This window comes from Sulfitobacter indolifex (genome assembly GCF_022788655.1).
In the GTDB taxonomy this organism is placed as follows: Bacteria; Pseudomonadota; Alphaproteobacteria; order Rhodobacterales; family Rhodobacteraceae; genus Sulfitobacter; species Sulfitobacter indolifex.
This window is the reverse complement of the sequence record NZ_CP084955.1, coordinates 1-114,199: the sequence shown is the minus strand read 5'-3', so window position 1 is coordinate 114,199 and position 114,199 is coordinate 1. Positions and strand designations below refer to the sequence as shown.

Here is a 114,199-nt window from a genome sequence, read left to right as displayed (position 1 = left end):
AACTGAGTTGTCGAAGCGATTATAGTCGAGAGGCTCCGTGTCGCGGATATCATCTTCGGTATAAGGCATGTCGTAATTGGAACTGCCAGCATCCCAACCTGAACTGTAGCCATAATAGGGATAAGCACGGTATCCCGGCCCATATCCTGCGCGAGGTTGAACGACCACGGCCGCTACCTTGTTATCTCGCAGGATAAGGTCGCTGACATATCCGTAATCGTCATAGCCATCACCATTCCGAAGCCGAGCATAGTCCCCGATTAATTCGGACGCTCTCCAAGCACGTGGGATCGGCTCATCATCAACGCCTTCTACGATGTCGGATTCGACCGCACCGGTTTGGACAGCTTCGTCGTTCCAGAAACCGTAGTCGCCGACGGTATCCTCAGTGATGGGAACGATGATCCGACCATTTGACATGTCCACCTTGTTGAGGGGAATGCTGACATGCGTATCACCAATATCCCAGAAGCCACCGACTTCTGCGACGATAGAATGAACCTGGCCATCCGATCCAATCAGGATATCCTCAACGTCGCCGATTTCGTCACCGGTCTGTCCGTAAACATCTCTATCAATTAAGTCCTTAGCACTTACGCCGTTTGTATAGAGATCATCATAGCGCCAATCACTAAGCGAAACGACCGCCGCATCATCAATAGCGCTCTGCTGAGCGAAAAGCGGCCCTGCGAGAACCAAAGCTGCAACCATAAAGTACGCTGATTTCATCCGAGTCATGTTATTACTCCTTTGGTGCATCGCATTTGTGTAGGCGGAGAATTCTACTCAAGAAGCTCTAGCCGGTGGAAGCGCGATGCTTAGCCGCTACCGGCTCACCCAAAATGGTAGTTGCCAGAAGAACGAAATTAATCAGCCTGAAGTTCCATGTATTCGCGCCGAGGTTTGTGAACAAATCCGGCTAGCTCCTAGATTTCTATAACCTTATTAGATAGTTAAATATATTGACAGTCTTATTGCGAAACAGATTGTACGATTTCGCACAGGCGCATCGGAATAAGAGCTGCCTGCCTAAAATTGGTGCTAGGGTGTCTGTATCTCTTTCGCGATTCGTCCTGTCTCGGAAACCGAAACGGGGGGAATTTCTTATCGTCACTATGACTGGAAAACCCAAAAGAGGCAGAAAAGCTATGCAAGAAGCTCAATCTCGCCCGCCAAACCACAGAAAAAGAAAGCCGTTCATAAAATTGCAAACGGCATTCAGTTCGCCGTCCCGCAGCTTTGTATAAAACCGGGGCCCGGAGCATTCCCATGATGTCAAGCGACGGCACAAGAGTTGAATGGTCATGTCTTTCGTCGGCGAGACGAAGGGCACAACCCGTTTGGAGGAAATCTCATGAGTAAAATCCGCGTTCTGTTAGCGGAGGAAGATGTTCTGGTCGCTACGGACTTGGCTTCTGAGCTAGAGAATTCAGGAATGACCGTATTGGCAAAAGCCAGCTCTTCTGTCAGCGCTCTGAAAGTGATCGACGAAAGCTCTCTCGATTTTGCTTTGTTGAATGTCGAACTGCAGGATGGCACCAGCTATCCGGTTGCCAAACGGCTCAAAGCCCTCGAAATTCCGTTCGTTTTCTTCACCAGTTTCGAAAAATCTGAAATCGACCTGGAATTTCACGACGTTCCACGCTTAGCAAAGCCGCAGGATGCCAGATTTGTTGCCGATTTTGTTGCAGGGCTTATGAAAACCTTGGCCCAGACTCCTACCCATCCCGCAAAACGAAAGGAAGCGAGCACTGGGGTTTAAACCCCGGCTCTTGACGTTTCGGAATTGGTCGGGTGAAACCCGATTAGACGCGTATATTCTGCTTCCGGCGTGCCGTAAGAATCCTGCGCTTCGGCTTCCAGGCCTTCGCGATCAAGAAGGATAATCTTTCCACGTTTGGCCCGGATAAGTCCCTTGCCCTCAAGTATATGAGTTCCGACCGTCACGCCAGCGCGTCGTACACCCAGCATAATCGATAGAAATTCGTGGGTCAGGTCCATCTCGTTGCCGCTGATCCGATCGTGACACATCAGCAGCCACCGTGCGAGCCGCTCTTCCAGTTTGGCCTGCCCGTTCGACAGTGCAGTTTGCGAAGTCTGCGTCATCATCGCCTGCACGTATCGCAGCAGATGGTCTTGAAATGAGGGGCTTTGCTCCATCAGGTCCTGCAGCCTGCTAGGTTCAATCACCATGCCTTCCCCGGCGACCTGCATGAAAGTCTTATGGGAGGCATGCCCGGTTTGCAGTACCGCTGCGGTTCCCGACATGCCATCATAGCCGAAAAGCCCCGTTTCGATGCGCCGCCCGTTTTTGCTGAAGGCTACCGTCGATCCCACACCAGATTTCAGGAAATAGACGAGTTCGATAGGTTCGCCGGGTTTCTCCAACGTCATGCCCACGCCCATTTTTACCGGCGTCAGGTGCGGCTCGACTAGAGCACGACCCGCCTCGGATAGGGTGGCAATGAGATTGGAGTGATTGAATGGGCAGGAAAAGGCTTTGGGCATAAAGTACTCTCGCGCTTTGGGGCAAGAGCACTGCGTGCGGTGTCTCTCAACCGGGACCGCCCTGCGGGAATGGCACCGGCACTTTACATTACCACCTATCAATCAATTTGTAGAGGACGACTTAGCATAGCATGTCTTTCTCAGTAAAATAAACGTCGATGAGCAGCAGTCGTGGTGATGCTCACGGTACAGCTCAGGAACTAATCACACGCAGAACTCGGTAAAACCGCACGGGCGAGCACCACCGTCCAAGATTGTAGTAACGAGAAACTGTTCTGCTACCTTGAGCGCGCTTACGTACTACTATTTCGTGGGCTGTCGCCTTCGGGAGAACGCGCCCTTCGTTTTGATCATCCGCTACCGTTTCGAGGTCTGGCAATTGCTTTCTTGCCGCTCATGAAGATAACCGATGATGCCTTTCGGCGTAATGCTGAGATCGGCGAGTCCTGGCAAAGCTCCCGACGCCACATTATCGATCTGCATCAGTGCAACCTGCGCGCGGGTCAACGGGGCGCCGGGCAGCCGTTCGGCGATAGTGGCTAGTCGCTTCCAGATTGGGAACGGGACTGGTATGGGGTGGGTGCGCAGCCCCGACGCGCGGGCGACCTCTTCCACCAGTTCGCAGTAGGTAAGCGTGTCTGCACCTACCAATTCGTAGCAGGGCGCACCGCTATCGGACACAAGCAGCTTTCCAATGGCCCGGGCGACATCCTGCGCCCAGGCCGGTTGCAGCAGTGTGCCGCCCGCCCCGAACAGGGGGTAGACCGGCAGTGACCGCGCTACGGCCTGTATTGTGCCCAGCAGTGCGTCGCTGTCACCGAACATGACGGCAGGCCGAATAACTGTTGCGCTTGGCAGCGCCGCTTGCACGGCTGTCTCGCCTCGTCCGCGGGCACGAATGTAGCTGTTCTCGGCATCGGGGTCCGAGCCAATCCCGGACAACTGCACGAAGCTGCGTATCCCCGCGCGGTTTGCTAGCGTGGCGAGCCGCGCGGCAGCATCCACATGCACAGCGTGATAGGTTAGATCACCCTTTTCGACATAAAGGCTGGTGGCGTTGACCACGCCATCGGCACCGTTCAGCGCTGCGGAAAGAGTCTTGGGTTTGAACAGATCCGCTCGGGCCGTCTCGGCCCGACCGCTATCCGATAGTTCTGGGTCGCTGGTCGGATGACGTGCAGCTATCCGAACCCGGTGGCCATCCCTTAAGAGATGCCGGACTACACGACTGCCAAGAAAGCCGGTGCCACCAAAGACTGTGATGAGCTTGCATCCTTGCATTGGCGTATCCTCCGCCGGAGTTTAGGGTTGAGGGCACGCCCACAGAATTTGGCGAAAGCCAACCAAACGAAAACGCGCCGCGCATGGGGTTAAACCCGGTAACGGCGCTAAACGTTCCTTTTCGGTAAGGGTGTTCAATGACCCTAAAAACCATAAACAGCATTGCCATGTTGCTCGGTAGGCTTGACCGGACTGTTCCAACAACATGAACATCCAGCTGGGACGCGCCTCATCGCTGTAATTAAAATAAACAGCCAGATGGATGACGGATGCAATGCGGTCACTGACATTGGTGTCAGGCACCTTGGCCACGATTTTGTTGCGCTATGGGCAGTTTCCCAAGTTCAATTCAGCAACAACCGGAAGATGGTCGGAAGCAAGCCGGGCTGTACGATCTGTCCAGCATCGGTGCAGTATCGACTTGGGCCGGCAATATAGGCGGTCCAGCGGGGGAATGGGTCGGGACGCAGGGAACGTCTTCATGTGGCTGTGCCCCGGGAATTGTCTGTCCAGTATCCGCCGCACCGCACCTCCAGCAATCCCAATCGTTCAGATCGCACATCAGCACCGAACACTCATTACCCTTCCGGACGATCTCCACAAGCTTTTCAGCTTGTTGGCGTCTTTCACGAAGGCTCAAACCAAGATGTGCTGCCACAATCTGCAGCGGACCATGGGGCGTATTCACCACTGTTTCGATCGCAACTCGATGTTCGCGCCGCTTGTAGGAGATGTCATGAAAGCGTGCGGCTTCTATCGGCCAGCAACTTATCACCGCATGGCCATAGTCTCCGTCCACAGCCCGGATCAGGCGGGTTGCATGGGTGTTGCCGCCAAGTTCCTCGCTTAGAAAGTCAAACGCCTCGGATGTGGACGATGTCCGGCGACGCGAGTCTACTTCCTGCAGTGCAAAAATGTGCGGCTGATGGCTTTGCCGAGGATTATGGCGATACTGTTCATGCACTTCGCTTCGCAAGTTATTGTCTTGCGCGAAAAATGTTCCAGCATAGCCAGATAGGGTGTCCATTAGATTACCTCTGGCGAGGCTTCGTGGCAGAACCCGGTTTTTGGCGGGCTGAAGCAGCCAAGGTGGTCGTTTTGATGATGCCGTTGGCGATTTTGACCAGCCTTGCGATTGCTAAGAATGTAAGTGTGGAATTTTGGCTTGATTGGTCTTCGAATAAAGGCGGCTTAAACGAGCATTAGGGGCGGCACGAAACTATGACAGGACCAGTCCAGAGGGCCAAAACAACGAAATCAAACGCTAGGCCAATGCCGTGGATATCTTTCCAAACGAGGCCGCGTTCACGCGATTGGTTGGCGCTCCGATGTTTGAGTTACAGCAGAATAATGAGTGGGCAATCATACAGCGCTACATGACACTAGAAACCGTCGCCACTATTTGCGACACTATCCTCATGGGCCCGGCGACAACCGCCGCCCCGTAACTGCGGTTGAGCCAAAGCGGAAGAGCAAAATTAGACCATTCCGTCGGGCACTATCAGAACTGCGAGGTATCTTGGGTATATGACAAGACTTCAGATGGGGTTGTGGGCGGTGGTGGCCATTGTCGCTCTTGGCGCAACGGTAGTCGTCGTTTGCGGGTAGAGTGCGTCGGAAAAAAGTGCCGCATCTTCGGTGGGGACCGAGTTGGAGTTGACAGATCATGGTGTGCTCCTCTACCCAGCGAGGAACTTTCTGGGCCAGTACCTTCCCCAAATCGTGATGGCGATGGAGAGGGCGAAGCGGAGCATGCTGGCGTAGCGTCCACGCCGCAGGTATTGATCGAGTGCGGATACGGTCGCGACGGCCGCTCAGAGGACAGACCGCGCGGCGGCAGCAGTCTGGATCTCTGCAATTCGGGTTGGTTGATCCGGCGAAGCAGGCAGTCGCTTCTGAACGATTGTCAGTCGGTCGTCGACGCGTTCCGCGAGAGTCTTGCTCATCGCTGACGGGATCGCCCCCTGACGCCAAACCCAGAGGCTGCCGCGTGGTCTTCAAAACAAAGAATTTAACAATTCGCGGGACGGAACCATGCTCCTGAACCCGAGTTAAACTATTAGCGTATAACCGAAATTGAACCAGTTTCGCACTTAAATTGCCTTTCGCAATCTGCGCCTCTAAGAGCCCTGATGACGCGGGGAAGAACAGCGAAGTACGCTGAAGCGTTAAAGGCATATTTGACCCAAACTGGGCAATGTGTTTGTTCCTACAAGGAGGAGTAACCATGCAACGCAGTTATGATATTGTTGGATATAAACTCCGCGCGAAGGACGGCACGGTCGGTTCAATTACGGATCTTCTCTTTGACGATCGGCACTTTGCTCTTCGGTGGATGGTTGTCGATACTGGCAAATGGCTTCCGGGCCGTAAGGTTCTGTTGCCTCCATCTGCGCTTGGGAGCCCGGACCCTTCCGTGCGCGAGTATCCTGTCGACCTCAATCTCGATGAGATAGAGGCGGCTCCCGGACTTGAAACCGACGAGCCGGTATCCCATCAACTTGAGGCCGATATTTATGGCCACTACGGGTGGAGCCCGTACTGGGACAGCGGGTATGGCTACGCGCTGGTCGGAGGAATGCAGCCTGTTGGCGCAGTCGTCCCGGAGAAGACTATTCGCACTGATAAGCCGGAGGCGACGGAGAAAAGTCAGCACGGGGATCCCCACCTTCGCAGTATCAGTGAGGTGACCGGTTACTATGTCGAAGCCACTGACGGCAGCATTGGTCACATTGAGAATTTCGTGATCGACGAAACTGAATGGATCATTCGCTACCTGATGATCGACACCAAAAACTGGTGGCCTGGAAAGATGGTTTTGATTTCCCCGCATTGGCTGCGCGAAATCGATTGGAGCGACAGGAAAATATTCGTTGATGTCACCCGGTACAGGGTCAAGGCCGCGCCTGGGTTCGATCCCTCGATGACTTTAGATCGGGAATATGAAGAACGGATGTACACCCACTATGGCTATCAACCATACTGGGCAGGGTGGTTATGAATGGGGGGGCAATGTCAAGTTGTCGATACGGGTTTACCAGACACCAGACAGCACCTGACGGCATGGTCCGATTTCCGCGGTTTCCACTGGATCTCTATCTTGGTGATTAGAGCTTAAAGGGTCCTAAGGTTTTTGGGTCCGGCGCCATGTAAACTTGGGGTAAGGTCACCAGAAGTGAGCCCAGTACCTTTAGGCGGCGTCGGCTAAGACCAATCTCCCTATTGTTGCCCGGAGTTTTGATCCGCATCGGGATTGACCGCGGGGACAGTTGTCAGTGGCGTAGGCGACACAGCGTCAGCAGCGCCGCCCTCGCTGATGCTGTCTTCCACACTCCCATTCTCTTCGTTTTCCGGCTTCTGCTGTTGATCCTCTACGGTTTCTGAATCTGTCTTCGTGGTTGCCGGTGCAGGGTCTTCGCCATTTTGCGCGCCAGCGTCTGCGAGCAGCCGCTGCCCGTCCGATCCGACAGGCTCGGACGTCACGGTGCCGTCCGACGGGGCTATCCGCCAGACCGTATTGCCAGCATCATCGGCCACCAGTAATGCACCGGTCCCATCAATGCCAACGCCGACCGGCCGACCCCGCGCTTGCTCCCCTGAAAGGAAATCGGTGACAAATGCGACCGCTTTCCCAGCCGGCTTGCCGTCCTCGAAGGGAATGTAGCTTACCTTGTATCCATTAAAATGATCGCGGTTCCAACTGCCGTGTTCACCGACAAACGCACCGTTGGCGTATGGCTCAGGCATCGCGGAACCCTGTGAAAAAATCATGCCCAACGGTGCCACGTGGCTCGACAGGGCGTAATCAGGCGATAGCGCCTTTTCGACCATGTCTGGGCGCCTAGGGTAGACCCGTTGATCCACGTGATCGCCAAAATAGCTCCAAGGCCAGCCGTAAAACCCGCCATCAATGATCGACGTCATGTAATCCGGCACGAGGTTAGGCCCTAATTCGTCGCGTTCATTGATGACCGCCCAAAGCGTGCCGGTTTCAGGTTCGAAGGTCAGCCCATTTGGGTTGCGCAGGCCGGAAGCGAATATCTTGCTCGCGCCTGTCCCCCGATTGACCTGCCAAATCGCTGCACGGCCCTTTTCGGCTTCCATGCCGCGCTCAGCGGCATTGGAATTCGACCCGACGGATGCATAAAGCATCGTGCCATCAGGGCTTAGGGCTAGGTCCTTGGTCCAGTGGTGGTTGATCGGCCCGCCGGGCAAGGGCGTGAGAATCTCTGCCTCTTCGGTGATCTCTGGCGTGCCTAACTTGTAAGGATATGACAGGATGGCATCGGCGGCCGCGACATAAAGGGTGTCATCAATCCAAGCCACTCCGAAAGGAGAATTCAAGTCAGTCAGCAGATCACTACGTTCATCCACAACGCCATCACGATCCGTGTCGCGCAGCAGGGTAATCAGATTGCTGTCCTTCTTCGGCCCTCCTCCTCCGCCCTTGGCAAGGCTCATCACCCAACCCCGGATATAGTCCTTGGGCCGAAGCAGCGGCTTACCTGACGGGCCTCGTCCTTGTACGACCAGCACATCGCCGTTGGGAAGGGTATGGACCGTGCGCGGATTCACAAGATCCTTTGCATAGACCGTTACAGTGAACCCGTCGGGGACCGTCGGCGTTTCGTCCTCCTGCCAGCCGACCACTTCGGCAAGCTTCATATCGGGCAGGAACGACATACGTGGTTCTGGCAGCACCGGATTCGGGCCAATTTGGCTGGAGACATCAAATCCGCTCTCCTGCGCAGTGACAGACATTGGCAAAGTTGTGACTGCCATAGTTATCACCAAGCAGGCCATTCTCAGTGTAATCGGGGCCGGAAGTGAGCCCGGAATGCGGTCAGTCGCGGAACAATCAATCATGGCGTGAAACCCCCACGCCATGTCGGTGCACCAAGCCGCTGCCCAACCAGCTTGTGACCAGCATTATTAAAACCGTGGCAGCTGAAAGAGCCAATCCCCAAGGAACGACCGCCGTCCAGCCATCTCCTGCATGTACAAGGCTGTTGACTAAGGCGAGTGCGAGAACCACGACATTGCCTGCAGCATGCACCCAGACAGAAGAGATCGCACGGATGCGCGCGCTCCCGATGAGGTCGATGCAACCCGCGATTGCGGCAAGTCCGCCCATCACCAAACCGGCCAGCAATAGCCAAGACGAGAAATGCTGCCACATCAGTATACCGGTTTGCCAATAGGCGAGATCCGTCAGCAGGGCCAGCGTGAAACACACAATGGGGAAGCTGACAAGCATCGCGTGTATGGGACGACCCATGATGGCGGCTGTGGTATTAAGGCTCCGAGAAACCATTTGGCGTATTCCCTCATTTGTCAGTTGCTGCGTCAGTCATTCTGCGGGTGCGGGATCCACATCTCTGGAAGCGCCATTATCTGCGGCGGGTGCCTCAACTGCGGTGCCCTCGTCTTCTGGCGCCGTGGCGACTTCCTCACCCATCCAGTAGACAATGATGCCAATGCCGAAGATCACCACCACGGCCATTCCGATCAATGGGCCGATGTGGCGACGCTCCTGCTTTTTGAGATTTGCGTCCGGCGGACTCATGACATGCCTTTCTGCGTGATTTCGAGTTTGGTCATCGTCGATGCTGCCGACGACGCACATAAGCAAGCAAACCGGAAAACTTCCGTGAACAGATCACCTAGAATGACAACAAATGAAGCAACGCATTGTTCCAATTCGACGCTGGCAGCGCGTTCGTTACTAACCGAAAAGCGGGTGGTCGGTAAGCCGTTGCCTGCCAATGTTTCTCAGATTGATCTCTGCTGAAGCCCAGTCAATAGGATTGTCGTTTAGGGTCAATCATTTTGTTAGTACTCAATCACCATTTTACTCAGCGCGGCTATGCCGGTAACCGAGAAACGCCTGCCATCTTGAGTGTTCCTTTTGGAACGTTGGAGGACCATTGAGCTACTGCATATATATCGGGCAAAATCACAGCGCGGACGGTCACGCTTGGTTAGCTGGATACGGCGACGAACCATCGAGCCACTGGCTCGATATTTTCTCCAGGCAACGCCATCCAGAGAATGCGGTTGTGGAAGTGGGTGTAACCCCCGCGGCAGATTTGCCGGGTATTCGGTCTTCTATCCCTCAAACGTCTCAGACCTTTCGTAATATCCGGGTAAGCTATACCCATTACAAAGGTGTGCCTGCGCCGGTGACCAATGGTGGGCTAAACGAATACGGGATCGCGGTGCGCAGTGTGTGGTCTCCGTCCCGTAAAGAACTGATCGAGATGACACCCGACGCACAGACTGGTCCAAGTTATAGCGACTTGGCCGGGTTCGTATTGGAACGAGCCAAGACTGCGCGAGAAGGGGTCGAAATCATTGCCGCGATCATGAAGGATTATGGCGAGAGCACCTATGGCGGAAATACGCATATTATTGCGGATTCGAATGAAGCTTGGATTATGATCCAGCCGGCTGGCGGCAAGGGGCTGTGGGCGGCAGAAAGGCTTGATGATGCTATCAGAGCATGTAGGCCGGGATATATCGGCGTAATTCCGGTAGATAGCAAGGACCATCCTGATTATCTCTATTCCACAGACCTCGTAAAATTCGCGAAAGAGAGGGGCTGGTACAAGGGAGGTGACTTCGATTTCAATGCTATCTATGGCGATGGACTGGGGGTATGGGCCGGCGCGTGTTGGATTGAAAAAGAACTTCAAAATCGAGTCTCGACCACCTCAAAAATCGAGTTTCAGGATGTAGTCTGGGCGTTGCGCACCGAACGTCTAACTGGCGATACGGCTGGTTATGGACAAATCGTTCCATTGGTCGATCCGGTCTCAGACCAATTGAGGATGCTGTGGCACGCACCTTCGGGGGCGGTCTCTGCGCCATTCTCGCCTGTATTCATCGGGCAAACCGATATCCCTCCGGAATTTGCAAAGCATCGATATCTTACTGTTGGAGAGGCCGCGCGTTTTCTCGATTCCGATAAGCCGGTGTGCGATGGGCCGGAAAGTCTGTCGACAGTGTCTCAGAGAACTGAGGGTTTTACCGCTGCCGTAGCCGAATGTAAGCGCCTGCTGTATCTGATCGGTAATGCCAAGTTGTTGGCATCAGCATGCGAAGCTTGGCAAAGGCAGGATCATGCCACCATTTCTGCGGTGTAATCTGCCCAAAGGCTGAAAGCATCGGAGCGGGCGTGGCGGTATGAAGTTGCATTCAGTTGATAGCGGCGGGGACGGAAGAGCAAGTTGATCTGGTCATGTGCGGCCAAAAACCTATGGGCCTGCCGGTGGGATTTGAATTTGCCGAAGATCTTCTCTCGTTTACGTGTCGGCCGGTGCGACACTTCGATCGCGTTGTTTAAGCCCTTGTGCGCGCGATGGTCAGCGTTCGGGGTCAGTGTTTTGACCGGCTTAAGATAGCTACGCAACTTGTCAGTTATGACCACCCTCGGCTCGCCAAACTGTGAAACTAATCTTTGTAAAAAGCGCTTTGCTGATTTGGCGTTGCGGCGTGTTTGCACGAGAATATCGAGGACGTCTCCATCCGCGTCGATTGCACGCCACAGCCAATGCTTCTTGCCACGGATCGTGATCACTACTTCATCCATGTGCCACTTGTTGTTCGGCCGTGGTCGGTCCCGGCGAATGCAATTTGCAAAGTGTTGACCAAGCGATTGACCCAAAGTCGGATCGCTTCTCGGCTGACAATCACGCTCCGCGCGGCCAACAGGTCTTCAACATCAGCCGTGCTCAGAGCTAACCGATGGTATGCCCAAACAGCGTAAGCAATAATCTCACGAGGATAACGAAAGCCCTTCAGGCGTGGCAAATCAATTGGAATATTCATGGGGTCCACATACCTTTAGCTAACCGCGTCAACAACTTGGCAATACCGTTTTGGGAAATGGGATTTTGCGGAACAGAGCTTCGTTCTAGATCCAAATTCTAGGTCTGCGGTGCAAGTTCACGCAATGATGGAGGAGGCCCGGGATAATGCCTCGCGCAACTTTCTACTCCGCCTAGTCGGCCGCGATACATTCGATGTCAGAGTCGAGTCAGTTTATTCTACATATTATCCAGGCTGCTTTACCGAAGGTTTCGTTGCCGAGGGCGTAGTGGATGTCCAATCAAACAACAATTTCTCAAATGGCTTTTGCATTCATTCAAATGAATACGTCAGCATGAATCATAACAACTATTTTGAACCAGGAACTGTTGTATCGATGCCGAACATCGATGACCTCGACATCCCAAGATCTGGTTTCGAAAAGAACGACGGCCTGCAAACTGCTCTTCGGAACGGAAAGTACCGTCTGCGGTTGCTCAATCAATTGCCTGATATCATCGATAGCTTCTGGACGGCAGAAGCTGAGCATCTGCCGCCGTATGTCAGCCCTAGCTATTACTACGACATCGATCTAAGAGAATTCCCCGGTCTCCCGCCAGGGGAACCAGAACCGAAGGGAAACACCAACTCACTGAACTCTTATCACTTCAAACAAAATGCAGTGAATCGTATGATTTGTGGTGGTTCTGGCTCTATCACCATGGACGCTGGTCTCTACAGTGAATTTGTTTTCATTTCCGATTGCGAGATCAAGTTTTCTAATGGTGTTGTCTTGGAAGATGTGGTGATCGCAACAACTCATGAGGGAGCAACATCCTTAAACTCCCCTCAAGGCTTACAGATTGGCCGTGATGATGATTGCACAGAAGGTGGCGGTGCTTCGCTGATGACCCTCGGAGGTTTCAAGGTCGCCTCCTCTCTGAGCGTCTACAATGGACAAGTCTTGGCGATGGGGGACATTACCTTTTCTGCTAATGCAGATGGAGTTAAGGGGGCATCGTTCATTTCCTACGGCCAAATTGACGGAACAAGCAACATGGATATGGGCTTTTGCCGGAACTCTGGCATGGAGAATGCGTATCGAGCTCCATACTTCAGAATGGTAAATTAATAAATTTTTCTGTCATTGCATGCGGCTCTTAAGTTCAGGCCTCCGGGCATCTAGGGCGCGATCCACTAGAAACACGTAAATCGCTCCTGACTGCCCCTCTCTTCACTTAGCCGTAATCTGCTTTCACCCACCCAAGACATTGGCCTACCTAGTTGGAAATCTCCGTTCTTAACGGATTGAATTCCTTATCATTGATCGTGCTCAACTAGACCTCGTATTGCTGCTCCAGCATGCTTGTCCCCATTGAAGCTCACGTCCAACGGGGACCCAAGGCGGCTCTTGAGAAAACCGATAACTATCGCCAGAAATCACTGCTTCTGTCTGCAACTCCAGCGATCGCTCCTAATCAACGCGCAGCCCTAACTTTTATGCTTTTTTTATACGAGCTAGTGAAAACAAGCATAGCGTCTTTACGTGCTCTCGATGCAAAAGTAGCGCTGAATGCTCCAAGATGCTGTGATTTCTGAGGTAAACCCAATCAACCGTCCTCGCCAAATGCCGATATTCAGACTTCACCGTGCACGGACGCATGCAGGAAGCCGCAGCTATCTGGGCGCCTGTCTAGTGATGGTTATGGTCACGTTTGCAGCCAGGGTGCTGGAAGCCACCTTACCAGTTGGCGAGTTAACTCTTGTCTTCATGGCTGGTGTCGTTGTTGTTGCATCGTTCGGCGGTCCCGGGCCTTCAATCCTGGCATCCTTTGCTGGGTTCGCTGCATACAATTACTTCTTCACTGAGCCACGCTTCACATTCCGTGTCCTACAAGAAGCTGATTTGGTAACCCTTGGCTTGTTTCTTCTGGCCTCCATTGTCACCGGCAGTTTGGCTGCGCGACTTCGGACCCGCGCCATGGCGCTACGTGGGAGTGTGGAGCGTATCACGATCCTTCATGAGTTCGCTCAGCAGATTGCGCGTGCGCCTTCGTCGCAGGCTGTGGCGCACGCCGCAGTGGATCATGTCACCGCCACAATGGGCGTGGAGGTGGCGCTGTTTCGCACTTTTGCAGATGCTGTCGAAAAGATTGCTTACAGCCCGGCATTAGCGGTTGAGAACGAGGGTATCAAAGAGGCCTGCGGCCGAACGATTGCCTCTGGGGAGCCTGTCATTGTCGCCAGCAATTCAGCAATTTCCCCCGAGTGGTTGATCTTACCTGTGCGTGCTGGCGAAGAAACATTGGCTGCGCTTGGTATTCGGTCTAGAGCCATCGAACGCGATGATCGACGTCTGCTGGAAGCTTTTGCAAGCCAGTTGGCATTGGCTTTTGAACGTACTGATCTCACGGAAACGCTCGAAGCTGCCCGCCTCGCGACGGAAACTGAAAAATTGCGCTCGGCACTTTTATCATCAGTCAGCCATGATCTGCGAACGCCTTTGGTCAGCATTATCGGTGCTGCATCTACTTTAGCAGAAGGGGGCGACCGCTACACTGAACCAATGCGCCAAGACTTGGCCGAGACGATCCGGGAGGAAGGCGAGCGTCTGGACCGCTATGTGCAGAACCTTCTGGACATGACACGTCTGAGCCATGGAGCGCTTCGGCCTCGATGCGTGGCCTCCGATTTGCTCGAGATTATCGGAAATGCCCGGCGGCGGCTCCGCAGTAATCTCGCCCCCTACAAGATTGTACTAAGCCTGCCCGACAGCATGCCGTTAATTGATGTTGATCCCATCCTGATCGAACAGCTCTTGGTCAATGTGCTGGACAATGCCGCCAAGTATGCACCGGATAATTCTGAAATTTTGTTATCCGGGCACGCGGAAAGCACTTGGTTGAAACTTGCAATCAGTGATCAGGGGCCTGGCATACCGGCGCAGGCACGCAGCGACGTTTTTGAGATGTTTTACCGCGTGACGGCGGGCGATACGCAGCGCGCCGGGACGGGCCTTGGCCTCGCGATCGCGCGCGGCATCGTCGATGCGCATGGCGGTGACATCTATGTTCAGGCAACCAACCCAGACGAAAGCGGGACGACAATCGTCTTTCGCCTGCCGATCGCCGGTCAGGGGGTCTGATGGCCCGTATTCTTGTTATTGACGACGAAGATCAGATCCGACGCTTTTTGCGGATCGCGCTGGAATCCGAGGGGCATACTGTTCTTGAGGCCGCAACCGGCCGGGAGGCTATCGTGCAGGCCGCCACAGGTGCGCCGGATCTGCTGGTTCTTGATCTTGGGCTGCCGGATCGGGACGGAAAAGATGTGCTACGAGACATTCGTACTTGGTCAAATCTGCCGGTTCTTGTTCTGTCAGTGCGCGCCGATGAGACTGAAAAAGTGGCAGCGCTCGACCTTGGGGCGCAGGACTATGTGGCGAAACCCTTTGGTACGCGCGAATTGCTTGCGCGGTTGCGCGCCTTGCTTCGGGACCGTGGCACCGAACAGCAGGACATTTCCCGGATTGAGATTGGCGGACTTATTCTAGATGTCGCTGCACATTCAGCACATTTGGACACCCAGGCCCTCAGTTTGACGCCCAAAGAGTTTCAATTGCTCTGGCTTCTTGCCTCCCATCCCGGTCGGCTGGTGACACAGCGCATGGCGCTCGAAAAGGTCTGGGGCGCGGCTCACGCCGAAGACAGCCAGTATCTACGGGTATTTATCCGGCAGCTGCGCACCAAACTTGGCGACGAAGCGACGGACCCCGTCTGGATATTTACCGAGCCCGGCATCGGCTACCGGTTCCGCGAGAGCTAGGGCGGCATGGCAATCGTGGTATTCATCAACGGCCTACTTTTGCTCGGCCTTGGCGTTCTAATGGCCTTCGATGCGCTCATCTTCCCCGCAACGCGGGTGGTATTCTTCGAGGCAGCGTTGATCACCATGTCCATTGGGGGTGGTGTTTGTGTCAGCGCTATGGGTCGCAGCCCAGGATTGGACCGTCGGCATTCCTTCCTTCTCACCGGCAGCGCATGGTTCGTCGCGGCTTTGGCAGGGGGCCTTCCTCTGTGGCTTTGGGGGCTGTCTTTTTCCGACGCGTTCTTTGAATCCATGTCGGGGATTACCACCACCGGCTCAACCGTAATGACGGGTCTCGACAACACGGATCACGGCATCTTGCTTTGGCGGGCACTGCTTCAATGGATCGGCGGGGTCGGTTTCATTGTCGCAGGCATAGCTCTGCTGCCAATCATGCGCGTTGGTGGCATGCAGCTTTATCAAACAGAAAGCTCAGAAAAAGGGGAGAAGGCACTCGCCAGTGCCGCTCGGTTTGCTTCAGCAACGGTCTGGATTTATCTTGCCCTGACCTTCATTTGCGCCATCGCCTACCTTTCCGGCGGCATGACCGGATTTGAAGCGCTCGTACACGCCTTCACGACCGTATCATCCGGCGGCTACTCTACCTCAGATTCCTCATTCGGCCTTTTCGAAAGCGCTTACCTGCAATGGATGGGAACGTTTTTTATGCTGACAGCGGCCCTGCCGTTCGCGTGGTATATCCGCGTGCTGACAAGGGGCGCCTTCCGTAGCGAACAGATTCGCGCCCTGCTCATCTCTCTGTCATCGGCGATTTTCATCCTGACACTATGGCGTGTCATTACAACACCCACACCGCTTCTTGAGACCCTGCGGCTGGTGGCTTTCAATGTCGTCTCGGTTGTAACCACCACAGGATTTGCGACAACCGACTATACGCTTTGGGGACCCTTTGCAGCGACTACCTTTTTATGCCTCACGGCCCTGGGTGGATGCACGGGCTCTACATCGGGAGGCGGAAAAATGATGCGATGGGTGGTCGTGATCCGCAGCGTATACGCCCAGATGCGGCATATTCATCAGCCTCATGGAGTTTTTCCAACTCGCTACGAGGGACGGGTGGTCGAATATGATGTTATCAACGGGGTAATGACCTTCTTCACCCTCTATGCTGCTACAGTAATGGGCCTCGCAGTGGCCCTTAACTCATTCGGTTTGGACATGACGACCTCGATTAGCGGCGCCCTCACCGCAGTGGCTAATGTCGGGCCCGGTCTAGGCAACATCATAGGCCCGGCAGGCAACTTCTCCTCGCTACCCGATGGGGCAAAATGGCTGCTGTCCTTTGGCATGTACGCTGGTCGGCTAGAGATGCTGACAGTCTTTGTGCTTCTGTCTCCGTCGTTCTGGAGAGAATTGGTGTGAGAGGCGCCTGTCATACTTGGTGAGGCCTCCCCCCAAGAAATTGCCTTCCACGAGATAGAAACTTTTTGGCGAAGCGGCCTTGTGCGCTGTTTGCTGATCTACGGAGAACACGATGCGTCTAGATGAGCTAGAGAAGGAAGAAAAGCGCGATAAGATTAAGCAGCGACGGCTATTTATCTGGGCCGTGATGCCCTCTATGGCAGTTCTGTGCACCTTTACTCTTTACGTTGCGATCCACCACTTCTTCGGCGGGTCCTTTTGAAGCAGAGAGGGCGAAAGTGGCGGTACTTCCCGTCACCCTCCTCGCTGAGGTAAATTCATTGCGAAGGACAGGCAGGAAGCGTGATGAGAAACTCAGCCCCAGCCCCACCACAGGCCTCGCTTGAAAGCTCACCGCCCATTTTTCTGATCGCCTGGCGGGAAATGGTCAGCCCGAGGCCGATACCCTGCTGCTCCCTTGTGTCAGATGTGTCTTGTTGCCAGAAAGGCTGAAATATCTTCTCCTGAAGATTATCGGGAATTCCGGGGCCTGAATCTTTTACACGGATGCTTAATTGGCTTGTATCCCTCGCGATTATAACCCGAACCTCAGTATCATCAGGAGAAAATTTAGCCGCATTTGAGAGCAGGTGCCTAAGCGCTTTATCCAACAGAACCGGATCGCATTTCCAGAAGATCTCGCTTTCCTGTAGGATCATGCGGGCTGAACTTTTATGCTGATCCATGACGGGTTGGCACTTCAGCAGCGCCTCTCCTAAAATTTCGATAATATTTGTCTGAGTCAAGTTGAGAGATAAAGCTCCGCCTGACACTTGTTCGAAGTCGAGTAGATCTTCCAACGCTGTGCGCAACCGGTCACCGCCGCGTTTGGCAATTTTTACAAGCTGCTGCACTTTTTCTATTGGACCATTGGGACAAACGACGTCGAGCATATCCAGCGCTCCTACGACTGCCGTCACGGGCGTGCGTAATTCATGAGCAATAATGGACATGAACTCGTTCCTGAGGAAATCCAACTTCTGAGTCTCGGTTATGTCTAAGACCTGAGTTATGTAGTGCAAAGGTTGGCCATCATCGCTCCGCACAAGAACCACGCAGAGATGCCCCCAAACGATCTCTCCATCGGGGCGCACATACCTTTTATCGAGTTCGAAAGCGTCAATTTCACCACTTAAAAGTTTTTGGACTTTCAAAAGGCAACTTTCCAGATCGTCCTCATGCGTTATGGACTGGAAATCTGTGCTTCTCAGTTCTTCTTCCGAATAGCCAAGGAAGGCAGTCATTGCTGCATTTGTCGCCAGCCATTTACCCTCCAAAGAAACCAAGGCTGTTCCGATGGGGGCATTGTTCATCAGAGACCTAAATTGTTCTTCGCTACCCTGCATTGCTAGCTCAGCGCGTTTTCGGTCTGTAATATCGCGTTGTGTCCCGACCAAGTTGAGAGCATTCCCCTGAACATCCCACTCAGTTGCTTCGGCATCTGTACGCATCCAGAGCCAGTCCAACCCATTACGTGAACGTAGCCGATATTCTACTGCCACGCAGGGGGCTTGGCCATTTACGTAGTCAGCCAATGCGCGTTCGATAAGCACTTCGTCGTCAGGGTGGATCCTCTTTCGCCATTCAGTTTGAAAGTCGACGCCGTCGGATGGGCCGACATCCATGAGATCACGCCAATTTGCTGAGACATTCGAGGTGTCTGTAACCAGATCAAGCTCAAACACGGCTATCCGAGCAGCTGCCAACGCCGTTTCCATAGTTTCGATCGCTATGGCATGCGGTACGCTATTTACCGGAGCATCTCGACCTTTAAGATGTTCGTTCGGACAACTTGCAGGAGAGGCGCTGTGCGTATGTTTTTTCATAGGTACACCTTCCTCGGACAAGTGCATTTTTTAGGGATGCGAGCCATTGCTACTTAACCATCCTCCTAGCGTGGAGGAAAGAATCCCAAGGATACTAAATGTTGTTAAATATTTGTCGGGAAAATGGCTTTAGTGAGGAAGGGGGCAGGTCAACTGAAAATTCATGGAACGCTTATCTAGCAATGAATGTTTAGTTTAGCGTACTATATAAATCTCAGCGCATAGGGATATCTCTAATATGATCATTAGTGATGCATGCGGCGTTCTCGTCGTAGAAGCTGATCCTTTTTTGCGTTTCGCGGCCATGGGCCTTGTGGAGGATGCGGGCCTCTCGGGATACGCTGCTGCACATTCGACCAAAGCGTTCACAGTTCTCACATCGCATAATGACATAGGCATCATGTTCACAAATATTGAGATGCCTGGCCCACTAAACGGTTTAGAACTGGCAAAGATTGTGCGCCGCAGATGGCCCCACATTGCGATCATTGTCGCATCCGGAGCCTCAAATGTTGCGGCAAACAGTCTTCCTACCGGCACGACATTTATTGCTAAACCCTATCTGCCCGAGGCTGTTATAGCTTTTTTGAAAGAGGCCGCTTCATCTGATCGTTGGGATGCTGCGCAGCTAGATCCCCCAAACCACGCGTGATCTAGCTCGCACCCGGAGAGCAGGCATGCACTCCACTTTATATGACCATCTGGAACTTGGCTTGCTCCGTCCCATCCAATCAAAGCACACGGCGGTTCTGGCAATAATCATCCTGGAGAGGTTGCAGTTTGCATAGAAGGTACCAAATTAACTCAGAACGAAGGAGGCTTAACCGATGCAGTGCCCAATCGATGGAACCCAACTGGTGATGACAGACCGCTCCGGTGTTGAAATTGACTATTGCCCCCAATGTCGTGGGGTTTGGCTGGACCGAGGCGAGCTAGACAAGATCATTGAACGTTCGGGTCCCGAACCTGCACCCCGTGATGTCGCCTCCTTGCGCAGCTCGGGACAAGATCACGGTCATGGCAGGCCCTATAAAAAGAAGCGGCGCGAAGGCTTCTTGAGCGAACTTTTTGATTTTTAAAGGCCTTATGGGCTCAGGCGGTACTTTTTGAAAAATCTTGCGTTTCGGACAAGTCGCCTCGGCGTGCTTCTGACTGTCGCTCTGCTCTTTGGCACGTCCGCGACCGGGCAGGAACCGGAGCAGGAGAAGCAATTACGCATGCTCGGGAGATGCCCCGGCTGTACCTTCGAACAGTTGGACCTTACGGGTCGGAAGTTGACTGGGATAGACCTGACCGAAGCTCAATTAAGAGATGTGGACTTCTCGGAAGCAGGTCTCAACCTTTCGCTGTTTGACCAGGCAACCCTTGAGAATGTTTCCTTTGACTCTGCCGATCTGACGGGCGCGAGCTTTACCGGTGCCAAGCTCATCAACGTGTCGTTCGAGAACACGGTTCTGAAGGCCGCTGTTTTTGAAGATGCTATTCTGATCGACACCGACCTTGACGCAGGGTTCTATTGCAACACGCAGGTGCCAGATGAGACCATGGTGAGCACCGAGTGCGATTGATCGGCCGCCTAATAGGTTCGGTTTAGGTAACCCCCTAACTCTACCCACACGGTAGTTCAGCAGGATTAGCTGATCGCGCCGCTTTGGAACAGTGTAGATTTCCACGCGGAAGTGAGCCGGGGGGGGGGTGCGGACGAAAAGTTGGACTATCTTGGAGATAGTCCATGTACAGCTACGAAGAACGACTGCGCGCGGTTAAGCTTTATATCAAGCTCGGCAAGCGCGCGCAGGCCACCATCCGTGAGTTGGGGTATCCAACGAAGAACGCCCTTAAAGGGTGGCATCGAGAATACCAACGTCTGCAGGATTTGCCGATACGATCGGCGCCGCGCACGCCTAAGTTTTCGACGGCACAGAAACAGGTGGCGTTAGAGCATTATGCAACCCATGGCCGCTGCATCTCATGGACGCTGCGTGCTTTAGGCTATCCAGGCCGAGCCACAATGACGGCTTGGGTGCGCGAGGCCTTTCCTGACACGAAGACGACCTCCAATGCGACATATGGCCCAGGAAATCACTCTGACGCCGTGAAGCAGGCTGCTGTGGTCGGGCTATATAGCCGTCAAGAAAGTGCCCAGGCTTTGGCCAAAAAGTTCGGAGTTAGTCGGCCGACGCTCTATGCTTGGAAAACTCAGATCCTTGGCCCGGAGGCTCCTGCCATGATGAAACGCAAGAAGAGCGCCCTGCACCGGAGAATATCATCAACCGGGAATTCCAGGCGGCAGCGCCAAATGAGAAATGGCTAACCGATATCTGAAGTGGTCCGGCAAAACTGGACAGCGTGCTAAGATGTATCCAACCTTGAAGACAGGATACACAAATGACGAAGAGACGCAGTTTTTCAGACAAGTTCAAAGCTTCTGTGGCACTCGAGGCGCTACGTGGTGACAAGACCGCGCAAGAGATTGCAGCGAAGCACAAGGTTCATCCAACGCAGGTGACGACTTGGAAGCGACAGGCCATTGATGGGCTGACCGGGGTATTTTCCGATAAGGTCCGGCGGGCCGAAGTTAACGAAGCTGAGGTCAAAGAGCTTCACGCCAAGATCGGAAAGCTGGCGGTCGAAAACGATTTTTTGTCACAAGGGCTAAAGCGATGAGCCCGACCGAACGCAAGGCGCTGATCAACGCTGACCGCACAGACCTGAGCCTGACCAAGCAATGCAAGTTGCTGAATATTAGCCGGTCGTCGCTTTATTATACGCCGGTCGGTGTGAATGCTGAGACGCTGGAATTGATGAACGAGATTGATCGGGTGTTCACCAAATACCCGTTTTTTGGCAGCCGCCAGATCGCAGCTTATTTGCCCAGAAACGGGTTCCATGCAGGTCGGCATCGTGTGCGCCGCTTGATGGGTATCATGGGGCTACAGGCCATCTACAAAGGCCCGAACACCAGCAAGAAGCATCCTCAGCATCGCATTTATCCCTACCTGCTGAGAAAGCTGCCGGTCACGCGACCCAATCATGTTTGGTGCAGTGACATTACCTACATCCCCGTGCGACGTGGCTTCTTATATCTGGTGGCGATCATGGACTGGGCGACGCGCAAGGTGCTGGCGTGGCGGCTATCGAACACGTTGGATGCCAGCTTCTGTGTCGAAGCCTTGAAAGAAGCCATCGCCGGATATGGTAAACCCGAAATAATGAATACCGATCAAGGATCGCAGTTCACAGGTTCAGCCTGGATCACCACTTTGACTGACGCTGACATCAAGATATCGATGGATGGGCGTGGCCGTTATCTCGACAACATCTTCATCGAACGGCTGTGGCGATCCCTCAAACAGGAGGCCGTATACTTGCATGAATTGCAGGACGGGTTCCAAGCCAAACGCGTTATCAAAGATTGGATCAGCTTCTACAACATCGAGCGGCCTCACACCGCTCTCGACAAACGATCACCCGACGACGCATTCTTCACAACAGAACGGACGCAGAAGGCCGCATGAAACCAACCAGATTACATCTTAGCTGAGCCGCGAACCTGTCCTAAAAAGCAGGACCACTTCAATCACTGAGTTCCACATCCGAGCAGGTAAAGTCTATCTTTCCCCGATCATTGATTGCTTCGACGGCCTCGTCATAAGTTGGACCATAGGGACCAGACCGGATGCCGACCTCGTAAATACCATGCTTGATGCAGCAGTAGAGACCATCGCTGACAGCGAAGCGCGGCCCATCGTCCACAGCGACCGCGGAGGCCACTATCGCTGGCCTGGCTGGAACGTATCGACGCAGCGAAGCTCGTTCGCTCGATGTCACGAAAGGCGAGCTCGCAAGACAATGCCGCATGTGAAGGCTTCTTCGGACGCCTGAAGACTGAGTTCTTCTATCCTCGCGATTGGCGAGCCTTCACCGTGGCCCAGTTTATCGACGAGGTTGACGCCTACATCCGTTGGTATAACGAAACGCGCATCAAGATGTCCCTTGGTGGCAGAAGCCCAATCGAGTACCGTAAAAGCCTCGGCCTTATACCGTGAAAACAGTCCAAGTTTTCGTCCGCACCCCCAAATTGTCATTGAGAATTGACCCATGTGCAACCTTGCCCCTGCTTGAATCAGCTGGGAGCTATTGGAGTGTTAGACATGGGATTTCTGAGGATTATTCGAAAGTGGGCTCTGCGAGACAAGATGCCCATCCGCGAGATTGCGCGCCGGACAGGGGTGTCTCGGAACACGATCAAGAAGTATCTGCGGACAGGGATAGTTGAGCCGGCCTTAAGCACTGACAGTCCGGGCGATGGCCGTCGACAAACGCGAAGGGTTGACCCCGGCCCTGCCCGCAACGCCCGCCTTTCGCGAATACCTGTCCTGGATCACCGGCTTTGCCGGAGAAGACCTCAAAGCGAAATTAGCTGATGATCCCAACTCCGACCGCTTTGTGCGCGCGCAGCAGACTTGGGACCGTGCATTCGTCTGCCGGATTGCCGATATAGCGCAACAACAGGATGCACTGATTGTCATCGGCATTATTAGGCGCGGCCATCTCGAATATTTCTACGGAACTCCGTTTCAATTAGAAGACCTAAGGCGTGAAGAATACGCGGGTTCTTCTACCTGCCAATTAGGGACAGACCATTGAAACGGGCGTTGCTGATTCTGTAAACTCAGGGCCTCTTGACCTCGGCCACAAAAACCCCTCAGTCCCAAGTCTATGCAACCATGAACAAATTCTAAAACGTCGCGCAAGAAGAGCTAAACAATTTCGGGTAAATCGGGGCGGCTTAATACGATGCGCCCAAGGCCTTCAGCGAACGGTTACTATGCGACTACCCACACAGTAAAAAGTTAGCAATCCCACAGTGAGGCTTACGGCTTGGAAAGCCCATAAGCGCTGCTGGCTGTATCGAACCCAGTTACTCGGTAGCCTGCGATGAATGCGGCGGTCATCTCCTCGCGAACGCGCTGTCTTTCGGCAATGGCGCGGTTGAGGTCAATCGCGAGCAAGGCATCCAGATCCTTTGGGATTGCGATGTGCAGCGGGTAACAGTGCATTTTAGTTTCCGAGCGCGGGCCTTCAGCTACGTCTTCCACCCGCTCGCTGTCTAATGCCCACTCGGCCACGATACGGTCTGAGGCCACACCTGCGTTGATGCCCTCCATTTTGCCATAGTAATCTGGCAGGTAAACGTCCGCCGTAGCACCAAGTCGCGCGATGTTGAGGTTCGCGTTGATGCGACGCAGGGGGTCGAATGTCCAACGGACTGAGGTGATCCCGCGCGCCAGACACCAGTCGCGTTGATACCATTTCAGGCGTGCGCCCAGCCCCATCCCCCGGCTGTCGGGGTGGACGGCGAGGCGGTGGGAATGCTGCACCTGCGGATCCTTGGTTGGAAAGCCAAAGAGAAACCCAAGCATCCGCCCTTCAACAAAGGCGCCGGCGACCAATCCGCCTTCGTGCTGGATCGCAAGCATCAGGTCGGAATTATCCGCCGGGTCATCCGCGCCCCAAACGGCGCGCTGGAAATCCTCAGCGCGTTTGAGTTCGGCCACTCCGTCTAGTTCACGTAGTTCAACCTCGGTCTTCACGGCAGTCATGGGCAGATCATCTCGAAATGGCTGGTGACGGTCTTCATGTAGTCCCGATCCAGCGTGACCCCGATCCCCGCGCCATTGTTTGGCACCGGCATTTCGCCATGGGCGGCCTCAAGCGGTTCGTTCACGATGTCGCGTTTGAAATAGCGGCTGGCGCTGGAGGTGTCCCCTGGTTTGGTGAAATTCGCGAGCGTAGCGAGATGGATGTTATGCGCCCGACCAATCCCGGCCTCCAGCATCCCACCACACCAGACCGGCGCGCCGAAGGCGGCGCTGACGTCATGGATCGCGCGGGCAGCGGCAAAACCGCCGACACGGCCTACCTTGATATTGATGACCCGCGCCGCCCGCATCTCAAGTGCCTTGCGGGCATCGACGGCGTTGCGGATGCTCTCATCAAGACAGATCGCCGTTTTAAGCGCGGCCTGCACCTGCGCGTGATCGTGGATGTCGTCGAAGGCCAACGGTTGTTCGATATAGTCTAGGTCGAATTCGTCGAACCGCCGCAGCAAGGCGAGGTCTTCGAGACCATAGTCGGTATTGGCGTCGACCGTCAGCTTGATGTCGGGGTAGCGCGCGCGCGTGGCGTCGAGCAGCGCTACATCATGGCCCTTGGCGATCTTCAGCTTGGTGCGTTTGTAGCCCGCCGCCTGCGCTTCCGCGATGCGGTCCAACGTCACGTCGATACTGCCGATACCGATGCTCACACCCACATCCACCGCATCGCGCACCCCGCCAAGCGCCGCCTTGAGCGGAAGACCGAGGCTCTTTGACCAAAGGTCCCAAAAAGCCATTTCCACCACGGCTTTGGCCATCCGGTTGCCGCGCCACGGGGCGAGGATCGGCTCCAACTCATAGGGCGACGCAAACCGCTTGCCGACGATCCGCGGCAGCAGGACATCGCGCAGAAAGGCCATTGCGGCGGGGATTGTCTCTTCGAGGTAGTCGGGGATTTGGTCCATCACCGCTTCGGCAATGCCCTCAATCCCTTCGCCCTTGAGCACCAAAAGCGGGAAAGTCTTGTCGGTCAATGTCTGGTTGGAGATCACAAAAGGGGTGATGAGCGGCAGGCTGACGATATGCAGCTCAGCCGCTTCGATCAGGATGCCGCCGCCGGTAAATGCGGGGTTTGTATTGGGCTGTGACATGGAAACTCGCTGGATCAAAAGGGCAGGGCGTTACTTCACATTGGCGATAAAACGCTGAAAGACTTCGGTTTGCGGATTGGTGAACATCTGCTCAGGGCTGCCGCGCTCGGCGATGCGGCCTTCATGCAGGAACACCACGTCGGAGGAGACATCGCGGGCAAAGGCCATCTCATGGGTGACGACGATCATAGTGCGCCCTTCTGCGGCGAGTGATTGCATGACCTTCAGCACTTCGCCCACTAGTTCCGGGTCGAGCGCGCTGGTTGGTTCGTCGAAAAGGATCGCATCAGGCTCCATCGCCAGCGCCCGCGCGATTGCCACGCGCTGCTGCTGCCCACCAGACAACTGGGAGGGATACATATCCATCCGGTCCTGTAGTCCGACCCGCTCCAAGAGCGCTTGGGCGGCGGCGCGGGCTTTCGGCTTCGGCGTGCCTTTGACCTGCACCGGGCCTTCCATCACGTTTTCCAAGGCGGTGCGGTGACTCCACAGATTGAACTGTTGAAACACCATGCCCAAGCGGCTGCGCACCGTTTCGATATGACGCGCGTTCAGCGGCTTGCCATCGCGCACCTGGATTTCCTCGCCATGCACGCTGACCGTGCCGGACGTGGGGGTTTCGAGGAAATTCAGACAGCGCAGAAAGGTGCTTTTGCCAGAGCCGGATGAGCCGAGGATCGAGATCACATCGCCCTCCCGCGCTTCGAGTGAGATGCCCTTGAGCACCTCCACAGCGCCGAAGGATTTGCAGATATCTTCGGCTTTCAGGATAATGTCGGCCTCGCTCATGGCTTTGGTCCTTCCGGAGGGGAGAGAATAGAGCGGCCCGTGTTGCGCGGACCAATGTGACGGCTCAGACGTGTCTCGCCCTGTCTCCAGAGCAGCACAAAGATCGCGGTGATGCAGAGGTAAATCAGCGCGGCCCAGAGATAGATCGAGAAGTCGAATGTGCGCGAGAAGATCTGCCGCGTGCGGCCCATGATGTCGAAGACGGTGACAACGCTGGCCAGTGCGCTGGCCTTCATGAGCAGGATGATCTCATTGCCAAGCGCCGGCCATGCAATGCGGTATGCATGGGGGAAAGTCACCCGGCGCAGGATTTGCAGGCGGGTCATGCCGATAGCCTTGGCGGCCTCAATTTCTCCGCGTGCCACGCCCATGATGCCGCCGCGCAGGATCTCTGTCTGATAGGCTGTCGAGTTCAGCGCAAAGGCCAAGAGCGCACAATTGAACGGATCACGGAAAAACCCCCAGAGGCCCCAGTCTTGCAAGAAGGGGCGGAACTGGCCGGAGCCGTAGTAGATCAAAAACAATTGCCCCAAGATTGGCGTGCCGCGCATGAAGGAGATATAGAGCCGCAGGGGAGCCTGCGCGATAGGGCTCGTATTGGCGCGGATCAGGGCAAGGCCGGGGGAGAAGAGGGCCGCAATGAAGGCGCCCATAAAGGTCAGCTTGAGGGTCATCAAAGTGCCATCAAGCAGGCGCGGCCAATATTCGATCATGATGTCAAACGGGTTCATCTCAGACCCTCCGAATGCCGCGATTGGCGCGGCGTTCCATATGGGCCAGCACCACTTCCGACAGGACGCAGAGCGCCCAGTAGACCAGGCAGGCCAGCAGGTAGAAGGTGAAGGGCTGTTTGGTCACACCCACGGCAACCTTGGTCATGCGCATCAGGTCGTCCAGTGCGATGATTGATACCAGCGCTGTATCTTTCAGCATGTTGATCCACAGATTCCCAAGGCCGGGCAGGGCAAATCGCCAGACCTGCGGTAGGCGGATACGAAAGAAGATTTTGCGCGGTGACATGCCGATCGCCCGGCCCGCTTCCATCTGCCCTTCGTCGAGCGATTGGAAGGCGCCGCGCAGCACTTCGCCCGCAAAGGCGCCAAAGACCATGGCAAGCGCTGTCACCCCGGCGGCAAAGGGGCTGAACTCGATATTGGTGCCGCCCGGATTCCACCAGACAGCCAGTTTGTTTAGCAAAAGTCCGACGCCATTGTAGACCACAAAGAGTGTTAGGATCTCGGGCAGGCCGCGCATGATCGTGGTGTAGCCAAAACCAATTGCCCGCAGTCCCGCATGGCGCGACATGGAGGCAAAGGCCGCGACAAAGCCGATCAGCAGACCGATGGGCAGCGTCACGATGGCAAGCTGCATCGTGATCGCCAAACCCGCGAGGATTTCATCCCCCCAGCCGGCATCGCCGTAAGAGAGCAACTCAAACATGCAGGATTTCCAGCTGGGGGAACGTTGTCATCATTTCATCGTGTAAACGTCGATGTCGAAATACTTGTCGTTGATGGTTTTATAAGTCCCATCAGCGCGCATCTCGGCCAAGGCGGCGTTCAGCTTTTCACGCAATTCGTCGTCTTCCTGACGCAGCGCGATGCCCACGCCCTCACCGACAAAGGCCGGATCGGTGATCGGATCGCCGGCCAACTCGCAGCAGGCGCCGTCTTCGGTCTTGGTCGTCCAGTCCAGCATCGGCAGCATGTCACCGACCTGCATGTCGATCCGGCCACTGGCCATGTCGAGGTTGACCTCATCCTGCGTTGGATACAGCCGCACATCCGCATCCGGGTAGGTCGCTTCGATATAATCGGCCTGCGTGGTGCCGGACTGTGCGCCAATAACCTTGTCGGCGAGGGCTTCATTGGTGAATTCGGTGATGTCGGAGCCCTTGGGCACGACATTCGTCATCGCGGCGAGGTAGTAAGGGTCAGTGAAATCCACCTGCTTCTTACGCTCTTCAGTGATGAACATCGACGCGATGATGAAGTCGTATTTGTTCGCCAGCAGCCCCGGAATGATCCCATCCCAATCCTGCGCAACGACTTCGCATTCCTCGCCGATCCGCTTGCAAAGTTCCTGACCGATCTCGACATCGAAACCGGCGATCTTGCCGTCCGCTTCGATGTAGTTGAACGGAGGGTAGGCGCCTTCCGTGCCTAAGCGCAATGTCTCGGCAAAGGCGCCGGTAGAAAGGCTGGCGGCGACGGCCAGCGTCGAAAGCGCCGTGGTCAGTTTGAGTTTAGGTGTCATCGTGTTCACTCCTGTTGGGTTTTTCGGTGCCGTTTTTTCGTTTGGCCCCCTGACGTGCAGGGCGGTCGACATGGCCGGTAAAGCGACCATAGAGATCGGCAATCCGGTTGAGCCTGCCTTCCACCTCGGATCCAAGCTGTAGAAAGACGCTGTGGATCAACAGGTTGGACAGGCTCGCCATCTGGGCTGTCGAGTCCCAGAATTGGTTGAACTGCGTGGGCACCGCGAACACCTGATCCGCCGCCTCATGGCCCCAGTCGCAAAAGACATCTGTAATGAGGGTGACCGTCACCCCCGCCGCGCGGGCCTCTTCAGCGAGGCTCTTGGCCAAGACCGAATAGCGCCGTGCCTCGAAGATCACGAGATGGGCAGGGCGGTCGGTCAACAAGATCTCGGCGAAGTTCCCAGCCGCGAGGTCAATCAGCGTGACGCCGTCGCGAACATATTGCATTTGGTTGGCGAAATACTGAGCAAGACCGCGTTCTGTCTGAAAACCGGCAACGAAAACATGTGCAGTCTGCGCTAATCGCTCTGCTTCTTGCTGCCATTCGGCGCTGTTTGCTAACTCATAGATGCCGACAAGCGCTGCGATTTCGAGCTGCAGCCCTTGGTTAAGTTGCGCGCTGTCGACACCGCCGTCCTTGCGCATCTCTTGCAGACGATCGGACATCAGCCATGGGTCGTCGCCCATATCGTGCTTGAGGTGATCCTTCAGGTCGCGAAAGCTATCATAGCCGATGGAACGGCAGAACCGCCCGACGGTGGCTTCGCTCACCTTTACCGACCGCGCGATGCTGGCGGCGGTTTCAAACGGCAATCCTACCCAAGAATCCAGCATGTATCGGGCCAAAAGACGGTCTGCTTTGGTCCCTTCTTCGAAGACACCTTCTAGCTGAGCTCTGATTGAGGTGTGCAACGGAGCCTCCGAAATTCTCATTACGCCGAGAATGAAAGTAAACTTTCATTAAGTCAATGATGATATGTATCGCTCATTAAGGCTGTGGTTTGGGGCGGATTTGCGTGGGTCAACGTTTGATTGAGGGGCCTTTGTCGGGAGGGTGGAGATTTCCCGCGTTATTCAAAACATCCGAGACTTTCTAATCAGCAGTTTGCTGATTGCGGGAATGCCAGCGCTGGCTTCGAAACTCTTACCCTACGTCATTACCGAGTTTACGGCTGATCATCCCGGGATCTCCGTATCTTTGCACACAAGAAGCTCCCATACGGTGCTGCGCCACCTTTGCTCACGGCAATTCGACCTTGGGTTTGCTGCATTGGACAAAGATCACCCTGCCGTAGTGCGCCGCGCTCTGTTCTCTGCGCCGATGTTGGGCGTGCTTCCCCTCGGCTATGATTTGGAATAGAAAAATCCTGCTTGAGCCGGGGGATTTCGATCAGCGTTCGTTCATCGCACTGGCGCAGAAATCGGAACCTGCTCTGAAACTGGTTTGTCGACCAACTGACCCTTGGCTAGCAGCCCCCTCGCCGATGACAGAGATTAATCGTCTTCGGCGAGCTTACACATCGTCGTCGGTTTCTTGCTCGGAAATCGCGTCACTTGAGGCCGACCGGTACCGCATCTACAAACTGAGTGGCGAAAGAAATTCAGATACCAACGAAAGACTCTAGGTCTGACTGCGTGAGGTCTTCTTCGAAAAACAGATCAACCGGGATATCACCTGATGCCTCGTTGACGATACGCTCGACAGCGGATCTGGACATCCCGCTACCCCCCAACCTGACCATCAGATCGATATCGGAATGGCTTCTAAAGTTCCCCTTGGCTAGGGAGCCAAACAGTTTCGCTTCCAGACCTGTAGCTGCAAGTTCCGACTTGATCAAAAACCACGCCGATAGCGCCGCCTCATGGCGGCTGGCGGCTCTGCGCTGGATGATATCGGCCGATTTACACATAACCTTGGCCCTCCCGATTTGACGACATCATGTGAGAGCGCCAGCATCAACCGCATTGATGACTTGCTGGGTCTTACCTGCTTCAACCATCAGCATCCTCGTCTTGTCATCAAAGCCTGGCGAAGCACTGAGAAATATCATGCGTGAGGTAATGCTTGGCTCTCAACAGGTGCTTCGATCTTTGCGAGCACATCATTTGCATCCATTGCTGATGATAGCAGATTTTTAAGTCGGCGTAATCTGACATCGATCATAATTACTTGGGAGGATATCGTGTCACCTGAGGCCATCTCGCCTAGAATTTGCAGACCGACCGGCAAATCATCGGACTGGCGCGTTACCGCATAACCCTAGCCCGCAGGGCAGCAACCAAAGGCAGTCCGTGAGGGACGGTTGGGTTAATTCGCTAAGACCGTGAACGGGTGAAAAACTTGGTAGGACAACGGATATCGCAGATGCCAACGGACAGCGCAGGGAATGATTTCTTGGGAAAGCGATGTCGCTTGAGCGGCGATTTGCATGGCATGCTCGACCTCCAAATAATGATCGCCGCTGGGGGCCTCGTTAATGCGACAATCCCCTATAGCCCGTAGGAGATCAGCGGAACGTCAAATCCCGAACTTGGTGCAGGTCTCCCTGCTGCGTGGTCCAAGCAAGTTCTCGCAGCTAGTTCTAGGACAGCGGGACCGTGGCCAATGTTTTTGCTGTTTAGAAACAATGCTGTCCAGTCGGTCCAATATGTCCAATATCAAAACAGGAATCTCACCGCGATTTGAGCACATTCTTACGGGGATTTCCTGTTGCAGCGTTATGGAACCTATATATATAAATAAAAACATTTACTTAACACGTAACAGATTCCATAACGGTGCTGTTACAGCGTTACGGCCCTTTGTCCTTATCAATGAACACTTTTGTCTGAGATATTGGCGGGCGGCATCGGCCTGTCACTACAGTCATTGAGCCTGGCTATGGGACTTGTGCCCCTTCGGGCGCGGAGCCTTGGTCCTTCGTGGCGCATACACAAACAGATGCGGCCGTCATAAGGCGGCCACCCTTATCGCCGCGGACGCCATTTAGCTGAAGCGCCAGTTCAACCAGTATGGCTATCGTCGGATCGCGGCCCTGCAGATAAATACGGATTGGCAGGTTTAGGACAAGCATGGCGAACGCCTAGGGCGACGTATGGGACTCACGGTGCCCATGAAACGTCCAAAGTGTGGGCGGCCCTGGCTGAACGATGGCGCGTGTTCCGGTCTGAGTCCTGAGTATCGCATTCCGGTCTGGCCACGTGATCTTGGGCATCGCCCACATAGGATGGGAGGGCTTTCAGGAGTTAAGTCGGGAATTCATGATAGTCCCCGAGAGAGACAAAAGCTGAAGCCCTCCGAAATCGTCGACGCGCTTACAAACTTGATCATCCTGCGTGACCTGCATGCCTAGGTTCAGACAACGTCCTAAGTTGAGAAATTCTGACAGTTTCGGTCATCAGATCCTGGTGCAGCCGGCATTCCGTGTACACTGCTATGCTTGACCAGACGGGTTCTGCGGTCAAAAAGTCACCTCTCTTATAGCCCGGTCATCCGCCCAGCCATCTTCGGAAATTTTCGTCTTTGCGCACGAGTTCGCCCCGTGCGAACTTAGCAGTTCGCACTGCGTACTCATCAGGATCGCGGTATCGATCTTCGATATTTGGGCTGCGCTCGCGTATCGCTCTAGCAACATCAGCCTCGATCCATCCATCTGCCAACATGCGTTTAGCGACCCTGTAATCCACGCTGCCCTCACCCAAGTACCACCCTTTCTGTTGAGCTTGGTACACATACATCGTCCGCAATCGCTCGTAGACAGTTCGGGCGTCGCGGGGCCCTAGTGTTGGATGATTTATTATGATGTCCTCAAAGTTATCTTCCGAAGTGATATCTTTGAGGCGGTACACCGGGGCACTCTCGACAAAGCGTTTTACCAGCTCCTCGTCGGGCTCGGTCGCCCTAAAGGAGCGGTCGTGCGCCCTCTTAGCAAGATAGAGCGCGGCGATGCTACCCAATATGCTAAAGATCGCGATCAGAGCTTGAGCGGTCATCATGTGTAGACGCCCGCATCAACCGCATCGAGATATTCTAAAACCTCTCGTGCCCTGTCCTCTTCAACAAGCTGCATTGCAGTGCGGCCGCCAAGCCCTGGTAGGGGCTCTGATCGATACCATGCATAGGCCAGCTGGGCCGACCCGAACCGCGGTTCAATTACCTTGAGTACATCATCTGTAAACATGGATGGATGGTAACAGATTTCCCCCGGGGGTGGTAGAACTGGTGATGCGGGCGCGAATATCTATAAAAGTGTAAAGCCATGCTCTGGCTCTCGCACGCCACGGTAATAGCGTGCAATTAGAAGCTCATCTGCAGCAAATGTCCAATTTACCAACTTAGCAGGCCGGATTTGTCCAATATACCGACTTAGCGACATCATATTGTTCTGGGGCCCTCTCCGGGAAACCATGGCCCGTGGGGCCATCCTGTGCCGCTCCGGCAAGTGACTCGATGCTCAAACTGGTGCCGCGTATTCCAGCCGGAACGTCCATCGTATCTGCGCATAACAGTGTAGCCGCACTTTCAACACTGCACCTCAATGTGGGCGACACCGGATGCGAACAATTCATCGCTCATTTTGATACTCTTACCGCAAATGCGCGTAATGATCAGGGTTCAAATAAATTCGCCGATGCATCACGTAACGTCATTCGGAGGCCTGGATCTTGGCGGCTGGGAACGCCGTCGCGGCTTAGGGATCCGTGGCGGAGGAGGAGGATCATCCCCCAGAATGCGCATTGCGTACTCCGAGATGGTTTCTACTCCAACTTGCGAGGGCGGAATAAGTTGTTCGACCTGCTCTTTTGAGTAGCCAGCCTCTGCGAGGCGGACAGTCAGTGCGCGGCGAGCTGCGGCTCTCTGTTCGTTTGATACTACTGTGGTGTTGATGCTAAATGTCATGCCACGCATGCTTAATGCAGGATCCGCGCGAAACTCTCCGTGCAGCGCCCGGAAGATACTTAGAATCCGGTCTGCGTAGGCTACAAATGTAGCCTTGTCTTCGGTGCGGGCGAGGATGCGGGGGCTGATGCCCTCAAAGTCGACATAGACATAACCTGCTGGAGTCGGGTCGCTGAGTATAGCCAATTCGATATCGTTCCTGATCTGCTCGCGCTTTGTTGTGCCATACTGCTTAGCCAACCTGCTCCGGCAATCTCTCAGCGTGGCAGGATCTGAAAAATCCGGAGAGATCGTAAAAACGTCGTGATTTCCAATCAGCTCGACATGGATGCCGAGATCCCGCAACAACATTACAGCTTCTGTTCTAATTGATCTCCGTTCTTCAGCGTTATCGCATCCGTAGACATCGATAAAGGCGACATCGTCGTGCCTAATATGATGGACCTGCGCGCTGAGTTCGATTGATTTGCTAGGGTGCCTGGCAGCAATCGTCTCCTGCACGACCGCCAATGCAATCGCTTGAGTCATATAGCTTCTCAGTCTCGTTTGATTTGGTAGGAATGGAGAGACTCGAACTCTCGCTATGACAGTCATCTACTGCTCGAACGGGTTTATAAATCCCATCGCCGCACCTGCGCACTCCCAAATACTTGGCTAAAGTCAGCCAGGTATTCGGAAGTAAATTTCGTTGATGCGCAGCTTGGTTGTCATGCCACAAATCTGGCGTAAGAACCGGCTAATGGCAAGTTCGATTATTTGGGCTTTCATAATTTCTTTGGAGTTACTCGAAGATGTGCGCTTCTCTGAGATATTAACCAACGGGCCATGCCTCTCACTGCAGTTATTGAGCTTATTTGAGAACCTTGTGCCCCGTCTGCCCGGACAGGGCCCTAGGCCCATAGCTTGACATCAATGAACAGCGGCAGCCGTCCCAAGCTGGCAATCTCATAAATCAGGTACGATGCCTTCGCTTTAGAGAATGCGTCGATGTGCAGGCATTGACGCTTCCTATTGCCCGGTGGGGGAGCCATATGAGCTCCGGGGCTTGGTCGACGCTCCTGTCATTGGCGGCGGAGGGGCTAGTCGAGATGCGAGAAAGGAAGTGCCCATGAGAGTATCCATGGGCCGACTGCAAGGCTTGCGGCTCGGTATGTCTCACCAGAACGACGCAGCGCAAAAAGCGGCTCCAGCGAGCGAGGACGTGGGTGGTCGGAGAGAAAGGAGGCTTGCTCGAGAGCCCGGGATTAAAGGGTGAAGGGAGGCCGCCGGTCTGCGACCTCCGCGAGCGCTTAAGCTGCAGCGCTCTGAACGCGCGGGTCCCAACCACTCTGGACGGCATCTAAGAGCGCTTCGATATATGGCTTGCCGTGGCGATGGTAGATCTCGCTGGTGGTGCGGATGTGGTCGCGGAAGAGCTCCGGCGGCACGATTAGATCGGGGCGGTTGCGGCGAATATGGCTGTGCAAGGCTTTTTCAACGCAGATCGCACGGTGCCCAGTCTCAACGTCGATCTTGCGCAGGAGAGAGCCGCGTGTCTGGTCCGGATCATACTGAACCTGGCGCATGCGGAACGTGGAGTTGCTGCTGTAGCCGAGCTTGATCACTGGTAGGTTAGGGACCGTGAATGCGAGGATATAGATCTCGCTGGGTTTCGACGCCCAAGTTTCGCCACAGCCGGCGCAATCCAGATCGCCGTGGCGCATGTTGACGACGGCCACGTCTTGGCAATGGCCGCAAGTGTGTTGGTAGTTTCGATAGTTCGGCCCCTTGCGCCGGGCGGGGCCGACCAATTCCCAATCTTGGCACTGCGCTTCCTCGGCATAGCGCTCTTCGATGCATTCAGAACAGCTAGCTTGGTGCCCGCCCGCCGCGGCGGCTTCGACGCGGTGATATTGACGCCGATCTGTGTGGCCGCAGCCAAACCGGAAGAGGCCGTAATGGCGATTGCCTTCAGGGTCCGCCCCGATTAGCTCGGCTGCGATGGCCCGTGCCGCCGCCGCACGCCGCGCTTGGATACAATGCGGGCATTCTGGATTGTGACCTAAGACGACGCTGACACGTTTCAGGGTGGCAACTCCGCAAGAATGGCAGCCCAGCACGACGTGCAGGCGATCTTTGGCGCGTCCGATGAGCTCAAAGCCTTTTTGTGTGGCGGCGTGCTTCCAATGTTCGGGGCGGGGACCTTTGAAGACCTGCTGGAACGAACCGTCGATGGGAAAGGGAAACGTGAATTTGCTAAGAGGCATGTGAAAAGCTCCTGGGGAAAGTGCAGGTCCTTTGGCACAGAGCGCGGCGCCCGGTGTGCGAGGATGCGTAAAATTGGGATGGGGGCGACCTGAAGCCTAGGAATCAGAGCGCTCAGGCCACCCTGCCTCGGATCAAGCAAACCGCTGCGCTGACATCAGCGCTTGGGTGCCGTGATAAGACTCAATCAGGCAAAACGCATCGTCCAAGAGCGGCAGCAAGTCCGAAGTGCTGCGCTTGTGTTTGTCTGCAAGCGCGAGCATTTCAGTGGCGCAGCGCATGAGGCCCCCACTGCTTGGCATCTGATCGGGGCACGTTTTGAGCAGAACCTCGACGGCCACGCGGAGATCGGGGTCGACGGTGCGCATGTCCTGCAGGAGGCGAAGCGACATTGTGCAGGCGCACCAAGCCGAAGCCGCGGCATGCCCTTGATCCGCCGCTGCTTTGCCGCCGAGCTTTTGCAGGGTCTCATGATACACCCAATCCGCCCGCAGGGCTTCAAAATAAAGGTCCAAGAGCTTGCGGAATTCCAGCCGATCGAGCCGGATCAAGCGATTGAGCGGTTCAGCCGCGCGCGTAGGGGTGGTAGAGGTCTTAGCAGCCATTGTGATCTCCTTACGATCATTGCGGTTAGCATGGACGGTGGAGTTGCGTCTCCGCCGTCCATGTGTTTATATATGATACCAAGTAATCAGTCTGTCAATAGGTAATATTATGAAATCACGTGGGCGCCCTAAAGTAGATACCGCGCCGGTGATGGTGCGCATGCCGACAGCGCTGATAGAAGCGTTAGATGAAGCGCGGCGGGCGGAGGAGGATCTGCCGACGCGGCCGGAGCTAATCCGGCGTATCTTGGAAGAATGGGCCGCGGGCAGGCGGGATCGACAACTCCCCGGTTTCAGGAGTGGGTGCTGACGAGAGCGCTGATGTCAGCACTGACCTGAGAGGGGACATCAGCAGAGCCTGCTAAGGCGGTGTTTCGAGAAGATCAAACGAGCCGCGCCCTTCTGGGGCGGTGAGGCGTAGCCTCTAACCGGCTCGTATTATTTGGGCGAAGGCCCTTGTCGCCGACGCTTACCCGAGACAGGCAGGACGACACACGGAGCGATTACATAATACCATGTAATTTTTTGGAGGCCCGGCGACATTTTGCGAGCCTCCCAAACTAGGGGCCGCCGAGCTTCGTGGGGAGGTCATGGCCCGCCAGCTCACGCGCCAATCGATGCTCCAAAGTTCTCTGTGCTGTAAAAGCTAGCCGGCGCGTTCACTGACAAGCACTTTCAATGCCCCGGCATCGTTAGGCACCCCTACGCGCAGAATAATTCCGTACCCAATGCCACTGAAGACGGCTTTGTGCAGGTGTTCATGGCCTGGCTTGACGATGCAACTCCCGGCGATCCGCGCTCGCATTGTTTTGTCAGCAAAGATCGGGTCTGGGTCGTCGACCTGCCCGTAAACTGGTGGTGCTTTGCATCCAGAGCTGCGGCACCTGACATGGTTTCTCCTAAAACTGAGCTTCCATCTGAGCCATTCAGATATGCTAAGTGTACGCCAACCCCGTCGATTGGAGGGGGTTGGTGTACACTTGCGCTGTCGCCGTCGCGGAATGCCGCCTTCTGGGCTCGTCGTGAATACCTTCAACGATTGGGCCAGACCCCAGGGGGGGTGGGGCGCTTCTCATCCCTTTTGTCGGGCATCTTGGTCTAGCTGAGTTCGCCAATCTCTGCAGTGGCGTTGATATCAGCGTTGATGTCAGTGCTGAGCTGGCGGTGTCATGCCCCGTGCTGGGATGGGCCACGGGCGGGACGGACCCCGGGTATAGGTGGGATCAATTAGGGGGCGTATCGAGGGGACACGCCCTTATCCGTGCAAAAGAGGTTGGCCAGTTGGGTCGTGCTGCTCAAATCCGTGCTTGCAATAGGCGTTGTAGCAGGAGCGCGCGAAGACCTCATGTGAGAGGCCTTGTCTAAAGCGGCCAAGTGATTTCCGGCGGGAAAGGTTGTGAGCGCCAATAGCCCCCCTGAGAGACCGATGCGCAGCCTGCGAGCAAGACGGGTGCGCGGGTTCTCGTTGCTGCTGTTGATCGCTTCGGTCTGGGACATGCAGTTCCCTTATTACGGGAATTCGGGCAAATTATAACATGGGTGCGGGCGGCAAGACGGGCTCTCAGGGAAGGTACCAAGCTTTCCTAGTCGAAGTTGAAGCTTGTCTGGCGGGGGTCGTGTTTTGAGCCGCGCGAGGGCTTTTTGAAGGGCTTCAAGGCTTCAAGCTGCGCAAAAGCCTGTGTCTGCGCCAGGCGGTCGCGCCGCAGCTGCGCGCGGGTGGCAATGAAGGATTTGACGGCAGCAAGGTCGTCTTTGGCCACCCAGTGACTGGTGCGCACCAAGCCCTGTGCGCGTTTGTTCGCATCATAGGTGCGGGAGGTTGCGGCGCTCTCCTGGCGTTCAGCCTTTGAACGGCGGCGTTTGTGTTTGATCTGATCTGGCATAGGCATGTTTGGCGATTTGCGCCTGCTCCTTATTGGGGTGTCTAGGGGGGAGCTACGCGCTGGTTTTGAGATGAATAGGTTCGGTGGGGGCTTCTTATGTGGATAACGTCACGGTCTGTGCGCGCCGCACCGATGCAGGGGGGCTGGGGCAAACCCCCGCTCTGCCTGAAAAAGCAAGAGCGGGGGCAGAGGACGCTGCAGGAACGTGGAAAGCCTTTATTTACCAGGGCTGATCCATATGTGAGCGGCTGCCCGCAAAGGGGACCTGGATGTCCGCCGCGATCAGAAAGGCCTTTTCCATCCGCGCATAATTGTCCGGTGTGTGCTCAACGTCATCGTACTGTTTGTAGGTGATGTAGCCGTAAGGGTCCTCGTCCTCTTCAAAAAGATTGGAATCTTCGATGCACACCAGCATTGTGCCGTCACCGGCGTCATAGACCTTGAGACACTGCTCACCGTTGCCATAGCCGCCAATATCAGGGCGGCGCCAAAAGAGGTCCTCATCTTTGATGCCCAACTCGAGGCGCCGCAGATTGCAGATATCTGCGGTGGTCATCTCAACCCAATCTTTGTCAAACCACCCCAACACGTCTTCGATCAGGGCGGCCTGGGCCACGATGGCATCGGCCTTCGACCCGGTCTCAATGGCTTTTTCGAAGGCCTCCTTCTGGCCCTCGTCCAGATCAAAGTTGCTGCCGTCATAGGCCGTGACGAAGCTGACGTAGAGGTAGGGGGTGTAGCGCGTCGAAAGACTCACGTTCACGCTCCAGGTCTCATCGAGATCAATATCCTCGTCGAGATCCATAAGGGGGGAGTAGACCTGGATTTTGAAGTTGTCCCCCGGCATCTTGCAGGCGGCAGCCGCGCCGATATCGCCGTCCTCGTCGAGCGACCAGCCGCGGGATTTGAGCTCGGCCCACGTGGGCGCGCCATGTTTCACTGCAGCTTCGGCAAGGGCTTCAGCCTTTGTTGTGAGGCCCTGTGCGGCCAGCTTTTTTGCTGCGGCTTTGATGTTGGAGATATTCTCGCCGGTGGTGAGCATTTTGAGCTTCTTCATTGTCGTTCTTCTTTTCTGTTTGCCTATTTGGCGTTTGGGGTGAAAGCGCTGTAGGGCGCCCTTGGTGAAACGAAGATGCGCGCCGGATCTGCATGGCGCAAATTTTGAGGCCTCAATTAATGTGGATAACCTTGGCGGCGCTCATCCAAGTGTCTGTTTGTAAACGAGTATTTTTCACAGGGGTGAATGTTCCCGCAAAGCGCGGGCCACGCCCCCGTGTCATTCTTTAATAAGGATATGGGGAACGCGAACCGTCTGGGCGGGCAGGGTCAGCTCATCGGCGGACGGGCAGGTAAGGTGATAATTCCGTCAGGATCACGGGCTCTGGGGCGTGCAACTTTACCAGCTGATCACCAGGCGGGGCTCGCAGCGAAATAGGTGCAAACCCCTGAACGAAGGGCCCGAAGGGGTCCAGCGTTCCCCTGCGATTGCCACGGCCTGCATGATTTCCACTCGACGACTGTAAGGGGCATGCAGAGTCTCAATGATCGCCACGGCATGGGCATCGGAGGGGTGCCGCTAAAGCCTCGATCTTGTAACCCACATCATGGCCAGCCTTTTTGATCTTACGTCAATCAGGCCGCTCATTCAGAAGACTTGCTTTACCTAAGCTGGAACGCGGGGTGATAATACTGAAGTGGTTCGCAGTATAACAGAAGCAGAGGAAAAGCTCCGAATGATCCATTTCCCAAATGCTCCTGCAAATTTTGATGATCCGCTTCGTGAACTCTATAAGCTCGCAGTAGAGCCAGAGCTTTCTTTTAAGGATAAGGTTGCGCGACTGCTCGCCTTAGGTGCCGATGCCTTGGGCCTCAAACTTGGAATTGTTAGTCGGATAGAGGGCTCGATCTACGAGTGTTTTTTCTCCATGGCCCTGACTGGGCCCCGGTGCCCGGTGCCACCTTTGGTGTAGATGATACCTACTGTCTTCACACACTTAACAATGATGACGTGACTGCATTCCATCATGCGGGGCGGCAAGAGATATCTTCCCGTCCCTGCTATCAAAACTTCGGTTTAGAGAGCTACATAAGGGGCCCCATTGCGGCGCGGAGATGAATTCTTCGGCACGTTGAACTTTTCTGACCGCGCGCCGCGGCACGCACCCTTCAGCAACAAGGAGTATGAGTTCGTCGCCTTTTTGGCGCGCTGGTTGGGCAATGAGTTGAAGCTGCATGCCGAGCGGCGGGAACTGCGCGAACAGCGTGGGTTGCTCAGTGCGATGATTGATGCGGTGCCTGAAGCAATCGTTTTGACTGGCCTCAACCGCCGTGTCGCGATGGTCAGCCCAGCTGTGGAAGCGCTTTTTGGCTATGCGCCCCACCAAATTCTGGGACGGCAAACAGCAGTGCTTTACGGGACGCTTGAGGGCTATGAGCGCGCGGGTAAGGAGAGATTCAACCCTCAGACATCAAGCAAGCGAGGCGAGTTTGAAATTTCTTGCCGTCGGGCTGATGGAACCACATTTGATGGTCTTGCTTCTACCGCCAAAGTGGAAACTGACAGGGGCGAGACACTTGGCTTTTTGGCAGTCACCCGAGATGTCACTGAACAGCGTGCTTTTGAGTATGCCAAAGATCAGATGATCGCCACGGTAAGCCACGACATAAAAACCCCCCTGACGGCGCTCCGCGGTGCATTGGAGCTACTGGATGCACAAAAGCCGGGGCTGGACGACGCAAAAAACAAACTGCTACGGTTTGCACTGCGCAATGCGCAGCGTATCGACGAGATGGTTGCTGACATACTCGACGTCGAACAGCTCCGTGCGGAGGAACCGTCAGGCCGCGCTGTAGCCCCCCTTGCGCCTTTGCTCGCTCGAGCAATCGAGACACTTACCTCCTATGCCGAGAACCATGGCATAGGTCTCAAATTGAAGCCTTCAGATGCACCGAACCACGTTTTGCGATTGCATGAAGGCAGGGTGGAACGGCTGATATCCGATCTTGTGACAAACGCTATCAAAGCATCCGCAAAGGGTGGGACGGTAGAGCTGGGTCTCACCACTACGGGGCGGGGCTTCTATGTAAAGGACGAGGGCGCAGGATTGCCGCTCAATATTCAGAAGGCCCTTTTCAAACCCTTTGCGCGCGGGGACACTTATCGGGTCAATGAGGGCTATGGGCTGGCAATGAGCATTGTGAAAGCGATCGTTGACCAGCATCTTGGCGAAATCACATTTGAAACTGCCGAAGGAGAGGTGACGACCTTCATCGTAGATTTCCCTGCCCTGAATTCTTCTGAAAGGGCGGTGCCTTCCAAGGGCCTTCTGGAGTAACGGCGCTTTAGGGTCATGCTCTGCACGGCCTGACTGCGCGCTTTTGTTTTCCGTGCGTTCCAGTGCTAGAGCGGTCCCTTATCCAAATTTCTGATCTTGTGGTCGCGGACGTCTGCGGAATTCGACAGTGGTAATGCCGAAACCTTAGGATTTCCCTCCCGCCGACTGTCCGGCCTGGTGAAACCAAGCTCGGAGGGGAGGGGCCTGACATCCATCGGGGACCTCAACTGACGCACCGAGTTCATGGCGTCGAGGGTGGAGGTGTTGGAAGCAAAATGTCCATTTGCGACCGGCGGAGGGGCAGATATGGCTTCTGAAGGGGGCCATTTGAAAAAATACCCATTAAAAACAACGGTGTAACGCTGTTACGGCTCCGTAACACTTTAAGTAACACATGTAAGTGTCTGAAATCTATGCTATTTATAGATATATATATGTTTGTTACAGAAATATAGAAAAAGTGTATATGCGAGACAGACAGGTCTATTGATCATTGTGCGCTAATATTAAGACATATGTGGGCGTAATGCGTTACAAAGTCTAAGTTATTGGAATCATTAAATATGTTTGTAACAGAGGGTGTAAAACGCCCATTCTGGCGTTTTTCGACCTGAATAAACCGTTTATTTACAATGGGTTGTTCTGTTACAGCGGGGCGTTGCGCCCTGTGTGAGTTCCCCGCGGTGCCCGTTTGGCGCGTCTCGTCGGCCCTTGGGTTTCCGATCCGGCGATCCATAGCGGGCATTCTTAGGTTATCCACATAAAGTGCGGGGCTGTTGGCTATGCAGGCCCATAAGCTTGCCCTAGTTTCCTTTGAAAAGAGGACAGTTTATGCGCAGCACACCGATCAAGATTGCTCAGACCATCAATGCAGACCCTTCGGTCTACATGCCCCCAGAGAGGCCCGCGCAAAAGGCGCTGGCAGGCCAGCATCAGGGGATGGCGGGAGCACGTTTTGACCTCGGTGGCTATATGATGGAATTTGGCCGGGCGGCGGTTGTGTATTATCGCAAAGACACTCCAGCAAAAAAGACGGCTCAATTGGCGAAGGCGGGGGATGCTCTGTTGGGCTACCTCAAGTCCTACGCGGCTCATGTCAATGAACTGGGCGATGTCGGATGGTCCGATCCGCGGCCTGCTTGGTCTCGCTATCCAGCAGTGGCGAATGATCCTAAAGGTCTGGCACCCGTGCTTGCATTGTTGGACATGCCGGGGGTGCGCTTTGTGTTCACTTGCCTCTATGCAGGGGCCGACTTTTCTATGTCGGACAAGCTAACGCGCTTGCTGTCGCCAGAAGAGCCCTTCGTGATCTTCTCATCGGACCGCCAAGCCTACAATGTCATCCAGAATGCACTTAAGCAACTGGGGGAAAAGGGGATCGATCTGACGGCTTTCTTCAAAGAGATGGCGCAGCTGGCGGCGCTCGAGCAAAAGAGGGCTTAGAGGGCCTCAAGTTTTCGGACAGTCTTTGGATGAGGAATGGAGAAGGGTATTGTGCCGGGGCACTTTATTGCCCTCCTTACCGCCAATTTACGCCGCAATTGGGGTAAACAATGAGCTAGAAACTCGCCATTGGAGCTAAAAAATGACACGTTACTGGAAAAATGATTTCATCCTCATGATTGGGTATAGCTCAATTGCCGCAGTGCTCCTATTCGCCGCCCTATAAGCTTGGATGCGCGGACCGGCCACAGCGCGTTCAGGAACGCGAGAGGCGGGTCTCATCCGGCATACCCCCCCAAAAGGCAGTCGTCATGATCCGGCTTGGTAAGTTCTATTGTGGTTGGGCAAAACCTGAGCGCGAGCTTCGGTATCTCCCGGAACTGATCATTTGTCTTAGTGAGAAACAAGCAGAGCGTATCCGTGGAACGCTCGCGCCGGACGCGCCTGTCCGCGTGGTGACCCCGCATATCTCTCAGTTGAGAGGCAGGGTCTATGCGAAGGTCACGGTTTTGCCGGGCGTTGATCTGGATCAAGACGTCGGCGGCTCTGGCAGTCTGCGCAGCATTCTCGAGCACCGACAGTTAATGTGGGGGGACCGGGCCATTCTGATCGTGCTGTGATCCAAGCCTCGGGACTGCTGAGAGGGAAGGCTTGAGAGATCTGCTTTCGGCCGAAGCCCAATATCATGTTTCAAGGGCGCAGGCGGCGACTTTTGGCGCCGCCGAAGCACGCTATGATTAAGATTATTGATTACATACCAACCGTATGGTATGTAGCAAACATGCCAAGACCAACCAAGCAATACCCCGAGCGCGGCGATGCGCGCAAACGCCTTCTGCAAGCCGCGCGCGACGTGATCCGCCGGAAGGGGTTCGCCGCAACCTCAGTCGATGATCTCTGCCAGTCGGCCGGTGTCACGAAGGGTGCGTTCTTCCATCACTTCAAGACGAAGGACGCGCTTGGCGTGGCGGCAGCAAATTTCTGGACCGAGACAACCAGCGCACTCTTTGCCAGCGCGCCTTACCATGAGCCAGACGATCCGCTGGACCGTGTTCTGGCCTATCTCGATTTCCGCAAAGGGATCATCGGCGGCGAGACGTTTGAATACACCTGCCTCGTCGGCACCATGACGCAGGAGGTGCATGATAGCGCGCCCGCGATCCGGGATGCCTGCGCCGCCAGCATCTTCGGTCATGCCGCCACGCTGGAGGCCGACATCAAAGCGGCGCGCAAGCAGCGTAATATCGACGCTGACTGGACTGCCGAGAGCCTTGCCCGCCACACGCAGGCGGTCCTTCAGGGTGGGTTCATCCTCGCCAAGGCCACTGGGGACCCGGACCTCGCCCGTGAAAGCGTTGATCACCTCATTCGCTATGTGCGCGGCCTGTTCGGGGTGGAACCAAATACATCTGAAACCAGCAGCAAGGAGAAATCAACATGACCAACCAGCAAATCACCGTGGAAACGACAGTTGCCGCCTCCGTTGAAGAGGTGTGGAGCGCCTACACCACCCCGGACGACATCATGCAGTGGAATTTCGCAAACGATGACTGGTGCTGCCCGCGCGCCGAAGTGGATCTGCGCCCCGGTGGCAAGCAGATCGCCCGTATGGAGGCGAAGGACGGAAGCATGGGTTTCGACTTCGAGGGCACTTACGAGGAGATCGAGCCGCGCAAGTCACTCCTGCTGGTTCTTGACGACGGCCGTAGGTCCCGCACAACATTTACCGGAAGCGGCGGAAACACCCATGTCGTGACCACTTTCGACGCCGAGCCGCAGAACCCGATTGAGATGCAGCGCGACGGGTGGCAGGCGATCTTGAACAATTTCACTACTTACGTCGAAAGCAAGCGTGGCTGAATATTGATGGGGCCGCCCGGCTTGGAAGCTGAGCCCCCCAACCACGAAACCACGGAGGAAATTTTGGATGGAACATGCCTCAAAAGTGCGGACCTGCTTCTGGTTTGAGAAAGGCGGACATGATGCCGCGCATGAATACGTAACGTTGATGCCAGACAGCAGGATTGAGGCCGTGCGCGAAAACGGCCAACCGGACGACCCGATGATTGTCGAGTTCACGCTGGCAGGTGCGCCCATGATGATCTTGACCGCCGGGCCGCATCACAAGCTGACGCCCGCCGCATCGATCTCTGTGCTGACCGAGGATCAGGATGAGACGGACCGGCTCTGGGCCGCGCTGACCGAAAGGCGGTAAAGCAGGACGGTGTGGCTGGATCGTGGACCGCTTCGGCGTGTCTTGGCAGATCGTGCCGAAGCGAATGCCGGACCTGCTGGCCAGCGAAGACCCAGGCGTGGTGTGCCGCGTGAGCGCGGCGATGATGCAGATGGAGAAGATCGACATTGCCGCCCTCGAAGCGGCTGCCGCGAAGGAGCCTACGCATGGGTGAGGCAACACAGATCGGATGTGCCTGTGGCCAGACCCATCTTGAAGTCGAGGGGAAGCCTGTCGCGAGCGTCGAATACTGCTGCAACTCCTGCCGTGAGGCGGCGAGGAGGATGCAGGGTCTTGAGGGCGCACCCCGGACGTTGACCGATCACGGCACGACGCCCTTTGTCATGTATCGCAAGGATCGTGTGCGTTTTCTTGCGGGGGCCTCCAACCTCCGGGGTTCCGCCTGTCGCCCAAGGCCCCCAGCATGCGGGTGATCGCCACCTGCTGCAACACGCCCGTCTATCTGGAGTTCAAAGGCGGACACTGGCTGAGCCTCTACAGTGGCCTCTGGCCGCCCGGCACAAAGCCCGAGCCCACGATGCGCACGATGGCCTCGAATCTCCCGGAGGGCGCCACGCTGCCAGACGACATTCCCAACGCAAAGAAGCAGAGCCTTGGCTTCTTCGCCAAGCTCTTCGGGGCCTGGGTCGCCATGGGTTTCCGCAACCCAAATACGCCAAACACGGGAGAGATCAATGTCTGATGCCGACGAGAAAATCGAAATTAGAATGACGCGCCTGCGTTGGCAAAGCACATTCGCGAGCTCGGACCAGCCCATCACTTTGGTGGGCTGTGTCTCCTCTCTCGGAGGATCGGTAATGTCTGCTGCCTCCTACTGAACGTCTGTCTTTCTGAAGCTGCGATACGGGACGTTATGGGGCATTTTCTTTTGCGGCATGTAGGCCATATCCAAGGCTTCTATATCATATAGTGATATCAAGAAATCATCTCGTGCATTTTCTCTACTTGGCATTTGGCCACCTGTATGAGCCTCACGGTGACCCCCTTTGTCCATCCAATGCGGAACGCCTTCTGCGAGACATGATCGTTCCAACGCCATAAAAGGTTCGGGACTTGTGCTTGGCTTACACGACGTCGGCGCGCGTGGGCGTGTTAAATCTCGGTCCCGTCCGAGAGGTCCCGATGTTGAACCGGTTGCCCATGCCGCCTGAGACGGATGCAATCGGTCTGTCGCATTGTAAGCATGGGCTAACGGTTCATGGCCTGCCGAGATCGCGGGTTACGATGCTGTTCTCGCAGGTCGTCGTTTATGGATTACCCGTCAAAATCTTTATGAAAGACAGAACTCGTAAGGGTAGGGCACCAATAAACTGGGTGTTCAGTCAGATCCGTTTCCCGACGCCAGTATGACCGGTTTCGGACGCAGCGCGGCTCAGGTCCCGCGGCTCTGCGCATCCAATTGATGATCTTGTTTCAAGAAGAAACACGTGGGATTTTCCGGACATGTTAGCGGGGACAGATTTGTCCGGGCTTGTTCTCGCAGCCTTCAAAACAGGCGCTTTGGACATCTTGCACGGGGGGCATAGCCATTCTCACTCGATGGCGTTCACCCCCTTGTCCGGGTTTGCCGGGCCCCTTTCGCTCTTCACCATCCCCCAAATTTGCGAGGCGTTGATGTGCCGTGTCGGGTGGAACGTCCTGCTGCATTGCCGCGGGTTATCCACACTTCATCCATAGCAAGGCGGCATCTCTCCTGTTGATCGGATTTGCTGGCTCATAACTTTTGAGCAGGCACGTAGATCAAGGCCCCCTCCTTGGGCCCAAAAGCAGGAAGTAACGATATGGCCAAAACGACCAACGCAAAGCGGCATGAGCGCGTAAAGGTGAATGTCACATCCGCCGAAAAAGCTGAGTTGGTACGCCGCGCTGAAGCGGCCGGGCAGAGCCTGTCGGACCACTTGCGCCATGTCGGTCTTGGGCGTCGGTCGGGGGCATCGCCCGAGCAGGTGCTGCAGCTTGCGGGGCTGCTGGAGCAGGTGCTTGAGATGCTCCAACGTCTCGCGGGGCGCTTTGAGGGTGAGGACGTCGAGGCAATGCTGCTGCTTGTCCAGCTGCAACGGATCGAACGCGTCGTTTTGATGCTCGCGCCGGTCGGGTTTTCTGTGAGGTCTAACCCGTGCTGATTGGTTGGTCCCCCCATCAAGCCTCCGATGATCCCCGCCAGCCTGCAGCTTATCTTCTTGATAGGGCGGTGTCGAAAACGATCGGGGTGCAGCGGGAATGGGAGGTGAGAACGCCGGCCCCCGAGCTCCTTTGGGGGTATCCGAGTGTCGTGCAAAGTGCGATTGCAGCGCTTCGCTTCCAGCGCACCACGCGCACCGCGACCCTGTCATTCGATCGTTCCGACATTGATGTGGCGCGCTTCAACGCGGGTGAGAAGACGGCGCGCTGCTCTATCGCGGTGGTCATCGATCTGTTCCTCGAGGTTGCATTCGCCGGAGTGCCTGTGGCCTGCCGCCCCTCGGTCTTTGTCGGCACACATACCCATACAGGGAGTCTAGAGATCAACATCGTTATGCCACGCTTTGTCCGGACAGAGACCGGTAAGCTGCGCAGTTACAATCCCCATCCTCCGATGCGGGGCAGCCAGAACACCTTCGACGCATTGGGTGACTTTTTGAATGCTCAGTTTGACTGGGCGAACCCCCGGGCGCTGGAACGCGCGCTTGCGATAAAAGGCCCGGATTGGGCTGAAAAACGCGTCGCGGCAGCGGAGCGTCACGGCGTGAAGTTCACGCCCGATGCGGCGCCAAAATTGTTTCTCCTTCAGGCCGCTAGGATGATCGCGGCAAGCCGCCATGGTCAAAATCGCCCGGGATTTCTGAGTATCTTTCGGGACGTCGTTGCAGCCACAAGGCATGAAATTCGCCTCGGGCCGGGAGACGCAATAGCGTTGGTCTCGGAGACAGACCCGCACCCATTCGTGCTGCGCGGTGCCAGTCTGGCCAGAAGTGAAGCGATCCCGTCTGAGCCCGCGCCGCCGTCGTTACCGGAAAGCGTGCTTTCGAAAAACTGGCAGCGCCGCGCAGCATGGAATGCTTCCGAATATGCAAATGGTGTTTGGACTGAGCCTGAGCCGGAATGGGCCCACCGGGTGAGGACGCCAAGGTTGGTGCTCCCGTCTTGCCATCCTGATTGCTCGAAACCTGTCGCGCGGCCACACCGCTTTGCGCGGCTGGCCGACCGGCTCGCGGTAGGGTTGCGCCACTTACGCGCGCGCGTATCTCGCATGGCTGCGGAACACGTGATCGGCGGCTGCCTTAGTATCATCGATCGGACACCGTTCGGTAAAATCAGAAACAAACTGGAGACCATAAACTATGACATTACAGACATCCAAAGCGAAGAGCCTGGAGGTGTTGATGGAGGAGCTCTGCGTGCTGCTTTATCGCGTCTTGGGAAGCGAAGCAGAGACAGAAATGGCGTGCAAGATCCAAGACCTGATCTCGGAAATGACAGGGATCAGGATGGCGATGGAGCGGCACACAGATGTGCTGGCCCAAGCCGCAGCAACGATCAAAATCGCGCAGCAGCAGGCACAGAAACAACAGATCCTGTTCGAAGGAATGACAGCGATCTCCCAAGATATCGCTTGGATCCGGGCGCAGCTCTCGCAAGACCCCTTCGCGCCGTAGACGTGATCCGCGCCATGTCTCAAGCTGCGTCTGAGATTTTCCCCCAGGCTAAAGTTACGATCAGCATGGGGCATAGGGGGGATTTCAGACTGGCAGGTGCAGACTGGCAGATTATTCTCTCTCGCGGTGGAGAGGTGGCCGGGGCGGGGCAGGTCCCCGTGCAAAGTTATCATCTTTTTGTTGAGAGGCTGGGTGAACGGTTGGCCCTCCCACTGATTTCGTCCGATCCAGTTGATCTAGAACACGGCTGTCTGTCACCTTAGTCAGCAACTCTCGTAAATGTTCAGCGCAGATTTCGCACCAATGCCAGAGTGACCCTTATAAATCCGCATGATACTTCTCTTGCGACCCGCTCTGGTTGAAGTGCGGTTTGAGGTAGGGGCTGTTTCGGGAGGTGTGTTTTATGAATGCGCGAGGACCGGACTCGGAATGGGCGTTGCCAGTTGCCGAGTTTCTCTCGAACAACCTCCCACAGCTGCCGGACGGCGGAGGGTGGAGCCACATGTTTTGCTCAGCTTATCAAATGGGCTGTGAGGCGCTGGCCCTACTGGGGCAGGCCGAAGAAACGGACTGGGGCGCGATCCCGAAATCTGTTCGGAAACTCCCCCGGAAGCTTCCGAGATGGGACGACATTTCCGTCGTTGTCCTGCGGCTTGCTGAACAACGAAACCAATTGAGCTATGCCCCACCCGGCTCCGGGGAAAAGCTTCGACAGGTGAAGGGCGCGGGCGGTTCCGTCACCGACCAAGAACTTTCTATGCCGATCTCAGAGACGGGAAGAATGGGCCCTGCGCGGGCCGAGCCAGAAGTTCAGTCCGTTCTCACAGCCCTCGGCGTGATCGCAGATCGGCGTTGGGCTGCGCGCGCTGAAGCTGTGCTTTGGCGCGAACAGCCGAGGGCATGGAGATTGGACATTGCAAATGACCCCGGGTTCGAACAAGCTTTACAGCATGCACTCGACACGCAGCCCCCCAATGTGCGCGAAGAAATTGAGCGGTTGTCGGTAATCAGCGATGACGATATCGCGGTCGCTCATGAGCGGTATCTGAGCGCTGCCGTGACCGTTCACGGGATGCGAAGGTTCGAAAGGTCAAATGGCCTGCATAGAACACCAGAGCAAGTCCGGGAAAATCTTGCGGCGTTACGGCAGAATGAACTCGATTGGTTGTTCTACCGGCGCTGGCGTTTACAGGATGGCTGGCTAAACGACGATGAGGCGGCGATTGCAATTGAGATATTTCACGACCCGCTGGCGCAGCAGATGCGTCGTGCAGTGGTCGGTCGTCTCTGGCCGCAACAAACTGAAGCGCCAGAATAGAATTATCCAGCAAGTAGCCTTGATTTACGCTGATTGGGCAAAGTTGAGCGCAATACTTGTCCGCCAGATCACTGGCGATCAATCCAATCTGGATAGGAATGCGGGCACGTGTGTTTCGGCGGTCGATGGCATCAGCGCTGACATGACCGCTCATGTCAGCGCTGACCTGAGCAATGACTATTTTTGGCTGATCGGGTTCAGGATTGGCGTTTGTAAAAAGTTAACTCCGAACTAACCGCAGATGTACCGTTTGAGTAGTTCCTCAATTTCCGGAAAGTCTGCGCCCGACGCCGAAAACCTCATTGTCTAGCGATACAGGACTACGCGATGAGGGGCAAAGCGGACAGTATCACTGAAATGGCAAAATTAGATGTAGAAGGCTACGACGAACGCGATCAGCCACAACATGCCAACAGCCACCGCAAACGCAATGCGCTCGCGCGTCCATCTACGTGCCTGCCGCTTCGTATCTTCGTCATCATCAGCCATGACGAGTAAGTGGACTGATCCAATACGATGGCAAGCAAGCTGACTGAATAATTTGGCTAGCTCACTTTGGGACGGCGCTAGCTGCGCACTACGTAACCGACCACCTCATAGACGGCATAGCACCAGAGAACGACTAAGGTCGCGACAGCCAACCAGTATGACCACCGCCAGCGGCGAACTTTGCGAATGAAGCTAACTTCATCCTCGTTATTTTTAGAAGACATTCGGCTCTAACGTACTTTCTCTAATTTGGGTACGGTTCGGGCCGCTTTCGCTAGCCTTCTATCAGATGTTGGGAGGGGCGCTATAATCTATGACAACTCAAAAGGACTAAATCAGTCTGACGTCAGCGCCTATGGGTCCAAATAGGGTCATTTGCTAAAATAGGGTTTGTTGCTCATCGTAGCCACCGTGGAGTGGACGGTGAGGAAGACAACGAAAAGCCCTGGCGAGAAGTGTGAGCGATACCTGAACCGCGACTCTTGTCGAGCTCAGGGTAGGGGCGTCATCGCATTTCCTCCAATATCTTTTCGCGAAAGACCTCGGCTGGCGTTTTCCATCCAAGGCACTTGCGCGGCGTGTTGTTGAGGCGATCACAGATCACCTTCATATCGTGATCTGTGCATTGCCGGATGTCGCGTTTGCGGGGTAGCCACCTTCGAAGGCGTCGGTTTGTGTTCTCGACTGTGCCTTTCTGCCAGGGGCTGGAGGGGTCGCAAAACCACGTCTGGGTTCCGATCTCGGCTTGGAGATGCGGCCAACTGACAAACTCGGTTCCGCGGTCAAAAGTGATGGACCGACGGGCGACGAGGGGGAGGTCTTTGATGGCACTCATGATCTTGCCCATAACCGGCTTGGTGCGCTTGTTGGGGTTCTTCAGGATCACGGTGAAGCGGCTGACGCGCTCAACCAGTGAGGTGACGTTGGTCTGGCCAAGCTTCTGTTTAAACAGCATCAAATCAGCTTCCCAGTGGCCAAACTGGCGGCGATGAGCCACATCATCCGGGCGAAATAAGATACTGACATCGCGGTGGAATTTGGGTTCTCTGCGCCTTCTGGTGCGACGTGGCCTGCGGGCGACACGGTGGGTCGGTAGATACCACCACAGGTCTTCGCGCTGACCTTCTTTGGAATAGATGTAACGGTAGATGGTTTCTTGGCAGACCCTGAGAGGAGCGCATTCGTGGATCATGCGGTTACTGATCTGCTCTGGTGTCCAACCGTTTTTGATGCGCTCGATCACGCGCTTGCGGAGCTCTGGATGTTTGATCAATTTGCGCTCTCGAGAACGCCGTTCCGCTTGCATCAGGTGCGCGGCGGCACCGTAATAGCCGTCGCATCCCGGCATGCTCTCGTCCGAGAAATGGTTGCGCTTTAGCTCGCGAAATATCGTTGATCTGCAACGCTTCAGAACGCGCGCCATCTCGTCAACTGGGACCTTCGCGTGCCTCCACCGTTCTATCTTGCGTCGTTCTGTGATACTCAGTTGGTCGTAAACGGCTCCCATACCGATTCCTCTCATTAGATAAACTATTGTTTTCTAACAAGAGTCGCACTTGAGGGTAGCGCGCGCCCGCTACACAAAAAAACGCCCATAGGGTTAATTATGGTAAATGTATCACTCGTGTGCCCCATGGCATACGGGATGTGAAAGCCTCCCTTTGGTGCATAAAACTGAAAATGTACGCACATTGATTAGAGCGTAAAACTTAAAAGATATGAGATATACTCGCACCGCCGTCCTGCGAAATAACTTGCCCCGAAACAAAACTAGCGTCGTCGCAAGTCAACAACATTGCCATCCCCGCGACTTCCGCCGGTGTCACTTTACGTTTCGCCGGGGTGACACTTACCCAATCGGATATAAGTGTGGCATCTGAAGGCACCATTCCTGCTGAGACCGCCCCAGGGGCGAGCGCGTTTACCCGAATGCCGTATTCGGATAGCTCAGTTGCCATCACCCGCGTCATGGCCTCGATCCCAGCTTTTGACGCGCCATAGGCCAGACGCCCCCGAACGCCATATTTGGCATGGATCGAAGACATCAGGAGAATACGCCCGCCCCCGCTAACCATTTGGGATGCGACCTTCTGAGCAATGCGAAAGCCGCCCAACAGATTGATGTCGAGAACCTCGGAAAACTCGACATCAGACATTGTTAGAAACCCATTTGCGCGAAAAACTCCGCCCGAGTGGATCAATACATCAATACCGCCCAGAATATCCGTCGCCTTGTCGACCGCCTGGGCCACAGAAACGGGATCCGCAAAATCAACGGCAATCCAGGGCGCGCTGTCACTCTTCACTTGATCGAGGTTCACTACCTTGTCCCCGCGGGCTAATGCCGCCGATACGATGGCCGCCCCCAAGGCGCCGCTGCCACCAGTTACAACAGTGCGCAACCCAGGTTTAGTCAACTTTCACATCCGTTTGCAGTTGAAACCTGTTGGGGTCGAATATCGCGACTGAGATCTCTATCAGAATGCCTTTCCGATCATACAGCTGGGCAACAATCTGCAGCGCTGGCGCATCGGGCTCAAGCCCGATTACCTCAGCCACATCCGCTGGACAGCGGATGGCCTGCGCGGATTGGCTCACGCGCCCGACAGCAAGGTCAAATCGTTCTTCTATGATGCGAAATACAGAGGGCTCGCTTTGCTTCAGTACGTGTTCGATTCCAGCGTAGCGCGCAGGAACATACACCCGTGTGCTGTTGAACGGTTTTGCCTCTCCCGGCAATGTACGGGTGCCACTGATTTCTAGCCAATGACCGGTCTCGCTGTCGTATCCATGCAAGTGGGAAACTGCGTCTGCCTGCACGGTGGTGGTTCCGCTGAGGGCCAGATCGGTGTCCCGCCCTAGGCTTAGAAGCTCGTGCAGACCGGTTGTGCTCATGTTGAATTGCGACTTGGGCCGATCGGCGATGATGGTCGTACCCGCGCGTTTTTTGCGCTGCAAAACGCCCACCCGTTCAAGCTCCGAAAACGCCAGTCTAAGGGTGGAGCGGCTGACGCCCAGTTCTGAAGCATAGTCGGCTTCGGGCGGTAGTTTAGCGCCTACGCGCAGCTTGCCTGACTGGACCTCCATCAGGATCGCCTCGACCAGCTGTTGGTGCAGGATCGTCATTGCAATGTCCTAGGCAACCACAGCGCCAGATCAGGGAACACGGCCAGCAGCAGCGCAAAGCCGAGCAAGATGCCAAAAAACGGCAGCGCGGCCCGTGCGATGGTGCCGATGCTCTCTCCTGTCTGTGATTGAATAACAAACAGGTTGAAGCCGATTGGCGGAGTGATCTGGCTGATCTCAACGGCAACGACGACAAAGATACCAAACCAGATCGCATCAAAGCCAGCTGCCGTAATCAGCGGCAATGTAATCGGCAAGGTCATCACTATGATAGATGTGCCATCAAGAAACATACCGAGAACTGCGTAAAAGATCAGTAACACCACAATCAACGCCATCGGTGACAGTCCAAAACTTCCGATTTGACCTGCTATGGCCTTGGGTATCCCCAGAAAGCCAAAAGCAGAATTCAAAAGAGCCGCCCCGATCACGATCAATCCGATCATAGCAGATGTGCGCACGGCGCGCCGACCTGCGCCAAGCATCGCACGCCAACTGAACCGTCCCATCAAAACGGAAATCAAGACAGCACCGAGAACCCCCAGTGCAGCCAATTCGCTCACACTGGCAAATCCCAGATAAAGCGCACTCATAATCGTCCCGATCAATATGACGATTGGACCAATATCACGCAGACCGCGCAACAGATCGCGCCCGCTGGGACGATCAACAGCAGGTTGAGTTCCCGTGATGGTCTGATGTGCCGCGATATAGAACATATAAAGGGCCGCAAGCGTCAGACCGGGAACCACGCCTGCGATGAACAGCTCCAGGATAGATTGCTCGGCCACTACGCCATATATGATCATGATGATCGAGGGCGGGATCAAGAACCCCAGCGTGCCGGCTCCTGCAAGTGAGCCTATTGCAAGTTGCCGGTCATATCCACGCGCTTGCAACTGAGGCAGGCTGACGTTGCCAACAATGGCCGTCGTCGCAGCGGACGATCCCGAAACCGCAGCGAAGAGTGTGGAGCCAACGACGTTGACGTGAAGCAAGCCTCCCGGCAACCGTCCAACCCACGGTGCCAGGCCCGAAAAGAGGGACCTGCCCAGTCCCGCGCTTACCAGAACTTCACTCATCAGGATGAACAGCGGCAGCGACAACAGCGGGGTTGGGATCAAAGCGCCCCAAATCACACCGCTGCTGAAAATCTCCATTGGAATATTCGGCTTAAAGATCGACAGCAACAGATACCCCGTCGCGAACAGGGACAGACCGATCCACACGGAGCCCGCCAGCAGGGCAACAAAAAGCAGACCGGTAACTAATGCGATTTCAAACATCTGCTTGTTCCTTGTCAGCGTCGCGCCATTCATATTTGCGGTCGGTTGAACGCCGGATCAGCCGCGCCAAAAGATCAAGCCAAAGCTGGGCAAAGCCCCACAATACAAATAACTGGGGTATCCAGAGCGGCGTCTTGGAAACCGACGTGGCTAATATGTTGCGCTCGAAAGAGGCTGAGGTTTTGGTCCACATCGCAAAAACAATTGCTGCCACGATGAACAAAGCAGCCAGATTGGCCAGCATATCCAACCATTTGGTGGCCCCTGCAGGCAGCTTTTCGGTAACAACCGTGATCCGTACATGCACCGCCGTTCGGATCGCAGGTCCTGAGGCCAGCGCAAAAATCGCGGCCATCGCGTATTGGCTGTATTCCCATGTGAACGAAAAGCTTTGCGCCTGCGCACGGGCGACGACCTCGGTCAGCATCAAAATGCAATAGCCGAAAATCAAAGCAACGGCAGCAAGCTCGGCCAGTCGCGACATACGGTCGATGAGGAGGAGGAAACGGGTCATGATAATAGAGACACGGTGGGGCGGACGTATGGTCCGCCCCGTCGCATCTGCTTACTTACCTGTCTTCTTAGTATAGGCTTCGACAACGGCCTGCGCTTCCGGCGCGGTTTTGAAAAAGTCTGCCCACATCGCCTTCCCTGCTTCGGCCATCTTTGCCTTGAGACTTTCATCAGCGGTAGAAATCACCATGCCGTTTTCGACCAGAACGGCGGTTTGCGCTTCGTCCTCGGCTGCCGAAGCGGCCCAGAAATCGGCTTCCATATCCTCCGCCAGCCCCTCGATTGTCGCGCGTTCTTCATCGGTCAATGCGTTCCATGCATCAAGGTTGACGGTCACAGCATCAGGTGACATGGACCAGTTCAGCGGATTGAAGTTCTCCGTAAACTGGTAAAGCTTCGAGTTAGCGCCGGTCGAGGTCGAGGTGGCGGCTCCATCAACGGTGCCCGCAGCCACGGCTGTCGCCAGTTCTTCAAAGGGCAACTCGACAGGAGCGGCTCCCATCTTTTCGAGGAAAGTGAAGGAGGTCGCGTTGAACGCACGGATGCGCTGACCGGCCATATCATCGGCGCTGACAATCGGCTCTTTGGAGTACACACCCGGCGACGGCCACGGCACGTAGTAAAGAACCTTCTGATTGCGGCGTTCAAAAATTGCGTCATAAGTGGGGCCCGCCACGTCCAGCCAGACGTTCATCTCGTCCTGGCCCTGGATCAGATAAGGCAGGGTATCGACTCCCAAAAACGGCTCTTCACCCGCTTGAAGAAATAGCAGCATGTCGGCCATCTGGACGATTCCGGTTTCCACTGCCACCAGCTTTTCAGTGATTTTCACACCGGTCTCGCCAGACAAATGCACAGTGATATCCACCGAGCCATCTGTCGCCTCGCGTACAGCGTCCGCAAAAGCAATCGCGCTTTCGCCGTGAAAGTTATTGGCTGCCCAGGCGGTCGACATGTCCCATTTGGCTTCCGCGAAGACAGCAGAACTCGTTAGGGTCAACGCGGTCGTTGCCGCAATAATTTTTGTCATCGTTGTCATTGGAGGTTTCTCCTGTTGGATGGGAAGAAGCTTGTTATTCTTTTACTTTATAGAACGTTTGGGCGGCCTCACCTGAGACCAAACCGTCGAACAGATCCTTTTCCAGGATCTTTTTGTTTCGGTGAGCCGGGTCGCCATATCCGCCGCCGCCAGGCGTTTGCAGGATCACGCGTTCCCCTGCCGGAATTCTGTACATGCCCTTGTCGGTTACCTGAGTGCCATCACTGATGGCTACCTTACCGTTTGCACCGCGCTGACCGCCTTGGCGACCTTCGGGCCCGGAATTCAGGCGCTCGAACGCGGCTGCTGACATGAACATATCTTCATTGATGCGAGACCCGATTTCGATGCGTTGACCTAAGCCACCACGATAGCGTCCTGCCCCGCCGCTGTCGCAGATGAATTCCTTGGCGTGATAGATCACAGGGGCTGCAACCTCGGCGGCCTCGACAGGAACCGAGCCGACACCTGAAGGAAAGGCCGTGGTCGACAGACCGTCTGTGCCGGGCCTTGCGCCCATGCCGCCAAGGGCGACGTTCAGTGACGAAAATGCGGTCCTTCCCGCGCCCGAAAGCGATAACGTCCACAGAGCACCGGCACTTTCGGCCAAAACCTCGCCAGGCAGAGCCTGTTCAAGGCATCCCAGCATCAAATCAGGCAAGGCCTGCCCGATGACATGGCGCGCCGACACGGGACTGGGCCGTTCAGCACTAACTACTAAGCCTGGCTCGGCGGTAATTGTAATTGCATCAAGTGACGCTTGATTGTTCGGCACCTCGGGCGTCAACAAGGCACGGATGCCGAAGGATGCATAAGCTGCGCTGTAGTTCAGCGGGCAGTTGATGCCGCGGACAACGGCAGGCGTAGAACCGGTGAGGTCCACGGAAATGGTGCCATCTCCGATTGTCATACGAGCTTTCAACATGATCGGCGCATCGTAGCCATCAAGCATCATGGTGTTTTCGTAAATACCTTGCGGCGCGCGCGCCAAAGCTTTTTTTGTGCCCATGGCAGAGCGCTCGAAGATGAACGCGGCGATCGATGTCAGATCACCCAGTGCGTATTCTCTCATCAGATTCAGGAGCCGCGCAACACCAGTGTCATTGCACGACAACAGCGACAGGATATCGCCTCTCGCCTCGTGCGGCACGCGCGAGTTTGTTGTGACAATCGCCAGCAGATCCTCGTTCAGATCTGCACCACGGCGCAAATGCATTACGGGGAAGGTTACGCCTTCTTCATATACCGACGCCGCCTCGGCCGACCAACCGCGCCCGCCAATATCCACGATATGACTGGTCGACGCGAGATAGCCGACAATCTTACCATTCACAAATGCGGGCGTGACCACGACAAAGTCGAAGACATGCCCTGCTCCCAGCCACGGGTCATTCGTGACCAACGCGTCGCCTGGTTTCAAGCTGTCAGCCTGCACGTGCGCCAGCATCGCCCGTACAGACGCCGCCATCGTGTTCACATGCCCCGGCGTACCGGTTACGGCTTGAGCCAGCATGTCACCGTTGGCGTCGAACACACCTGCGGACAGATCGCCTGCCTCGCGCACGATTGCGCCGAACGCCGCCCGCATCAGAGCATTGGCCTGCTCCTCGCACACTGAAATGAGGCGGTTCCAAAGGACGTTCTGTGCAACGATGTCCAGATTATCGCTCATGCTTCACTCCGGTCCAGAATAAGATGACCTTCACTGGAGGCGCGCACCGACCATCCGGGACGTACCAAAGTGGTGGTTTGATCTTCCACAACAACCGCCGGGCCGCTTAAGACATCCGCCCCAAGTGTTGCCCGTTTTACGATTTGATAGCTGATCCGCCTTTGTGCCGCTAGATCGAACACCATACGTGTGGTCTCCGCTGCTTCGGACCGCTGAGGCGTGAAGGGATGCGTGTCCAGTGCCCGTTTTTCGCGGGCGGTCAAACTTACAGAGACCAGCTCCACGGGGATGTTTTTCAGCGTAAAGCCGACCAGCACGTTGTACCGCTCGATAAACTCAGCTTCTAACTGATCCACATCTATTCTAAAACTGTCATCGGCGGGATGTTCTAGCACCACCTCAAGACCCTGACCCTTATAGCGCAGCTCGACTTTAACGGTGGTCACCACATCATCTGCAGGCACGGCTGTCCCCACGATAGAGCGGACATAGGCCAGCTGGTCTACCACACGCTGTGACAATTCAGCCGCGTCGACATCGTGCAGCAGTTCCATCACCGAAATCGCACTCTCGAACGCCACAGGAGAGCGCAAGAACCCCACCGCAGAACCGACGCCCGCGTTCTGGGGAACGATGATCCGCCTGATACCTAGCTTTTCTGCGATGCGCGCTGCATGAAGCGCCCCACCTCCCCCTGTGACCAGCAGATCGAAGGAGGCAATATCATGGCCCAATTCGATCCCGTGAACGCGCGCTGCATTGGCCATTGTCTCGTCGGCCAATTCAATGATCCCGGCGGCTGCGGTATCGACATCTCCAATGCCCATCGGGGCCTGCACATGATGCGCAATGGCATCTGGCGCATTGGCCGGCGTCAATGAGATCATCCCGCCTGCGAACCCTTCGGCTGCAATATTGCCGACGGTTAGGTGGGCGTCAGTGATTGTCGCATCCTTGCCACCCCGACCATATGCTGCCGGTCCTGGATCGGACCCCGCACTGCGCGGTCCGACCTTAAGGCGTCCTAGCGTATCCACAGCGGCGATAGAGCCGCCACCAGCCCCGATCTCGACCAACTCAACCGTGGGCACACGCACTGGCAAACCGCTGCCCTTCACGTCGCGCCATGCGCGGGCCACTTCGAACCGGCGTGTGGTTTGCGGATTGCCGTCGCGGATAAAACAGATTTTTGCAGTGGTGCCACCGATGTCGAGTGACAAGGTTTTGGTCGATCCGACCTCGCGCGCCACATGCGCCGCCAGCGCAACCCCACCCGCCGGGCCACTTTCCACCAACCGGATCGGAAAACGCATGGCTTGTTCCAGCGTGGTCAGACCCCCTCCAGACAGCATCATCAGGAATGATCCGTCAAAACCCAAACCGTTTAGCTCGGATTTGAGCGCACCAAGATATTGAGACATCAGCGGGCGCACGTAAGCATTTGCGCAGACAGTGGAAAAACGTTCATACTCGCGAATTTCACAGGCAACATCCGCACTTTGGCAGATCGTTATAGTATCACCAAATGTCTGCTGCAAACGATCCGCGACATATTCTTCATGAGCAGGATTGCGATAGGAATGCAGGAACCCGATGGCCACCGCCTCGACGTCCTCGTTCTTGATCTTTGCGGCAAGTGCGTCAATCTCTGTGTCCTGTGGTGCTTGAAGGACGGAACCGTCTGCCAAGATGCGCTCTCGCAGACCCAGGCGCAGCGGCCGGTCAACCAGCGAGGTCGGCATTTCGATGTCCAGATCGTACTGCTCGAACCGCTTTTCGTAACGCATGTCCAGCACGTCGCGGAACCCGGCCGTCGTGATGAATGCCGTCTTTGCCCCACGACGTTCAATCAGCGCATTAGTGGCCAATGTGGTGCCATGAATAACGGCAGAGATATCACCATGGGATTTACCAAGATCCGACAGTAGCCGCCCTACACCATCCAGCGCTCCCCGGTCAGGCGCGTCCGGCGTGGTCAAGACCTTGACCGAGCTGAGCCCTGTTGCAGTTTCGGCCACGACATCTGTGAACGTGCCGCCAATATCTATCGAAATCTTTACCATCCAAAGAATAGGTACGTACTTATAATTTTAAGTCAACATGATTTTACCTCAAGGACTCTTAGCATGGGCGGGAGCGCATCTTGTGAGCCAACCATAGATCCGACAAGGCGCGGGTATTTTCGTCGCCAAACCACAGCTCCTTGCGCTCATCGATCCCAGCCTTGTGACATCCACCGAACGTCGGCGCCTGCTAAAACAGACGATTGTGGCTCGGCGCGGTGTCGAAATCATGATCGCAGAACTGGCAGTAGCAGAGGCCACAGATGCCGCACTTGATGGGGTCGAATCCTATCTAAAACACGCCGATTCTGACCTTGTGCGGACGAAACTCGCCCACGCCATTGACCTCGAGTTCGAGAAGAAAGTCGCTTGGGCTACTGGCAACCCATATGTCGCGGCCCTGCAAGACGAAGCGCACCGCTATTTTCGGGCTGTCTGGGAGGCCGAAAAAATAATGCCGCACAGCGCAGATGTCCGAAGCGCACAACACTGGGAAATTCTTGCGTCCCTCAGGGCACGCGATTCAAAACGCGCGGTCGAATTGATGACCGCCCACCTTGATGCGCAAGGCCTAGGCAATAATCCATCAAACTAATCGGTTTTCAGGGAGGAAAACATGACATTTAGAACCACACTTGTTGCCGCTGCGATCAGCGTTGCAGCGGTCCAATCAGTGCAGGCCAAAGACATTACGGTCGGCACCATTTTGAATTCAAATGATGTTGCCATTCAGGCCATGCAAAAATGGGATGACCTGCTGACGGAACGCACCGAGGGGCGTCTATCGTTAAACATTATTGCGGGCGGTGCGCTTGGCGGCACGCGTGAGCTCGTTCAGCAATTGGCATCGGGCGAAATCGACGTCAACCTCAGCGCCCCCGTCGCTCTTCAAGAAGCGGCCCCGACATACCAATGTTTAGAGGCGGAATATGTCTTTCGTGACGAGGATCACGGGTTCGCCGTTTGGCGCGGCGACATCGGCAAAGCGACGTCGACCCGTATGCGCGAAGACTACGGAATTGAAATCGCCGCTGTCGGGCGTCGTGGAAGCCGGAACGTCACAGCCAACGTTCCCGTTAAAACCCCCAAAGACCTGACTGGTGTAAAAATGCGCGTCACCAATTCGCTGCGCAGTGAAGTGTTTTCTGCCTTTGGTGCTCTGCCGCCCCGCTTGCGCTGTCGGACTATATGGCGGTCTGCGTCAAGGTGTGTTTGACGCACAGGAAAACCCGCTATCGACTATCTATTCGCTGCGGTTTCATGAAGTACAGAAATACATTTCGATGACGAACCACATCTGGACCTATACCATCACCTACGTGAACAGCGATTTCTACGAAGGCCTTGGTGAAGACCGCGCCGCATTTGATGATACGCTGAACGAAGCAATGGAGTGGCTATACGACGCTGTTGCCACCGAAGAAGCCCAAATCCGCAGCGCCTTGGAAGAAAGCGGTGAGGTCACGATCGTCGAACCAGACACCGCACCTTTTGCTAAAATTGCCGCGCCTATCGTGGCCGCGTTCGCAGAAAAGAACTGTGAGCCCGGTCTATTGGACGCGGTCAACAACACCCGCTCTGAATAACGGACACCCCAAATGAAAACCTTTTCCAGACGCTTCGGAAGCGTCTGGCTCGGCATTTCCTCTGTTCTCCTTACGGGAACATTTTTAGCAGTGCTGTGCCAGGTCTTCTTCCGCTATATCTTCTCTTTCCCCCTTGGGTGGACCGAAGAAGCCGCTCGGATCCTCCTTGTCACCTCGGTCTATGCCGCGCTTCCTGCGGCCTATGTCCGAGGCGAACACATCATCGTCGATATTTTTGTAAACAAATTCCCGACACAGCTACGCCACGGCTACATTTACGGGCTGAAAGCCATTGTTTTTTGGTGTGCCTCTATCTGGCAATCGGTGCGGTCCTCCAAATGACGGCCAGTGCAAGCATGACCTTTGTGTCGATGCCTTGGTTGCCGGTCAGCATCTTGTACGTCATTCAATGCGCCGCGCTCCTTTCCATGGGGGTCAGCGTGATCCTGACATGGGCAGACCCACACGCCTACACGCCTGATCCTGCGCAAGTTTAAGGAGATAACTGATGCCTATTGTCCTAACTCTAGGCTTGATTGGTGCGATCATGGCCGGGCTCATGATTGAGATTTCAGCCGCGTTGTTTTCCATTATCGGCGGCGGGTTGCTCTTTGGCAGCCCCTTTGACCCGGTTGTCATGAAAATCATTTCGCGGCTCTCTGTTGATCGGATCGACAACTTTCTTCTGTTGGCGGTGCTTTTTTTCATCCTCGCGGGCCGCTTGATGAATTCCGGCGGCGTCACCGTGCGCCTGTTTGATTTTATCGCCGCTTTATTCTCTCGATTTCGGGATGGGCTGGCACATGCCAATGTTTTGGCAAGCTTTGTATTTGCAGGCATGTCGGGTTCGGCCACAGCGGATGTTGTCGGGCTAGGCGCTATTGAAATGAAGGCCATGCGCGAAAAAGGCTATGACGAAGGCTTTTCTGCCGGGGTCACTGCGGCTTCGTCTATCTTGGGACCAATTTTGCCGCCCTCGATTGTTCTGATCGACTATTCTGTTCAGGCTGAACAATCCGTGGCGACGATGTTACTCGCGGCTGTTGGACCCGGGGTTTTGCTGGCCGGGCTTTTCATGGCCTATGTCGGTGTTGTCACGTAAACGGGCCTGAGGTTGCTGGTTCTCTGATCTGGGCGTAGGCGGTGTCGATGCAGACACAGAAAATCCGCTACAAACGCCATCGGTTTCCGCCTCAGATCATCGCTCATGTTGTCTGGCTCTACGTCCGGTTCAACGTGAGCCTGCGCGAAGTAGAGGAGCTGATGCTGGAACGTGGCGTGGACGTTTCGTATGAGACGATCCGGCGCTGGACCGTCAAGTTCGGCCCTCTGATCGCCCACGTTCTACGGCGGCGGCAGCCGCACCCCGGCAATGTCTGGCATCTGGACGAAGTCGTTGTGAAGTTCTCCGGCCGGTCATACTGGCTCTGGCGTGCTGTCGACCAGCACGGCGTGGTTCTTGAGGAAATCCTTCAATCGAGGCGAGACAAGCGCGCCGCCAAGCGGCTTTTGGTCAAGCTGATGAAGCGTTGGGGTTTCGTGCCCAAAAGGATCATTACAGACAAACTGCGTTCATATGGGGCCGCCAAGCGCGAGGTCGCGCCTGGCCTTGATCATTGGTCACACAAGGGGCTCAATAACCGCGCCGAGAACAGCCACTTGCCCTTCCGGAAAAGAAAGCGGGCGATGCAAAGCTTCCGATCGCCGGGTGGATTACAACGCTTTGTATCTATGCAGTCCGCAACCCGCAATTGCTTCTCTCTCCCTGCCCGCCGCCGCTCAGCCCTCGCCATCCGCTACCATCGTCTCGAAGCACTCGAGGCGTGGAAATCCGCGGCACACGCCGCTTGATCAACGAACAGCATGCCAACGTGCAAACTCGGCGAGTTAACGTGACAACACCGTGCGGAGCCATATTCTCTAGTCAAAGTATAGATGAAGAGTAACCGCGCCATTGGTACCGCAGTTTACGCGGCTTGACTGCTTGCTTCTGGGGTTAGCGCCTTCCAGTTCCACGGCAGCAGCTCATCCAGCTTGTTGATCTTGTGGTCGTGGATGCGGTCGAGAACGTCCGCGAGATAGGCCTGTGGATCGAGGCCGTTTAGCTTGGCTGTTTCGATGATGGTCATAGCGCGGGCCAGGGTTTCCGCACCTGTGTCGGCCCCTGCAAAGAGCCAGTTCTTTCGCCCAATACCGATCGGACGCAGAGCCCGCTCTGCTGGATTGTTGTCGATGGCTACGCGACCATCGGTCAGGAACAGGCTGAAGGCCTCCCGTCGACTGAGGCCATAGCGGAATGCTTTAGCCAGATCGCTCTTGCCGGGAATGCGCAAGAGTTGCTGTTCGGACCAATCAAAAAAGGCCTCCACCCTTGGTCGGCTCAGCCTTTGACGGGCTGCAAGGCGGGCCTCTGCTGCCTGGCCGTTGATGTCGCGCTCAATATCGTAGAGCTCACTAATCCGGTCGAGCGCCTCGCGCGCGATCTCGGACTTAGTTGAGGCCCAAAAGTCGTGGAAGTCTCGTCGTAGGTGCGCCCAACAGGCCGCCTCGTGCAAACGCGGTGAGCCATCGGATTGAGGCGCGTAGAGCTTGGCATAGCCCTTGTAGCCGTCCGCTTCCAGAATGCCGCGGGCATTGGCCAGATGGCTTAGAACGTGCTCTTCCTTCCAGTTGGGAGCGAACCGATAGACAGCGCCAGGTGGCGCGGCTCCCGCCCACGGGCGCTGGTCACGCACGTAGGCCCAGACCCGGCCTTGCTTCACGCCTTTCCCCAATCCTTTGTCTCTTCTGGAGCGGTCCAATACCCGGATCGGGGTATCGTCCGCATGCAGAAGGTCGCTGCTCAGGATGTCCGCATCGATCCGCTCTATCAGCGGCGATAGTGTCTTCATAGCGCGGCCGCACCAGCCCACGAGCGTGCTTTCGGGGATGTCGGCCCCCATACGCTCGAAGATTTCATGCTGGCGGTAAAGAGGCAGATGGTCGTCGAACTTCGAGACCAGCACATGCGCCAGGAGGTTCGGCCCCGCCATGCTGCCTGAGATCGGACGGCTGGGCGCAGGCTCTTGCACCATCCGTTCGCAGCGCCGACAGGATTTCTTGATCCGGGCGATCTGGATCACCTTCATCTGGGCGGCGATCATGTCGAGCAGTTCGCTGACATCCTCGCCCACCACACGCAGATCGCCCCCACAGTCTGGACAGCACGCACCTGGGTCAAGCTCACGGCGTTCCCGCAGGGTCGCATCAGACACACGCGGGCGGCGACGTAAAACAGGGGCTGATGTCTCCTCCGGAGCTGGCTCGTCCAACCCTTCGTCGATAGGACTTTCATCCTTCTCAGCGACTGCAACCAGCAGATCTTCCAAAGCCAGTTCCAGTTGCTCGATCTCGCGCTCGACCTTCTCCGACGATTTGCCAAAAGCCAGCTTTTGCAACTTGGCGATCCGCAGGCGCAGCGTCTGAACCAATTGATCATGGGCCCGCAGCGTAGCTGACATCTTGGCGTTTTCCGACGCAATCTGAGCATTTTCAGCCTGCAATGCCGCAATCATCGCCTTCAATTCGGCGGGATCATTTGGCAGTTTTTTGGCTGAGTGTGACATGCGCCTGACTACCAAAATTTAGGCGCAAACACCATATAAATATAGCAGATAGGAAGCTAAAATCACCCTACGGGCGCTACATGACGCTGGAAACCGTCGCCGCCATTTGCGACACTACCCCTATGGACCCGGCGACAATCGCCGCCCTGTAACTGCGGCCAAGCCATGGCCGAAGAATAAAGTTACACCATTCCTTGGGACACTATCCCACCCAACGGTTCAGAGTAGCGTGGTCGACCACCGCACCGCGCTCCGCCAGGATTTCTTCGAGGTCACGGTACGACACACCGTATCGCACGTAGAAGAAAACGGAATGCAGGATCACGTCCTGCGGAAACTGAGCACCTTTGAACGACACCATCTGACGAACCTCATCGGCAAATCACGCTGCCTGATAGACCATCACGCCAAAGTTTGCGACAGAACCCAATAAACTCTCCGGAGCGCCCTAAGAGCTGACTAGGCCAGCGCGCGGTGCCTTTGTTGCGCGGCGGTCTAAACGGGGCGGCCGTCCTGGTCATGCTGCGGCTGGCCGTCTTTCATGCGCAGGATCCCCTCCTCGTCGACCCAAAGGTGATACCGCCCGAGCCTCAGGTGCTCCTCATCCCACCGTTCGCTTAGAGCTTTCGTCGCTTTCGATCGCGTTGGGGCGGTGCTATCAGCCTCTTCGACGACGGGTTCAGTCTCACCTTTGCTGAAGGTGTTAGGGCCGAGGATAATCCGCCCGTCCCGTACTGGGTCCCGCAAGTAGCCTTCTAGCACGACCGTTTCCGCGTTCTCCCCTATCGCGCCAAAATTGTTATGCGCGATGACGAGCTCTGACGTGGAGCGGACCCGAACCGCCGCCTTCGCGGAATAGGAAAAATCACAGGCTGTGATGATCCAGCCTTGGCCTCGCCGCCGAAGCCCTCCACTGACGAAAGAAATGTGGTCATGCTCCTGCCCATAGGCAAAAGCGCAACCGATGAACTTTCCGGAACGCCCGCCGCGGATCAGAACTTGTGCTGCGGTTATAATAGCGCGTTGCAGCCCGTGAAACTTGCACGACACGAAGTTTATGCGCCGGGAAAAGAAGTCGATCTCTACCTGATGATGCCAGCTTGCCTCGAACTGGCAATTGACAAAGTTGAGGTTGTTGGAGCTGTCACATTGCTCTGAGCAGCCTATCCAGATCGCGGAGGTTGGCGCCACAGGCTCAAGGCCAGCAGCTTCCGAGCCCGCCGGCTCTTGCCGACCGCAGCCGATGAACCGGCAGCCTGAAAAGTTCGAATCCCAGTAGTTGTCAAGCGTGAGGGCACGCCCGTCGAAGTTCAGCCAGCGGCATCGCTTCCAATCGATGTGATAGGCAAATCTGACGAGGACAGCATCGCCACGAAAGCGGCGATTGCGATTGACAAAGGTAAGCTCGCTGAAGGAGATCCATTCGATTCGCCCGCGCCCCGGCTCTCCGACGATGCTGATGAGCGGTTCCGGGATCGACGCAGCCAGGAGGATCCGTGTCGTATCCGCATTTTGGCCGATGATGGCGAACCGCTTATCACCCGCCGCAAAAGAAATGATCGGTCCACTCACCCTGTAAGTACCCGGCGGGAAAAATAGCGTGGAAGCGCCTTCCTCTCGCAAAAAGGCAAAGGCCGCGCGGATTGCATCGGTGTCGTCTCGGCTTTCATCACCTGCCGCGCCGCACTGGCGAACGTTCACAACGCCAGCCTCCGCACGCATGCGCCACGCCGCGCCGTCAGCGGAGCGGATATCGTCTGCGCGGGGGGTGATCTCCACACGCTGAAAAACCGCGCCACCCCCATCACCGATACGCGCGTAGCCAAGAGTATTGATCGTCTTCGCGCCCACTGGAACCTCGGTAGCAGGCAAACTCTGCGTCGTGGCGAGAGTTAGGTGATCGGCATCCCAGGGGCCGATCGCGCTCCCTTCCGCCGAACCTGCAAGCGTCACCGCGCCCAGCGCACCGAGGGCCGCGCCGGTTAGAATAGCACGCCGTTCTTCGCTCCGCGCGCGCTCATCCTTCTGAATTGACGGTGGCCCATTTTGCATCAGCAACCTCCGGGGCAAGCGTTCACCGGGCGTCCCCCCCGGCTGTAACTTGCATTGTTTCTTAGCCGCCAAAAGGCGTTTCCAATATGACGCATCATGATCACAACATAATTACTTTGAAATAACTAGCTTCTTTGTCATGTAACTCTGCCGCGCAAAAGATTATAGTTTAGTAAAACATCGCACTTTAAAATCGCTTTCAATAATGTGCCCGTCCGCCAGAGTTCTAGGACGGCTCGATGATGACAAGGTACGCAGATGATGGGTTGTGAGCAGTATTTGCGACGGGGTGCCAGCTTTGGATGGCGCGTGATGGTCATGGTCGTCTTTTTGGCCCTGGCGAATGCGGCTCAGGCGCGGGATTATAAACTCCAGCCCGGCGATACGCTGCGGGCGGAGATCATTCGTCTGAATTCTGCGGGCTGGACGTCCATGATCGATACCGCTGGCTTCGTGCGCTTCCCCTATATCGGCCGGCACCTCGCGGCAGGTAGATCGCTCGAAGAGCTCCAGGAAGACATCGTGCTGGAGATCGTGGGGGATCGCGTTAGCGTCTTCAATGGCGCAATAGAGACTTTCATTGTTCTCGACGAGGACTCGGTTTTTATCGATGTAGCTGAGTATCGCCCTTTGACCGTGCTCGGCGCGGTGGGCACGCCGGGCCGCATTGATTACCGTCCAGGGATGACGGTGCGGGCCGCCGTGGGCATCGCGGGCGATACGCGCCTGCCCCAAGATACGGACAGCCAGCCTGATCGCGCGGCTCTCCTAGCAGCACGCATCTCAGAGCTGCAAAAAACCGAAGCTTGGCTCCTGCTCGACCTATGGCGCATCCGAGGGCAGCTCGATGAGGCACTGGCTGAAACACCGCCAGAGGAATCCGGTACAGTGCTCGAATCCCGCTTAGGCAGCGAGGCGCTTTCTAATGTGCGCCTACAATTCGCGGAAGCGCGGCGTGAACGTGACCTTGATATTGAGGACCTGCAAGCGCGCATAGACCTGACCGAAATTCGCATTTCCTACCTCACCACCGCTCTCGAGCAATATGAGATAGTGTCTGCCGGCGAAGAGGAGCGCCTCGCGAGCCTTCTCGCCCTACAAGAGCGCGGGCTCGTTGTGGCAAACAATGTGAATGAGGCGCGATCTGGGGCACTTCAAGTATCTTCGCGGCTCCTTCAGACAGAGGCTGATCTAACGGAAACACGTCGGGAGCTTACGACGCTCACGCAACAACTCAACTCCGTAGACCTAGACCGCCGCCAACGTCTCCTCTCCGAGCAAGCAAAGGTGCAGCGCTCCTTAGATGAAACGGCGGCGCAGCTTCGCGGTTCTCGACAGGGGCTCATCGTCCTAACGGGCATAATGGTTGATGACAGTGACGGTTCGATCGTGGAGCCCGACATCCTTCTTCATCGTCAAGAAGGCGGCTCAGTCACCACAATGCCAGCCGCACTAAATGACATCGTGCTTCCTGGTGACGTGATCGAAGTAATTATGTTAAAGGATATTTCATCACCGTAGCGATGCAATAAAGGAGTATTGTGTGTTTCGGGACAAAGTGCAGCATCCCCAATGTGTTACTCTCAGCGCTGCTAGGAATAGACTGGTATGGCCATTCCGTCGATCAATTTGAGCGATCAAACCGCCGACATTCGGCTGCTGATTCTGTTGGCGAAGACACGGCTTTCAACGAACGAAGCCGCCGCAGCGAAAGAGCTTGTCGCTTCCGTGATCGATTGGTGTGGCTTTGCTGATCTGGGTCAGCGTAACTTCAACCTGCCCTTGATCCGCCGCCATCTCCGCGCCATCGATGACGGGACAGTCCCGGCCACCTTCTGGGAAAGGGTCGATCCCGCCGCGAACCAAGTCGCATACCAAAACATGCGTATGATCCTAGCGCAAAAGAAGTTCGTCGAAACCGTTACAGCGCCCCTAGGCTATGACGCATTATTCTTCAAAGGCCCGAGTATGGCCGCGCAGTTCTACCCAGATGTCGGGCTGCGCCCCTGTAGGGATGTCGATGCACTCATCCCGAAAGGAAGCCTACGGCCCATCATCAATAAATGCCTCGCCGAAGGGTACCTCCCCGTCGCGCCCGATGGGAAAGCCACGCCCTTAACGAGCAAGCGCGATATCAATGCCATCCTCCGCTTCAATGACAGCGTGACAATGATCGCGCCCGAGGGGATTGTTATCGATTTGCAGGACCACCTGGACAAACACTCCGGGATGTTTAACTCCCTCAATCTGTTCGACGAGGCGGACTCGTTTGAAATCGCGGGGACGACGTTCTCAACGCTGCCGCTGACTTTCCTGTTCAACTATCTCTGCCACCACCACACGCGACATACCTGGTCACGGCTGCACTGGCTTAGCGACCTCGACGCAATTTGTTCTTCTGAGCATTTTGACCGTGACGTTGCCGTCGCGCTCGCCGAAGAGCTGGGTCAGCGGGGGACTGTGGAAGGGTGTCTGGAGCTTTACACACTGATATCCACCGACACCCCATGGTCTGACACGTCAGAGATGCACCGCGGGAAGTCCCTCCTCAAACTGTGCATTCTTAATCTTCCCGGGAACCTCGCGCTCGAAAAGCAGCTGGGGCTTCGGATGATGGGGGGAGAGTTCATGTACCACTGGCAAGCGCGGCCCGAGCTCGTCGCCCAGGCGCGGCGCGGCTGGTGGCGGACGATCTTCCGCCCGACGCTTTCACAATACGTAAGCTATCCGCTGCCCGAGATGTTGCAATGGCTGTACTTCATTCCGCGCGCGTTTGAGCTTTTCCAGCGGACTAGGCAGAGGCTCCGGCCAGTGAAAAGGTAGCGCACGCTCTGCGCGTTTGATGCTGTCAGGCCGCGGAAGTGAGCGGCTTGGCCTAGAGACGCGCGAACTTTCGGCGGTCAATTCGGCCACGCTGCTCGTTATGCGTCTCTGCCCCGTAAAGCGCGACCAGATTTGATGCTCCGAATGGCGAAGGAAGCTGTTCCAACGCTGCAAGCAAGCTTTCAGACGTCGACGCACCGCCGCCCGCAACAACAATAACGCTGTCCACAAGTTCGGATAGTGTCTGCGCCTCGGGGGCAACGAGAAGCGGCGGCGTGTCTACGATAACCACGTCGAACTCATTCTTTGCCGCAGTGAGCATCTCTTTAAAGGCCTCGCCTTCAAGAATGTCTGCCGGGTTCCCCTGAAACTTCGCAGGGAGCATGAGCATGACGCCGAGCTCATGGTGACGAGAGATCGCCTCTTCCAAACGGACCTGAGACATTAGAACTTGCTGTAGCCCCACTTTCGGGGCCACAACGCCGAGCTGCCGGGTGAGGCTACTGTCGCGCATGTCCGCCCCGATGACGAGCACGCTTTTGCCTAAAAGAACGTAGCTACGCGCAAGCCCAAGAACCATCAGGGACCGTCCTGATGTCACGTAGTCGGACGTGAATTGCACGCAGATCTTGCCGCCATCTCGCGCCAAGGCGGAGACGGCACCGCGTAGCCGCCGGATCCCTTCGGAATACTCTGTACTATCCTGGGAGATCAGCAGCTGCTTCGCGCGCCCATTGCGGTTAAAGAACCGGTTTACTGGCGCACGAGGCACCGGCACCGTCCGAATGCCCGGGACAATACGCTGGATATCGATACGGGTGCACAACGTCTGATTTGTAGCTTCCCGAAGAAGGACCCATCCCACTGCCGTTACAAGCCCCAGAACGCCGACGGTCGCCATCATACGCGCACGACCCCGCCCATCGGGCAGCTGCGGTGGCGAACCGCGGAGCACGATACGACCGCCGCCCGCTTCGACGCCGCCTTGTACAAGCAGCTCATTCAATCGGCGCACGGAAAAGTTGTAGATTTCGCTCGTGGCTTCCGCCTCTCGCCGCAGCTGTTGCAGGCGAACTTGTTGCTCGCTGCTGGCTGCAAGCTGCATTTCCAAGTTGCTCAGGCTCTCCCGGAGTCCCTCTGCTAGCCGAACGCGCACCGAGAAGCGTTCCTCTATTTCATCTGCCACACCTGATGGGGCGTTGCTTTCGGTGCTCAAAGCGACAGATTCGAAAAGCTCCGACAGCGCCCTGTTCGCGGCGATACTGGCTAGGATCTCTTGATCCGTAAGACCCTGCCCTTGAAACAGACTTACTTCACTCAAAAGCGCCGAATTTGTATCAATCTCTCGCTCTAGGTCCGCAAGCCGAGTTCTTAGCCGCTGCGCTTCATCACCGAGCGCGGCAAGTTCGACGCTGTCGAGCGAGTCCGACCGATTGAGGAAATTCTGGAGCGCGGCTTCTTTATCCTGCACATCCTGTCGAAGGGACGTCACTCGAAGGCTGAGCTGCTCCACAACCCGATCGAGAGTATCAAGCCGCATTTCAATGATCTCGTTCAGAAAGACCTCCGCAACAGTATCGCTCAGCTTTGCGGAGAGGTCGGGGTCAGGCGTGACAGCAACCACCCGAATGAGAGATCCCGAGTTATCCGCTAAGAAGCGAACCTGGTCTTGCACTACGTCCACAGTCGCTTGGCGGGCGGCCACGCCCGTCACGTCAAGCGCAGTGGCGGCGCCAGCCTGACCATCGTCTTCTCCAGGAAAGAACAAACCCCGCAAAGCGAATACAAACCGCGCCACTGGCGAAGGTGCTGCGTCCTGCGCGGCAAGAAAGGGGTTAAACTCAGGATCGTTGACCAAATCGAGTCCTTGAACAACGCGCTCAAAAAGCCGCCGTGAGCCGAACACGGCCACAGCCTCGGCAGGGTTCACATACTGAGAGCCTTCGTTAGAAAAATACGAGGCCAAGGCTGCATCGGTCTCTTCGAGGATCAGGAGGGTTTCAGTTGTATAGGTGCGCTCCCCGCCAGAAGTCGTAACGAGGCCCAGTACCATCCCCGCCAGCGTTAGAGCGCCGATGAACCATTTGCGCGCCCAGAGGATACGCCAGAGGCTTAGGAGACTCAGGGTTTCCTCCGGCGGCCCCGAAGGACCGGTGGACCCCGCCGAAAAGCGAGATGTTTCGAAATTAGGCTCATAGGTCATGACTAATGAAGTCCCTCTATGGTCGGGTGCGCGCAATCTACTCTAAGTTCGGTTTCTCCGCCGGTGCGTCCGAAATCGACAACAACGGCTGTGCTCCCATCCGACATATAGTTTGGGTCCTGAAAGAGCGAAAAGCTAAAATTCTCCATGTCAAAGCCTTCATGCGAAAGCCATGCGACATTGCGCCATCTTCGGCTGCACCCTATGCTAGTGTTTTTCTTTTGACCGACATTCCCCAAGTAGAACGTCATCCTCCAGAAATTGACGTCATTCTAAGCACCGGTCAAGCACTTTGGCCGCGCCGAGCCAATGTCTGAGAAACCTGCACTTGATTAAACTTGCACTTGATTTGTGTGCGATTTCTGGCCCTAGCGAGTAGCTTGCCCATTTTGTTGGTCTGATAGACGGTATTTTGAACAGACCCGTCGAACCGCTTTCGTTGGGGTTTTGGCGCTGACATCCTCATGCGGAAACCGGTGGTGAACGCAGCCGGTGGATCGCGTTGAGAATGCGATGGAAGAGACTGCCGCTGACCGCGACCTTGGCAAGCTGGAACGTGATGGCGCGGGCGTGACGGACTACCCGTGCACCAATTTTGATCAGCCGGATTTGCAGGCTGGTCAGCGACCAGTCAGCCATCTCCTCGGGCAAATCAGCGCCTTTCAGGAAGACACCCAGATTGCATGCCAATGCATGAAGCCGAAGCCGCACCTCGTTCTGGGTTATCCCTTTGCAAGACAACCGTGTCCAGTTGATCGCCTGCTTACACTCTTTGACATGCTGCTCTGCTTTACCGCGCTGGTTGTAAAACCGGATGATCCAGTCTGGTTCCATTGGTAGATTGGTGACAACGAAGCCGACGCGCGGGAACAACTCGCTAGGATGCCATTCCACCTTGGCTGTGACACGACGAGGTTTGTCCCAAGATGCCGCCTGATACTGGAAGTCACCGTAGATGCGCTTCACGCCTTTTGGCGGACGACCCACAGGGCGCTTTAGAAGATTGGCAATTCTGCCGTGCAGAACGCGATTGGCCCGCAGGCGGATAGCGTAGAAATAGCTTTCCGCTGCCAAAGTTTTATATAGCTCCGGGATGGAAAACGCAACATCTCCCCGAAAGAACCGCATCAGGTCACGATCCGCATATCGCGCGATGACGGGCTTCAGGACAGCTTCCCATCCATCCGCACTGTGCAGAGTTCCGGGGCGCAGGGCACAACGCTCCAAGTGGCCAATTGGTTGAAGACGAACAGCGGGTGATGTGATAGCAACTGCAGTCTAAATGCCCGTTCTAGGCGGCACCTTCCTGATCGCCATGGGTGGGACTGACCGAGCTTTCCATGTCGAGCGTGATGTACTTCAGCCCGTTGCGATCATGAAAGCGGTCAATCCACGGGCCGTTCAGATCGGCCAGCGCCGCCTGGTTCTCGGACAGGGCGAGCGTCTCGGTCTCGAACCGCCCCATCTGCGAGGCCGAGGCCGCCTGCGCATCAACAGCGCGGCCACCGACAACCTGCCGCATGACGGGATCAAGAGCCAGTCGGCCGGCGTCGTTGACGTCCTCGTAGCCCGCAAGCCGACCATAGACCAATTGTCGAAAAAGCCCGTCAAGCCGGTGAAAGGTGTTCTTGCCACGGCGGTTGTCATTGAGCACACCCGACGTAAGATCAGACAGCACCAGCACGTCACCCAACTCGCGCATCACCAGAAGACCGGCGTCGAAACTGAGCTGCGTTCCACGAAATTCCAGCCGCAACCCGCGGCCAAAACCAAGTCGCCCATCACCCGTTTCGCGTGCACCCTCTGGGTGATCCATAATCCGCCACCTTCAGCCCAAATAACATGCTGAAATATGCCACGTGACCGGACTGCAGCGGCGAAAAAACGTAAGGCTACTTGGGGAATGCGGGGTAAAAGTGTAGCGAAGGGCCCTACTATTGTCACAGAATTATACGAAACGGCCCTCAAAATAAACAAAAATCCGTGCCAATTCCTATCTCGTAAAACGTCGACTGTGTTAGGAGCACCGGATCCATGCGATATTACGTAGATCAAAGTAACAGTCTTGCCAACGATAAAAACTTCGGTACGGAAGAGGCTCCGTTCCTAACGATCCAAGCAGCAGTGGATGTAGCGGGTCCGGGAGATGTAATCTCTGTAAAATTAGGCCGTTATGACAGCGTATGGATTGAAAAATCCGGCACAGAAGACACGCCGATCACCCTTGAGGTGCATCCGGACCATGAGGGTCAGGTGATCATCGATGGCGGCGGGGCCGGGGTACAGAAGGCCCATGGCGCCATCCACGTTGAAACGTCTAGCCACATCATAATTGATGGCTTCCAGGTCACGAACGCACATTTCGGCATATCTGCGAGAAGTGATGGCGAAACTGAGATTTCCGACATCCAAATAGTGAACAATTATGTGCACAATGTGGATAACGCGGGGATCTTCGTTGCCGGCCAACTGATGCACAAAGATACTATCGTGGATAACTTTGTTGTCTCTAACATTGTGATCTCAGGCAACAGTGTGACGAAAACAAATCTCGGCGAAGTCAGTGGCGGCGCAAACGAAGCCATTACAATCGGGGGCGGCGTTGACGGCTTTCTCGTGCATCAAAACCACGTCTATGAGACTGATCAGTACGGAATTAATGCTAAAACCAATGTGATGAATGGCGTTATCTCGGAGAATGTCATCCATGACATCGAGAAATACGGCATCTATATCGACTCGAACTCTCGCACTGCGACCAACATCGATATCATAGATAACGTAATCTTTAATGCAAATCTCGGCATCGTCCTTTCTCGGGAAGCAGACGATGGTCTTAACCCCGGCGTGGAAATGGGGAAGGCTGAGCACCCTAGCGACTTTAAAGACGGTGAATACGCCCCAGTGCTGACGCATATCAATATTAAGGACAATGTCGTGCTCTCAAGCGGGAAATCGGGAATTTACCTTGATAAGCACCATACAAAGGATCTCGGCGGCGGTGAGTTTGGGCACATCCACATTGAGGGCAATACAGTCAACCAGAGCGGCTTTAATGGCCTGCTCATCGATCCGAATTTGAAAGGCGTTTTGACGGATGTGACTGTCGTCAATAACTTTGTTTTCGGCAGCGGCAAAAAAGACATGAATTACTTCACGGATAGTGAGGTATCTGTTTTCGATAACTCGACTGAGCCGACGGACATGCTGGAGTCGCTCAAAACGCGGCTGGCCAAGCTGGAAGAAAACGAGCTCGACATGGAGCCGCTGCGGAAAGAAGGCACCATGCAGAACGACACCATGAAGGGGTCATCCATTGAAGACCACATGTTTGGTTATGGCGGTGATGATATCCTCAAGGGCGAGGGCGGCGACGATTTCATATCCGGCATGCGCGGCAATGATACCCTATACGGTGGCTCGGGTGACGATCGGATGGTCGGTCTCAGTGATAACGATCAGCTTTTCGGTGAAGAGGGTAATGACTTGCTCCGGGGCGGTGAAGGCAATGACAGGCTCGATGGCGGCGCTGGTAATGACCGCTTATACGGCGGTAAGGGCAACGACACGTTCATTTTTTGGCAAGGCTCCGGCCAGGACCGAATAAATGATTTTCAGATCGGGGCGGACCTGATTGACCTTGAATCGCTGGGCCTCTCATCCTTCAGCGAGTTGGAAGAGATGTTCAATGATACCAAACAAGGCCTAAAAATAGCGTTTAACGCCGAAGATAGCGTGGTTATCGTGGGCCATACGGCGGATCAGCTCTCCCAGTGGGATTTCATAATCTGACCTTGGCAGCCTTATTGGTGCTGCCAGACACGAAAACACAGCGCGGATAACTACGCGCTGTTTTATTTTTTTCGCTTACATCCCAGTGCGTGACAGAACAGCACCAGCAGTGCGGAGAAGAATGTAGACGTCCATGGACAGAGACATCTCTTCGAAATAGCGGCGGTCGAGAAGGACACGCGCCGCATAGCTCACGCCGTTACGGCCAGAAACCTGCCAGAGGCCCGTCACACCCGGTCGCATGGCAAGGTAGATAGATCGATGCGGGCCATATTTCGCGAGCTCGTCTGCCGTCACAGGGCGCGGGCCGATGAGGCTCATCTCACCCTTTAATACGTTGAGGATCTGCGGCAACTCATCGAGGCTTGATTTCCGCAGGAAATTGCCAAATTTGGTGATCCGTGGATCATTACGAAGCTTACGGTCCTGCTCCCACTCGGCACGCGCCTCCGGATCTCGATCTAACAGAGCTTGCAGCCGCTTCTCAGCATTCGGCACCATCGTGCGCAGCTTCCAACAACGAAACACCTTTCCGCCTTTACCAATGCGCTGATGGCCGAAAAAGCCGGGGCCGCCAGGAGCACGCACTAAAATATAGAGCGCCGCAATGATCGGGACCAAAATCGGCAGGATGATTATGGAGATGACGATGTCAAAGAGGCGCTTCAGGACCTGTGGGTACGTGGAGCCTGCAGAGCTGTAGAGAGCGGTCGCGTCAGAGGACGGTAACATGCGATGTTCCATAAAAGCATATCCTAAAATAATAGCGGCTAGCAGCGCCTTGGTTTGCAGCAGGCGAAAAACAAACGGTCTTCGCCGATCCCAGAATATTTTTAACATAACGTGTTTAAGCCGAAATATCTGCTGAAATATGGCGAGAAAAAGGAAAAAATACGTGTGCACAGAATGTCGGCAATCCGCCGCGCCCAAATTATGCTCTATTTTCAGCCAATTATATAAAATCGGGATGAAAGCCGCCGCGCTCAAATTTTGCTCATTCTCTTCGCCTACGGAGACGTTCGCGTGAACATTCAATTGCTTGGTTGCGGGCGTTGTTTCCATTTCGGCCCCGAATCCCTGGCGACGCGCCGCTTTTGTCGGCGACGATTCGCCTAGCAGCTCAGCTTTAGGTGTTTAGTCCCGGCATCTGGTGGATCGGGTCGAGAATGAGTCTGTCTGGCACTGATGTCCAGATTTTGCAGATGTATTTGTAGGACGTAAAGCCGCTGATGGTCTTCAACCTGCGGGCAGAGTTGTAGGTTGCCATGAAGTCCGCGAGGTGGGTCCGCAAATGGTCGTGACTGTCGTAGTGGAAGCGTTTGACGGTCCCCTCTTTAATCGTGCGGTACATCCGTTCGACCTGGCCGTTGGTCCAAGGATGGTTCGGCTTCGTCAGGCGATGTTCAATCCCAATGGCCTCGCAAATCATGTCAAAGCGCATTGGCCGAGAAGATTGTTTTGCGGTTCCGCGGCTGCTCGGCGAACTGGATGACGTTATCCGTGAGAATGGTGTGGACTTAATTGGGCACGGCTTCGAGCAAGTGCTGCAGGAACTCCTAAGCAGTGCGGCTGTCGCCTTTTCGGCGAGATAGGTCACAGCGAACTTGCTGGTGCGGTCAATGCCAAAAAATAGATAGAGCTTTCCTTCAGCGGCCAGAAACTCGGCGACGTCCCCTCTCGTGCATGTAAACATGCACTGCCGGGCAGTGGATGTGGAAGAACCCGCTGGGATAGCGCTTTTACTTCTGACGCTTCGGCTTGTCACCCTCGATATCAGGCAGGCGTGATATGCCGTGTCGTTGTAGGCACCGATACAGCACTGATCTTGTCAGATGCGGGATAGACGGCTGCAGGACATAGAGACAATCGTCCAGCGGCAGGAACGTATGACGCCGAAATGTGACGACCGCGGCCTCTTCGGCTTCGGTTAGGACCGAAGAACGCGGTTCTTTCGGGCCCGTCTTCATATCCTCAACCGTCACTCGCTTTCGCCATTTGGCAACCGTCTTGGGATTAATGCCAAGTTCCTTGCTCAGCGCCGAGAGCGAAGCTTGCCCCTCTCGGGATCATGCTTCGCAACCCTTCCGGGCAGTGGATCACTGTGTTGCTGCTCTGACGGCGTACATGGTCGTGGCGCTCCCGTGACGAACTTGTCCCATTATGCTTCCTTCCAAGCCAGAGAAGGGCTCGCAATATCAAACCGTGAGGTCAAACACCTTATGTGTTTGCCATAGTAAAACCGCATTTCTGCCCTAATGAAATGGCGCAATAAGTGCGACAATGGATTTTTGATGCTTTGAGGCGAAGCTTTGATAGCCTAAGCTGGGATCAAAAATGCCTGAAGAGGGCGTAATAGTAAGAACGAGGAGACGAGCACGATGAAAGCAGACATGCACATTTCTTATCATACGATGGATAAACCACGCGCCAGACCCGCGCATGCCGAGGAAAGCGGGCTGGCTCCGGGCAGTGCAGGGAGCGGCATCAGTGTCCTAATGGCAGCGGCCTTGCTGGCTTTCATTGGAACGATAGCGGTCATTATGGTCTATTCGATCTCCTGGTTCTGGTGGCTTCCAATCTATTCCGCCCTCGGTTTTGGACACTTCATCGTCCTCGTCGCTTTGCTTGGGCTCAGAACGCCATAAAAACGGCAAGCGCTCTGCCTCGTACCTAACATCCGCGGGTTCTGTCGCAAACTTTGGCGTGATGGTCTATCAGGCAGCGTGATTTGCCGATGAGGTTCGTCAGATGGTGTCGTTCAAAGGTGCTCAGTTTCCGCAGGACGTGATCCTGCATTCCGTTTTCTTCTACGTGCGATACGGTGTGTCGTACCGTGACCTCAAAGAAATCCTGGCGGAGCGCGGCGCGGTGGTCGACTACGCTACTCTGAACCGTTGGGTGGTCAGATACGCCTCGGGCTTGGCCACGGTGGCGCAATGCAGGAAGGCCACGACGGCTCCGTCGTGGCGCCTAGACGAGGCCTATGTGACGGCCCGCGGCGAGTGGTGTTACCTCTATCGCGCGGTCGATCGAAATGGCAAAACCCTTGAATTCATGCTCTCTGAGCATCGCGATGAGGCGGCGGCGCTGAGGTTTCTGGTGCAGGCGATCTCGTCGAACGGGCTCCCCCGGGCCAGCGCAATCGACAAAAGCGTGGCGAACACTGCCGGCCTGAAGGGGATGAACGCCGCGCTTCGAAAGGCCGGTTCCTATCGCCGGATAAAGGTTTATCGTTCCAAACATCGCCGCAACATCGTTGAGCAGGATCACCGAAGCGTAAAACGGCGGATTAGGCCGATGTTGGGCTTCAAGTCATTCAGATCAGCAACTGCAACTTTGGACGGTATAGAAACGGCACACATGATCAGGAAAGGACAGTTGGGCAGTGGTTGCCCCTTTGAGATCTATGTCAGTCTTGCCGCGTGACGCGCAACCGAGGCAGCTTCCTTCTTTGCCTGACTTAACTTTGCGACGGAAACGTTTTAACTTGCTTCTACTAATTTGACGCCAGCGGAACACTAATGGTAAGAGTTCACCAGCATGGTAGGAAGGGCGAAACGTGATTGATCTGAAGAACCGCATCCTTTTCATTCACGTGCCCAAAGCCGCTGGAACCTCCGTTGAAGAGTACTTCAGGTTGCTTCGTGGCCTCGACGAAGTAGACATCCCAGCGCTCGGCATTTTTAAGAACCAGAAGTCATCCAACCTTGAGCGCGGAAACCAGCATTGCACGCTGGACATGTACGAAAAATACTTCTTCGGCGGACCGATCCCCAAGGAGTGGCGCATTTTTACCGTTGTTCGAAACCCTTACCAACGGTTCTGGAGCGAGTGGAGATACCGCCGCCTCCCGCCCCCGCAGCGGTTTTACTTCAACACGTTCCTCTCCGTGCCGTTGCTCATCCGGTTAAGCGAGAAGCCGATTGCGCGGCTGAAGGACCTAAACTCCCACATGCGGCCGCAGGAGGACTTTCTCATTGGAGAGTCCCGCGAGCGCGTCCGCGTGTTGCATTTTGAGAATGTGGGAGACGAGTTTTCGCAGATGTGCCGTGATTGGGGCTTACCGGATACCGGGCTTCCGCGGTCGAACGCGTCTCACAATCGACCCAAGCCATCGAAAGCTCATATCGACATGGGGAATGACTTCGTGCGGCGGGCTTATGCCATAGATTTCGACGCGTTTGGCTATGACATCAACGAAGTCATAGCCCCTAAATAACATAAACATTTATTTACTAATGATCAGTTGATCATATTCTCGCCGATTGACCGCGACGCAGGCCGGTTTTGCCGGCCTGAAGCGCTGTCAGAGGGCACTTTAGAGCCTTCGAACACTCAAGCGGCTGTTTTGGCGATCTGAGTCTCGATCTCTTCGCTGAGCCGATCAAGCTGCGACAGGTCTTCTGGTATCTTGAGATCATAGACCGCAATCTTGGAGACGATGGCGGCGCAGCGTTGCATGTGGCCCTTTAGATGTTCGGGGCCAAGGCGCGTCTCTCCATAGCGGGCCATGAACGTATAGCGTAGGATTTGCTGCAGCGCTTCATGGGATGGGAGCCGCTCAGCGCTCACTTCTGAAACGTCCGGCGACCGGGAAAGCGTGAACGCCGCCCCCATGGGCACATTTACCGACGGGATCTTAACCGGCATGCGCTTCATGACCTTGGTGGAGGAAGGGTGAATAAGGCGATCTTCGTCCTCTTTCTTGAGGCTCAGTGCAGCGATGCTGTCAGGCCAAAGCTTCATGACCGAAAAACCGGGACGGATCGTCAGCGCGTCACCCGCCGGATCTACGGCCACGAGATCATCCGTCACGGGCAGGTGCCCTCGGTGCAGCAGCGCCGCCGATGTCGTGGATTTCCCCGCCCCTTTATCCCCTAGGAAGAGCGCCGCTTGCCCATTTACATTGACTGCACTGGCATGGAGGCATAGTACTTGCCGTCGCTCCAAGACTATGGACATCACGATCCCAAGGAGCGCCTGCGCGACGCTGTGATCAGGAGTTCCTTCATGCGTCTCGACGAGCACATTGTGGTCATCGTCGAGAAGATAGGCACCAATATGATACCAGTGCATGTACTGCTCACCGGGCACTATATTGAACTGCGGATCAATTTGCGGTGTGGCGTCGCGAACGATGCCGGTGCTGCGCTTTACGTGCAGGTCGATCTCCGAGGACTCTGCCTCCACCTCTTCCAAACCGTCTAGGATAAAGTCCGACTGGATGATGAGGTTAAAAGCCCGGTAGATCTTGGGCAAAGTCATATTAACGTCCCTTCTCGCTGCTGGGCCCGCCAGCGCATTAATGCCTCATACCAATATCGCAGCTGCACTAGCCGCCATACAGAACGCAGCGCAAAAATGTCCCGCTTCGCGCCTGAGCGGACATCCCCGCAAAGTTTCTGTGCCGCGGCGACATCAACAAAGGCGCCCAAAGAGGACCAGTCTTGATCCGGATGCTTCTGAAGAAACTGGACGACTGTTGCAGTAAACTCAGCGGTGAAGTTGGCCTTCGTTGTTCGAAGCCTGACTTTCTCCGGCAAGAGCCCCGCGAGCCCCATCCGCAGGACCCAACGGCTCATGCCTTTGCGGAGCTTCACCTCCGAGGGCATCGAGAGGCAAAACTCGACGAGGGCACGGTCGTAAAACGGATAAAGCGGCAGGATCCCTTGGGCGTTCGCCGATCGGTATAGGATTTCATAAGAGTTTTTTACCAGCGGCGATTGAACGATATCGAGATGGCTCCGACGCTCATAGTCCACGCAATCTTCGCGCAACTCTGGCTTTCCCGTCTGCACGTACCGCTCATCAGGGTTTGCAAGCTCTCTCAAGGCATCTGCAAAGAGAGCTTGGGGCTTATAGGGCGTCCCTTGCGCGTCCTGAGCACTGCCGCGCGATTGTAAGAATCGCGTGAGTCCCAGGAGGATGCGGCGCGTGGGGTGTTTATTAGTCCAGCCGCCGTACCGCGCCATAAAGATGAAATACGGTACCCAAGGGGAGTTTCCGTATACGCGCCCGATTGCCCTCATAGCTTGTAGGGTCGCCCGCCAGCGCCGCTCTGCTGCCAAGTTGTAAACGTAATCATAGCCCGAAGAGAGCACTTCATCCCCGCCATGGCCATCGAGCAAAGCCGTAATTCCATAGCTTTTAGCAACACTGTATATCTGCCCGCTTTTTTGCAGCCCGTAGGCTAGAAAGAGGTCCATCTGCTCTTCGACGAACAGAGGCATGTCCGTGAGGTCGGGCTCGGACGTGATTTCTATGAGGTGCGGGGCGGTATGGGAGCACTCATTCACCGCCTCAATGTAGTCGCTCTCATCATACTCAGCTTCGCCGTAGACAAACGACAAAGCGGGGAGAGGCGGCGCGCCCTCCGCTTGAAGCTTTTCGGATGCGAGGACGACTAATGACGAGGAGTCGAGCCCGCCGCTGAGCATCGCGCCGACTTTTTCGTTGCGGCGAAGCGCGCTCAGCGTGGCGGCTCTTAGACCGGACAAAACACCAGGCGCAGCGTCCTCAAACGGTATCTGCTCTGGTAGGGTCAGCTTTGTGAACGCGTCGATGTTGATGGCACGCTCGGGGTGGGACACGTTTAAAGACAGCCGATGGCCGCTTTCCAGCTTTGTGAGGCCCGAGAAAGCAGTTTCGTCGCGTGAGACAACTTCACCAGCCAGAAAGTCCGCGACGATAAGGTGCTGAGGTTCTAAGGCCGCGCCAGAGAGATGGAGCGACGCCCGAATGTCAGAGGCACAGGTCAGCGCGCCTGCTTGGCGCTTGAAATAGAAAGGTAAGACGCCGATATGATCGCGAAAGGCCGCAACGCAACCGTCCTTGTGCAGCGCGACGATGGAAAAGCCGCCAAAGAGCGCGTCGGTAAATCCCTCACTCAACTGATCAAGCGCTGCCGCGAAGAGGGCGAGGTCGCCATCGTGTGCGCTCATTCCGGTCAAACGCTCTAAAAGTGCTTCCCGGTGATCGAGACTGGCGAGGCCTATCACTGTCCAAGGCCCGGCTTGAGCAACACCGGCGCGGCCGCGAACAGCAGCGAGACCGCCCTCTGCAAAGCTCTCCGGCAGCGCAACGGCGTTCCAACCAGCTTGCGCCATCCTTGCGAGACGCGCGCGCCCATCGGCGAGATCATTAGCGGGCTGGAGCGGTATGCGTATCGCGAAGCCGTCCATTTTTTTAGGAGTTAGTCGCTGACGCAACGACAAGGGGCTCTGTAGGGAGTTCTAGCACTTTGGTAAAGTCAACTCGCTCATGCGAGCTATCGAGCGCAAGCTCGTCATTCCACATAAGCCAAGCATGGGCTCTAATATCTCCCTCGCCCGCTTTCTTAACCCCGATGCTTATCGTCGTCGGGATACCCTTCCAGGAGAGTATAGCTTGGGCCGCGATGCATTGCGTCAGGCAATTCGCATCTGGAAGGAACCGGGCAACCGAATAAATGCCGCTGGACACTCTTCCCACGGTTTGCACACGCGTCACTTGCGGGTCTGAGTCACAAGGTTTTACGAGCCAGACGCGGACTCGCTGATACTTCGTGACCGAAAGCGCCACACGCGCGACAAGGGTAACAATACAGCAGAGCACATAAATCCCTGCCCACCTGATCCGGCGCATCGCGAGGTCCCTTAGGCTGTTACTTCTTTCACGATGTCCGCTTTGATCATCTCGGCCAGGACTGCCTCAACATCGCCACGGCATACTTCATCCGTCACTTCGAACTTCTCTGTTACAGCACCCACAAGTATATCAATTGTCGCCGGTTCTTCGAGGCACTTCCACACCGCGGCAGCAGTTGGGTTCACAGTGAAGTAGGTGTTGTTTTCGAGGTGTAACAACGCGCGATCACCGCCGATATCGCAATCCATGACCTCAGTTTTCGCAACGAAAAGCGTATCAGCCGCCATTATCCGACCCTTCTAACTGCCTTGGTGTGTCTGTGCATCAAGGCTACAGGCCTTTAGATAATTTACTCACAAAAGTTGAGGCGCATGAGGTGCGCCCCAGATTTTTCCAGTGTCAAGTTGAAAAATTTGGCTGACCGCTTTGTCTTGGGCCCTTAGGAAAGTGTCACTTCCGAGAGCGGAGTACCGGACGAAAAGCCGGCGTCCAGTGTGGTGCCACTTTTGGTTGTTTTCGTGATTGCTTCCACTTTTCCGTGTGTGCGGAGAGTAGGCACTTCGTATGGAGACTTTTTCATGTTATTTTTCCCACTAAAACTTTAAATTATTTTAGAACATACCACATTTTCGCCATAAAAGGCAATCCCTGAGGAGAAGGTAACATTACCATAAAGCTAACCCGTTATTTTGAAACAGAACGCTTGGCCTAAGTACGGAAACCACGTCCCTGCTTCTCGAACATTTTGGCGTATCCTGCCTGATTGTTGATCAAATGGACATGGCTGCCTGCCTCAGTGATTCTCCCTTTCTCAAGGACATAGGTGAAATCTGCCTGCCGGATTGTGGATAGCCGATGGCTGATCACGAGGGCACCGCGCCCCTCCATCTTGTCGCGAAAACCCTCAAAAATCTCCGCCTCAGCATTCGGGTCAATGGCGCTCGTTGGCTCGTCCAGGATGATAAACTTTGAATGTGGGTAAACGGCCCGGGCGAGAGCAACCTTCTGCCACTGACCGCCGCTCAGCTCGTGGCCGCCGTCGAAAATACGCGACAGGATCGTGTCATACCCATTGGGAAGCGAGCTTAACACTTCATGCGCCCCGGTCAGCTTTGCTGCCTTGAGCATGCGCTCTTCGTCTTCTTGCGTTAGGTCAGAAATGCGAAGGTTCTCTCGACCCGAATATGCAAACTGCACAAAATCCTGGAAGATCACGCCTAAGTGCCTGCGATAGGCGACCGGGTCGAGCTCTCGTATATCCGTGCCTTCATAGGTGATCCGTCCCTCCTGCGGGTCATAAAGGCGGCACAGGAGCTTGATGAGGGTCGTCTTTCCAGAGCCGTTGCCGCCGATGAGCGCGGTGAAGGTATTGGGCCTGATCTGTAGGCTGGCACCATCAAGCGCAGGCCGGTCTGTCCCCGGGTAGCGGAAGGTGACGTTCTCAACCTGGATCCCCTCATTGAGCGTCGTCGGCAGCGGTGCGCTATACACCTTGCTTTCGATCTTCGGCTCAATTTCCATGAACTTGAAAAGCTGATTTAGGAAAAGCTGATCGTCATAGAGCCGAGAAAGACTCCCCGTAAAGTCGCGCCCGGCTATTTCAGAGCGTTGCAGGAGCAGGATGATTATGACGAGGTCAGAGATATCCGCCTGCCCCGTATTCACCTGGTAGAGCAAAAACCCGCCCGCACCGACAAAGAGAAGCGTGCCCACGACTGCCACAGAAGATTCTGCGATGGCCTTACGGCGCTCGATGATGAGGTACTCCCTGCGGAGCATGACGCGGATTCTTTGAAAGATACCGCGCAAATAATTGCTGAGGTCCCAGAGCCTTATCTCCTTGGCATGGGGCTCTGTCGTCATCAGCCAGTCTGCGTACCCCGCCTGCCGCTCCTGCTGAACAAGCTCCTTTTGCCGCTCAAACTTCAACCGTGTGAAGCGGAGTTGGACGAGAAGAACGAGCACCACAGCGACAAAGCAGATCGGCAACAGCCGCCATTCAATACTGCCGAGTACCACGACAAGCGCGATCAGCATGAGACCGCCGCGGAAAACAGAAAGCACGTTGGAGATGACCATCGCAGGGCGTTGAGCGCCGGCTTGGCGGGCACGCTCGAGGCTGTCGAAGTAAAGCGCGCTGTCGTAAAAGCTCAGGTCAGCCTTCACAGCCCTATCTTGTAACGATTGGTTGACGTAATCGGCTACGATGTAGCCCTGGGCAACGCGATGATAGTTCGCCACAGATTGCACCACGCGGCCCGCCAGGAAGAGGCTCATTATCGCCGAAGCGTAAGCGAAGATTTGGCCGGTGATCGCGCTTATGCTCTCCGTCTCTGCCATCACCTGAATAACCGCCTTTACGGCGAAAAGCGCGCCGAGCATGAGACCGATCTCCGCACCGGTCGCAATCACGACAATGACGCTGAGCCTGGGGTCGCTGTAGCGTAGCAAAGCAAAGACTTCGCTCCAAAGACTCAAAGACTTTGTCACTTTCTCCTTGAGTGTGTTTGCGCGCCTACGCAGAGAATTTGCCATGGCGTTCTCTCCCCTTTCGGCCCTCTTATGCTTGGACAGGGAAGCATGCCAACCCAAAAATTAACGCGCGAATGCGACAGCATTGAGGCAAGTGCGCGATCCCGATATGCGACTCTTGATCGTTGGTTGGCTCAGAAGTGCCCAAAAGTTGGACGCGCGCGTGCGTGCGACTGCTGATTATTGCCGCTTTGCTTCAGCGTGTAGATTATGCTGTTACTTGTCCATAAGAGAATCAATTATGAAGCTAAACTACTCTAAGCCGTCCGTGCGCGCGCGTGGCAAGGATGAAACCATCACTAAAGCTGGCCAGGGTGGTCTTACCCTCGACGCATCATTTCCGGCTGGTACGCCCTTTAAAGAGCTCACGACCCCATAATATGTGTGTTTGACCAAAGGTCTTAAAATTGGCACAGCCTTTCGGCATCTGGGCGCTCTTTTGCGCGAACCGGATGATTGTCAAAACAAGGAGAAAGCGGCCCTCTCGATAGTCTGTGCCGCCGGCCTCTCTTCCCGCGAAAGCACACGATTTCACAAAGTTCCAAAATAGAACGTTAGGCGGCCCCTTGCTCTCCCGCGCTCAACCAGCATGTTTAACTTCATTCGGAACGCGTATCGCTTTCACATTTCACTTGCATATCGAATTTGTCTGACCCGCCGCCAGAGCCTTTAGCCTGTTCGATGCACGTCGGGGTTTCTTCTTATTTGGCTTAGAGCGTGTCTCTGCCTTTCAGATTTAGGATTCCCAGATTGGTATTGATGTGATTCCCTGCCCATGAGGAAGATATGGGGGTTACAGATGGGCAAGCCACATCCAATAGAGCCGCGAACGCGTGTTGTCGCGTTTGGCGATGAGAGGCATGGACACCGCGAGGCGGCGCGGCATTTCCGAGTGTCACCTAAATTCGTGAATGATCTGATCAAGCTGCGATGCTAAACGGGATCACTTTCGCCGCGGCCCCAGGGTAATGGCGGCGGACATGGGAAACTTGCCGGGGTGACCGGTCGGATAGATGCGCGCGTCACCGCCAAAGGCGAGATCACGCTCGATGAGTTGGTTGCCTAACTGGCCGAGACCCACGGTATCGATGTTCATCGCGGCACCGTCTGGCGGGTTCTGCGTGGCCTCGGATTGACGCATAAAAAAAGCCCTGCAGGCGTTTGAGCAGAAGCGCAAGGATGTTGCTGACCTGCGCCGCATCTGGATCGCACAACGTCAGCCTTTCATGGCCAACCATCTGGAAAGACTGGCCTTCATCGACGAAACCTCAGTCAAGACTAACATGGCCAAGACGACCGGCTGGGCACCGCGCGGGCAGCGTTTGATCGATCATGCACCGTTCGGGCACTGGCGCACCCAAACTTTTATCGGTGCCCTCCGTCATGACCGGCTGGATGCACCCTGGGTGATCGATGGGGCACAATGAACGGCGAAATGTTTTGATCGCTATGTCGAGACACAACTGGCCCCGACATTGCATGCAGGCGATGTCGTAATCTTCGACAACCTGTCCAGCCACAAAAACTCCAGTGCAGCCAAAACCCTGCGCGTGATCGGCACATGGTTCCTCTTTTTACCGCCCTACAGTCCCGACCTGAACCCAATTAGAATGGCGTTCTCGAAGCCCAAGGCACTCATCAGAAAAGGCTGCCGTCCGAACATACGGAGACCTCTGGAGAGCGGTTGGCCGGGTTTGCGACCTGTTCTCAGACGAGGAATGCTATAACTTCTTCAGTGCGGCAGGATATGAGGCCAATTAACTGAAACCCGCTCTAGTGTTAACCACCTGACAGATGATTCCCATCGGCAACGTGATGTGCCATATTTGGGGCATGAGACGCGATGACATCTGCCTTTATCTTGGCCCCGCCGACCGTGCTGAGCTTCAAGCCCTGATCAGCAACCGCAACACTGCGCGCAAGCTTGTCTGGCGGGCCGAGATCGTCCTGGCCACAGCGGACGGTGATGGCACCTTCGAGATCATGCGACGCGCGGGCACGTCGAAACCCACGGTCTGGCGCTGGCAGCAGCGGTATCTCGATGAGGGCGTGGCCGGTCTCAAGCGTGACAAGACGCGACCCTCGCGGGTGCCGCCTTTGCCCATGGAAACAAGGCTGAAGGTGATTGCCAAGACGGTGCAGGAAACCCCGCCCAATGCAACGCATTGGAGCCGCGCGCTAATGTCCGAAGCCATGGGCATCTCGCCGTCGAGCGTCGGCCGCATCTGGGCGGAAGCTGGCTTGAAGCCGCATCTCACGAAGGGGTTCAAGGTCTCGAACGACCCAAAGTTCGAGGAGAAGGTCACCGATATCGTCGGGCTCTACCTCGACCCGCCAGACCGTGCCGTGGTGCTCTGCGTCGACGAAAAATCGCAGATCCAGGCGCTGGATCGCACCCAGCCCGGACTGCCGCTCAAGAAGGGTCGTGCCGCGACCGTAACGCACGATTACAAACGCCATGGCACGACCACGCTGTTTGCTGCGCTGGATGTGAAATCAGGCACAGTCATTGGCGATTGCATGCCACGCCATCGTGCGCAGGAGTTCCTAAAATTTCTGCGACAGATCGACAAGGCTGTGCCCACCCGGCGCGATGTGCATCTGGTGCTCGACAACTACGCCACCCACAAGACGCCTCAGGTGAAGGCCTGGCTCGAAAAACACTCGCGCATCAAGCTGCATTTCACGCCCACCAGCGCGTCATGGCTGAACCTGGTGGAGCGCTTCTTTGCCGAGATCACATCAAGGCGCATCCGGCGCGGCAGCTATTCCAGCGTCGATGACCTTGAGGCCGCGATCTACGACTATCTGGCCCACCACAACGAGAAACCAAAACCCTTCAAATGGACCAAAACCGCAGAGGATATCCTCACCCGGGAACGCCGCGCACTGGACAAACTCGATGAAACTCGATGAAACTCGCGGAAACAGGTAGGAAGTGTCAGACTCAGAACACTAGCAGGAGATAGTAGCGTTGCAAAGCTAGACAGGTCTTGGGTGCCAAGTTACCAACGTCGTGTCTCTTAAGATACGTTTAATACTCTTGATTCCAACGAGCAGGTGATCAGCGCTTTGGCAGTAGCTTCTCTCCTTCCGATACTGGCCCATGCGCCGGTGGCGCTCTTATCCGAAAGGAAGCCGCTAAATGGCTGACACCCTTAGAGTTGCGCTCATCCTGGAGACATCGGGCGGCGGCTCCGGGCGTCACTTGCTCGACCTCGCGAGAGGGCTTTTAGCGCGCGGCCATGATGTGACGGTCATCTGGGCGCCGGGACGGGCTCAGCAGGATTTTGTCGATGCTTTGCACGCTGTGGAAGGCCTTAAGACCGTAACTGTAGAAATGGCGCGCGCCGTGGGCCCAGGGGATGTAAAGAGCCTGCGCGCGCTTCAAAAGGTGCTTCAGTGCCTCATGCCCTTTGATATCTTGCACGGGCACAGCTCCAAGGCCGGGGCGCTGATCCGGCTCCTGCCGCGGTCGATCCCTGGCGCTCGCATCTATACGCCCCACGCTTTCCGCACAATGGACCCTGGTCTTGGCCAACCGCATCGCCTCATCTACGGAATAATTGAGCGTGTGCTTGCAGCCAGAGCGACGCGGATTATCGCCGTGAGCCAAGCGGAGGCCGATCATGCCAGTGCCGTGCTCGGGATCGCTGCAAATCGCCTTTCCCTCGTCGTGAATGGAGTGTCCCTATCCCCCGACGCAACCCGCGAAGCCGCGAGGCAGGCCATAGGCCTAAGCGACCAGGAGCTCGCCGTCGGATTTATTGGCCGCTTGGAGGATCAGAAGGACCCGCTGCGGTTTCTTCGTGGGATCGCTCTCGCGGCGAAGCGGGTGTCACATCTCAAAGCTATCGTGATTGGTGACGGTCCTTTGCGCGCGGAGGCTGAGGCCTTGGCGGAGGGCAGCAACGTGCATTTCATGGGATGGCAAGATGGCCCCCGCCTGATGCCAGGGCTCGATATCTTTTGCATGACCAGCCGCTATGAGGCCATGCCCTATACGCTCTTAGAGGCGATCCACGGCGGCGTGCCCATCATCATGACAGCCGTGGGCGGCGCGAACGAGACTGTCCTAGAAGGTGTTTCCGGGCATGTCCTGCCTCTCGATTGCGGTGATCAAGACTTGGGTGAAGCCTTGGTTTCTCTCGCTAGAGACGAAGCGCGGCGTAAGTCATTCAGCAGCGCCTCAAGGCACCTAGCTCGCTCCCGCACCATCGACGCCATGGTCGATGACACAATTTCGATTTATATAGATGCCATTGCCCCTGTTTCCGTTGAGGCTATTTAGTCATGATCCAATCGTACTACACTCACAATTATGATCGCGTCGGTTGGTTCGCGCTGAGCTGGCGCATTTATCTCGTGTGTATCGCGTTGAGCTTCTTCGTGATGATCGAGCCCGCGCCTACGGATCTCTTATTCTTCGTCGCTCTTGGGGCGTTCACGCTGGCCCCGTTGCGCCCGGTGAAGCTCCTCGGGTCAGTGGCGTCAGTGGGGCTTCTTCTCTACCTGTGGTTTACTATTTTATCCCTGGCCTTTGTGGCCGTGTCTGCCCCCGTGGCGGCACGGGCTGTGTTAATTGAGGTATATCTCGTCCTTCTTTTATTCATGACCGCCTATTTCGTGAAGCTCGACGGGGATCGGGCGTTTCGGATGATCTTACTCATGCTTACGCTGGGCGCGATGATCACGTCCTTATTCGGGCTCCTAGCCTATCTCGACCTTATCCCTAACAGGGTTATCTTCTTCCGTGATGAGCACATGAGTCGGGTGAAATCGACGTTCAAAGACCCTAACGTGCTTGGGCCATACCTCGTACCGCCGATCCTCTTTATGATGTGGATCGCGTTTTCCGTGCGGCGCTTCCGCTGGTACGCCACGGCCGCGCTTGGGGTGCTTGCGGCCTGCCTGCTTGTGACGTTTTCGCGTGGCGCTTGGGTGCACATGGCGCTGACGGGCATGATCTTTTTCGGGCTGCTCTTGGTCGATCGCCGCACCACGATCCCAGCGGTCACGTTTCTGTTGCTCGCCATTGCTGGGGGGGCGATCAAGATCGGCTTTTTTAGCGAGGCAACGAGCGGAGCGCTCTCTGACAACTTTTTGGCCAGCCGCCTATCATTGCAATCCTATGATAGCGGTCGGTTTGAGCATATTTTCAAGTCCCTCGGGGAAATGTTCGACAAACCATGGGGCATCGGCCCGAACCAGGCGCGCTTGCTTTATGGCTTCGAACCGCACAACACGTTCGTTGTTCTAGGTCTACAAAATGGGGTGTTTGCGGCAATCGGCTTCGCAGTCCTCTATTTCGCGGCGGGGTATCGCTGCCTCAAGAAGGTACTTGAGCAGCGCGATGGCTGGATGAAATACGCATTTGTGTTGGCGATTATGGTTGGTCTGTTTGTCCTGATGAATGTCGTTGGATCTCTGCATTGGCGTCATCTCTACGTCGTACTCGGCCTGGCATTTGGGTCGTATTATTCAAACAGCATTCTTCCGACGAAGGCATAGCACACTGCCCCGCAAAAGATCGGTGCTTTGGACGAGCGGCGTTAAGAGGCGAAGTAGGAGAAAAGAAAAATGTCCGCAAGACTGCGCAAGTGTGTGAAGGACCAATGAAGACTTTACTGCTGGGCGGCGCGCTCTCTGGCGCAATCAAAATCGGCAGTGCCGGCCTGACCTTCTTGATGTTTCTCCTCATTGCGCGGCTCCTGGGGCCCGCGGAGTATGGCAAGTTTGGTACCATGTTCGCGCTCGGCTCAGTTGGTGCTATTGCGGCGCTCTTGGGTCAGCACACGTTGAGCATCAAGATCATCGCCAATTTAGAGGAAAAGCCGAACGCAGGACGTGCCCGCAGCGAGTTCGTCCGCAGGAGCTTGCTGACGGTCCTGGCCGGCGGCGTTGGGTGCATCGCCATCCTGCTGACTGTCTGGGCCGCCGAGTTGCTCTTTGGCTGGCAGGTGGGCGGGGCGCAGGTGCTGGGTGCGTGCCTCTTCCTTTTGCCGTTCGCCTTGGCGGAGCTTGTCTCGCACCAATATCGCGTGTTTGGGTCAATCTTCTTCGCGCTCATTCCGCGGGATATCATCTGGCGCGGGTCCATCGTCCTTCTCTGCCTGGCCGCCTCGGCAATCCCTTTCATCTTTTCGTCGGCACTGAGCGCGATGATGACGATCTCGCTCGTTTTGATGGGCATTGTCAGCGTGCAAATGCTCCTAATGCACCGGGTCTTTGCGTCGCGCTTCGCACCCACGAGCAAGCAAGAAACAACGCCGCCGACACCCCCGATCCCTTGGTGGATGTGGCTCGCCTCCCTTTTGGCGATGGGAGCGAACCTTAATGTGGTTCTCGCAGCGGTGTTTTTGCCGCCTGAACAAGTCGGCGCCTATTTCGCGGCTCAAAAGACGGCTCAGCTTTTGCAGCTGCCGATTCTCGCCATCAATATCCTCGCCGCGCCGACATTTGCTCGCCTTTACGCGCGGAGGAATTTCGCCGGCCTCCGCGATGTGAGCCGGAAGCTAGCGTTGATCCTCGTTCTTCCCTTGGTGGTGGGCGCGGGGATCCTCGTGGCCTTCGCGTCGCAAATCTTAAGCTTATTTGATCCCACCTTCGACGTTGCAGTGACCGCTCTCATTGTCCTCGCAATCAGTTATCTGGTGATGGGGCTCGGCGGCCCGGCGCGGCAGCTGATGCTGATGGCCGATGGCGACGATAAGCTAGTCATGATGACGGCCGCGGCCGAATTCATCGGGCTGGCCTCAGTACCCATCCTAGTTCCGATGATCGGACTCATTGGGGCTGCCATTGCTGCGCTCGCCGCAAAAGCGATCTTCATCGTGCTCGCGGTGGCTTGGTGCCGGCGGAAGCTCGGCGTGGACACATCCGTATTCGCGCTCTTATCGCGTCAGCCGCAGAAGCGGCCTTAATGTCGTGCTTTCAGGCAGATAGGCGCCCTTTCGCGCGCCCGGCATACCGAGCGCCCGTTTCCAAGCGACAGTTCGACCCAGGAGAAAACATATGACGACGCAAAAGACCTTCATCCTCGGCCTCGGTGCGCAAAAATCGGGCACGAGCTGGCTTTACGATTATCTGTCAAGCGACGCGGCGGGGGATTTTGGCACGCTCAAAGAATACCATATCTGGGACGCGCTCACGCTGCCCGAGGTCGCACATTACGACATGCGCTCAGGGCAGCTCAAAAATCGGACGGTGGCAAAGCTCATCTCCAAGCTCAAAGGCACAGGGCCGGACGGGTGGGCGCTCCGTGGTCAACTGCAGCAGGATGCCCGCGATTACTTCGATTACTTCGAAGAGCGCCTTTCCCAGCCAGGTGTCCATCTCACCGGAGACATCACACCCTCTTACGCAGGGCTCAGCGCGGAAACGCTAGCTCGCATCCGAGACGGTTTTGTCGAGCGGAACATTCGCGTGGCAGCGGTGTTTTTGATGAGGGATCCCGTGGGTCGCGCGATCTCCGCGGCGCAAATGAACCGACGCAAGAGAGACTGGCGCGAAGGCATGCCCCTAACGGGCAGCTTCGACAAAGCTGTCTTGCGCTACGCCCAATCAAAGCACCATGATCTTCGGGCGAATTATGCGCGCACAATCAAGACGATGCGGGAGGTCTTCTCCCCAGAGGACTGCCACTTGTATTTGTATGAGGCGCTTTTCAGCGAGGATGCCCTGGCAGAACTCACCCAGAAATTCGGGGTCTCCTTTAGGCCGGAACAGATATCGAATAGGGTTTACGCCGGGGCGAAATCTGGAACGGATGTATCCTCCAGCACGCGGCTCGCGCTGCGCCAAGCTTTGGAGCCCACTTACGCATATTGCGCGCGCGAATTTCCCGAAAGCGCGGCTCTCTGGGCGATGCAGGGCGAGTAGGTGCTGCGCTCTAAGGGCGACATAAATAAAGGGCCGCCCGAAAACACGTTCGACCGCCCCCCAGCCTCTCTAATTTCTACTTAGTTCGGGATCGTCTCTAACGTAAGCGTCCATTCCTCTTCCTCGTCGCTTTGGTTGCGCTTAGAACGCCATAAAAGCGGCGAGCGCTCTGCCTCTTGCCTAACATCCGCGGTCGATCAGCCTGCGGCCTCCATTAACTGGAGGCGGCGCTATTAAGCTCAGCCGCAATCAGAGCTTGGGTGGCAAGAAAGGCACTCCCTAAGCCGCCCGCGCCACGGTTAATGGACCAACTTTCGTCGATGCAGTATCCAAGCCAAGTAACCACCTCTCTTTTACTTTCCATTGAAGGGACTTTGACTTGATCCAATATTCCCACCCGCACTCAGTCTTTCGGCGATGAGCAACACCCGCGCGCTCTTGAAGCTCTTTCAGCAGTTGGAAGACTTAAGATGGTACATCGTGCCGCTCGTTATTCTCGGCATCCTCGTATCGCTTTTTGAGGGCATCGGACTTCTTCTCCTCGTTCCTATTTTTGCAGCGTTACTCGGCACAAGCGGGGACGAGCAGGCCGCGCAGTCCACCGGGCTGGGCTTCTTAGATGAGGCTCTGGCCGCCTTTACCGACGAGAGCCGTCTGACCGCGCTTATCCTCTGCATTGTCGGTCTCGTCATTCTCAAGAATATCGCGCAGTACATCAAAGATGTCGCTTGGACAGCATATGACGCCGAAACCAATAAGCACATTCAGGCCAAGCTCTTCGCCCGGCTCATGGCAAATGACCCGAGGGACTTCGCGCGCGGGCCAGGCGGGTTGCTCAACACGTTCGAGAACCAATCCTGGCGCGCTATTGACGCGCTTTTGGGCGTGGCAGTGGCGCTGGTGGAGCTGTGCGGGGCGCTCTTTTTCATCGCGTTGCTGATCATCCTATCTTTGGAGATGACGCTCATCGTACTTCTCTGTGGAACTGCACTTTATGTTCTCATCTCGTTCCTCACTCGAAAAATTGAGACGTTGGGCGCGGAACTCGTGGAAACGCAGGAAGATGTCTCCCGACGTCTTTGGGACGTTTTAACCGGCCTGAAGACGATCTTCATCTTCGGCAACGAAGCCCAAGAGAAGAAGCAATTCGCCCGCGTCATCGACAGAACGGTAAGCAAAGGCGTGCGTCAGGAGAAGCTCTCCGCCGCGGTCGATCCGATCATTGAGACCCTCGTCGCCCTACTCATTGGCGCGGTTTGCATCCTTAGCATCGGAGAGGACCTTTCCGCGCTCCCTGAACTTGTCAGCTTTGTCCTGATCCTCAGACGGCTCATCCCACGTTTGCAGTCCTTGATCGGTGTCCGTGTGGAGCTCGCCGCTGAGATCGCTTCAATCCACAACATCCTCCCGTTCTTTGAGCCGCCGCGTAGGAGCGGGGGGGATACGCCGTTTCGTGGGTTTGAAACGGATATCGAGGTGGAAGGGCTCACTTTCCAATACGACAGTGAGGAGGACGTGGCGCTGGATGAAGTAAGTTTTTCGATCGCCTTGGGCGAGATCACAGGGGTCGCGGGGCCGTCAGGCGCTGGAAAATCGACGCTAGTTGATCTTCTCTGCCGGATACGCACGCCGAGCGGCGGGGCCATAAAAGCAAATGGCTACGACATCGGGAATTTCGCGCTCACGGATTGGCGCGCGAAGCTGGGCGTGGTCATCCAGGACATTCACCTCTTTCGCGCCAGTATCCGAGATAACATCGCCTATGGCCTGCCTGATGTGAGCCCGGCCGAGATCGAGGAAGCTGCTCGGGCAGCCAGCATCCATGAATTCATCGTTAATCACCCTGAGGGCTACGACCGGGTGCTCACGGAGAATGGAGCCGACCTCTCCGGCGGACAACGCCAGCGGCTCGCCCTCGCCAGGGCGCTTCTCCGAAAGCCAAAGCTTCTGATCCTTGATGAAGCTACAAGCGCGCTCGATCCCCTGGCGGAGACATTGGTGAAAGAAGCCATCGCCGCCCGTCCGGAGGGCTGCACTGTCCTTGTCATCGCGCACAGGGCCACAACGATCAAAGTCGCGGACACGATCATTGTGATGGAGGGAGGGCGCGTGGTGCAATCGGGCACGTGGGATTCGCTCGTCAACGATCTGGGCCTATTTCAGCGGATGTTTCAGCCTGACGCGTGATACTCAGAAAAGGTTGTACCGGGTTCTGAAAATCGTGTCCTGAAGCCCCATACGCAGCGCCCGTAACTGATTGGTTTTGCGCGGCGTGGGGATTTTTAGCGCGATTTCTTCGGGCCCATCGGTGGGCAAAAGCTCGATCCGGCTCATCTCCATTGGCCGATCATGGATCTCTGCGGGGTCGCCCGAGGTGTTGAGGCCCATGGTATAGCCTTGATCTTCAAAGATGCGCGCGACGATTTCGTTGTAGTCGCCGTAAGGGTAAGCGATGCTCTCCACCCGCTGCCCGAGCCTTTGTTCAATCTCCTTACGTGAGCGGTTGGCTTCGTCCGTCACCTCGCCGGGGCTCAGGGCGGAAAGGATCGGGTGGCTCGCCGTGTGAGAGCCGAATTGAACACCGTGATTTGCGGCTTCCTTGATCTGCTCCCAGGTCATGAGTGGCGCAGGCGTGCCATGGCGGGCGTCCCACTGCGCTGCCTTTCCGACGAACTCGCTCACCAGGAACATCGTCGCTGGGAAGCCGTACTTTTCCAAGGTGGGCAGCGCGTGTTCGAGAAAATCCACAAACCCATCATCGAACGTGATCGCCAAAGCGCGGCCCGGCATCCCCCGCCACCGCGCGCGCTCTGTCTGCCAAGCGTCGAGCGTTACGCCATAATACCCACGTTCCGCGAAGTAGCGTAGCTGTGCGTCAAACTGTTCGGGCGTATGGCAATACGGGGCTAGCGCAGGCGGGAAGGGCTCTGGCGTTACGCGATGAAAATTGAGGATCGGGAGCTTATCGGAAACTTCAACTTTCTTGAAATGGGCCGCTCCGTTCCACTCAATCTGGGAAGACACGCAATAGGTGAGGTCTGGGTCGCGCGTGATCTTGGTCACGCGTGGGGCAGACCGCGCCATCCCGCCGGAAGAGGCTTCGAAAAGCTGTATACCGTAGATATCCGACCAAGCTTCCTCAACGATAATGAGGCCGGGGTCTTTGGCAAAAATCTCTCTAATGCTGCGCGAATCAAAAGGATGGCCCCAATCAAATCCAGTCTCTTTCGGCGCGTTCACCGCGATCTTACCATGGGCCATCAGGATCATCCCGCCCGGCGCCAAGCTCTTCGCGAGTTTCCGCGCGATCTTGGCCAGGACTTTCCGGGACTCAAAGTAGTACAGCACTTCGCTACATACGATCAGGTCGAACTTTTCGGGGATCTGCCCGTTCTTTAGGTCGAGCTGCTGGTAGGTGATGTTGTCAAAGGAAGCGCAGGCTTCTTTAGCGCGTTCCAGCGCTGTTGCGGAGATGTCGGTCGCAATGAGTTGCTCCACCAGGGGCGCAAGCTGCTGGGTAAAGTGACCTTCCGCACAGGCGAGCTCCAAGGCCCGTCCGAACTTACGCTGCGGCAGGAGGGCGAGCGTCTGCTCGTATTTGGTCTGCTCGTAGCGGTTGGAGTAATCCCAAGGGTCTTGGTTCGCGAAGACATCTTCCCAGTAGGGCGTGCCATACTCCTCGTCATGGGGCATGAACACGTCATCTTGATCTTTGCCTTCTGCTTGCGCTTCGCCAGAAAGAGGCGCGGCCGCCGTGGCGTCTTCTGCCTCCCCTTTGGCAATCTCTATGATCCCACTTGCGCGGACGATGTCGGGCCCGAGACCGATGGCGAGCGCTTTGGCGCGGTCATACTGCGAATGGCGGTCCATCTGTATAAAGGCTGCCCCAAACCGCGCGACTTTTCGCGTTAGGCCCGCACGAAGGAGGTGGGGGATGAGGCTGAGTGCGGCTCTATCCCGCTTCTTCAAACGGCCATATACCAACCGCCCACCAAACCGGCGCGCGAGGGCATCCGCGAGCCGATGCGCCGCCACCGCGCCGTCGCGCACGTCTAGCCCGATGGTGCCGATCCGCTCTTCCCCATCAAAGGCGACCACCGCGAGCTGCGACAGGCCCGCGGGCACATGAACGGTCTCAATCGGCTCTTCGATATCAATCGTCAGCCAATAGGTGCTGCAGAAGGCAACGGGCTCTTTCAGGTAAGCGTACTGAAAGATCATGAGTTCCAATGCCCGGAAAGTGCGCAGGGCCAAGTCCGGCGTCGGGTTTCTTTCCTCGATCCACGCGACAAGGGCTTTTACATCCGGCATTAAAGACACCCAATCGTCAGCCATCTCGCCCGTAGTGTGAGAAATCGCGTCCCACACCGTCGCGGCGAGGTCGAAAGGCTCGATGGGAGCGGTAAGATGGGTGGGATCGAACCCCAGAACACCCTTTCCATCGCCGCCGCCGGCGATATCGAGTGCCGCCGACCAGATGAGATGTTGCGCGACGCGGTCGTCTTTGTCGGGGCTCTTAAGGCCGTTCGCCCAGCGGGGAATGGGCTCCGGGACGCGGGGGTCCGGCTCACCGGCCCGCTCAATCACGATGACACCGTCGCGCGCCAAACGCATGGGCATAGACCGCGAGAGGGAGCCCGTACGGAGGCGAATGAAGGCCAACTCTTCCATCACATTTTCGATCCTATTGGTCGTCCGCGCGAGACGCATCCAGAGGTCCCAGTCTTCGCATGTGCCTAGGTCCGGGTCCCAGCCACCGATCTCCTGAAGTACGCTCCGCCGGAAGATACCGCTATGGACGGCAATGGGGCAGTCCGTTGCAAATACGGGGAAGAGATTGTCTTTGGGGGGCGGGATCCAGCGCTTCCCACGCGATCCGTCGGAGACGACGTCCACTGCGATACAAAAGACCGCGTTCAGAGGCTTCTTCTTCAGCGGTTTCATCAGCTTTACCAGGTAATCACGGTGGACCCAATCATCGCTATCAATGAACGCAATCCATGCGGCGCGGGCCGCTTCGAGCCCGGTGTTGCGCGCCGCGCTCGCCCCCGCGTTTGCTTGCTTTAAAACGCGGATGCGCTTGTCTTGCTGAGCCCAGCGTTCCGCGATGTCGGCAGTGTCATCAGAAGAGCCGTCATCGACGATGATGATTTCCCAAGCAGTGAAGGACTGCGCGGCGATGCTCGTCAACGCTTCATCAATGAATGCCGCCGCATTGTAGGCAGGCATGACGATGGAGACGCGCGGGAATACCGAACGGTCATAAGCCATGCGATGTCTCTTTTTCCGCTCGATCTTGTGGTCGAGACTTGGGGCTCAGCCCATTAAACTGCGCGCTCATCCCTTCTCTCCCTTTGGCCTGGCCTCGCTGTGCCGCTTTGCGAAGCGCTCGTAGAGCTGTGCATCGAATCTCTCAAAGCGTTGGGAGAGCCGGGCGAAAGCTGGTGGCTCATGTAGAGTAACGCCACTCAGCGGATCCATGTCAAAGAAATGCTTAGTGGTCGCGGCGCCATCGACCGCGACCTTGGACCGAAAGGCGGCAAAGCGCCGGTGAAAGCTTGGCGTGGCGCGCACCATGAGATCATCGAAGGTAGCTAAGGGTTCGGCCGTGAGCGCCTTGAAAAACGTCTTGCAGCCTAGCCACCAGGCGCCGCCCCTGAGATATTTGAACCAGAGGTAGCGATCCGCCGCGGCGAAAGTGGCCTTGCGCAGCTCCGCCGGGATTTCTTTACCCGCCGTGTGTTTATCGGCGATGTCCATGACAGCCTTCGCCATGCGTAGATGGTGCGTGGAGGCAGAATTAGAGTGCTGCCGGTAGCCCACGAGATACTCCCTTACGAGCTCGATCTTGTAGCGCTTGGAGATGCGGAGCTGCACGTCCAAGTCTTCGCAATGCGTAAGCGCCGGATCAAACCCGCCAAGGTCTATGATCAAATCTCGCCGCATCATCATTCCGCTGCCATTGCCGATGGGGTTGATGACGAGATGGCGCGCGAAGAAATAGCCGCGCGTCTCAACTGCCGGTGCGCTGCCTAAAATCATGCCGTGTTCGTTGATGGGGCGGAATAAGCAGTAGACCGCGGCCCATTCCGGGTCCCCCTCATGCTGCGCCATCGCCTCCACTTGCTTTTCGATCTTCGACGGATGCCAGAGATCATCGGCATCGAGATACGCCACATAAGCACCCCGCCCGGCCCGCGTGCCGCAGTTTCGCGCGTGCGATACGCCACAGTGCTCGGTCGTGATCACTTGCAGTGCAGGAAGCTCATCTTTCATACGTTCGAGGGTTTCGGCAGTTTCATCAGTGGACCCATCATCGACAACAATGATCTCGAGATGGCTGTAGCTCTGAGATGCTGCGGAGCGCACAGCTTCGATAACGTAGGACCCGTAGTTGTACGTTGGGATAACGATTGTGACGAGCGGCGGCTTAGTCACGATGGAATGTTTGCACCAAAACAAGAAAAAACCATTCCCCCCAAACAGGCCCTTAAAGCACTCAACATCTTCAATATTTGAGCAGGGGCTTGCAGTCTCACCGTGCTCCCCAGCGCTGTAATGCTACCATAGAACCCTGCACGTTGCATGAAAATCGGATTTGTTGCACAAATTGCACCCTGAAGGGATTCACCGCGTGATAGCTGGCGTTCATGAGCAGCTGGACACCGACGACAGACAAGACCCGAGACTGGGCAGAGTATAACCTTTCACTAAAGCGGCGCGGATTGTTATCAATCTGGTTCGACCCGAAGATGGCGTGGGAGGCGACATCTTCAGGCCGGCGGGGACGTCACCAAATCTACAGTGATGCGGCCATTCAGGCCTGCCTGACCCTGAAGGTCCTGTTCGGATTGCCTTTGAGGCAGACAACGGGGTTCGTAGATAGCCTGCTAGAGCTTGTCGGGCTGGACTCGTCTGTCCCTGACTTCAGCACCCTATGTCGGCGTCAGAAGACATTAGGCATCGCTCTATCCCTGACAAGGGATCAGCTGGGCCGCTGCAGCTGTTGGTGGATAGCACGGGCATACAGGCTGAAGGTGAGTGGAACGCTCGCAAGCATGGAGGCTCCAAACACCGTCTAGGGCGCAATATCCACATAGGGATTGATGAGAAGACGCTGGAGATAAGCGCGATCGAAGTCACGAGCAGCAGCATTGGCGATGCGCCGATGCTTCCCGACCTGCTCAGTCAGATCGCTCCGGATCAGGAGCTCGGCAGCGTCTGTCAACTCGCGCACAGCCCCAAGATCGACGAGCCGGTCGCACAACCCTCGCGCAGCGCGGTCCGGCAAAGGCAAGGCCGCAGGTGCCACCGCATCGTGTCTCAAGAACATCTCGACGGCCTTAGCTGCCCCCTTGGCCCGCAGCTTCGGAGCGACCGCCTTCAGTTGCGCCGCCCGACGGGCAAGATCAGCAGCAAGGCGCACCGCCTCCACCGCCGAGGCGACAACGGCGCGATGGCAGGCTTTCGCCAGATCATCGCCGCGCTTGCGCAGGTCGAGGCGTTTCAGGCCCGCGGCCATCAGCGGCACGAGATGCTTCCAACCGAGCGCCTGCGCCACCAGTCGTGGCAACGTTATTGGCGAAACTCAATCGTTTTCACTACTTTTTTGACCGTTTTGGTAAAGTCAATCATGAGATATCCCCAGGCGGTTGGCGAGCCTCTTTCAAGAACGTCTCTGCGCACCTAAGCAGGTCACTGCGTTCGGCGCTTTCGCCGAGCTGGCTAATCGCTTGCTTTGCTGCGGCCAGGTATTCGGGCCTAGGCGCGTTGGGACGAGCAGATTTATACACAGCGGACTGATCGTTCTTTTTCTCTACCTCTCGAATTTGGTAGTTCGGCAAGCTGGCAGCGAGCCGCATCACTCGAGCCAACAGTTTTCTCTTATACGGAAAGGCGTTGTGGAGTCTGGTTCCCGCAGTCGGATCTTTGCGCACGGCATGCGCAACAGCCAAGATTGGGTGTGACAATCCGTGGTGGACAGCTTCAAGCATCATTAAACGCCAACGGAAGTCTATTGAAAATAGTGTAGGATGAAGAAGCTCTGGTGAGAGAAAACCAATTATCTGCATGGTCAAATCAATGCGCCGGCCAGCGCGTGGATTTACCTGTTGATAGGCTTGCTTCAGCTGCACCACCCCTCTTGATGCGCGAGTTCGGAGCCCTGAAGAAAGCAGATCACCTGCGTTTGGGTCAGCGCGAAGAGGCCGCAACTCAGTACAACAGCTTTTGCAAACTATCGACCAAGCGTAGCGCCCATGCCGCAACGAAACCCCGGGTGTTTCGTTGCGGCACATCGGGCAAAACTGAAAGTCCGAACGGGAAATACATTCAATCGGAAAATCCGCGCGACGCGTAAGCAGCATCCTGTGCGTGTCGCTCGGTAGGAATCCAGAAATGGTGCCAAGCCGTTCGATGTTTGCGCCCGCTAGCTCGTTCCACGTTTCCGGTGGGCACTCGCCAACGAGTCCTAAATATCCGCAAAGCTCGGCCACCGAACAATGGTTCGCACCAGCAAGCCGAGTGATCCAACTCGACAAAAGCTCATCTTGAAGGGATGGAGGGCGCTCTGGCAGCGGTCGGATGGTCACTGAAACGAGGGCAAGGGTTGGCGCAGAATGTTCCAGCTGTGCTTGGCCCAAACAAGCTGCCATGCTTGGACGGCCTCATCAGTAATTCGCTCCTTACCTGTCTCGATCGCCTCGATGGCCAACGCCTTGATCATGGTGAACACGCGTGACGTGATGCCGCCTGTAACACCGAGGATCGATCGGAGTGATTGGACGTTGAGACCTGATCCGCGTTCCAACTGTATGGCTGAAATCAGAGTCTAGACAAGACGGGAAAACTCAACGTCGTTTTCCAAGAGCGGCAGGAAATGTTCATCCAATCACCGAGCGAGCTGCTCGTCACCGCGAATGGCATCGACGGCTCCGTTGACGCCGAACACGACAAGCGATGCGCACAGATCGTTGGCGAGGAAACCGAGCATGTTAAGGAAACGACGCTGTTCCCGATAGCTGCCTGCCAGCAAGTTATGAACCTCGTCGATCATGATCATTTTGAGGTCCATGTCGTGCAGATGGCTTAGCGCGCGCACCTTCAGTTCGGACACAGTGTGTCTGCCCCACATCGGCGCACCAATCGACGCGAGAATGTGTTGATAGAACCGTCGCTCATCTGGTGCGGGCGGTGCCTGCAGAAGTAAGATTGGCGTTCGTGTGACACCTATGTCTGAAGTGGTCCGACAAATCTGGACAGCGTGCTAAGATGTATCCAACCTTGAAGACAGGATACACAAATGACGAAGAGACGCAGTTTTTCAGACAATTTCAAAGCTACTGTGGCGCTCGAGGCGCTACGTGGTGACAAGACCGCGCAAGAGATTGCAGCGAAGCACAAGGTTCATCCAACGCAGGTGACGACGTGGAAGCGACAGGCCATTGAAGTGCTGACCGGGGTATTTTCCGATAAGGTCCGGCGGGCCGAAGATAACGAAGCTGAGGTCAAAGAGCTTCACGCCAAGATCGGAAAGCTGGCGGTCGAAAACGATTTTTTGTCACAAGGGCTAAAGCGATGAGCCCGACCGAACGCAAGGCGCTGATCAACGCTGACCGCACAGACTTGCTGCTTTGCCAGTGCTGTCATACTCGCCTTTGAGCGGTGTCCCAACAGTTGGTGTAACTCCCGCTGGTAGCGCGGGCTGAGCGGAGCCTTCGCATAGCGAAGCGAGGCCCGTTCGGGTCGCTTGGCGGCCATGGTTGTTCTTCAGCTAAGGTTTGGTTTGCGGACCTAACTTTGACCGAGGAGAACGACCATGACCATGACCAAGAACAGTCTATCAGATGCTGCCGCGCTGCGTGCGCTTTTGTCAGAGACATCGGACAGCAACCTGCTTGCCGAGATGCTCGGGTTCGTCGCCGACCGCCTCATGGCACTGGATGTCGACCAGCTCTGCGGTGCCAGTGCGCACGAGCGACGCAGCGACCGCATGAACCATCGCAACGGATACCGGTCCCGAGCTTGGGAAACGCGTGCAGGAAGGGTTGATGTGAAGATCCCGAAGCTGCGCAAGGGCAGCTATCTGCCCGAGTTCCTTGAGCCCCGCCGGGCGGCGGAGAAAGCCATGACGGCTGTCATTCAAGAGGCCTATGTTCAGGGCCTGTCGACGCGCTCCGTGGATGATCTGGTCAAGGCGATGGGAATGACTGACGTATCGAAGAGCCAAGTCTCGCGGCTCTGCGGCGAGATTGATGAACGCGTCGATGCATTCCTGAACCGCCCGCTGGAAGGCGAATGGCCCTATCTCTGGCTTGACGCGACTTACATCAAGGTCCGCCGTGGCGGTCGGATCGTCAGCGTCGCTGCCATAGTGGCAGTGGCGGTCAACCTGGATGGACGCCGCGAGGTTCTGGGCATCGCTGTCCAGCCCAATGAAGCCGAGGTCTTCTGGGACGAATTTCTGCGTTCTCTGGCCGATCGCGGGCTGCGCGGCACCCGCCTGATCATCGCCCCCTCTCATGGTTTGCAAGCAAACCACTGCCGGGCAGTGGACGATCATAAGGGGCTGAAGGCCGCCGCGGCAAAGGTGCTCGGCGCGACCGTCCAGCGCTGCCGCGTCCACTTCATGCGCAACGCACTTGCTTGCGTCGGTAAGAAGGACAAGCCAATCGTCACCGCGGCGCTCAGAACCGCCTTCGACCAAGACACGCTGGCCGCGTCAAAAGAGCACTGGACCGAGCTGATCGACGCGTTTGAGACGCGCTATCCAAAGCTCGCGGATTTGATGCGCCGGGCTGAGGATGACGTGTTGGCCTACAAGAGCTTTCCCCGCGAGCATTGGGTCAAGATCCACAGCACAAACCCCCTTGAACGCCTCAACAAGGAGATTAAGCGCCGGACCAACGTTGTCGGCATCTTTCCAAACGAGGCCGCAGTCACACGACTGGTCGGAGCCCTGATGCTGGAGCAAAATGATGAGTGGGCAATCACGCGCCGCTACATGACACTGGAAACCGTCGCCGCCATTTGCGACACTACCCCCATGGACCCGGCGACAATCGCCGCCCTGTAACTGCGGCCAAGCCATGGCCGAAGAACAAAGTTACACCATTCCTTGGGACACTATCCGCCTTTGTCTTTTGGCGATGATTCCGTTGTTCCCGGAAGCACATGAACCGCTCCCATATTCGTTCCGATCAGACGCTCAATATGGCCGCCATAATGCACGCGACCAGGTGGTCTATACTCGACCGCAATACCCCATTCAGCGCAGGCCGACTGGAAGGAGTCGCTGCGAAAGTCTCGCCCATTGTCAACGTGAATAGCCTGCGGGATACCAGATGCTGGCCAATACAGCACTTCCAATGACCCTGGCGTGCGGATCGCACTTCGGCCGCACACAATGATCTAGACAAAGGCCGACGGATAGGACCGAAGGTGCGTCGAATGTAACGTAAGCACCACAGCACCGCCTCAATCCGGCGCATCAACTCGCACCAGCGCAGCTCGGGCGGAAGGTCGGCAAGCTCGCGGCCGAGCTCTGTTGCGGGGCGATCTTTTGCCATACCTAAACCCCGTAAAGCCGAAACGTCTCACGGCCGGTCAACTCGCGCACCGCACCGAGATCAATCAAACGATCACACAGCCGCCGCGCTGCCCTATTTGGCAAAGGCAACGCGGACGGCGTCACGGCGTCACGGGTTAAAAAAAATCTCCACCGCCTCCTTTGCAGCCTTGGCCCGGAGTTTCGGGGCGACTGCTTTCAGATGCGCCGTCCGACGCGCAAGGTCGGCGGAGAGCTGCACGGCTTCAGTGGCCGATGAGACGACCGCGCGATGACAGGCCAGACGCAGGTCTTCGCCGCGCTTTCCCAAGTCAGCGCGGCGAAGACCTTGGGCCAACAACGGCACAAGATAATCCCAGCCGAGCGCCTGCGCGAGAGACCGGCGCCCCCTGCCCCGCATCGAGCCACATAGCGATCTGCTCCTGCTCAAGGGGCGGTACAGCGCGGCACAACGCCCTAACTGACACCGGCCGCTCGACTGCGCGACGCCAAGCCAAATAGCCTCCCCTTGCCGGTCCCGGTAGGTCTCCCGAGCGCAGTAGGTGAACCGCGTCCCGCAAGTCCCGGGCCCGCTCAGAACGGCCAGAAAACGTCACACAGGCCTCAGCGGCACGCAGCGCGAGACGTTCCCGCAGCAAAGATCTGGGGACTTCGTCTCGTGCCAACACAAGATGAAGGTGAGCAAGCGCCGCACCCGACAAAAACGCCACATATTCAGGGGTTTCTGCACGTCCAGAGGTGACCCAGGCGGGCATAAGAGGTAGCGTGACAAGAGACTCGATTGTATTGGCGCGGGCAAAGGTCATGCGCGCAACGTACATTGAGACGGCTCTTTGTGCCAGCAAATAGCGCCAAAACCGCCCTACCTTGCCGCGCTTAGTTATGTCCAATAAGTTTACATTATCGGACACTAAGAGATACTGTCGCAGCTCAGTCTCAATACTAGCAGATTTTCGGGGGAAACATGGCCACAGAGGACAAGAAATTAAGCTCAGCACGCGCTAGTACATCCGATGATGCTGAGGTTGAAGAGAGCGATCAAGAGAAAAGAGATGGCATCACCTTGCCCTCGCATGTGGCTGGTTCAGGCACCCTCGATCAGCTGGTAGAAACCGCACTCAGCTATGCAAAGCAGGCGGCTTCTGAGAACACCCTGAAGGCCTATGCGAAAGACTGGGTGCACTTTACCCGCTGGTGCAGACTGAAGGGAACGGACCCTTTGCCGCCTTCACCTGAGATGATCGGGCTCTACCTCGCTAACCTTGCGGCACCCACGGGAAAGGCCCCTGCCCTCTCAGTCTCGACAATCGAGCGCCGTCTTTCTGGCCTTAGCTGGAACTACAAGCAACGCGGCTTCAAACTCGATCGCAAGAACCGCCATATCGCCTCCGTACTGGCCGGCATCAAACGCAAACACGCCCGTCCGCCGGTGCAGAAGGAGGCTATCCTGGCCGAGGACATTCTAGCCATGGTCGCCACTCTGCCCTTCGACCTGCGCGGTCTGCGAGACCGGGCCATCCTGCTGATCGGCTATGCGGGCGGTCTGCGCCGGTCGGAAATCATCAGCCTCGACGGGCACAAGGATGACACGCCGGATTCAGGTGGCTGGATCGAGATCGTCGACAAGGGCGCCCTACTCACCCTCAATGCTAAGACTGGCTGGCGCGAGGTCGAGATTGGCCACGGTTCTAGCGACCAGAGCTGCCCCGTGCACGCGCTCGAACAATGGCTGCACTTCGCCAAGATCAACTTCGGTCCGGTCTTTGTCGGCATCTCGCGGGATGGCAAAAGGGCTTCTGAGACGAGATTGAACGACAAGCATGTCGTGCGGTTGATCAAGCGCACGGTCCTGGACGCCGGAATTCGTGCCGACCTGCCTGAAAAGGACCGGCTCGCGCTTTTTTCCGGTCATTCCCTGCGTCCCGGCCTCGCCAGTTCGGCAGAGGTTGATGAACGCTATGTCCAGAAACAGCTCGGCCACGCTTCGGCGGAAATGACCCGCCGCTATCAACGCCGGCGCGACCGGTTCCGAGTAAACCTGACGAAGGCAGCCGGGTTGTGACGAGGATCAGCAGTTTTCGGACTTTAAGGCCAAAAGCGAGGTAACATGGCGAGGGAGATCGCTTCGGGAATGGAGGATATCCACGATGATGACCTCGTCCGATCGATCTAGAAAGACCAGGAAATGCTCCCCTGCCCTTATGAATCGCAGGTCTTCGACATCATCAACGAGAGCCGCGCAACTCCGACTATGCGCATGGCCATTCAGGATACGTTCACAGCAGTTGAGCAATTCGGCCTCGTAGAGTTCTGCTTGGCGCAGCCCGAAAGTTTCGATTGTCCATCTGGCGATTTCAGTGAGGCTGGCTTCCGCACGACGGGTCAGCCGGAAGGATCGGCTCATGAACGCGCTCGCGCAGTCGCAAAAGCCCTACGGATCGCATCTTTGCCGCTGCCCTTAGCAAAATCACCCGCCTTGGCCTGCGCCAGACCTTCGAGAAGCCCTTGGCGGATGCCCGCGATCTGCGCCTCTTCCTGCTCGAGCAGCCTCAAGCCAGCGCGCATGGCTTCACTCACATTCTGGTAGCGCCCGGACGCCACCAGTGCTTGAACAAGATGGTCTTGGGTTTCGGTCAGGACAACGTTGCGTGTCACCATGAGTCGGGCCTCCTTTATTGGCAATATATGCCAATGCCACTTATTGATCAATACGTCATGCCGCCTGCCCACTGAGCCTACCATAGAAGCTGCGCTCGAGATGCAGCTTCCCTGCCCCGGCTTTCTCGCCCATGCGCCGCAAGTATCCGTCCGGTGAGGCAACCTCGCTTGCACTGTGTTTCTCGAAGACGAGTGCAAACGCGGCCATGGCCACCTGGGTGCCCATTCGATCCTGCGCCACATTCCAGGCATGCTCAGAGCGCACCAATCGTCCAGGAATTCTGTCCATACTGCGCACCCAGGACGCGAATTCCGGGCAGGCCTGCATGAATGTCGGCAGGTTGAGCGCTGTCCGCTTATTGCGCATCGCGGCAACCCAGCTTTCCAGTTCCCTATCAACTCGCTCCCTGGGTGGAACATTTAACACCGCACCCGCCGCGTACTATTTTTCAGAGGAATTACTAGTTACGGGATTAAGCTAATCTGTAGTGCCTATCTGAGGTTCGAAAATGGCGTCCTTGGGGGTTATTTCTTGAGTCTTATCCATGACTTCGGCATCGTTATTACCGGTGTTTTCTACAGGTTTCACGGTCTTGTGACACAGATCACCTTAAGCACGGCCCGCGCCCTACTCGAGACGGATTTCTGGCGAAGCGTTCGAAATTAGGCCTGCCAAGTCCAGTCATTCGGCTCAAAATTCGGACGCCAATCTTGGCCTCTGTCTTCTGATTTTCGAACGACCGCGCCTTGAGTTTGGGGCCAATGACGGCCTTCCAACGCCCCATTGAGGTTTCGCCGCGGCTGCGCTGATTGTAGTCCGATGATGTCCGCCATGCCATCCGGCCATGGGCAGCTATGTCGACAATATGGCGGTCACGTGCGCTAGGATTTTGAGCCGCGTCAGTGCTCAAAATCGGGTTCTCGGTCAGTGGGATTGTGACTTTGATCTCCGAACCGAGGCGTTCAATGAGGGCCCGAACCGTTGGCTCGCCATCATAGGCACCATCCGCCAAGAATAGCTTAACGGGGGGGGCCGATCTGATCCAGTTGGCCCGGAAGGGCGGATGGATCACCAATGTCATCTGTGGTCAGCAGACGATCTGGCCGCTGATGAAATCAAGGCTAAGGTGCAGCTTACGCCATGTGCGCCGTTTCCTCTTTGTTTTATGCTTTTTCTCCAGCCATTCCCCCTAGCCGAAGATTTTCAACCCGATACTTTCCACGACCAGATGCACCGGGGTGGCGCTCTTGGATGTAACTTGGGGAGGCAAGCTCACCCCATCGCCTCTGCGTGACATGGTCGTGAAATGTAGCGCCGTAATATCAACGCTCAGAAGCTTGGCATGGGAACGCATCAAGCCTTGTGTCTGCTGCAGTGGCTGCTTGAAAACCATGCGAAGTTGCAGACACATCTCAATTGCCAAGTCAGAATAGACAGGCTGGCCGCCAGGTGTCGTGCGAGGTGGAGCCGACCACACCGCAAGTGCGTCATCGCTGATCCAAACCGTCAGATCGCCATGCTGCCGCAGGCTTTCGTCGCACTCTGCGCAGTTGGTCACCTGTAGCTTCTGGTTTGGGAAATTGTCGCGACGATCAGCGTTGAATTTGTGCGGCATCTAAAGCATTCTCAAGAGAATAGACCACACCCAATATCAGCCGAACTGGCGTCCCTGGAACAACGCTATAGGTGCCGAAGGTACCCGTGCCATGGTCGCCACCCTGCCCTTTGATCTGCACGGGCTGCGGGGTCGGGCGATACTGCTGGTAGGTCATGCCGGAGGGCTGCGCAGCGACTTGCCGGAAAAGCAACGCCTCGCCCTATTCTCGGGCCAGTCCCTGCGCGCCGCGCGGTCCTAGCCCCCGACGGAAATGATGTGGGGCTAACGCCGCCTTGGCATCGTCACTGAATATGCTGATATGGGGCGCTGATCGGCGCATCGCCGTGGACCACAGCGGCCAATCACAGGTGAGAACGCTGGTGAAACCGGGGAGAGACGTCAAATTTGGCTCACTCCTTCAATTCCGCCGCCCCCTGCGGGTTACATGCGCCTTCGCCGCACCCCGAAAACTAATTAAATATATGATTTTAGTAGATAAAAACGAGGTAACCCATGGGTTACCCCTATCTTTATAGCGGCTTTACACTTGGGCCGCCGCGCAGTTCATCCTCAAAAGCTTTGATCGCGCGTTCCAGCAAAGGCTTGGGAATGGCTGCGAAATCATCCTTGCTGACGATTCGGCATTCACCCCGCCGCGCTGTCACCTTGAGGGAGCCGACGTGAAACTCGAACTTCTCACGCGGCTCCAGCTTTTTCTTTTGGGCCTGCGGCATTCCCTTGGAAGCCTCCACAAATTCGGCCAGCACCTTGTTCTGTTCCTCAGGGGTTTGGCATTCTTGCAGCTTGGCGCGCAGCGCCTCGGCCGCGTCCTGTGTCTTGAACGCCCGTGCCACATCAACACCCAGGTTGCGTGAAATTGCCTTGGGGAAAGGTAGCACATCGCCCAGTTGCGACAGCAGGAAAATAAAGCTGCGGATGTAAGATTTTTTCATCTTGTGCAGCGATCCGTACAGCCGCGCCACCAGCGCATCGGGGTCCGGCTCCCCCACCCCGCCATCCTGCGCGGCGGTGATTACAACCTGTGCCATCTCGGCAAAGGTGAGATCTTCGCGCACGACGTTTTCTTCGACCATGTCGATATAGCGCGCCAACCGCCCATCATCACCGCGTTCAATCCGCGCGGTGATGGTGCCAAAACGAGCATCGCCGGTTTCCGCCATCAGTTGCGACAGCGCGGTAAAACGACGCCACCCTTTCTTGAGCTGGTAACTGCCGTCCGGCCCCGGGTAGACTTCGATGGGTTCCTTCTGGCCCCGCTCGCGGATCGAGGCCTTGAGTTCCTCCATCTCGTCCGAGGATGCCACAGCATCCAGATCCATCCGGTCACGCGGCAGATCGTCGGCTGAGATCTGCGACAACTCCAGCGCGATCAACACGCGGCCTTCGTCCTGCGCGGCGCGGAACGCTTCGGCGTCTTTGGCATTCTGGCGGCGCTTTTCGACTTTGGCGTCGGTGGCGTCTGTCAGGCTTTCCGCGGCTTCGCGCACCGCGGCACCCATCGGCCCGACCGACCGTTCGCGGCGTCTCGGGGCGTCGGGCTCCACCGGGGCAAAGCCGAATTTGTTGCTCTTGGCCATGTCACATCTCTCCTGTTTCTATGGCGCGGTCCCAGGCATTCAGCATGGTTGCCCTGAATTCCTCATAAGACCGGTCAAAACTTTGCCGCGCGCGTTTCCAAGTTTCGCGGGTCATCTGGCGGTAGTCCTGTTCGTAAACCGACATCTGAAACCGCCCCGATTGTTCGACCGCGCGGGTCATTTCAATCGGGTTCTGGCAAACGTCAGCGCCAAAGACATTGCGAAAAGCATCCATCATCGCGGTATGCAAAGGGTTGTTGGTTTCAAAGCGGGTCATAAGGATACGAATGTCCATAAACCGTTTAGGAAGCGTTATACCTGCGTCCGCTGCCAGCTTACCAAACCCGTCCGAGATATCCTCCATCGCGTCACCCAACTGGCCCAGATAGCTGGTGGTGGAATCGTATTCCCAGTAACCGGGACCGGAGGGAATATAGAGAATATCAGCCGCAAAAGCGGCGTTTAGAGACTGGTAGCCGATGGCGGGCGGGCAGTCGAAAATGATGACGTCATATTGATCGTCGGGCAGTTCATCGAGATACCGCGCCACACATCCAAAGAACGACCATGCCTTGTGCAAGGCCCGGTATTGCGCGCTGGCAAATTCGACAAAGGCCGCGTTGGCGCAGCTGGGGATGATGTCGATGGTGGGCCAGCAGGTGGGCTGGATGAAATCCTGCGTCCGCTGCGCGCCAATGCTTTGCACATCTTCGGGCAGTTCATCGGAGGCGGGGTAGGGGCATTCTTCGGGCAGGTCATAGCTGTTCATGATCCGGTCCGCCTCGTGGCACAGATCGCGGCACATGATGCCCCAGACGGTGTTGCCTTCCTTCACCTCGACCAGACCCATGGAGTGGGTGAGCGTGGCCTGCGGATCAAAGTCAATGCACAGCACGCGATAGCCATCAAGCGCGGCGGCATTTGCCAGGTGCTGCGCCACGACAGTCTTGCCCACGCCGCCCTTGAAGTTGGACACGGCAACGCGGATGGCGCGGCCATCGGGGCGGCGGGGCAGCAGTGTTTTACCCCGGAACCGCAAGCGGCGGCGCAGTTCGTTGATTTCCTTAAGCGAGAACCAGCGCTGGCGGCCATCATCCTGGGTTTCGCCCTGGGGCAGGGCGGGGTCTTCGGCCAGTTTCTTGCGCAGGGTATCGGGGGGGATGTCGAACATGAACTGGCTGATTTCCCAGATTGAGAAGGGGCGCAGTGCCTTGACGATGCCGGGATCGAATGTTGCGCGCCGAACAGATGCCTGTTGTGCGAGACTGCGCGCGTTCATGTCCTGAAGGTCTGAATGGTCTCTCATGGTGCTGCTCTTGCTATTTTCATATTCTTCTTCATTAACGGGATATGGTCAAATTGGCAAAAGCAAACTTTCGGCTTTTGAAATCCTGTAAATCGGTCACGCCATCTGAATCGCAGGACAAATCAACTATATTTGGTGACAGATAAAGAAGTTTCCATCCAGTATTGGTGACACGAAGGCTTCGATAGGGTGACATACTAGTGTCACCCTATACCTGATATACCTGATTTAAATATTATATTGGAAATTCGTGTATTTCGGCAAGCATTGACAGAAAGCGGGATTTCATGCACTTATCAACCTCAATCAGAATCGACCCAATGAAGGTCGGCGTTGTGAGGTGAGACAGTGAGATTATCATGGAACCAAAGCGGCTAACCGGACCCGGTGCAGGGTCTATGAAATATGATGTCCTGACAGCACTAAGCGTTTCGGGGCTGCATGGCACGCCAGCCCAACAGATTTCGATGACACGACTTTGTACCCTGATCACGGCACGGTACAATTGGAAACTGGACCATTTCTGCGTGGGCCAGCCAGAAATGGCGCGGATATGGCATGTAACGGAACGTACCGTGAAACGCGAGATCAAACGCTGGGTGGATGACCGGCTGTTGATCTGTGTGCGCAAGGGGGTACGGGGCAGGGTCGGGGCCTATCGGCTGAACATTCTGCGGGTGTTTGAAATATCGCGCGCGACCTGGACCGCCGTTGGTAAGGATTATGCCGAACGGATGGAGAGCATGGACCCTGCCCAAAGTTCTTCGGTGGTGAAGGTCGATTTTGCCAAGGCGGTGCAAGATGTCCCGCCCGTGAACGATGGTACGTCGTGGTCGGCGGTGTCAGAGAGGCTGCGCGCGCTTTATCCTGACAAGCATCGCAATTGGTTCGCGCCCCTGCGTTTTGTGTCGGACGAGGGCGGGCGGTACACGCTGGCCGCCCGCAGCGGGTTTGTTGTGCGCTATCTTGAGACCCATTTCAGCACTGTCATGGCAGAGGCGGTTCAGGCCGAAGTCGGGCTTGGCAGGCGCATCGTTCTGATCGCAGATGTCTAG

At 56.1% G+C, this 114,199-nt stretch carries 100 protein-coding genes, 1 tRNA gene and 17 pseudogenes (1 of these 118 cut by a window edge); 58 read left to right on the top strand and 60 right to left on the bottom strand.

Going from position 1 to position 114,199, the window contains the following annotated elements; genetic code table 11:
• A protein-coding gene (locus DSM14862_RS20330; protein ID WP_007120855.1) for a PRC-barrel domain-containing protein crosses the window boundary here: on the bottom strand, positions 1-738 show its 5' portion. It extends 9 nt beyond the left edge of the window; 738 of the gene's 747 nt are visible here — the first part of the coding sequence; it begins with the start codon at positions 736-738; its stop codon lies off the left edge, out of view.
• 616 nt (positions 739-1,354) lie between these two features.
• On the opposite strand from DSM14862_RS20330, the gene DSM14862_RS20325 reads away from it, so the two are divergent.
• Entirely contained in the window at positions 1,355-1,762 is a 408-nt protein-coding gene (locus DSM14862_RS20325; protein ID WP_050770447.1) for a response regulator, read from the top strand.
• On the opposite strand, the gene DSM14862_RS20320 is transcribed toward DSM14862_RS20325, so the two are convergent.
• The 3 genes from DSM14862_RS20320 to DSM14862_RS22010 form a co-directional block, all read right to left on the bottom strand.
• Positions 1,759-2,508: a Crp/Fnr family transcriptional regulator gene (locus DSM14862_RS20320; protein WP_040701818.1), complete on the bottom strand. Its 750-nt coding sequence runs from the start codon at positions 2,506-2,508 to the stop codon at positions 1,759-1,761. The genes DSM14862_RS20325 and DSM14862_RS20320 overlap by 4 nt on opposite strands.
• 357 nt (positions 2,509-2,865) lie before the next feature.
• On the bottom strand, positions 2,866-3,789 hold the full coding sequence (locus DSM14862_RS20315; RefSeq protein ID WP_243254647.1) for a complex I NDUFA9 subunit family protein: 924 nt from the start codon (positions 3,787-3,789) through the stop codon (positions 2,866-2,868).
• Between the two features lie 349 nt (positions 3,790-4,138).
• The gene (locus tag DSM14862_RS22010; protein WP_407705403.1) at positions 4,139-4,753 is read right to left on the bottom strand and encodes an endonuclease/exonuclease/phosphatase family protein; all 615 of its coding nucleotides are present in this window, start codon (positions 4,751-4,753) and stop codon (positions 4,139-4,141) included.
• Here DSM14862_RS22010 and DSM14862_RS20310 point away from each other — a divergent pair.
• A complete protein-coding gene (locus tag DSM14862_RS20310) occupies positions 4,666-4,995 on the top strand; it encodes a hypothetical protein (RefSeq protein ID WP_131541700.1) in 330 nt (109 codons plus the stop codon). The two genes, DSM14862_RS22010 and DSM14862_RS20310, sit on opposite strands and share 88 nt — an antisense overlap.
• Positions 4,996-5,018: 23 nt before the next feature.
• A pseudogene (locus DSM14862_RS20305) lies at positions 5,019-5,237 on the top strand (transposase); the annotation flags it as partial.
• Positions 5,238-5,468: 231 nt separating this feature from the next.
• On the opposite strand, the gene DSM14862_RS22005 reads toward DSM14862_RS20305, so the two are convergent.
• Positions 5,469-5,567, bottom strand: a complete 99-nt coding sequence (locus tag DSM14862_RS22005) for a cytochrome b6-f complex subunit PetN (protein WP_407705402.1) — start codon at positions 5,565-5,567, stop codon at positions 5,469-5,471.
• Between the two features lie 449 nt (positions 5,568-6,016).
• Between DSM14862_RS22005 and DSM14862_RS20300 the strand changes: the two genes are divergently transcribed.
• The gene (locus tag DSM14862_RS20300) at positions 6,017-6,790 is read left to right on the top strand and encodes a PRC-barrel domain-containing protein (RefSeq protein ID WP_007121150.1); all 774 of its coding nucleotides are present in this window, start codon (positions 6,017-6,019) and stop codon (positions 6,788-6,790) included.
• Between the two features lie 218 nt (positions 6,791-7,008).
• Here the strand turns inward: DSM14862_RS20300 and DSM14862_RS20295 are convergent, their stop codons facing one another.
• The 3 genes from DSM14862_RS20295 to DSM14862_RS20285 form a co-directional block, all read right to left on the bottom strand.
• Positions 7,009-8,571, bottom strand: coding sequence for a PQQ-dependent sugar dehydrogenase (locus DSM14862_RS20295; RefSeq protein WP_243254646.1), 1,563 nt, complete (start codon positions 8,569-8,571; stop codon positions 7,009-7,011).
• A 76-nt stretch (positions 8,572-8,647) separates the two neighbouring features.
• Positions 8,648-9,103, bottom strand: coding sequence for a DUF2231 domain-containing protein (locus tag DSM14862_RS20290; RefSeq protein WP_007121153.1), 456 nt, complete (start codon positions 9,101-9,103; stop codon positions 8,648-8,650).
• 36 nt (positions 9,104-9,139) lie between these two features.
• The gene (locus DSM14862_RS20285; RefSeq protein WP_007121154.1) at positions 9,140-9,355 is read right to left on the bottom strand and encodes a hypothetical protein; all 216 of its coding nucleotides are present in this window, start codon (positions 9,353-9,355) and stop codon (positions 9,140-9,142) included.
• A gap of 361 nt (positions 9,356-9,716) precedes the next feature.
• On the opposite strand from DSM14862_RS20285, the gene DSM14862_RS20280 reads away from it, so the two are divergent.
• A complete protein-coding gene (locus DSM14862_RS20280; RefSeq protein ID WP_083804598.1) occupies positions 9,717-10,934 on the top strand; it encodes a C69 family dipeptidase in 1,218 nt (405 codons plus the stop codon).
• Here DSM14862_RS20280 and DSM14862_RS20275 read toward each other — a convergent pair.
• Positions 10,910-11,619 (bottom strand): annotated as a pseudogene (locus DSM14862_RS20275) (IS6 family transposase). The gene DSM14862_RS20280 and the pseudogene DSM14862_RS20275 overlap by 25 nt on opposite strands.
• Positions 11,620-11,743: 124 nt before the next feature.
• Between DSM14862_RS20275 and DSM14862_RS20270 the strand changes: the two are divergent.
• The 4 genes from DSM14862_RS20270 to DSM14862_RS20255 all read left to right on the top strand — a co-directional run bounded on the left by DSM14862_RS20270 (position 11,744) and on the right by DSM14862_RS20255 (position 16,848).
• Positions 11,744-12,730, top strand: a complete 987-nt coding sequence (locus DSM14862_RS20270) for a hypothetical protein (RefSeq protein WP_131541711.1) — start codon at positions 11,744-11,746, stop codon at positions 12,728-12,730.
• A 441-nt stretch (positions 12,731-13,171) separates the two neighbouring features.
• Complete coding sequence (locus DSM14862_RS20265; protein WP_007121159.1) at positions 13,172-14,743, top strand: DUF4118 domain-containing protein; 1,572 nt, start codon at positions 13,172-13,174, stop codon at positions 14,741-14,743.
• A complete protein-coding gene (locus DSM14862_RS20260; RefSeq protein WP_007121160.1) occupies positions 14,743-15,423 on the top strand; it encodes a response regulator in 681 nt (226 codons plus the stop codon). Before DSM14862_RS20265 ends, DSM14862_RS20260 begins: the two co-directional genes overlap by 1 nt.
• A 6-nt stretch (positions 15,424-15,429) precedes the next feature.
• The gene (locus DSM14862_RS20255) at positions 15,430-16,848 is read left to right on the top strand and encodes a TrkH family potassium uptake protein (protein ID WP_007121161.1); all 1,419 of its coding nucleotides are present in this window, start codon (positions 15,430-15,432) and stop codon (positions 16,846-16,848) included.
• A gap of 317 nt (positions 16,849-17,165) precedes the next feature.
• Here DSM14862_RS20255 and DSM14862_RS20250 read toward each other — a convergent pair whose 3' ends face one another.
• Complete coding sequence (locus DSM14862_RS20250) at positions 17,166-18,713, bottom strand: PAS domain-containing sensor histidine kinase (protein WP_243254645.1); 1,548 nt, start codon at positions 18,711-18,713, stop codon at positions 17,166-17,168.
• 238 nt (positions 18,714-18,951) lie between these two features.
• Between DSM14862_RS20250 and DSM14862_RS20245 the strand changes: the two genes are divergently transcribed.
• The 8 genes and pseudogenes from DSM14862_RS20245 to DSM14862_RS20210 all read left to right on the top strand — a co-directional run bounded on the left by DSM14862_RS20245 (position 18,952) and on the right by DSM14862_RS20210 (position 23,363).
• Positions 18,952-19,365 carry a response regulator gene (locus tag DSM14862_RS20245; RefSeq protein ID WP_243254644.1) on the top strand — a complete coding sequence of 138 codons (414 nt, stop codon included), beginning with the start codon at positions 18,952-18,954 and terminating at the stop codon, positions 19,363-19,365.
• 175 nt (positions 19,366-19,540) lie between these two features.
• Positions 19,541-19,792 carry a TFIIB-type zinc ribbon-containing protein gene (locus tag DSM14862_RS20240; RefSeq protein WP_007121568.1) on the top strand — a complete coding sequence of 84 codons (252 nt, stop codon included), beginning with the start codon at positions 19,541-19,543 and terminating at the stop codon, positions 19,790-19,792.
• Between the two features lie 27 nt (positions 19,793-19,819).
• The gene (locus tag DSM14862_RS20235; RefSeq protein WP_243254643.1) at positions 19,820-20,281 is read left to right on the top strand and encodes a pentapeptide repeat-containing protein; all 462 of its coding nucleotides are present in this window, start codon (positions 19,820-19,822) and stop codon (positions 20,279-20,281) included.
• A gap of 164 nt (positions 20,282-20,445) precedes the next feature.
• Positions 20,446-20,949 (top strand): annotated as a pseudogene (locus tag DSM14862_RS22045) (IS3 family transposase); the annotation flags it as partial.
• Positions 20,950-21,101: 152 nt separating this feature from the next.
• Positions 21,102-22,231 (top strand): IS3 family transposase gene (locus DSM14862_RS20225; protein ID WP_407705395.1). Its coding sequence is split into 2 segments (ribosomal slippage): positions 21,102-21,351 and positions 21,351-22,231, totalling 1,131 coding nucleotides; the frame shifts between segments, so codons are not numbered across the junction.
• Between the two features lie 55 nt (positions 22,232-22,286).
• Positions 22,287-22,762, top strand: a pseudogene (locus tag DSM14862_RS20220) (IS3 family transposase); the annotation flags it as partial.
• A 105-nt stretch (positions 22,763-22,867) separates the two neighbouring features.
• Positions 22,868-22,999: pseudogene (locus tag DSM14862_RS20215) on the top strand (helix-turn-helix domain-containing protein); the annotation flags it as partial.
• Between the two features lie 22 nt (positions 23,000-23,021).
• The gene (locus DSM14862_RS20210; protein WP_243254641.1) at positions 23,022-23,363 is read left to right on the top strand and encodes a ChaN family lipoprotein; all 342 of its coding nucleotides are present in this window, start codon (positions 23,022-23,024) and stop codon (positions 23,361-23,363) included.
• A gap of 227 nt (positions 23,364-23,590) precedes the next feature.
• Here the strand turns inward: DSM14862_RS20210 and DSM14862_RS20205 are convergent, their stop codons facing one another.
• The 7 genes from DSM14862_RS20205 to DSM14862_RS20175 are packed head-to-tail and all read right to left on the bottom strand — an operon-like array spanning position 23,591 to position 29,446.
• A complete protein-coding gene (locus DSM14862_RS20205; RefSeq protein WP_243254640.1) occupies positions 23,591-24,319 on the bottom strand; it encodes a GNAT family N-acetyltransferase in 729 nt (242 codons plus the stop codon).
• Positions 24,316-25,464 (bottom strand): o-succinylbenzoate synthase, encoded by a 1,149-nt coding sequence (gene menC, locus DSM14862_RS20200; protein ID WP_007121278.1) that lies wholly within the window; start codon positions 25,462-25,464, stop codon positions 24,316-24,318. The genes DSM14862_RS20205 and menC overlap by 4 nt, the downstream gene beginning before the upstream one ends.
• Positions 25,465-25,494: 30 nt before the next feature.
• Complete coding sequence (locus DSM14862_RS20195) at positions 25,495-26,253, bottom strand: ABC transporter ATP-binding protein (protein ID WP_007121279.1); 759 nt, start codon at positions 26,251-26,253, stop codon at positions 25,495-25,497.
• The gene (locus tag DSM14862_RS20190; RefSeq protein WP_007121280.1) at positions 26,250-26,984 is read right to left on the bottom strand and encodes an ABC transporter permease; all 735 of its coding nucleotides are present in this window, start codon (positions 26,982-26,984) and stop codon (positions 26,250-26,252) included. The genes DSM14862_RS20195 and DSM14862_RS20190 overlap by 4 nt, the downstream gene beginning before the upstream one ends.
• A 1-nt stretch (position 26,985) precedes the next feature.
• A complete protein-coding gene (locus DSM14862_RS20185; RefSeq protein ID WP_007121281.1) occupies positions 26,986-27,693 on the bottom strand; it encodes an ABC transporter permease in 708 nt (235 codons plus the stop codon).
• 30 nt (positions 27,694-27,723) lie between these two features.
• Complete coding sequence (locus DSM14862_RS20180; protein WP_243254639.1) at positions 27,724-28,509, bottom strand: ABC transporter substrate-binding protein; 786 nt, start codon at positions 28,507-28,509, stop codon at positions 27,724-27,726.
• Positions 28,499-29,446 carry a MurR/RpiR family transcriptional regulator gene (locus tag DSM14862_RS20175; protein ID WP_083804606.1) on the bottom strand — a complete coding sequence of 316 codons (948 nt, stop codon included), beginning with the start codon at positions 29,444-29,446 and terminating at the stop codon, positions 28,499-28,501. Before DSM14862_RS20175 ends, DSM14862_RS20180 begins: the two co-directional genes overlap by 11 nt.
• A 121-nt stretch (positions 29,447-29,567) precedes the next feature.
• On the opposite strand from DSM14862_RS20175, the gene DSM14862_RS21990 reads away from it, so the two are divergent.
• The gene (locus DSM14862_RS21990; RefSeq protein WP_131541715.1) at positions 29,568-29,873 is read left to right on the top strand and encodes a LysR substrate-binding domain-containing protein; all 306 of its coding nucleotides are present in this window, start codon (positions 29,568-29,570) and stop codon (positions 29,871-29,873) included.
• 241 nt (positions 29,874-30,114) lie between these two features.
• Here the strand turns inward: DSM14862_RS21990 and DSM14862_RS21985 are convergent, their stop codons facing one another.
• Positions 30,115-30,423 (bottom strand): nucleotidyltransferase domain-containing protein, encoded by a 309-nt coding sequence (locus tag DSM14862_RS21985; protein WP_007121286.1) that lies wholly within the window; start codon positions 30,421-30,423, stop codon positions 30,115-30,117.
• 1,080 nt (positions 30,424-31,503) lie between these two features.
• Here DSM14862_RS21985 and DSM14862_RS21980 point away from each other — a divergent pair.
• Positions 31,504-31,720 (top strand): annotated as a pseudogene (locus DSM14862_RS21980) (IS3 family transposase); the annotation flags it as partial.
• Positions 31,721-32,002: 282 nt separating this feature from the next.
• Here the strand turns inward: DSM14862_RS21980 and DSM14862_RS20165 are convergent.
• The 6 genes and pseudogenes from DSM14862_RS20165 to DSM14862_RS20140 form a co-directional block, all read right to left on the bottom strand.
• Complete coding sequence (locus DSM14862_RS20165; protein WP_007120963.1) at positions 32,003-32,509, bottom strand: hypothetical protein; 507 nt, start codon at positions 32,507-32,509, stop codon at positions 32,003-32,005.
• Positions 32,506-32,682: pseudogene (locus tag DSM14862_RS20160) on the bottom strand (MbcA/ParS/Xre antitoxin family protein); the annotation flags it as partial. The gene DSM14862_RS20165 and the pseudogene DSM14862_RS20160, both read right to left, overlap by 4 nt.
• A 467-nt stretch (positions 32,683-33,149) precedes the next feature.
• On the bottom strand, positions 33,150-33,941 hold the full coding sequence (locus DSM14862_RS20155) for a hypothetical protein (RefSeq protein ID WP_007120964.1): 792 nt from the start codon (positions 33,939-33,941) through the stop codon (positions 33,150-33,152).
• Between the two features lie 24 nt (positions 33,942-33,965).
• Positions 33,966-34,057: transfer RNA gene (locus tag DSM14862_RS20150), tRNA-OTHER, on the bottom strand.
• A gap of 645 nt (positions 34,058-34,702) precedes the next feature.
• Positions 34,703-35,659 (bottom strand): hypothetical protein, encoded by a 957-nt coding sequence (locus DSM14862_RS20145; RefSeq protein WP_007120967.1) that lies wholly within the window; start codon positions 35,657-35,659, stop codon positions 34,703-34,705.
• A 132-nt stretch (positions 35,660-35,791) separates the two neighbouring features.
• Positions 35,792-36,262: a hypothetical protein gene (locus DSM14862_RS20140; RefSeq protein WP_007120968.1), complete on the bottom strand. Its 471-nt coding sequence runs from the start codon at positions 36,260-36,262 to the stop codon at positions 35,792-35,794.
• Between the two features lie 109 nt (positions 36,263-36,371).
• Between DSM14862_RS20140 and DSM14862_RS20135 the strand changes: the two genes are divergently transcribed.
• Positions 36,372-36,572 (top strand): ribbon-helix-helix protein, CopG family, encoded by a 201-nt coding sequence (locus DSM14862_RS20135; RefSeq protein ID WP_322790858.1) that lies wholly within the window; start codon positions 36,372-36,374, stop codon positions 36,570-36,572.
• A 1,273-nt stretch (positions 36,573-37,845) separates the two neighbouring features.
• Here the strand turns inward: DSM14862_RS20135 and DSM14862_RS20130 are convergent.
• A complete protein-coding gene (locus tag DSM14862_RS20130) occupies positions 37,846-38,151 on the bottom strand; it encodes a hypothetical protein (protein ID WP_131541706.1) in 306 nt (101 codons plus the stop codon).
• Positions 38,152-38,365: 214 nt separating this feature from the next.
• Positions 38,366-39,202, bottom strand: coding sequence for a hypothetical protein (locus DSM14862_RS20125; RefSeq protein ID WP_007120971.1), 837 nt, complete (start codon positions 39,200-39,202; stop codon positions 38,366-38,368).
• A gap of 1,042 nt (positions 39,203-40,244) precedes the next feature.
• On the opposite strand from DSM14862_RS20125, the gene DSM14862_RS20120 reads away from it, so the two are divergent.
• The 12 genes and pseudogenes from DSM14862_RS20120 (at position 40,245) to DSM14862_RS20070 (ending at position 50,628) form a co-directional block, all read left to right on the top strand.
• Positions 40,245-41,480, top strand: coding sequence for a PAS domain-containing sensor histidine kinase (locus tag DSM14862_RS20120; RefSeq protein WP_007120973.1), 1,236 nt, complete (start codon positions 40,245-40,247; stop codon positions 41,478-41,480).
• 831 nt (positions 41,481-42,311) lie between these two features.
• Positions 42,312-42,923, top strand: coding sequence for a hypothetical protein (locus DSM14862_RS20115; RefSeq protein WP_007120974.1), 612 nt, complete (start codon positions 42,312-42,314; stop codon positions 42,921-42,923).
• A 311-nt stretch (positions 42,924-43,234) separates the two neighbouring features.
• Entirely contained in the window at positions 43,235-43,543 is a 309-nt protein-coding gene (locus DSM14862_RS20110) for a phospholipase D-like domain-containing protein (protein WP_007120975.1), read from the top strand.
• Between the two features lie 161 nt (positions 43,544-43,704).
• The gene (locus tag DSM14862_RS20105; RefSeq protein ID WP_040701932.1) at positions 43,705-44,364 is read left to right on the top strand and encodes a TetR/AcrR family transcriptional regulator; all 660 of its coding nucleotides are present in this window, start codon (positions 43,705-43,707) and stop codon (positions 44,362-44,364) included.
• Complete coding sequence (locus tag DSM14862_RS20100) at positions 44,361-44,783, top strand: SRPBCC family protein (RefSeq protein ID WP_007120977.1); 423 nt, start codon at positions 44,361-44,363, stop codon at positions 44,781-44,783. Before DSM14862_RS20105 ends, DSM14862_RS20100 begins: the two co-directional genes overlap by 4 nt.
• Positions 44,784-44,850: 67 nt before the next feature.
• Positions 44,851-45,133 (top strand): annotated as a pseudogene (locus DSM14862_RS21975) (VOC family protein); the annotation flags it as partial.
• A 42-nt stretch (positions 45,134-45,175) separates the two neighbouring features.
• A complete protein-coding gene (locus DSM14862_RS21970; protein WP_407705404.1) occupies positions 45,176-45,331 on the top strand; it encodes a hypothetical protein in 156 nt (51 codons plus the stop codon).
• Positions 45,324-45,859 (top strand): annotated as a pseudogene (locus tag DSM14862_RS20090) (GFA family protein). The gene DSM14862_RS21970 and the pseudogene DSM14862_RS20090 overlap by 8 nt, the downstream one beginning before the upstream one ends.
• A gap of 1,099 nt (positions 45,860-46,958) precedes the next feature.
• Positions 46,959-47,300, top strand: coding sequence for a plasmid mobilization protein (locus DSM14862_RS20085; protein ID WP_007120982.1), 342 nt, complete (start codon positions 46,959-46,961; stop codon positions 47,298-47,300).
• Entirely contained in the window at positions 47,294-49,075 is a 1,782-nt protein-coding gene (locus tag DSM14862_RS20080) for a hypothetical protein (protein WP_243254679.1), read from the top strand. The genes DSM14862_RS20085 and DSM14862_RS20080 overlap by 7 nt, the downstream gene beginning before the upstream one ends.
• A 140-nt stretch (positions 49,076-49,215) precedes the next feature.
• On the top strand, positions 49,216-50,130 hold the full coding sequence (locus tag DSM14862_RS20075) for a hypothetical protein (RefSeq protein WP_007120986.1): 915 nt from the start codon (positions 49,216-49,218) through the stop codon (positions 50,128-50,130).
• Between the two features lie 327 nt (positions 50,131-50,457).
• Positions 50,458-50,628 (top strand): hypothetical protein, encoded by a 171-nt coding sequence (locus DSM14862_RS20070; RefSeq protein ID WP_007120987.1) that lies wholly within the window; start codon positions 50,458-50,460, stop codon positions 50,626-50,628.
• Between the two features lie 496 nt (positions 50,629-51,124).
• Here the strand turns inward: DSM14862_RS20070 and DSM14862_RS20065 are convergent, their stop codons facing one another.
• The 8 genes from DSM14862_RS20065 to DSM14862_RS20030 form a co-directional block, all read right to left on the bottom strand.
• Positions 51,125-52,126: an IS30 family transposase gene (locus DSM14862_RS20065; RefSeq protein ID WP_243254678.1), complete on the bottom strand. Its 1,002-nt coding sequence runs from the start codon at positions 52,124-52,126 to the stop codon at positions 51,125-51,127.
• A 202-nt stretch (positions 52,127-52,328) separates the two neighbouring features.
• Complete coding sequence (locus DSM14862_RS20060) at positions 52,329-53,021, bottom strand: SDR family NAD(P)-dependent oxidoreductase (protein WP_279291306.1); 693 nt, start codon at positions 53,019-53,021, stop codon at positions 52,329-52,331.
• Between the two features lie 7 nt (positions 53,022-53,028).
• Entirely contained in the window at positions 53,029-53,745 is a 717-nt protein-coding gene (locus tag DSM14862_RS20055; RefSeq protein WP_007120991.1) for a GntR family transcriptional regulator, read from the bottom strand.
• The gene (locus tag DSM14862_RS20050; RefSeq protein ID WP_243254676.1) at positions 53,742-55,031 is read right to left on the bottom strand and encodes a TRAP transporter large permease; all 1,290 of its coding nucleotides are present in this window, start codon (positions 55,029-55,031) and stop codon (positions 53,742-53,744) included. Before DSM14862_RS20050 ends, DSM14862_RS20055 begins: the two co-directional genes overlap by 4 nt.
• Positions 55,024-55,545: a TRAP transporter small permease subunit gene (locus tag DSM14862_RS20045; protein ID WP_243254675.1), complete on the bottom strand. Its 522-nt coding sequence runs from the start codon at positions 55,543-55,545 to the stop codon at positions 55,024-55,026. Before DSM14862_RS20045 ends, DSM14862_RS20050 begins: the two co-directional genes overlap by 8 nt.
• 51 nt (positions 55,546-55,596) lie before the next feature.
• Positions 55,597-56,583 carry a TRAP transporter substrate-binding protein gene (locus DSM14862_RS20040; protein ID WP_243254674.1) on the bottom strand — a complete coding sequence of 329 codons (987 nt, stop codon included), beginning with the start codon at positions 56,581-56,583 and terminating at the stop codon, positions 55,597-55,599.
• A 34-nt stretch (positions 56,584-56,617) separates the two neighbouring features.
• Positions 56,618-58,255, bottom strand: a complete 1,638-nt coding sequence (locus DSM14862_RS20035; protein ID WP_007121342.1) for a hydantoinase B/oxoprolinase family protein — start codon at positions 58,253-58,255, stop codon at positions 56,618-56,620.
• Positions 58,252-60,318, bottom strand: a complete 2,067-nt coding sequence (locus DSM14862_RS20030; protein ID WP_007121343.1) for a hydantoinase/oxoprolinase family protein — start codon at positions 60,316-60,318, stop codon at positions 58,252-58,254. Before DSM14862_RS20030 ends, DSM14862_RS20035 begins: the two co-directional genes overlap by 4 nt.
• A 163-nt stretch (positions 60,319-60,481) precedes the next feature.
• On the opposite strand from DSM14862_RS20030, the gene DSM14862_RS20025 reads away from it, so the two are divergent.
• The 6 genes from DSM14862_RS20025 (at position 60,482) to DSM14862_RS20005 (ending at position 63,755) form a co-directional block, all read left to right on the top strand.
• On the top strand, positions 60,482-60,913 hold the full coding sequence (locus tag DSM14862_RS20025) for a FadR/GntR family transcriptional regulator (RefSeq protein WP_322790857.1): 432 nt from the start codon (positions 60,482-60,484) through the stop codon (positions 60,911-60,913).
• A gap of 21 nt (positions 60,914-60,934) precedes the next feature.
• Positions 60,935-61,534 carry a TRAP transporter substrate-binding protein DctP gene (gene dctP, locus DSM14862_RS21835; protein WP_007121345.1) on the top strand — a complete coding sequence of 200 codons (600 nt, stop codon included), beginning with the start codon at positions 60,935-60,937 and terminating at the stop codon, positions 61,532-61,534.
• The gene (gene dctP, locus DSM14862_RS21830) at positions 61,452-61,904 is read left to right on the top strand and encodes a TRAP transporter substrate-binding protein DctP (RefSeq protein ID WP_322790856.1); all 453 of its coding nucleotides are present in this window, start codon (positions 61,452-61,454) and stop codon (positions 61,902-61,904) included. Before dctP (DSM14862_RS21835) ends, dctP (DSM14862_RS21830) begins: the two co-directional genes overlap by 83 nt.
• Positions 61,905-61,916: 12 nt before the next feature.
• Entirely contained in the window at positions 61,917-62,246 is a 330-nt protein-coding gene (locus tag DSM14862_RS20015; protein ID WP_007121347.1) for a TRAP transporter small permease, read from the top strand.
• Positions 62,247-62,412: 166 nt separating this feature from the next.
• Positions 62,413-63,006 carry a TRAP transporter large permease subunit gene (locus DSM14862_RS20010; RefSeq protein ID WP_243254673.1) on the top strand — a complete coding sequence of 198 codons (594 nt, stop codon included), beginning with the start codon at positions 62,413-62,415 and terminating at the stop codon, positions 63,004-63,006.
• Between the two features lie 47 nt (positions 63,007-63,053).
• Entirely contained in the window at positions 63,054-63,755 is a 702-nt protein-coding gene (locus DSM14862_RS20005; protein ID WP_007120994.1) for an IS6 family transposase, read from the top strand.
• 116 nt (positions 63,756-63,871) lie between these two features.
• Here the strand turns inward: DSM14862_RS20005 and tnpC are convergent, their stop codons facing one another.
• From tnpC to DSM14862_RS19990, 3 genes and pseudogenes are all read right to left on the bottom strand, one after another.
• Positions 63,872-65,509 carry an IS66 family transposase gene (gene tnpC / locus DSM14862_RS20000; protein ID WP_040701937.1) on the bottom strand — a complete coding sequence of 546 codons (1,638 nt, stop codon included), beginning with the start codon at positions 65,507-65,509 and terminating at the stop codon, positions 63,872-63,874.
• 208 nt (positions 65,510-65,717) lie between these two features.
• Positions 65,718-65,870 (bottom strand): annotated as a pseudogene (locus DSM14862_RS19995) (IS6 family transposase); the annotation flags it as partial.
• A 134-nt stretch (positions 65,871-66,004) separates the two neighbouring features.
• Positions 66,005-67,561, bottom strand: coding sequence for a glycosyl hydrolase family 28-related protein (locus DSM14862_RS19990; RefSeq protein ID WP_007120997.1), 1,557 nt, complete (start codon positions 67,559-67,561; stop codon positions 66,005-66,007).
• Between the two features lie 258 nt (positions 67,562-67,819).
• Here DSM14862_RS19990 and DSM14862_RS19985 point away from each other — a divergent pair, with 258 nt between their 5' ends.
• Positions 67,820-69,082: a polysaccharide biosynthesis/export family protein gene (locus tag DSM14862_RS19985; RefSeq protein WP_007120998.1), complete on the top strand. Its 1,263-nt coding sequence runs from the start codon at positions 67,820-67,822 to the stop codon at positions 69,080-69,082.
• Positions 69,083-69,169: 87 nt separating this feature from the next.
• Positions 69,170-70,384: a nucleotidyltransferase family protein gene (locus tag DSM14862_RS19980; RefSeq protein ID WP_007120999.1), complete on the top strand. Its 1,215-nt coding sequence runs from the start codon at positions 69,170-69,172 to the stop codon at positions 70,382-70,384.
• A 52-nt stretch (positions 70,385-70,436) separates the two neighbouring features.
• Here DSM14862_RS19980 and DSM14862_RS19975 read toward each other — a convergent pair whose 3' ends face one another.
• The gene (locus DSM14862_RS19975) at positions 70,437-72,587 is read right to left on the bottom strand and encodes a GumC family protein (protein WP_007121000.1); all 2,151 of its coding nucleotides are present in this window, start codon (positions 72,585-72,587) and stop codon (positions 70,437-70,439) included.
• A gap of 462 nt (positions 72,588-73,049) precedes the next feature.
• Positions 73,050-74,403: pseudogene (locus DSM14862_RS19970) on the bottom strand (IS1380 family transposase).
• A 218-nt stretch (positions 74,404-74,621) separates the two neighbouring features.
• On the opposite strand from DSM14862_RS19970, the gene DSM14862_RS19965 reads away from it, so the two are divergent.
• The gene (locus DSM14862_RS19965; protein WP_007121003.1) at positions 74,622-76,379 is read left to right on the top strand and encodes a right-handed parallel beta-helix repeat-containing protein; all 1,758 of its coding nucleotides are present in this window, start codon (positions 74,622-74,624) and stop codon (positions 76,377-76,379) included.
• Positions 76,380-76,454: 75 nt separating this feature from the next.
• Here the strand turns inward: DSM14862_RS19965 and DSM14862_RS19960 are convergent, their stop codons facing one another.
• Together DSM14862_RS19960 and DSM14862_RS19955 are read right to left on the bottom strand one after the other, a co-directional pair.
• Positions 76,455-77,441 carry a sugar transferase gene (locus tag DSM14862_RS19960; RefSeq protein ID WP_007121004.1) on the bottom strand — a complete coding sequence of 329 codons (987 nt, stop codon included), beginning with the start codon at positions 77,439-77,441 and terminating at the stop codon, positions 76,455-76,457.
• A 64-nt stretch (positions 77,442-77,505) separates the two neighbouring features.
• Positions 77,506-78,538: pseudogene (locus DSM14862_RS19955) on the bottom strand (integrase core domain-containing protein).
• 219 nt (positions 78,539-78,757) lie between these two features.
• Here DSM14862_RS19955 and DSM14862_RS19950 point away from each other — a divergent pair.
• The 3 genes from DSM14862_RS19950 to DSM14862_RS19940 all read left to right on the top strand — a co-directional run bounded on the left by DSM14862_RS19950 (position 78,758) and on the right by DSM14862_RS19940 (position 80,598).
• Positions 78,758-79,024 carry a hypothetical protein gene (locus DSM14862_RS19950; RefSeq protein WP_007121008.1) on the top strand — a complete coding sequence of 89 codons (267 nt, stop codon included), beginning with the start codon at positions 78,758-78,760 and terminating at the stop codon, positions 79,022-79,024.
• A 103-nt stretch (positions 79,025-79,127) separates the two neighbouring features.
• On the top strand, positions 79,128-79,805 hold the full coding sequence (locus tag DSM14862_RS19945) for an IS6 family transposase (RefSeq protein WP_007121009.1): 678 nt from the start codon (positions 79,128-79,130) through the stop codon (positions 79,803-79,805).
• A gap of 133 nt (positions 79,806-79,938) precedes the next feature.
• Positions 79,939-80,598, top strand: coding sequence for a sulfotransferase family 2 domain-containing protein (locus tag DSM14862_RS19940; RefSeq protein WP_007121010.1), 660 nt, complete (start codon positions 79,939-79,941; stop codon positions 80,596-80,598).
• A 116-nt stretch (positions 80,599-80,714) separates the two neighbouring features.
• Here the strand turns inward: DSM14862_RS19940 and DSM14862_RS19935 are convergent, their stop codons facing one another.
• The 6 genes from DSM14862_RS19935 to DSM14862_RS19910 form a co-directional block, all read right to left on the bottom strand.
• Positions 80,715-81,644 carry a phosphoenolpyruvate carboxykinase (ATP) gene (locus DSM14862_RS19935; protein WP_007121011.1) on the bottom strand — a complete coding sequence of 310 codons (930 nt, stop codon included), beginning with the start codon at positions 81,642-81,644 and terminating at the stop codon, positions 80,715-80,717.
• Positions 81,641-83,593, bottom strand: coding sequence for an asparagine synthase (locus DSM14862_RS19930; RefSeq protein ID WP_165481293.1), 1,953 nt, complete (start codon positions 83,591-83,593; stop codon positions 81,641-81,643). The genes DSM14862_RS19935 and DSM14862_RS19930 overlap by 4 nt, the downstream gene beginning before the upstream one ends.
• On the bottom strand, positions 83,565-84,002 hold the full coding sequence (locus DSM14862_RS19925) for a lasso peptide biosynthesis B2 protein (protein ID WP_243254672.1): 438 nt from the start codon (positions 84,000-84,002) through the stop codon (positions 83,565-83,567). The genes DSM14862_RS19930 and DSM14862_RS19925 overlap by 29 nt, the downstream gene beginning before the upstream one ends.
• 11 nt (positions 84,003-84,013) lie before the next feature.
• Complete coding sequence (locus tag DSM14862_RS19920) at positions 84,014-84,292, bottom strand: PqqD family protein (protein WP_243254671.1); 279 nt, start codon at positions 84,290-84,292, stop codon at positions 84,014-84,016.
• Positions 84,293-84,713: 421 nt separating this feature from the next.
• On the bottom strand, positions 84,714-86,540 hold the full coding sequence (locus DSM14862_RS19915) for an ABC transporter ATP-binding protein (RefSeq protein WP_007121432.1): 1,827 nt from the start codon (positions 86,538-86,540) through the stop codon (positions 84,714-84,716).
• A gap of 940 nt (positions 86,541-87,480) precedes the next feature.
• Positions 87,481-87,678: a hypothetical protein gene (locus tag DSM14862_RS19910; RefSeq protein WP_007121434.1), complete on the bottom strand. Its 198-nt coding sequence runs from the start codon at positions 87,676-87,678 to the stop codon at positions 87,481-87,483.
• Positions 87,679-87,763: 85 nt separating this feature from the next.
• On the opposite strand from DSM14862_RS19910, the gene DSM14862_RS19905 reads away from it, so the two are divergent.
• The 8 genes from DSM14862_RS19905 (at position 87,764) to DSM14862_RS19870 (ending at position 96,605) form a co-directional block, all read left to right on the top strand.
• Positions 87,764-87,964 carry a transposase gene (locus tag DSM14862_RS19905; protein ID WP_007121435.1) on the top strand — a complete coding sequence of 67 codons (201 nt, stop codon included), beginning with the start codon at positions 87,764-87,766 and terminating at the stop codon, positions 87,962-87,964.
• Between the two features lie 48 nt (positions 87,965-88,012).
• A complete protein-coding gene (locus DSM14862_RS19900; RefSeq protein WP_007121436.1) occupies positions 88,013-88,264 on the top strand; it encodes a transposase in 252 nt (83 codons plus the stop codon).
• 106 nt (positions 88,265-88,370) lie between these two features.
• Positions 88,371-89,453: an IS630 family transposase gene (locus tag DSM14862_RS19895; RefSeq protein WP_243254670.1), complete on the top strand. Its 1,083-nt coding sequence runs from the start codon at positions 88,371-88,373 to the stop codon at positions 89,451-89,453.
• Between the two features lie 229 nt (positions 89,454-89,682).
• Complete coding sequence (locus DSM14862_RS19890; protein ID WP_007121413.1) at positions 89,683-90,828, top strand: glycosyltransferase family 4 protein; 1,146 nt, start codon at positions 89,683-89,685, stop codon at positions 90,826-90,828.
• A gap of 2 nt (positions 90,829-90,830) precedes the next feature.
• On the top strand, positions 90,831-92,048 hold the full coding sequence (locus DSM14862_RS19885) for an O-antigen ligase family protein (protein ID WP_243254669.1): 1,218 nt from the start codon (positions 90,831-90,833) through the stop codon (positions 92,046-92,048).
• A gap of 104 nt (positions 92,049-92,152) precedes the next feature.
• Positions 92,153-93,460 (top strand): lipopolysaccharide biosynthesis protein, encoded by a 1,308-nt coding sequence (locus tag DSM14862_RS19880; RefSeq protein WP_007121416.1) that lies wholly within the window; start codon positions 92,153-92,155, stop codon positions 93,458-93,460.
• Between the two features lie 91 nt (positions 93,461-93,551).
• Positions 93,552-94,418 (top strand): sulfotransferase domain-containing protein, encoded by an 867-nt coding sequence (locus DSM14862_RS19875; RefSeq protein WP_243254668.1) that lies wholly within the window; start codon positions 93,552-93,554, stop codon positions 94,416-94,418.
• A gap of 417 nt (positions 94,419-94,835) precedes the next feature.
• Positions 94,836-96,605, top strand: coding sequence for an ABC transporter ATP-binding protein (locus DSM14862_RS19870; RefSeq protein ID WP_007121350.1), 1,770 nt, complete (start codon positions 94,836-94,838; stop codon positions 96,603-96,605).
• Between the two features lie 3 nt (positions 96,606-96,608).
• Here the strand turns inward: DSM14862_RS19870 and DSM14862_RS19865 are convergent, their stop codons facing one another.
• Entirely contained in the window at positions 96,609-99,689 is a 3,081-nt protein-coding gene (locus DSM14862_RS19865) for a trifunctional glycosyltransferase/class I SAM-dependent methyltransferase/polysaccharide deacetylase (protein WP_243254667.1), read from the bottom strand.
• A gap of 66 nt (positions 99,690-99,755) precedes the next feature.
• Positions 99,756-100,856, bottom strand: a complete 1,101-nt coding sequence (locus DSM14862_RS19860; protein WP_243254666.1) for a glycosyltransferase family 2 protein — start codon at positions 100,854-100,856, stop codon at positions 99,756-99,758.
• Between the two features lie 212 nt (positions 100,857-101,068).
• Between DSM14862_RS19860 and DSM14862_RS19855 the strand changes: the two are divergent.
• Positions 101,069-101,640 (top strand): annotated as a pseudogene (locus tag DSM14862_RS19855) (IS5 family transposase); the annotation flags it as partial.
• Here DSM14862_RS19855 and DSM14862_RS19850 read toward each other — a convergent pair.
• The 4 genes and pseudogenes from DSM14862_RS19850 to DSM14862_RS19840 all read right to left on the bottom strand — a co-directional run.
• A pseudogene (locus tag DSM14862_RS19850) lies at positions 101,641-101,979 on the bottom strand (DUF1403 family protein); the annotation flags it as partial.
• 70 nt (positions 101,980-102,049) lie between these two features.
• Entirely contained in the window at positions 102,050-102,553 is a 504-nt protein-coding gene (locus tag DSM14862_RS19845; protein WP_243254665.1) for a hypothetical protein, read from the bottom strand.
• A 93-nt stretch (positions 102,554-102,646) separates the two neighbouring features.
• Positions 102,647-103,072: pseudogene (locus DSM14862_RS21965) on the bottom strand (TniQ family protein); the annotation flags it as partial.
• A 236-nt stretch (positions 103,073-103,308) separates the two neighbouring features.
• Positions 103,309-103,650, bottom strand: coding sequence for a TniB family NTP-binding protein (locus DSM14862_RS19840; RefSeq protein ID WP_083804616.1), 342 nt, complete (start codon positions 103,648-103,650; stop codon positions 103,309-103,311).
• Positions 103,651-103,719: 69 nt separating this feature from the next.
• Here DSM14862_RS19840 and DSM14862_RS19835 point away from each other — a divergent pair, with 69 nt between their 5' ends.
• Complete coding sequence (locus tag DSM14862_RS19835; protein ID WP_007121488.1) at positions 103,720-103,998, top strand: transposase; 279 nt, start codon at positions 103,720-103,722, stop codon at positions 103,996-103,998.
• A 243-nt stretch (positions 103,999-104,241) separates the two neighbouring features.
• Positions 104,242-105,492: an IS256 family transposase gene (locus DSM14862_RS19830; protein WP_040702103.1), complete on the top strand. Its 1,251-nt coding sequence runs from the start codon at positions 104,242-104,244 to the stop codon at positions 105,490-105,492.
• Positions 105,493-105,987: 495 nt separating this feature from the next.
• Here the strand turns inward: DSM14862_RS19830 and DSM14862_RS19820 are convergent.
• Positions 105,988-106,790 (bottom strand): annotated as a pseudogene (locus tag DSM14862_RS19820) (DUF1403 family protein).
• 158 nt (positions 106,791-106,948) lie between these two features.
• Here DSM14862_RS19820 and DSM14862_RS19815 point away from each other — a divergent pair.
• Entirely contained in the window at positions 106,949-108,046 is a 1,098-nt protein-coding gene (locus DSM14862_RS19815; RefSeq protein WP_243254664.1) for a tyrosine-type recombinase/integrase, read from the top strand.
• Positions 108,047-108,052: 6 nt separating this feature from the next.
• On the opposite strand, the gene DSM14862_RS19810 is transcribed toward DSM14862_RS19815, so the two are convergent.
• The 4 genes and pseudogenes from DSM14862_RS19810 to DSM14862_RS22040 all read right to left on the bottom strand — a co-directional run bounded on the left by DSM14862_RS19810 (position 108,053) and on the right by DSM14862_RS22040 (position 110,258).
• Positions 108,053-108,388, bottom strand: coding sequence for a type II toxin-antitoxin system RelE/ParE family toxin (locus tag DSM14862_RS19810; protein ID WP_007121494.1), 336 nt, complete (start codon positions 108,386-108,388; stop codon positions 108,053-108,055).
• Positions 108,385-108,642, bottom strand: coding sequence for a type II toxin-antitoxin system ParD family antitoxin (locus DSM14862_RS19805; protein ID WP_007121495.1), 258 nt, complete (start codon positions 108,640-108,642; stop codon positions 108,385-108,387). Before DSM14862_RS19805 ends, DSM14862_RS19810 begins: the two co-directional genes overlap by 4 nt.
• A 55-nt stretch (positions 108,643-108,697) precedes the next feature.
• Positions 108,698-109,009, bottom strand: a complete 312-nt coding sequence (gene repC, locus DSM14862_RS19800) for a replication initiation protein RepC (RefSeq protein ID WP_007121496.1) — start codon at positions 109,007-109,009, stop codon at positions 108,698-108,700.
• Between the two features lie 238 nt (positions 109,010-109,247).
• Positions 109,248-110,258: pseudogene (locus DSM14862_RS22040) on the bottom strand (IS5 family transposase).
• 91 nt (positions 110,259-110,349) lie between these two features.
• Between DSM14862_RS22040 and DSM14862_RS19790 the strand changes: the two are divergent.
• Positions 110,350-110,499, top strand: coding sequence for a hypothetical protein (locus DSM14862_RS19790; RefSeq protein ID WP_007121499.1), 150 nt, complete (start codon positions 110,350-110,352; stop codon positions 110,497-110,499).
• A 271-nt stretch (positions 110,500-110,770) separates the two neighbouring features.
• Here the strand turns inward: DSM14862_RS19790 and DSM14862_RS19785 are convergent, their stop codons facing one another.
• Together DSM14862_RS19785 and DSM14862_RS19780 are read right to left on the bottom strand one after the other, a co-directional pair.
• On the bottom strand, positions 110,771-111,838 hold the full coding sequence (locus DSM14862_RS19785) for a ParB/RepB/Spo0J family partition protein (RefSeq protein WP_007121353.1): 1,068 nt from the start codon (positions 111,836-111,838) through the stop codon (positions 110,771-110,773).
• Position 111,839: 1 nt separating this feature from the next.
• Entirely contained in the window at positions 111,840-113,144 is a 1,305-nt protein-coding gene (locus tag DSM14862_RS19780; protein WP_007121354.1) for an AAA family ATPase, read from the bottom strand.
• Positions 113,145-113,542: 398 nt separating this feature from the next.
• Between DSM14862_RS19780 and DSM14862_RS19775 the strand changes: the two genes are divergently transcribed.
• The gene (locus DSM14862_RS19775; protein WP_007121355.1) at positions 113,543-114,199 is read left to right on the top strand and encodes a DnaA N-terminal domain-containing protein; all 657 of its coding nucleotides are present in this window, start codon (positions 113,543-113,545) and stop codon (positions 114,197-114,199) included.

What these genes read in the sequence shown, in the direction of transcription:
- DSM14862_RS20325 (WP_050770447.1), top strand. Translation starts at nt 1,355, where the DNA reads ATGAGTAAAATCCGCGTTCTGTTAGCGGAGGAAGATGTTCTGGTCGCT.
- DSM14862_RS20320 (WP_040701818.1), bottom strand. Translation starts at nt 2,508, where the DNA reads ATGCCCAAAGCCTTTTCCTGCCCATTCAATCACTCCAATCTCATTGCC.
- DSM14862_RS20315 (WP_243254647.1), bottom strand. Translation starts at nt 3,789, where the DNA reads ATGCAAGGATGCAAGCTCATCACAGTCTTTGGTGGCACCGGCTTTCTT.
- DSM14862_RS20310 (WP_131541700.1), top strand. Translation starts at nt 4,666, where the DNA reads ATGTCCGGCGACGCGAGTCTACTTCCTGCAGTGCAAAAATGTGCGGCT.
- DSM14862_RS20300 (WP_007121150.1), top strand. Translation starts at nt 6,017, where the DNA reads ATGCAACGCAGTTATGATATTGTTGGATATAAACTCCGCGCGAAGGAC.
- DSM14862_RS20295 (WP_243254646.1), bottom strand. Translation starts at nt 8,571, where the DNA reads ATGGCAGTCACAACTTTGCCAATGTCTGTCACTGCGCAGGAGAGCGGA.
- DSM14862_RS20290 (WP_007121153.1), bottom strand. Translation starts at nt 9,103, where the DNA reads ATGGTTTCTCGGAGCCTTAATACCACAGCCGCCATCATGGGTCGTCCC.
- DSM14862_RS20285 (WP_007121154.1), bottom strand. Translation starts at nt 9,355, where the DNA reads ATGAGTCCGCCGGACGCAAATCTCAAAAAGCAGGAGCGTCGCCACATC.
- DSM14862_RS20270 (WP_131541711.1), top strand. Translation starts at nt 11,744, where the DNA reads ATGATGGAGGAGGCCCGGGATAATGCCTCGCGCAACTTTCTACTCCGC.
- DSM14862_RS20265 (WP_007121159.1), top strand. Translation starts at nt 13,172, where the DNA reads ATGCTCCAAGATGCTGTGATTTCTGAGGTAAACCCAATCAACCGTCCT.
- DSM14862_RS20260 (WP_007121160.1), top strand. Translation starts at nt 14,743, where the DNA reads ATGGCCCGTATTCTTGTTATTGACGACGAAGATCAGATCCGACGCTTT.
- DSM14862_RS20255 (WP_007121161.1), top strand. Translation starts at nt 15,430, where the DNA reads ATGGCAATCGTGGTATTCATCAACGGCCTACTTTTGCTCGGCCTTGGC.
- DSM14862_RS20250 (WP_243254645.1), bottom strand. Translation starts at nt 18,713, where the DNA reads ATGAAAAAACATACGCACAGCGCCTCTCCTGCAAGTTGTCCGAACGAA.
- DSM14862_RS20245 (WP_243254644.1), top strand. Translation starts at nt 18,952, where the DNA reads ATGATCATTAGTGATGCATGCGGCGTTCTCGTCGTAGAAGCTGATCCT.
- DSM14862_RS20240 (WP_007121568.1), top strand. Translation starts at nt 19,541, where the DNA reads ATGCAGTGCCCAATCGATGGAACCCAACTGGTGATGACAGACCGCTCC.
- DSM14862_RS20210 (WP_243254641.1), top strand. Translation starts at nt 23,022, where the DNA reads ATGGCCGTCGACAAACGCGAAGGGTTGACCCCGGCCCTGCCCGCAACG.
- DSM14862_RS20205 (WP_243254640.1), bottom strand. Translation starts at nt 24,319, where the DNA reads ATGACTGCCGTGAAGACCGAGGTTGAACTACGTGAACTAGACGGAGTG.
- menC (WP_007121278.1), bottom strand. Translation starts at nt 25,464, where the DNA reads ATGTCACAGCCCAATACAAACCCCGCATTTACCGGCGGCGGCATCCTG.
- DSM14862_RS20195 (WP_007121279.1), bottom strand. Translation starts at nt 26,253, where the DNA reads ATGAGCGAGGCCGACATTATCCTGAAAGCCGAAGATATCTGCAAATCC.
- DSM14862_RS20190 (WP_007121280.1), bottom strand. Translation starts at nt 26,984, where the DNA reads ATGAACCCGTTTGACATCATGATCGAATATTGGCCGCGCCTGCTTGAT.
- DSM14862_RS20185 (WP_007121281.1), bottom strand. Translation starts at nt 27,693, where the DNA reads ATGTTTGAGTTGCTCTCTTACGGCGATGCCGGCTGGGGGGATGAAATC.
- DSM14862_RS20180 (WP_243254639.1), bottom strand. Translation starts at nt 28,509, where the DNA reads ATGACACCTAAACTCAAACTGACCACGGCGCTTTCGACGCTGGCCGTC.
- DSM14862_RS20175 (WP_083804606.1), bottom strand. Translation starts at nt 29,446, where the DNA reads ATGAGAATTTCGGAGGCTCCGTTGCACACCTCAATCAGAGCTCAGCTA.
- DSM14862_RS21985 (WP_007121286.1), bottom strand. Translation starts at nt 30,423, where the DNA reads ATGTGTAAATCGGCCGATATCATCCAGCGCAGAGCCGCCAGCCGCCAT.
- DSM14862_RS20165 (WP_007120963.1), bottom strand. Translation starts at nt 32,509, where the DNA reads ATGATGACCGCTCAAGCTCTGATCGCGATCTTTAGCATATTGGGTAGC.
- DSM14862_RS20155 (WP_007120964.1), bottom strand. Translation starts at nt 33,941, where the DNA reads ATGACTCAAGCGATTGCATTGGCGGTCGTGCAGGAGACGATTGCTGCC.
- DSM14862_RS20145 (WP_007120967.1), bottom strand. Translation starts at nt 35,659, where the DNA reads ATGCCTCTTAGCAAATTCACGTTTCCCTTTCCCATCGACGGTTCGTTC.
- DSM14862_RS20140 (WP_007120968.1), bottom strand. Translation starts at nt 36,262, where the DNA reads ATGGCTGCTAAGACCTCTACCACCCCTACGCGCGCGGCTGAACCGCTC.
- DSM14862_RS20135 (WP_322790858.1), top strand. Translation starts at nt 36,372, where the DNA reads ATGAAATCACGTGGGCGCCCTAAAGTAGATACCGCGCCGGTGATGGTG.
- DSM14862_RS20130 (WP_131541706.1), bottom strand. Translation starts at nt 38,151, where the DNA reads ATGCCTATGCCAGATCAGATCAAACACAAACGCCGCCGTTCAAAGGCT.
- DSM14862_RS20125 (WP_007120971.1), bottom strand. Translation starts at nt 39,202, where the DNA reads ATGAAGAAGCTCAAAATGCTCACCACCGGCGAGAATATCTCCAACATC.
- DSM14862_RS20115 (WP_007120974.1), top strand. Translation starts at nt 42,312, where the DNA reads ATGCGCAGCACACCGATCAAGATTGCTCAGACCATCAATGCAGACCCT.
- DSM14862_RS20110 (WP_007120975.1), top strand. Translation starts at nt 43,235, where the DNA reads ATGATCCGGCTTGGTAAGTTCTATTGTGGTTGGGCAAAACCTGAGCGC.
- DSM14862_RS20105 (WP_040701932.1), top strand. Translation starts at nt 43,705, where the DNA reads ATGCCAAGACCAACCAAGCAATACCCCGAGCGCGGCGATGCGCGCAAA.
- DSM14862_RS20100 (WP_007120977.1), top strand. Translation starts at nt 44,361, where the DNA reads ATGACCAACCAGCAAATCACCGTGGAAACGACAGTTGCCGCCTCCGTT.
- DSM14862_RS20085 (WP_007120982.1), top strand. Translation starts at nt 46,959, where the DNA reads ATGGCCAAAACGACCAACGCAAAGCGGCATGAGCGCGTAAAGGTGAAT.
- DSM14862_RS20075 (WP_007120986.1), top strand. Translation starts at nt 49,216, where the DNA reads ATGAATGCGCGAGGACCGGACTCGGAATGGGCGTTGCCAGTTGCCGAG.
- DSM14862_RS20070 (WP_007120987.1), top strand. Translation starts at nt 50,458, where the DNA reads ATGAGGGGCAAAGCGGACAGTATCACTGAAATGGCAAAATTAGATGTA.
- DSM14862_RS20065 (WP_243254678.1), bottom strand. Translation starts at nt 52,126, where the DNA reads ATGGGAGCCGTTTACGACCAACTGAGTATCACAGAACGACGCAAGATA.
- DSM14862_RS20055 (WP_007120991.1), bottom strand. Translation starts at nt 53,745, where the DNA reads ATGACGATCCTGCACCAACAGCTGGTCGAGGCGATCCTGATGGAGGTC.
- DSM14862_RS20050 (WP_243254676.1), bottom strand. Translation starts at nt 55,031, where the DNA reads ATGTTTGAAATCGCATTAGTTACCGGTCTGCTTTTTGTTGCCCTGCTG.
- DSM14862_RS20045 (WP_243254675.1), bottom strand. Translation starts at nt 55,545, where the DNA reads ATGACCCGTTTCCTCCTCCTCATCGACCGTATGTCGCGACTGGCCGAG.
- DSM14862_RS20040 (WP_243254674.1), bottom strand. Translation starts at nt 56,583, where the DNA reads ATGACAACGATGACAAAAATTATTGCGGCAACGACCGCGTTGACCCTA.
- DSM14862_RS20035 (WP_007121342.1), bottom strand. Translation starts at nt 58,255, where the DNA reads ATGAGCGATAATCTGGACATCGTTGCACAGAACGTCCTTTGGAACCGC.
- DSM14862_RS20030 (WP_007121343.1), bottom strand. Translation starts at nt 60,318, where the DNA reads ATGGTAAAGATTTCGATAGATATTGGCGGCACGTTCACAGATGTCGTG.
- dctP (WP_007121345.1), top strand. Translation starts at nt 60,935, where the DNA reads ATGACATTTAGAACCACACTTGTTGCCGCTGCGATCAGCGTTGCAGCG.
- DSM14862_RS20015 (WP_007121347.1), top strand. Translation starts at nt 61,917, where the DNA reads ATGAAAACCTTTTCCAGACGCTTCGGAAGCGTCTGGCTCGGCATTTCC.
- DSM14862_RS20010 (WP_243254673.1), top strand. Translation starts at nt 62,413, where the DNA reads ATGCCTATTGTCCTAACTCTAGGCTTGATTGGTGCGATCATGGCCGGG.
- DSM14862_RS20005 (WP_007120994.1), top strand. Translation starts at nt 63,054, where the DNA reads ATGCAGACACAGAAAATCCGCTACAAACGCCATCGGTTTCCGCCTCAG.
- tnpC (WP_040701937.1), bottom strand. Translation starts at nt 65,509, where the DNA reads ATGTCACACTCAGCCAAAAAACTGCCAAATGATCCCGCCGAATTGAAG.
- DSM14862_RS19990 (WP_007120997.1), bottom strand. Translation starts at nt 67,561, where the DNA reads ATGCAAAATGGGCCACCGTCAATTCAGAAGGATGAGCGCGCGCGGAGC.
- DSM14862_RS19985 (WP_007120998.1), top strand. Translation starts at nt 67,820, where the DNA reads ATGATGGGTTGTGAGCAGTATTTGCGACGGGGTGCCAGCTTTGGATGG.
- DSM14862_RS19980 (WP_007120999.1), top strand. Translation starts at nt 69,170, where the DNA reads ATGGCCATTCCGTCGATCAATTTGAGCGATCAAACCGCCGACATTCGG.
- DSM14862_RS19975 (WP_007121000.1), bottom strand. Translation starts at nt 72,587, where the DNA reads ATGACCTATGAGCCTAATTTCGAAACATCTCGCTTTTCGGCGGGGTCC.
- DSM14862_RS19965 (WP_007121003.1), top strand. Translation starts at nt 74,622, where the DNA reads ATGCGATATTACGTAGATCAAAGTAACAGTCTTGCCAACGATAAAAAC.
- DSM14862_RS19960 (WP_007121004.1), bottom strand. Translation starts at nt 77,441, where the DNA reads ATGGAAACAACGCCCGCAACCAAGCAATTGAATGTTCACGCGAACGTC.
- DSM14862_RS19950 (WP_007121008.1), top strand. Translation starts at nt 78,758, where the DNA reads ATGAAAGCAGACATGCACATTTCTTATCATACGATGGATAAACCACGC.
- DSM14862_RS19945 (WP_007121009.1), top strand. Translation starts at nt 79,128, where the DNA reads ATGGTGTCGTTCAAAGGTGCTCAGTTTCCGCAGGACGTGATCCTGCAT.
- DSM14862_RS19935 (WP_007121011.1), bottom strand. Translation starts at nt 81,644, where the DNA reads ATGACTTTGCCCAAGATCTACCGGGCTTTTAACCTCATCATCCAGTCG.
- DSM14862_RS19925 (WP_243254672.1), bottom strand. Translation starts at nt 84,002, where the DNA reads ATGCGCCGGATCAGGTGGGCAGGGATTTATGTGCTCTGCTGTATTGTT.
- DSM14862_RS19920 (WP_243254671.1), bottom strand. Translation starts at nt 84,292, where the DNA reads ATGGCGGCTGATACGCTTTTCGTTGCGAAAACTGAGGTCATGGATTGC.
- DSM14862_RS19915 (WP_007121432.1), bottom strand. Translation starts at nt 86,540, where the DNA reads ATGGCAAATTCTCTGCGTAGGCGCGCAAACACACTCAAGGAGAAAGTG.
- DSM14862_RS19910 (WP_007121434.1), bottom strand. Translation starts at nt 87,678, where the DNA reads ATGCGTCAATCCGAGGCCACGCAGAACCCGCCAGACGGTGCCGCGATG.
- DSM14862_RS19905 (WP_007121435.1), top strand. Translation starts at nt 87,764, where the DNA reads ATGGCCAACCATCTGGAAAGACTGGCCTTCATCGACGAAACCTCAGTC.
- DSM14862_RS19895 (WP_243254670.1), top strand. Translation starts at nt 88,371, where the DNA reads ATGAGACGCGATGACATCTGCCTTTATCTTGGCCCCGCCGACCGTGCT.
- DSM14862_RS19890 (WP_007121413.1), top strand. Translation starts at nt 89,683, where the DNA reads ATGGCTGACACCCTTAGAGTTGCGCTCATCCTGGAGACATCGGGCGGC.
- DSM14862_RS19885 (WP_243254669.1), top strand. Translation starts at nt 90,831, where the DNA reads ATGATCCAATCGTACTACACTCACAATTATGATCGCGTCGGTTGGTTC.
- DSM14862_RS19880 (WP_007121416.1), top strand. Translation starts at nt 92,153, where the DNA reads ATGAAGACTTTACTGCTGGGCGGCGCGCTCTCTGGCGCAATCAAAATC.
- DSM14862_RS19875 (WP_243254668.1), top strand. Translation starts at nt 93,552, where the DNA reads ATGACGACGCAAAAGACCTTCATCCTCGGCCTCGGTGCGCAAAAATCG.
- DSM14862_RS19870 (WP_007121350.1), top strand. Translation starts at nt 94,836, where the DNA reads ATGAGCAACACCCGCGCGCTCTTGAAGCTCTTTCAGCAGTTGGAAGAC.
- DSM14862_RS19865 (WP_243254667.1), bottom strand. Translation starts at nt 99,689, where the DNA reads ATGGCTTATGACCGTTCGGTATTCCCGCGCGTCTCCATCGTCATGCCT.
- DSM14862_RS19835 (WP_007121488.1), top strand. Translation starts at nt 103,720, where the DNA reads ATGACGAAGAGACGCAGTTTTTCAGACAATTTCAAAGCTACTGTGGCG.
- DSM14862_RS19830 (WP_040702103.1), top strand. Translation starts at nt 104,242, where the DNA reads ATGACCAAGAACAGTCTATCAGATGCTGCCGCGCTGCGTGCGCTTTTG.
- DSM14862_RS19815 (WP_243254664.1), top strand. Translation starts at nt 106,949, where the DNA reads ATGGCCACAGAGGACAAGAAATTAAGCTCAGCACGCGCTAGTACATCC.
- DSM14862_RS19810 (WP_007121494.1), bottom strand. Translation starts at nt 108,388, where the DNA reads ATGAGCCGATCCTTCCGGCTGACCCGTCGTGCGGAAGCCAGCCTCACT.
- DSM14862_RS19805 (WP_007121495.1), bottom strand. Translation starts at nt 108,642, where the DNA reads ATGGTGACACGCAACGTTGTCCTGACCGAAACCCAAGACCATCTTGTT.
- repC (WP_007121496.1), bottom strand. Translation starts at nt 109,009, where the DNA reads ATGCGCAATAAGCGGACAGCGCTCAACCTGCCGACATTCATGCAGGCC.
- DSM14862_RS19790 (WP_007121499.1), top strand. Translation starts at nt 110,350, where the DNA reads ATGGTCGCCACCCTGCCCTTTGATCTGCACGGGCTGCGGGGTCGGGCG.
- DSM14862_RS19785 (WP_007121353.1), bottom strand. Translation starts at nt 111,838, where the DNA reads ATGGCCAAGAGCAACAAATTCGGCTTTGCCCCGGTGGAGCCCGACGCC.
- DSM14862_RS19780 (WP_007121354.1), bottom strand. Translation starts at nt 113,144, where the DNA reads ATGAGAGACCATTCAGACCTTCAGGACATGAACGCGCGCAGTCTCGCA.
- DSM14862_RS19775 (WP_007121355.1), top strand. Translation starts at nt 113,543, where the DNA reads ATGAAATATGATGTCCTGACAGCACTAAGCGTTTCGGGGCTGCATGGC.